85 protein-coding genes and 1 pseudogene are annotated in these 91,805 nt (G+C 71.8%); 46 read left to right on the plus strand and 40 right to left on the minus strand.

The features are described from left to right. Positions 1 to 1,955 (plus strand): anthranilate synthase family protein (locus tag Ade02nite_RS23295; RefSeq protein ID WP_203767655.1); only part of this gene is annotated, 1,955 nt, incomplete at its 5' end. Between the two features lie 244 nt (positions 1,956 to 2,199). Here Ade02nite_RS23295 and Ade02nite_RS23300 read toward each other — a convergent pair. Next, entirely contained in the window at positions 2,200 to 3,555 is a 1,356-nt protein-coding gene (locus Ade02nite_RS23300; RefSeq protein ID WP_239168987.1) for an alpha/beta fold hydrolase, read from the minus strand. Between the two features lie 200 nt (positions 3,556 to 3,755). On the opposite strand from Ade02nite_RS23300, the gene Ade02nite_RS23305 reads away from it, so the two are divergent. Both Ade02nite_RS23305 and Ade02nite_RS23310 read left to right on the plus strand, forming a co-directional pair. Next, a complete protein-coding gene (locus Ade02nite_RS23305) occupies positions 3,756 to 5,015 on the plus strand; it encodes a sensor histidine kinase (RefSeq protein ID WP_239168988.1) in 1,260 nt (419 codons plus the stop codon). Beyond that, entirely contained in the window at positions 5,003 to 5,680 is a 678-nt protein-coding gene (locus Ade02nite_RS23310; protein ID WP_203767661.1) for a response regulator transcription factor, read from the plus strand. Before Ade02nite_RS23305 ends, Ade02nite_RS23310 begins: the two co-directional genes overlap by 13 nt. 263 nt (positions 5,681 to 5,943) lie before the next feature. On the opposite strand, the gene Ade02nite_RS23315 is transcribed toward Ade02nite_RS23310, so the two are convergent. Genes Ade02nite_RS23315 through Ade02nite_RS23330 form a run of 4 tightly spaced genes read right to left on the minus strand, consistent with a single transcriptional unit; the run spans position 5,944 to position 10,241 of the window. Next, positions 5,944 to 7,149, minus strand: a complete 1,206-nt coding sequence (locus tag Ade02nite_RS23315; protein ID WP_203767664.1) for an ABC transporter ATP-binding protein — start codon at positions 7,147 to 7,149, stop codon at positions 5,944 to 5,946. A gap of 6 nt (positions 7,150 to 7,155) precedes the next feature. Then, the gene (locus tag Ade02nite_RS23320) at positions 7,156 to 7,989 is read right to left on the minus strand and encodes a carbohydrate ABC transporter permease (RefSeq protein ID WP_203767667.1); all 834 of its coding nucleotides are present in this window, start codon (positions 7,987 to 7,989) and stop codon (positions 7,156 to 7,158) included. After that, on the minus strand, positions 7,990 to 8,958 hold the full coding sequence (locus Ade02nite_RS23325; protein ID WP_275409939.1) for a carbohydrate ABC transporter permease: 969 nt from the start codon (positions 8,956 to 8,958) through the stop codon (positions 7,990 to 7,992). It abuts the gene before it with no gap. Continuing rightward, complete coding sequence (locus tag Ade02nite_RS23330) at positions 8,955 to 10,241, minus strand: ABC transporter substrate-binding protein (protein ID WP_203767670.1); 1,287 nt, start codon at positions 10,239 to 10,241, stop codon at positions 8,955 to 8,957. Before Ade02nite_RS23330 ends, Ade02nite_RS23325 begins: the two co-directional genes overlap by 4 nt. Before the next feature lie 141 nt (positions 10,242 to 10,382). Between Ade02nite_RS23330 and Ade02nite_RS23335 the strand changes: the two genes are divergently transcribed. Then, a complete protein-coding gene (locus Ade02nite_RS23335) occupies positions 10,383 to 10,961 on the plus strand; it encodes a mycothiol-dependent nitroreductase Rv2466c family protein (RefSeq protein ID WP_203767687.1) in 579 nt (192 codons plus the stop codon). A gap of 317 nt (positions 10,962 to 11,278) precedes the next feature. Continuing rightward, a complete protein-coding gene (locus Ade02nite_RS23340; RefSeq protein WP_203767690.1) occupies positions 11,279 to 11,548 on the plus strand; it encodes a hypothetical protein in 270 nt (89 codons plus the stop codon). Positions 11,549 to 11,778: 230 nt separating this feature from the next. On the opposite strand, the gene Ade02nite_RS23345 is transcribed toward Ade02nite_RS23340, so the two are convergent. The 4 genes from Ade02nite_RS23345 to Ade02nite_RS23360 form a co-directional block, all read right to left on the minus strand. Next, entirely contained in the window at positions 11,779 to 12,645 is an 867-nt protein-coding gene (locus Ade02nite_RS23345; protein ID WP_203767693.1) for an LLM class flavin-dependent oxidoreductase, read from the minus strand. 81 nt (positions 12,646 to 12,726) lie between these two features. Continuing rightward, on the minus strand, positions 12,727 to 13,968 hold the full coding sequence (locus Ade02nite_RS23350; RefSeq protein ID WP_203767696.1) for an aminotransferase class I/II-fold pyridoxal phosphate-dependent enzyme: 1,242 nt from the start codon (positions 13,966 to 13,968) through the stop codon (positions 12,727 to 12,729). Beyond that, positions 13,965 to 17,018 (minus strand): putative bifunctional diguanylate cyclase/phosphodiesterase, encoded by a 3,054-nt coding sequence (locus tag Ade02nite_RS23355; RefSeq protein ID WP_203767699.1) that lies wholly within the window; start codon positions 17,016 to 17,018, stop codon positions 13,965 to 13,967. Before Ade02nite_RS23355 ends, Ade02nite_RS23350 begins: the two co-directional genes overlap by 4 nt. 65 nt (positions 17,019 to 17,083) lie before the next feature. Beyond that, positions 17,084 to 18,778, minus strand: a complete 1,695-nt coding sequence (locus Ade02nite_RS23360) for an SCO7613 C-terminal domain-containing membrane protein (protein WP_203767702.1) — start codon at positions 18,776 to 18,778, stop codon at positions 17,084 to 17,086. 80 nt (positions 18,779 to 18,858) lie between these two features. Here Ade02nite_RS23360 and Ade02nite_RS23365 point away from each other — a divergent pair, with 80 nt between their 5' ends. Genes Ade02nite_RS23365 through Ade02nite_RS23380 form a run of 4 tightly spaced genes read left to right on the plus strand, consistent with a single transcriptional unit; the run spans position 18,859 to position 22,355 of the window. Continuing rightward, complete coding sequence (locus Ade02nite_RS23365; RefSeq protein WP_203767715.1) at positions 18,859 to 19,737, plus strand: ATP-binding cassette domain-containing protein; 879 nt, start codon at positions 18,859 to 18,861, stop codon at positions 19,735 to 19,737. Beyond that, on the plus strand, positions 19,734 to 20,336 hold the full coding sequence (locus Ade02nite_RS23370) for a hypothetical protein (RefSeq protein ID WP_203767718.1): 603 nt from the start codon (positions 19,734 to 19,736) through the stop codon (positions 20,334 to 20,336). Before Ade02nite_RS23365 ends, Ade02nite_RS23370 begins: the two co-directional genes overlap by 4 nt. A 37-nt stretch (positions 20,337 to 20,373) precedes the next feature. Then, entirely contained in the window at positions 20,374 to 21,489 is a 1,116-nt protein-coding gene (locus Ade02nite_RS23375; RefSeq protein WP_203767721.1) for an NAD(P)/FAD-dependent oxidoreductase, read from the plus strand. Next, positions 21,486 to 22,355, plus strand: coding sequence for an RNA polymerase sigma-70 factor (locus Ade02nite_RS23380; protein ID WP_203767724.1), 870 nt, complete (start codon positions 21,486 to 21,488; stop codon positions 22,353 to 22,355). Before Ade02nite_RS23375 ends, Ade02nite_RS23380 begins: the two co-directional genes overlap by 4 nt. On the opposite strand, the gene Ade02nite_RS23385 is transcribed toward Ade02nite_RS23380, so the two are convergent. After that, entirely contained in the window at positions 22,323 to 22,727 is a 405-nt protein-coding gene (locus Ade02nite_RS23385) for a TIGR03668 family PPOX class F420-dependent oxidoreductase (RefSeq protein WP_239168989.1), read from the minus strand. The genes Ade02nite_RS23380 and Ade02nite_RS23385 overlap by 33 nt on opposite strands. Then, on the minus strand, positions 22,724 to 23,554 hold the full coding sequence (locus Ade02nite_RS23390; protein WP_203767744.1) for an LLM class F420-dependent oxidoreductase: 831 nt from the start codon (positions 23,552 to 23,554) through the stop codon (positions 22,724 to 22,726). Before Ade02nite_RS23390 ends, Ade02nite_RS23385 begins: the two co-directional genes overlap by 4 nt. Positions 23,555 to 23,622: 68 nt before the next feature. On the opposite strand from Ade02nite_RS23390, the gene Ade02nite_RS23395 reads away from it, so the two are divergent. Beyond that, positions 23,623 to 23,808, plus strand: a complete 186-nt coding sequence (locus Ade02nite_RS23395; RefSeq protein WP_203767747.1) for a hypothetical protein — start codon at positions 23,623 to 23,625, stop codon at positions 23,806 to 23,808. A 96-nt stretch (positions 23,809 to 23,904) separates the two neighbouring features. Here the strand turns inward: Ade02nite_RS23395 and Ade02nite_RS23400 are convergent, their stop codons facing one another. Further along, a complete protein-coding gene (locus tag Ade02nite_RS23400) occupies positions 23,905 to 24,240 on the minus strand; it encodes a hypothetical protein (RefSeq protein ID WP_203767750.1) in 336 nt (111 codons plus the stop codon). 585 nt (positions 24,241 to 24,825) lie between these two features. On the opposite strand from Ade02nite_RS23400, the gene Ade02nite_RS23405 reads away from it, so the two are divergent. Continuing rightward, positions 24,826 to 25,164, plus strand: coding sequence for a VOC family protein (locus Ade02nite_RS23405; protein WP_203767753.1), 339 nt, complete (start codon positions 24,826 to 24,828; stop codon positions 25,162 to 25,164). On the opposite strand, the gene Ade02nite_RS23410 is transcribed toward Ade02nite_RS23405, so the two are convergent. Beyond that, on the minus strand, positions 25,161 to 27,779 hold the full coding sequence (locus Ade02nite_RS23410; RefSeq protein ID WP_203767756.1) for an MGH1-like glycoside hydrolase domain-containing protein: 2,619 nt from the start codon (positions 27,777 to 27,779) through the stop codon (positions 25,161 to 25,163). The two genes, Ade02nite_RS23405 and Ade02nite_RS23410, sit on opposite strands and share 4 nt — an antisense overlap. A 55-nt stretch (positions 27,780 to 27,834) precedes the next feature. Between Ade02nite_RS23410 and Ade02nite_RS23415 the strand changes: the two genes are divergently transcribed. From Ade02nite_RS23415 to Ade02nite_RS23430, 4 genes are all read left to right on the plus strand, one after another. After that, positions 27,835 to 29,748 carry an amylo-alpha-1,6-glucosidase gene (locus tag Ade02nite_RS23415; RefSeq protein ID WP_203767759.1) on the plus strand — a complete coding sequence of 638 codons (1,914 nt, stop codon included), beginning with the start codon at positions 27,835 to 27,837 and terminating at the stop codon, positions 29,746 to 29,748. Between the two features lie 416 nt (positions 29,749 to 30,164). Beyond that, positions 30,165 to 30,824: an XRE family transcriptional regulator gene (locus Ade02nite_RS23420; protein WP_307871228.1), complete on the plus strand. Its 660-nt coding sequence runs from the start codon at positions 30,165 to 30,167 to the stop codon at positions 30,822 to 30,824. A gap of 7 nt (positions 30,825 to 30,831) precedes the next feature. Then, positions 30,832 to 31,308: an NUDIX hydrolase gene (locus tag Ade02nite_RS23425; protein WP_203767762.1), complete on the plus strand. Its 477-nt coding sequence runs from the start codon at positions 30,832 to 30,834 to the stop codon at positions 31,306 to 31,308. 46 nt (positions 31,309 to 31,354) lie between these two features. Further along, positions 31,355 to 31,753 (plus strand): hypothetical protein, encoded by a 399-nt coding sequence (locus tag Ade02nite_RS23430; RefSeq protein WP_203767764.1) that lies wholly within the window; start codon positions 31,355 to 31,357, stop codon positions 31,751 to 31,753. 2 nt (positions 31,754 to 31,755) lie between these two features. Here Ade02nite_RS23430 and Ade02nite_RS23435 read toward each other — a convergent pair whose 3' ends face one another. Continuing rightward, positions 31,756 to 32,304: an HD domain-containing protein gene (locus tag Ade02nite_RS23435; protein ID WP_203767767.1), complete on the minus strand. Its 549-nt coding sequence runs from the start codon at positions 32,302 to 32,304 to the stop codon at positions 31,756 to 31,758. A gap of 333 nt (positions 32,305 to 32,637) precedes the next feature. On the opposite strand from Ade02nite_RS23435, the gene Ade02nite_RS23440 reads away from it, so the two are divergent. Beyond that, positions 32,638 to 33,162 (plus strand): hypothetical protein, encoded by a 525-nt coding sequence (locus Ade02nite_RS23440; RefSeq protein ID WP_203767770.1) that lies wholly within the window; start codon positions 32,638 to 32,640, stop codon positions 33,160 to 33,162. Between the two features lie 260 nt (positions 33,163 to 33,422). Further along, a complete protein-coding gene (locus Ade02nite_RS23445) occupies positions 33,423 to 33,788 on the plus strand; it encodes a nuclear transport factor 2 family protein (protein WP_203767773.1) in 366 nt (121 codons plus the stop codon). A gap of 7 nt (positions 33,789 to 33,795) precedes the next feature. Here Ade02nite_RS23445 and Ade02nite_RS23450 read toward each other — a convergent pair whose 3' ends face one another. The 5 genes from Ade02nite_RS23450 to Ade02nite_RS23470 all read right to left on the minus strand — a co-directional run bounded on the left by Ade02nite_RS23450 (position 33,796) and on the right by Ade02nite_RS23470 (position 37,787). After that, the gene (locus Ade02nite_RS23450) at positions 33,796 to 34,305 is read right to left on the minus strand and encodes a DUF1877 family protein (RefSeq protein WP_203767776.1); all 510 of its coding nucleotides are present in this window, start codon (positions 34,303 to 34,305) and stop codon (positions 33,796 to 33,798) included. 126 nt (positions 34,306 to 34,431) lie between these two features. Further along, positions 34,432 to 34,788 (minus strand): hypothetical protein, encoded by a 357-nt coding sequence (locus Ade02nite_RS23455; protein WP_203767779.1) that lies wholly within the window; start codon positions 34,786 to 34,788, stop codon positions 34,432 to 34,434. A 136-nt stretch (positions 34,789 to 34,924) separates the two neighbouring features. Then, positions 34,925 to 35,752 (minus strand): formate/nitrite transporter family protein, encoded by an 828-nt coding sequence (locus Ade02nite_RS23460; RefSeq protein WP_203767782.1) that lies wholly within the window; start codon positions 35,750 to 35,752, stop codon positions 34,925 to 34,927. 55 nt (positions 35,753 to 35,807) lie between these two features. Further along, positions 35,808 to 36,479: a response regulator gene (locus tag Ade02nite_RS23465; RefSeq protein ID WP_203767785.1), complete on the minus strand. Its 672-nt coding sequence runs from the start codon at positions 36,477 to 36,479 to the stop codon at positions 35,808 to 35,810. Further along, positions 36,480 to 37,787 carry a sensor histidine kinase gene (locus Ade02nite_RS23470; protein ID WP_239168990.1) on the minus strand — a complete coding sequence of 436 codons (1,308 nt, stop codon included), beginning with the start codon at positions 37,785 to 37,787 and terminating at the stop codon, positions 36,480 to 36,482. It lies immediately after the preceding gene. A 220-nt stretch (positions 37,788 to 38,007) separates the two neighbouring features. Here Ade02nite_RS23470 and Ade02nite_RS23475 point away from each other — a divergent pair, with 220 nt between their 5' ends. From Ade02nite_RS23475 to Ade02nite_RS49495, 4 genes are read left to right on the plus strand one after another with little or no spacing between them, the layout of a single operon-like run. Beyond that, positions 38,008 to 38,481 carry a DUF1707 SHOCT-like domain-containing protein gene (locus tag Ade02nite_RS23475; protein WP_239168991.1) on the plus strand — a complete coding sequence of 158 codons (474 nt, stop codon included), beginning with the start codon at positions 38,008 to 38,010 and terminating at the stop codon, positions 38,479 to 38,481. 56 nt (positions 38,482 to 38,537) lie between these two features. After that, entirely contained in the window at positions 38,538 to 39,368 is an 831-nt protein-coding gene (locus Ade02nite_RS23480; RefSeq protein ID WP_203767788.1) for a metal-dependent hydrolase, read from the plus strand. 19 nt (positions 39,369 to 39,387) lie between these two features. Further along, positions 39,388 to 40,380 (plus strand): HEAT repeat domain-containing protein, encoded by a 993-nt coding sequence (locus Ade02nite_RS23485; RefSeq protein WP_203767791.1) that lies wholly within the window; start codon positions 39,388 to 39,390, stop codon positions 40,378 to 40,380. Next, positions 40,316 to 40,825, plus strand: a complete 510-nt coding sequence (locus Ade02nite_RS49495; protein WP_239168992.1) for a hypothetical protein — start codon at positions 40,316 to 40,318, stop codon at positions 40,823 to 40,825. Before Ade02nite_RS23485 ends, Ade02nite_RS49495 begins: the two co-directional genes overlap by 65 nt. On the opposite strand, the gene Ade02nite_RS49500 is transcribed toward Ade02nite_RS49495, so the two are convergent. Both Ade02nite_RS49500 and Ade02nite_RS50755 read right to left on the minus strand, forming a co-directional pair. After that, positions 40,791 to 40,982: a hypothetical protein gene (locus tag Ade02nite_RS49500; protein ID WP_239168993.1), complete on the minus strand. Its 192-nt coding sequence runs from the start codon at positions 40,980 to 40,982 to the stop codon at positions 40,791 to 40,793. The genes Ade02nite_RS49495 and Ade02nite_RS49500 overlap by 35 nt on opposite strands. Positions 40,983 to 41,640: 658 nt before the next feature. Further along, positions 41,641 to 41,760, minus strand: a pseudogene (locus Ade02nite_RS50755) (glycosyltransferase); the annotation flags it as partial. A 72-nt stretch (positions 41,761 to 41,832) separates the two neighbouring features. On the opposite strand from Ade02nite_RS50755, the gene Ade02nite_RS50760 reads away from it, so the two are divergent. After that, complete coding sequence (locus Ade02nite_RS50760; RefSeq protein ID WP_369076667.1) at positions 41,833 to 42,597, plus strand: carbon-nitrogen hydrolase family protein; 765 nt, start codon at positions 41,833 to 41,835, stop codon at positions 42,595 to 42,597. Further along, positions 42,594 to 42,743, plus strand: a complete 150-nt coding sequence (locus tag Ade02nite_RS23500; protein WP_203767797.1) for a hypothetical protein — start codon at positions 42,594 to 42,596, stop codon at positions 42,741 to 42,743. Before Ade02nite_RS50760 ends, Ade02nite_RS23500 begins: the two co-directional genes overlap by 4 nt. A gap of 16 nt (positions 42,744 to 42,759) precedes the next feature. Here the strand turns inward: Ade02nite_RS23500 and Ade02nite_RS23505 are convergent, their stop codons facing one another. The 5 genes from Ade02nite_RS23505 to Ade02nite_RS23525 all read right to left on the minus strand — a co-directional run bounded on the left by Ade02nite_RS23505 (position 42,760) and on the right by Ade02nite_RS23525 (position 46,834). After that, positions 42,760 to 43,989, minus strand: a complete 1,230-nt coding sequence (locus Ade02nite_RS23505; protein ID WP_203767800.1) for a hypothetical protein — start codon at positions 43,987 to 43,989, stop codon at positions 42,760 to 42,762. Between the two features lie 17 nt (positions 43,990 to 44,006). Then, positions 44,007 to 44,516 carry a SigE family RNA polymerase sigma factor gene (locus tag Ade02nite_RS23510; RefSeq protein WP_203767803.1) on the minus strand — a complete coding sequence of 170 codons (510 nt, stop codon included), beginning with the start codon at positions 44,514 to 44,516 and terminating at the stop codon, positions 44,007 to 44,009. 75 nt (positions 44,517 to 44,591) lie between these two features. After that, positions 44,592 to 45,326 (minus strand): anti-sigma factor, encoded by a 735-nt coding sequence (locus Ade02nite_RS23515; protein WP_203767806.1) that lies wholly within the window; start codon positions 45,324 to 45,326, stop codon positions 44,592 to 44,594. After that, positions 45,323 to 45,913, minus strand: coding sequence for an ECF RNA polymerase sigma factor SigK (gene sigK / locus Ade02nite_RS23520; protein ID WP_203767809.1), 591 nt, complete (start codon positions 45,911 to 45,913; stop codon positions 45,323 to 45,325). The genes Ade02nite_RS23515 and sigK overlap by 4 nt, the downstream gene beginning before the upstream one ends. Before the next feature lie 60 nt (positions 45,914 to 45,973). Beyond that, positions 45,974 to 46,834 (minus strand): LysR family transcriptional regulator, encoded by an 861-nt coding sequence (locus Ade02nite_RS23525; RefSeq protein WP_203767812.1) that lies wholly within the window; start codon positions 46,832 to 46,834, stop codon positions 45,974 to 45,976. A 77-nt stretch (positions 46,835 to 46,911) separates the two neighbouring features. Between Ade02nite_RS23525 and mgrA the strand changes: the two genes are divergently transcribed. Further along, the gene (gene mgrA / locus Ade02nite_RS23530) at positions 46,912 to 47,943 is read left to right on the plus strand and encodes an L-glyceraldehyde 3-phosphate reductase (RefSeq protein ID WP_203767815.1); all 1,032 of its coding nucleotides are present in this window, start codon (positions 46,912 to 46,914) and stop codon (positions 47,941 to 47,943) included. Here mgrA and Ade02nite_RS23535 read toward each other — a convergent pair. Further along, positions 47,940 to 48,806: an NAD(P)-dependent oxidoreductase gene (locus Ade02nite_RS23535; protein ID WP_203767818.1), complete on the minus strand. Its 867-nt coding sequence runs from the start codon at positions 48,804 to 48,806 to the stop codon at positions 47,940 to 47,942. The genes mgrA and Ade02nite_RS23535 overlap by 4 nt on opposite strands. Positions 48,807 to 48,868: 62 nt before the next feature. Between Ade02nite_RS23535 and Ade02nite_RS23540 the strand changes: the two genes are divergently transcribed. The 3 genes from Ade02nite_RS23540 (at position 48,869) to Ade02nite_RS23550 (ending at position 54,673) form a co-directional block, all read left to right on the plus strand. Then, a complete protein-coding gene (locus Ade02nite_RS23540) occupies positions 48,869 to 50,533 on the plus strand; it encodes a bifunctional 3'-5' exonuclease/DNA polymerase (protein WP_203767831.1) in 1,665 nt (554 codons plus the stop codon). Positions 50,534 to 50,690: 157 nt separating this feature from the next. Next, positions 50,691 to 54,275, plus strand: a complete 3,585-nt coding sequence (gene metH, locus Ade02nite_RS23545) for a methionine synthase (RefSeq protein ID WP_239169000.1) — start codon at positions 50,691 to 50,693, stop codon at positions 54,273 to 54,275. After that, positions 54,236 to 54,673: a rhodanese-like domain-containing protein gene (locus Ade02nite_RS23550; RefSeq protein WP_379036542.1), complete on the plus strand. Its 438-nt coding sequence runs from the start codon at positions 54,236 to 54,238 to the stop codon at positions 54,671 to 54,673. The genes metH and Ade02nite_RS23550 overlap by 40 nt, the downstream gene beginning before the upstream one ends. Here the strand turns inward: Ade02nite_RS23550 and Ade02nite_RS23555 are convergent. Further along, entirely contained in the window at positions 54,667 to 55,680 is a 1,014-nt protein-coding gene (locus Ade02nite_RS23555; RefSeq protein WP_203767844.1) for a sialidase family protein, read from the minus strand. The two genes, Ade02nite_RS23550 and Ade02nite_RS23555, sit on opposite strands and share 7 nt — an antisense overlap. Positions 55,681 to 55,835: 155 nt before the next feature. Here Ade02nite_RS23555 and Ade02nite_RS23560 point away from each other — a divergent pair, with 155 nt between their 5' ends. The 4 genes from Ade02nite_RS23560 to Ade02nite_RS23575 all read left to right on the plus strand — a co-directional run bounded on the left by Ade02nite_RS23560 (position 55,836) and on the right by Ade02nite_RS23575 (position 58,390). Continuing rightward, positions 55,836 to 56,126 carry a PadR family transcriptional regulator gene (locus Ade02nite_RS23560; protein WP_239169001.1) on the plus strand — a complete coding sequence of 97 codons (291 nt, stop codon included), beginning with the start codon at positions 55,836 to 55,838 and terminating at the stop codon, positions 56,124 to 56,126. 5 nt (positions 56,127 to 56,131) lie between these two features. Then, entirely contained in the window at positions 56,132 to 56,893 is a 762-nt protein-coding gene (locus Ade02nite_RS23565) for a hypothetical protein (RefSeq protein ID WP_203767847.1), read from the plus strand. Positions 56,894 to 57,002: 109 nt separating this feature from the next. After that, positions 57,003 to 58,199, plus strand: a complete 1,197-nt coding sequence (locus tag Ade02nite_RS23570) for a cytochrome P450 (protein ID WP_203767849.1) — start codon at positions 57,003 to 57,005, stop codon at positions 58,197 to 58,199. Next, positions 58,196 to 58,390 (plus strand): ferredoxin, encoded by a 195-nt coding sequence (locus tag Ade02nite_RS23575; RefSeq protein ID WP_203767851.1) that lies wholly within the window; start codon positions 58,196 to 58,198, stop codon positions 58,388 to 58,390. Before Ade02nite_RS23570 ends, Ade02nite_RS23575 begins: the two co-directional genes overlap by 4 nt. Here Ade02nite_RS23575 and Ade02nite_RS23580 read toward each other — a convergent pair. Next, positions 58,387 to 58,590: a helix-turn-helix domain-containing protein gene (locus Ade02nite_RS23580; protein WP_239168995.1), complete on the minus strand. Its 204-nt coding sequence runs from the start codon at positions 58,588 to 58,590 to the stop codon at positions 58,387 to 58,389. The two genes, Ade02nite_RS23575 and Ade02nite_RS23580, sit on opposite strands and share 4 nt — an antisense overlap. A 246-nt stretch (positions 58,591 to 58,836) precedes the next feature. Between Ade02nite_RS23580 and Ade02nite_RS23585 the strand changes: the two genes are divergently transcribed. The 6 genes from Ade02nite_RS23585 to Ade02nite_RS23610 are packed head-to-tail and all read left to right on the plus strand — an operon-like array spanning position 58,837 to position 71,194. Continuing rightward, positions 58,837 to 60,573, plus strand: a complete 1,737-nt coding sequence (locus Ade02nite_RS23585) for a hypothetical protein (protein ID WP_203767855.1) — start codon at positions 58,837 to 58,839, stop codon at positions 60,571 to 60,573. Beyond that, the gene (locus Ade02nite_RS23590; RefSeq protein WP_203767857.1) at positions 60,570 to 61,814 is read left to right on the plus strand and encodes a hypothetical protein; all 1,245 of its coding nucleotides are present in this window, start codon (positions 60,570 to 60,572) and stop codon (positions 61,812 to 61,814) included. The genes Ade02nite_RS23585 and Ade02nite_RS23590 overlap by 4 nt, the downstream gene beginning before the upstream one ends. Before the next feature lie 39 nt (positions 61,815 to 61,853). After that, entirely contained in the window at positions 61,854 to 64,847 is a 2,994-nt protein-coding gene (locus Ade02nite_RS23595) for a helix-turn-helix transcriptional regulator (RefSeq protein ID WP_203767859.1), read from the plus strand. A 17-nt stretch (positions 64,848 to 64,864) separates the two neighbouring features. Beyond that, complete coding sequence (locus Ade02nite_RS23600; RefSeq protein ID WP_203767861.1) at positions 64,865 to 65,131, plus strand: hypothetical protein; 267 nt, start codon at positions 64,865 to 64,867, stop codon at positions 65,129 to 65,131. Further along, positions 65,128 to 67,629, plus strand: a complete 2,502-nt coding sequence (locus tag Ade02nite_RS23605; protein WP_203767863.1) for a caspase family protein — start codon at positions 65,128 to 65,130, stop codon at positions 67,627 to 67,629. Before Ade02nite_RS23600 ends, Ade02nite_RS23605 begins: the two co-directional genes overlap by 4 nt. 13 nt (positions 67,630 to 67,642) lie before the next feature. After that, entirely contained in the window at positions 67,643 to 71,194 is a 3,552-nt protein-coding gene (locus Ade02nite_RS23610; protein ID WP_203767865.1) for a CHAT domain-containing protein, read from the plus strand. Between the two features lie 9 nt (positions 71,195 to 71,203). On the opposite strand, the gene Ade02nite_RS23615 is transcribed toward Ade02nite_RS23610, so the two are convergent. Then, positions 71,204 to 71,422, minus strand: a complete 219-nt coding sequence (locus tag Ade02nite_RS23615; protein WP_203767867.1) for a helix-turn-helix domain-containing protein — start codon at positions 71,420 to 71,422, stop codon at positions 71,204 to 71,206. 206 nt (positions 71,423 to 71,628) lie between these two features. Between Ade02nite_RS23615 and Ade02nite_RS23620 the strand changes: the two genes are divergently transcribed. From Ade02nite_RS23620 to Ade02nite_RS23640, 5 genes are read left to right on the plus strand one after another with little or no spacing between them, the layout of a single operon-like run. After that, positions 71,629 to 72,180 (plus strand): hypothetical protein, encoded by a 552-nt coding sequence (locus Ade02nite_RS23620; protein ID WP_203767869.1) that lies wholly within the window; start codon positions 71,629 to 71,631, stop codon positions 72,178 to 72,180. Positions 72,181 to 72,187: 7 nt separating this feature from the next. Further along, the gene (locus tag Ade02nite_RS23625) at positions 72,188 to 72,667 is read left to right on the plus strand and encodes a hypothetical protein (protein ID WP_203767871.1); all 480 of its coding nucleotides are present in this window, start codon (positions 72,188 to 72,190) and stop codon (positions 72,665 to 72,667) included. Positions 72,668 to 72,684: 17 nt separating this feature from the next. After that, positions 72,685 to 73,122, plus strand: coding sequence for a hypothetical protein (locus Ade02nite_RS23630; RefSeq protein WP_203767873.1), 438 nt, complete (start codon positions 72,685 to 72,687; stop codon positions 73,120 to 73,122). After that, the gene (locus Ade02nite_RS23635) at positions 73,119 to 73,442 is read left to right on the plus strand and encodes a hypothetical protein (RefSeq protein WP_203767875.1); all 324 of its coding nucleotides are present in this window, start codon (positions 73,119 to 73,121) and stop codon (positions 73,440 to 73,442) included. Before Ade02nite_RS23630 ends, Ade02nite_RS23635 begins: the two co-directional genes overlap by 4 nt. Positions 73,443 to 73,451: 9 nt before the next feature. After that, positions 73,452 to 74,378, plus strand: a complete 927-nt coding sequence (locus tag Ade02nite_RS23640) for an ATP-binding protein (protein ID WP_203767877.1) — start codon at positions 73,452 to 73,454, stop codon at positions 74,376 to 74,378. Here the strand turns inward: Ade02nite_RS23640 and Ade02nite_RS23645 are convergent. Next, on the minus strand, positions 74,368 to 75,336 hold the full coding sequence (locus Ade02nite_RS23645) for a LysR family transcriptional regulator (protein WP_203767879.1): 969 nt from the start codon (positions 75,334 to 75,336) through the stop codon (positions 74,368 to 74,370). The two genes, Ade02nite_RS23640 and Ade02nite_RS23645, sit on opposite strands and share 11 nt — an antisense overlap. A 41-nt stretch (positions 75,337 to 75,377) precedes the next feature. Between Ade02nite_RS23645 and Ade02nite_RS23650 the strand changes: the two genes are divergently transcribed. The 3 genes from Ade02nite_RS23650 to Ade02nite_RS49510 all read left to right on the plus strand — a co-directional run bounded on the left by Ade02nite_RS23650 (position 75,378) and on the right by Ade02nite_RS49510 (position 79,844). Continuing rightward, positions 75,378 to 76,244, plus strand: coding sequence for a serine hydrolase (locus Ade02nite_RS23650; protein WP_239168996.1), 867 nt, complete (start codon positions 75,378 to 75,380; stop codon positions 76,242 to 76,244). Positions 76,245 to 76,363: 119 nt separating this feature from the next. Continuing rightward, entirely contained in the window at positions 76,364 to 77,350 is a 987-nt protein-coding gene (locus Ade02nite_RS23655; protein ID WP_203767881.1) for an MBL fold metallo-hydrolase, read from the plus strand. A 37-nt stretch (positions 77,351 to 77,387) separates the two neighbouring features. Next, complete coding sequence (locus Ade02nite_RS49510) at positions 77,388 to 79,844, plus strand: NACHT domain-containing protein (RefSeq protein WP_239168997.1); 2,457 nt, start codon at positions 77,388 to 77,390, stop codon at positions 79,842 to 79,844. A 7-nt stretch (positions 79,845 to 79,851) separates the two neighbouring features. Here Ade02nite_RS49510 and Ade02nite_RS23665 read toward each other — a convergent pair whose 3' ends face one another. Together Ade02nite_RS23665 and Ade02nite_RS23670 are read right to left on the minus strand one after the other, a co-directional pair. After that, positions 79,852 to 81,237: an FAD-binding oxidoreductase gene (locus Ade02nite_RS23665; protein ID WP_203767884.1), complete on the minus strand. Its 1,386-nt coding sequence runs from the start codon at positions 81,235 to 81,237 to the stop codon at positions 79,852 to 79,854. Then, complete coding sequence (locus Ade02nite_RS23670; protein ID WP_203767892.1) at positions 81,213 to 81,965, minus strand: SDR family oxidoreductase; 753 nt, start codon at positions 81,963 to 81,965, stop codon at positions 81,213 to 81,215. Before Ade02nite_RS23670 ends, Ade02nite_RS23665 begins: the two co-directional genes overlap by 25 nt. A gap of 38 nt (positions 81,966 to 82,003) precedes the next feature. Here Ade02nite_RS23670 and Ade02nite_RS23675 point away from each other — a divergent pair, with 38 nt between their 5' ends. Next, positions 82,004 to 82,918, plus strand: a complete 915-nt coding sequence (locus Ade02nite_RS23675) for an AraC family transcriptional regulator (protein WP_239168998.1) — start codon at positions 82,004 to 82,006, stop codon at positions 82,916 to 82,918. Here the strand turns inward: Ade02nite_RS23675 and Ade02nite_RS23680 are convergent. The 7 genes from Ade02nite_RS23680 to Ade02nite_RS23710 all read right to left on the minus strand — a co-directional run bounded on the left by Ade02nite_RS23680 (position 82,911) and on the right by Ade02nite_RS23710 (position 90,532). After that, complete coding sequence (locus tag Ade02nite_RS23680; protein ID WP_203767900.1) at positions 82,911 to 83,837, minus strand: carbohydrate ABC transporter permease; 927 nt, start codon at positions 83,835 to 83,837, stop codon at positions 82,911 to 82,913. The two genes, Ade02nite_RS23675 and Ade02nite_RS23680, sit on opposite strands and share 8 nt — an antisense overlap. 10 nt (positions 83,838 to 83,847) lie before the next feature. Continuing rightward, positions 83,848 to 84,753 (minus strand): carbohydrate ABC transporter permease, encoded by a 906-nt coding sequence (locus Ade02nite_RS23685; RefSeq protein WP_203767902.1) that lies wholly within the window; start codon positions 84,751 to 84,753, stop codon positions 83,848 to 83,850. 35 nt (positions 84,754 to 84,788) lie between these two features. Then, a complete protein-coding gene (gene ngcE / locus Ade02nite_RS23690; protein WP_203767917.1) occupies positions 84,789 to 86,228 on the minus strand; it encodes an N-acetylglucosamine/diacetylchitobiose ABC transporter substrate-binding protein in 1,440 nt (479 codons plus the stop codon). A 27-nt stretch (positions 86,229 to 86,255) separates the two neighbouring features. Then, on the minus strand, positions 86,256 to 87,149 hold the full coding sequence (locus tag Ade02nite_RS23695; RefSeq protein ID WP_203767919.1) for a carbohydrate ABC transporter permease: 894 nt from the start codon (positions 87,147 to 87,149) through the stop codon (positions 86,256 to 86,258). Continuing rightward, positions 87,149 to 88,108, minus strand: coding sequence for a carbohydrate ABC transporter permease (locus Ade02nite_RS23700; protein ID WP_203767921.1), 960 nt, complete (start codon positions 88,106 to 88,108; stop codon positions 87,149 to 87,151). Before Ade02nite_RS23700 ends, Ade02nite_RS23695 begins: the two co-directional genes overlap by 1 nt. Before the next feature lie 61 nt (positions 88,109 to 88,169). Next, a complete protein-coding gene (locus Ade02nite_RS23705; protein WP_203767923.1) occupies positions 88,170 to 89,483 on the minus strand; it encodes an extracellular solute-binding protein in 1,314 nt (437 codons plus the stop codon). Positions 89,484 to 89,554: 71 nt separating this feature from the next. Beyond that, a complete protein-coding gene (locus Ade02nite_RS23710; protein WP_203767924.1) occupies positions 89,555 to 90,532 on the minus strand; it encodes a MurR/RpiR family transcriptional regulator in 978 nt (325 codons plus the stop codon). Positions 90,533 to 91,805: the final 1,273 nt, after the last annotated feature.

Raw genomic sequence — 91,805 nt, forward strand, 5'->3', positions numbered from 1 at the left:
TGCTCCACCGGGACGGCGCCGACCACGTCGAGGTGCTGACCGGCGACCTCGTCACCGTGCCCACCCTCGACGACATCCCCCTCCACCGCGGCCGTCCCACCCTCGCCGTCATCCCCTACCGCCAGATCACCGAGCGGGGCTTCGACTGCGTCGACGACGGCGCCCCACTGGAGTGCCTGGTGGTGCGGTCGAGGCACACGGCACCGCTGAGTGCCTTCCCCGCCGCCCCGCTCACCGTGCGCGACGGCGGCTTCGACATCTCCGACGACGACTACGGCGCGATCGTCGAGGACGTCCTGCGCGACGAGATCGGCCACGGCGAGGGCGCCAACTTCGTGATCCACCGCGTCTTCCAGGCCACCGTCGACGGCGACCCGATCGCCGCCGCCCGCGCCGCCTTCGGCCGCCTCCTCGCGAACGAGCAGGGAACGTACTGGACCTTCCTGGTGCACACCGGCACCCGCACGCTGATCGGCGCCACCCCCGAACGCCACGTCAGCGTCGCCGACGGGATCACCATGATGAACCCGATCAGCGGCACCTTCCGCCACGGCTCCGGCGACCTCCTCGACTTCCTGCACGACCCGAAGGAGGTCGAGGAGCTCTACATGGTGCTCGACGAGGAGCTCAAGATGATGGCCACGGTCGCCGAGCACGGCGGCCAGGTGGCCGGCCCGTACCTGAAGCAGATGGCCCACCTCACCCACACCGAGTATCTGCTCGCCGGCCGCGGCTCCCTCGACGTGCGCGACGTGCTGCGCGAGACCATGTTCGCCCCCACGGTCACCGGCAGCCCGATCGAGAACGCCTGCCGGGTCATAGCCCGCCACGAACGCCGCGGCCGCGGCTACTACGCCGGCGTCCTGGCCCTGCTGGACCACGACGACCAGGGCCGCCAGACGCTCGACGCCCCCATCCTCATCCGCACCGCCGAGATCGCCCCCGACGGCACCTTGCGCGTGCCGGTCGGCGCCACCCTCGTCCGCCACTCGACCCCGGAAGGCGAGGTGGCCGAGACCCACACCAAGGCCGCCGGCATCCTGGCCGCGCTGGGCGCCACGTCGGCGACCACCCCCGCCGCACGCCCCGAGGCCGAGTCGCCGGAGATCCGCGCCGCCCTGGCCGCCCGCAACAACGACCTGGCCCGCTTCTGGCTCGACTCCCGCGAACCCGGCGCCCTGACCGTCCCCGCCCTGGCCGGCCGAACCGCCCTGATCGTCGACGGCGAGGACACCTTCACCGCCATGCTCGCCCACCAGCTCAAGGCCCTCGGCCTGACCGTGACCGTGACCCCGTGGACCACCTTCCAGTCACCGGCGATCGACTCCCTCCCTCGCCCACTCGCCCTCGACCCCGAGACCGCCGACCCTCGGCCCGCTGACCCTCGGCCCGCCGACCCGCTGACCGCCGATCTGCTGGCCGCCGATCTGCTGGCCGCCGATCTGCTGGCCGCCGACCCGCTGGCCGCCGACCCGCTGGCCGCCGATCTGCTCGTGGCCGGTCCCGGGCCCGGCGACCCGGGCGATCCGGACGACCCGAAGATGGCCGTGATGCGCGGCCTCATCGAAGCGCGCCTGGCGGCCGGGCGGCCCCTCTTCGCCGTCTGCCTCGGGCACGAGATCCTCGCCGTGCTGCTCGGTCTCGCCCTGCGCCGCCGTGACGCCCCCTACCAGGGACTCGCCCGCGACATCGATCTCTTCGGCGAGACGCGAAGGGTCGGCTTCTACTCGAGCTTCGCGGCCGTCTCGGACACGGACGACCTCACCACCCCACACGGCGAGGTGCAGATCTCCCGCGACCGAGCCGACGCGGCCGTCCACGCGCTGCGCGGACCACGCTTCGCCGGCGTGCAGTTCCACCCCGAGTCGGTGCTCAGCCGGGACGGCCTGACCGTGCTCGCGGAACTTCTCCCGCAACTGCTGTCTGATGTGGTTAGCCCCGCGAAGAACGGGTAGCGAACAGGGTTGCCGGTGGTTCAAGGGGATCGAGAGCCTCCGCTTGGGCCACCGGCCCGCACCATCGACCCGGCACCCGAGCAATACCCGCGCGGCCGTGTCAATCAACGCGGTGCCGCAGAGCTGTCTCCCTCCGCCGGCGGGACAGCGTCTCGGTTTGCGCAGGGCGTAGAGCCCGGCGACAAGGGGAGACCGGCGAGTACCTGCCCCGTGGGCGCTCGCCGAGCTGCGGACCGGCGGGGTGTCAGCCGGCCAGCACATCGTCCAGCACCGCCAGGAGTCGGTCCGGCCGCTCGAAGATCGCCCGGTGGCCCGCGCCGGGGATCACGACCAGTTCCTTCTTCGGTGCGCGCACCGTCGGATACCACTCGTCGAAGAGCACCTCGAGCCCGCGCATCTCGTCGGCGCCCTGCACGAACCAGACCGGCACGGGCAGGCTCGTCGCACTGCGCCGCAGGTCGATCTCCTGCATCCGCGGATAGAGCACCGACCAGGTGTCGAGGATCGCGTTGATCGTGTGCGCCTTCTGCAGCAACGTGTACTCCCGGACGCCGATCTCGAAGCCCAGTGACGGCTGCGCGTACGCCTCGTTCTCGTACAGCATGATCGGCTCGTATCCCCAGACGTCGGAGTAGGGCGGTGGCCCCTGGGCGGCGAGTTGCTTCGCCACGCCGTCCCGCCCCGTGGCCCGCGCCCAGGCCAGGATGTCGTCGTAGAAAAGCCTGTCGCTCGCCCGCAGATCGACGCCCTGGCCCGTGCCGATGTAAGCGGCGAACTTCTCCGGATGACGCTGGAGCGCCAGCACCGACAGCACGGAGCCGCCCGAGTGGCCCAGCAGGTAGATCTTGTCCTGGTGGAAACGCTCCCGCAGATGATCGGCGACGTCGGCGATGTCCTGCACCATCCGGTCGAGCGTGGCGCGCGATGTCGGATCGAGCACGCGGTACGACGCGCCGCCGCCGCGCCGATCGAGCGTCGCCATCACGAACCGCTGCTCGACGGCTTCGAGATGGCGGCGCACGGCTCCGAGCTCGGAACCGCCCGGCGCGCCGGGAACGAACAGCAGCACGGGCGCATCGGCATGTTGCCCCCGGATCATGACGTTGAGGCCGCCGACCGTGGCCAGCTCGGCGACACCGCCGGCGATGGGCGCGGTGCGTGCCGGGACCGCGATCGCAGCGGTCACCAGCAGCACGCCCGCGGCCGGCAACGCCACCAGCACCTGCCCGAGTCGCCGCGGGACTCCCCTGCCCACGAAGAGCCCCAGCACCAGCGGCAGCAGAGTGAGCAGGGCCTGCACGCCGCGTCCGGCGGCCAGCACGACGAATCCGAACGGGCCGGCGTGCGGCGGACCGGTGGACGGACCGCTGTAACGGGTGCGGACGAGCTCGATCGCCACGACGAACGCCGCCGGCACGAGCAGGAGCACAAGCCGGGAGCGGGTGAGACGCCCGGCCGCCACGCCGATCACCGCGCTGACCGCCACCGAGCAGACCGCCTCGGTGATGGTGATCGGACCGCGCGGTGTCCACAGTCCCGCGACGGCGCCCCAGAGGGCCGCGACTACTGTCCAGAGCAGGACTGGCGCTTTCCCGAGCACGGCTGGCACCTTCCCGAGCAGGACTGGTGCCTTCCGGAGCGGGACTGGTGCCTTCCGGAGCGGGTTTGGTGCCTGAGGAATCGGTTGCATGCCGCAGAGGATCGTCGAGGGAGACGGCGGAGCACACGATCCTTCGGAAGGGGTTGAGGCCATACTTTGGTAGGTCCTCAACGGACGCTCACCCTCGTAGGCTGCGGGGCATGTCGTCGTTGTCGTTCCGGTTGCTGGTGCCCGATCCGCCGGGTGACCAGCGGTCGGCCACCCGGGACCGGGTCGCCGACCTCATAGCGGTGCTGTGCGCTCTGGCTTATGGCGCCGCCATGGTGCCGCTCGGCGACGCGACCGCGCCGTCGGCACCCATCCCATGGCAGGCCGACGTGGCACTCGGTGTGCCCTGCATCCTGGCGTTGTTCTTCCGCCGGCGGTGGCCACTCGGTGTCTGCCTCGTCGTGCTTCCCCTGGGCGCCGTGTCGGTGATGGCGACCGGCGCCATCCTGATCGCGCTGTTCACCGTCGCGATCCGCTACCGGGCCGGGGTTGTCCTTCTCCTCGCCGCGGCCCACGTCAGCACCGGCGTCGTCTACTACACGCTTCAGGACCACCCGCCCTTCCCGCTCTGGATCGACGTCGTGATGCGGGCCTTCACCGGGCTCGCCGCGATCGGCTGGGGGCTCTTCCTGCGGGCGTACCGCAGGCTGACCCTGACACTGCGCCAGGAAGCGCGCCGGGCGCGTGAGGAACAGCAGCTGCGGGTCGACCAGGCACGGCTCACCGAGCGGTCCCGCATCGCCCGCGAGATGCATGACGTGCTGGCGCATCGCATGTCGATGGTCAGCCTGCACGCGGGCGCGCTCGAGGTGAGCAGTGACGCGCCGGCCGACGAGATCGCGTCGGCCGCGCGGACCATCCGGCTGAGCGCCCATGACGCGCTCGAGGAGCTGCGTGCGGCGATCGGTGTGCTCCGTCCGGGCCGCGCGCAGGCGGAACCACCGCAACCGGACCTCGACGATCTGGACGAGCTGGTGCAGGCCGCACGCACCTCCGGCATGAAGGTCGACTTCATCTGGCTACAGCCACCGGTCCGGCCTGCTCCCGTGGTCGGCCGCACGGCCTACCGGTTGATCCAGGAGGCGCTGACCAACGCTCGCAAGCATGCTCCCGGCAAGTCGGTGGACGTGCGTCTCGACGGTGCCGCGGGGCGCCACCTTCGCATTGAGGTCATCAACTACGTGTCGGACGCGCACGAGCACGAGGAGGCCCGGCGTCAGGAGGCACAGAGCTCGATCGGCGGCGCCGAGCTCTCCGATCATCACCTGGAGATCGAGGACGACGGGGTGCCGGGGTCGGGCGTGGGGCTGATCGGTGCCGGGGAGCGGGCGGAGTCGGTGGGCGGCCACGTGACGTACGGCCGGGAGGACGATCGTTTCCGCTTCGAGGCTTGGCTGCCATGGCGGGCGTGATCACCGAGAAGCGGCCGATCCGGCTGGCGATCGTCGACGATGACGCGCTGGTGCGCGGGGCTCTGCGACTGCTCTTCAGCCGGCAGCCCGACATCGAGGTCGTCGCGGAGGCGGAAAACGGGATCGAGGCGGTCGCCGTGGCCGCGGCCAACTGGCCGGACATCATGCTCATGGACATCCGGATGCCGAAGCTCGACGGCATGCTCGCCACCCAGCGCATCCGGAGCCGTCCCTCGGCGCCGCAGATCATCGTGTTGACGACCTTCAACATCGACGAGTACGTGGTGGAGTCGCTTCGGGGCGGGGCCAGCGGCTTCCTGCTGAAGGACTCGGCGCCGCAGGACATCATCACGGCGGTGCGCCGGGTGTCCGCGGGCGAGAGCATGCTGTCGCCCGCGGTGATCCGCAAGGTGGTCGACCACGTGGCCGACCCGGCGGCCGGCTCGCGCCGCTCCAAGGCCAGGGCCAAACTCAACGTGCTGACCGACCGGGAGCGCGAGGTGGCGATCTGCCTGGGCGACGGCCATTCCAACGCCCAGATCGGTGCCACGCTCCGCATGAGCCTGCCCACCGTGAAGGGCCACGTTTCGCGCGTCATGGCCAAGCTCGAGCTCAACAACCGCGTGCAGGTGGCCATCCTCGTCCACGACGCGGAGCTGCTATGAGCGGCGCATACCCGACCAGCGGGCGCCCGACGAACGCGCAGTCGACCGGCGCACACCCGAGGGACGGGCGCCCGACCAACGCGCAGTCGACCGGCGCACACCCAAGGGACGGGCGCCCGACCAACGCGCAGTCGACCGGCGCACACCCGAGGGACGGGCGCCCGAGAAGCGGGCGCCCGCCCGTCGGAGGGACAGAACGCGGGCCGGGACTCAGGCCGGGCCGTAAGCCGGGACGCGGTCCCGGACACGGGCCGGGGCGTGGGTCAGGACGCGGCCACGCCGGCCGCGCGGCCTTCGTGCAGGGTGATGTTCTTGCCGTCGCGCGGGTCGAAAAGGTGAATCTTGTCGAGGTTCAGCCAGACCCGGGCGTCGGCGCCGTCGCGCACGCGGGACTCGGCCGACAGGCGGGTCACCAGGCTGTCCTGGGGCGGCAGGTCCGCGCCGCCCGCGTCGGCGGCCAGGTCCTCCAGGTCGGCCGCGGCGGCGTGCTCGCCCTCGACGGTGAAGTAGACGTACTTGTCCGAGCCCATCGACTCGACCAGGTCGACGGGGGCGGTGAACTCGAAGCCCTTCGCCCGCTGCGCCTCGTCGATCAGCTTGGCGTCCTCGAAGTGCTCGGGCCGGATGCCGACGATCAGCTGGCGCGGGGCGTCGCCGGCGCCGAGGGTGCGCTTCATCCGGTCGCCCAGCGGCAGGTCACCGAGGGGCGTGCGCAGCATCGAGTCCTCGACGGCCGCGGGCAGGAAGTTCATCGCCGGCGAGCCGATGAAGCCCGCCACGAAGAGGTTCACCGGGTTGTCGTACAGGGTCTGCGGGTCGCCCACCTGCTGGATGTGGCCGCCGCGCATGACCACGACCCGGTCGCCCAGCGTCATGGCCTCGGTCTGGTCGTGCGTCACGTACACCGTCGTGGTGCCGAGCTGCTTCTGCAGGCGCGACACCTGGGTGCGCATCTGCACCCGCAGCTTCGCGTCGAGGTTGGACAGCGGCTCGTCCATCAGGAACGCCTTGGGACTGCGGACGATCGCCCGGCCCATCGCCACGCGCTGGCGCTGACCGCCCGACAGGTTCGCCGGCTTGCGGTCCAGGTAGTCCGTCAGCTCCAGGACGCGGGCCGCCTCCTCCACCTTCTGGTTGATCGTGGCCTTGTCGAGCTTCGCGAGCTTCAGCGGGAACGCCATGTTCTCCCGGACGGTCATGTTCGGATAGAGGGCGTACGACTGGAACACCATCGCGATGTCCCGGTCCTTCGGGGCCTTGTCGTTGACCCGCTGGCCGCCGATGCGCAGCTCGCCCGAGGTGATGTCCTCGAGGCCGGCGATCATGTTGAGGGTGGTGGACTTCCCGCAGCCCGACGGGCCGACCAGGATGATGAACTCGCCGTCGGCGATCTCCAGGTCGATGCCGTGCACGGCGACGGTGCCGTCCGGATAGCTCTTGGTGACCTTGTCAAGAACGATGTCAGCCATGGATACCTAACCCTTCACCGCGCCGGACGTCAGGCCCGCGACGATGCGCCTCTGGAAGAACAGCACGAACAGGATGATCGGGATCGTGATCACCACGGCGGCCGCGGAGATCGCGCCGGTGGGGTCCTCGAACTGCGAGGCACCGGTGAAGAACGACAGCGCCGCCGGGACCGTGCGGGAACGCTCGGTCGAGGTGAGCGAGATGGCGAACAGGAAGTCGTTCCAGCAGAAGATGAAGACCAGGATGGCCGTGGTGAAGACGCCGGGCGCCGCCAGCGGGGCGATCACCTTGCGGAACGCCTCGCCCTGCGTGGCGCCGTCCATCTTCGCCGCCTTCTCCAGGTCCCACGGGATCTGTTTGAAGAACGCCGACAGCGTGTAGATCGCCAGCGGCAGCGCGAACGTGATGTACGGCAGGATCAGCCCGAGCCACGTGTCGAACAGGCCGATGTTGCGCTCGATGTTGAACAGCGGCGTCACCAGCGACACCTGCGGGAACATCGCGATCAGCAGCGACACCCCGACGAGCAGCGACTTGCCGGGGAAGTCGAGCCGGCTGATCGCGTACGCCGCCATGGTGCCCAGGACCACCGCGATCGCGGTGGCGATCAGCGCGATGCCGATCGAGTTGATCAGGGCGCGGACGAACTGGTCGGTCTGGAAGATCAGTTTGTAGTTGTCGAGCGTCCAGTCGCGCGGGATGAAGTTGCCGTCGGTCAGCGTCGGCGTCGTCTTGAACGACAGCGACGCGATCCAGAGCACCGGGATCAGGGCGAAGACGACGACGACCGCGTCCAGGAAACCCCATTTGACCTTCGCGGAAGTGGTTGCGGTGGCCATCTAGCGTCGACCCTCCTCGCTGGCGCCGGGCGCCGCCGTGCCGAAGAGCTTCACGAAAATGAAGGCGATGATGGCCACCGTCAGGAAGATCAGCACGGACATCGTGGAGCCGATGCCCAGGTTGAGCCCCTTGATCAGGTTGTTGTAGGCGATCATCGACACCGACGACGTCTCGTTGGCGCCGTTGGTGAGCACGTAGATGTTGTCGAAGACGCGCAGCGCGTCCAGGGTGCGGAAGAGCAGCGCGACGAGGATCGCCGGCTTCATCACCGGCAGCATCACCTTGGTGAACCGCTGCCACCAGCTCGCGCCGTCCATCGACGCGGCCTTGAGCAGGTCGTCGGGCACCAGCGCGAGACCAGCCATGAGCAGCAGAGCCATGAACGGCGTCGTCTTCCAGATCTCGGCCAGGATGATGATGGCCAGTGCGCTGGCCCGTTCCGTCAGGGGCGCGCCCTCGGGGGCGAAGAGGTTCGCCAGATAGCCCGTGCCGGGCGTCCACGCGTAGCGCCAGCTGAACGCGGCGACGACCGTGACGATGCCGTACGGGATGAGGGCGGACGTGCGCACCAGGCCGCGCCCGACGAGCGTGCGGTGCATGATCAGCGCGAGGCCCATGCCGAGCACGAGCTCGACCGCCACCGAGACGACGGTGATCAGCAACGTGACGCCGAAGGCCGTCCACCAGTAGCCGTTGGTCAGCACGGTCACGTAGTTCTCGAACCAGATGAACTGCCGGTCCTGCGGAAACTTCAGGTCGTAGCGCTGAAGGGACAGCCAGAACGAGTAGAGGATCGGGTAGGCGGTGACGACGACCATCACCAGCGCGGCGGGCGCGCAGAGCAGCCAGCCGAGCTTGCGCTCCTGCTTCTTGCCCTCGCTCAGCTCGGCGCGCCGGCGCCGCTGCCGGGGAACGGCCTGCTGCTCGGCTGCCTGAGACGCGGCCGGCGTGGTGCTGGAGATGCTCACGGCAGCACTCCCTTCGACTCGAGGGCGTCCTGGATGGAGCTCTTCAGCTCGGCCCCGGTCTTGTCGGGCTCGATGCTCGCGGGCGGCGAGAGCTGCGCGGACACCACGGTGGAGAGGTTCTGGTACGCGGGCGTGCGCGGCCGCGGAGCGGCGTTCTTCAGCTCCTCGAGCAGCGTGTCCTTCATCGGATACGCCTCGGCCATCTCCGGCTCGTTGTACACGGCCTCGATGGACGGCGGCTGGCCGGCGTTGATCGCCAAGTACTTCTGGGCCTCCGGGCCTCGCAGGCACTTGGCCGCCTCGAACGACAGCTCCGGGTTCTTGCTGAACGCGCTGACCGCCACGTTCGATCCCCCGATCGTGGTGACGCTCGGGGTGTTCGGGTCGATGCCCGGATACCGCGCCCAGGTGGTGTTCTTCGCCAGGTCCGGGGCGTCGCTCTGCATGGACGGCCAGACGAAGGGCCAGTTCAGCTGGAACGCGCCGCCGCCGTTCTGGTATGCGAGCCGCACGTCGTCCTCGAGCGCGTTGGAGAACGACGGGCTGGTCACACCCGCGGTCGCGAAGGTCTTGAGGGTTCGCAGGGCGTTGATCGCGCCGGCGTCCATCACCGCGGTCTTGCCGTCCTCGCTGACCACCGTGCCGCCGGAGCTGGCGACCAGGCTGTTGTACAGGACCACGAGGCCCTCGTACTGCGCGCCCATGGTGAGCACCTGGTACGTCTTGCCCTCGGACTTGAGCTTCTGGGACATCTGGATCATCTCGTCCCAGGTCTTCGGTGGCTCCGGCACGAGGTCCTTGCGGTACCACAGCAGCTGCACGTTGGTGTTGTTCGGAGCCGCGTACAGCTTGCCCTCATACTCGGCGGAGGCGAGCGGCCCGGGCAGCGTGCCGTTCTCCACCTCGGTCTTGTCCGCGCCGGTCCACTCCTTGATCCAGTCGGCGCTCGCGAACTCCTGGGTCCACGTGACGTCCATGCCGAGGATGTCCATGCTGTCGTCCTTGGCGGCGAGCCGGCGGACCATCTGGACCCGCTGGTCGTCGGCCGCCCGCGGCAGCACCTGGTACACGATCTTGTACCGGCCCGCCGCCTGTTGGTTGCACATGTCGATGACCGACTGCATGTTCTCGACGGGGAACTGGTACAGGTTGAGGACGGGCACGCCGCCGTTGTCGTCGGATCCGCAGGCCGCCAGCGGTGCCGCCAGGGCGATCGCGGCCCCCGCCGCGAGAGCCCGGGCACGCAGGGTGCGCCTTTGCGGATGTCGGTCGATAGTCGCCATTGACCCTCCATCCGGCCGTACGTCCGCCGCAGTGATCTCTATCACTTCGACGGCCAGTGATCCTCCTGCCCCACAGCGCGACGAAACAAACCCGCGGCGGTTCCGCGAAATGCAGGCTCAACGGCTCCTAGGCTGTGATCCATGGAGGCCACTTACTACTTCGATCCCGCGTGCCCGTTCACCTGGCGCACCTCGCGCTGGCTGGTCGCGGTCGCCCCCGAGCGCGACGTGACCGTCAGCTGGCGCGCGTTCAGCCTGAAGATCCTCAACGGCGACAACACCCCGGAGCAGTACAGGGCGGCGACCGACGCGTCCTTCCGGGCGCTGCGCCTGGTCGAGGCGCTGCGGGCCGATCGACGGCAGGACACGGTCGCGGCGTTCTACACCGGGATCGGCACCCGGGTGCACGCCGGCGGGGCGGCGCTGACTGACGATCTCGTGTTGGCGGCGGCCGAGGCCGCGGGAGTCGAGGACGCCAAAACGGTGCTCGACGACGCCAGCTGGGACGAATCGGTCCGCGAGTCGCACGAGGCCGCCCTCGCGCTGGCCGGCCCGGGCATCGGGTCGCCGGTGCTGCACGTGGACGGCGCCGAACGCGGCCTGCACGGCCCGATCATCGGCGCGGTCCCGGAGCGCGACGAGGCCCTGGCGATCTGGGACGCGTTCGTCCCGCTGAGCCGCATCGGCACCTTCTTCGAGCTGAAGCGCGGCCGCGGCTGACGGCACGCACCGCCGCAAGACCGCCCAGCCGACGCGGCAGCGCACGGCAGCGGGACCGCGGCGGCGTGACGCGGCGGCAGGGCGGCGGACCGGGCGCGGCGGCGAGGCGGCGGGCCAGGCGCGGGGGCGAGGCGGCGGGCCAGGCGCGGCGGCGAGGCGGCGGGCCAGGCGCGGCGTCGGGCCGGGCGCGGCGGGGCGGCAAGCCGCGCGCGGCGGCTGAGAGTTCGCTGAGGACACAACGTGGACGGGGGCGTGAGCGTTTAACGGCGTGATGCGGATGGGTATCCGCGTCGCGCCGGAGAACACGGGAGGGCTACATGGCCGAGCCGCAGGTCACATTGGATCCGCACAGCCTCAACCCCGTCGAGGAGAAGCTGCGCGGACCGCTTGAGGAGCAGCTCTCCTCGGCCCTGCAGGCAGCAACGGACAGGATCAGGCACGGGTATGCCGGGCAGAGCGTCGACGAGGTCACGCAGATGCTGCTCGAAGGCACCAAGGCGGGTCTGCACCCGGACATCGCCGAAGGCTTCCACCCGGACCACTACCAGCTCCGCCAGGTGGCCGAGGCCATCGTCGCACGCCGCTGATCGACAGGGGCGGCCGCGCCAAAACGCGGCCGCTCCCGCCACGGGCAACCGCCACCCAGAAGCGCGGCCGCCCCACCATGGGCAGCCGCCGCTCGGAAACGCCGGCCGCCCCACCATGGGCAGCCGCCGCCCGGAAACGCCAGCCGCCCCACCACAGGCAGCCCGCCCGGAAGGACGGCTGGTCGCGACGTGGGCCGGCCGGACATGGAATGGCGGCAGGCCTGTGCCGGTCAGGGTCGGACTAGAGTCCGCAGGACGTCCATCGCCTTCAAACGGTCGGGGCCGGTGCCCAGCAAGCCGTCGGGGATGATGAGCTCGTCCAGCCCCAGGGCCTCGTATTCGGCGATCGCGTCCTTCAGGGCGGGGATCGGGCCGCCGATCACGGGCATGGTGATGCCGTCGGGGATCTCGCCGTCGACCACCGTCAGGGCCTGGGCGGTGCGGGCGATCGTGCGCGGGTCGCGGCCGATCGCCTCGCAGTGGGTGTCCAGGACGGCGGACTTCTGGGCTATGTGGGACGGGACGCCCCAGGTGTTCCAGGCGTCCGCGTGCTCGGCGACGATGCGCAGCATGCGCTTCTCGCCCTTCGCGCCGATCAGCACGGGCAGGGGGTTCTGGATCGGCTTCGGGTCGCACTCCGCGTCGGTGAGCTGGTAGTACGTGCCGTGCAGTGTCGTGCGGTGGTCGCGCAGCAGGCCCCGGAGCGCCTGCACACCCTCGACGAAGCGGTCGATGCGCTGCTTCACGGGCGGGAGCTCGATGCCGTACTGCTCGTGCTCGTTGATCTGCCAGCCCGCGCCCACGCCCAGGGTGAAACGGCCGCCGCTGATGTGGTCCACGGTCGCGGCCATGTTCGCGAGGACGGCGGGGTGGCGGTACGTCATGCCGTACACCAGGGTGGTGATCCTGATCCTGGGCACCGCCGCGGCCAGCGCCGCCACGACGGAGCCGCACTCGAGGACCGGCCCGGAAGCGCCGTTGGGCATGAAGTGGTCGGCGAAGTGCACACCGTCCCACCCGGTCTCCGACGCGTGCCGGGCCGCCTCGAGCACGCCCGCAAAGCTCTGCCCCGCCGAGGGCCAGATCGAAAGTCGCATCCCCCGATCATCACAGAGGGGAAGGAGGGGTGCCGTGGAGGCGCGGCCCTCAAACAGCGCGGCCCTCAAACAGCGCGGCCCTCAAACGGCGCGGCGCAGCTTGCCCGCCGCGTTCAGCTCGGTGATGACCGCGTTCAGCTCGTCGAGCTCGTCGTCGCCGTTGGCCGCCGTCACCTGGGCCCGGAAGCCCACCTGGTCGCGCGGCACCAGCGGGTACGCGGCCAGCGTCACGTAGATGCCGCGGTCCCACAGCAGCTTGCCCACCTCGTCGATGTCCTCGCCCTCAGCCAGCGGCAGCTCGATCACCGGCGTGTTGCCCGTGTTCGGCGTGTGGACGCCCAGCGCCCGCACGTGGTCCAGGACCTTCATCGTCTTGCGGTAGAGCGTCGCGCGGATGTCGTCGCCCCGCTTCTCGTTCACCGACAGGCCGGCCAGCACCGTCGCCAGCGAGGCCGTCGGCGCCGGGCCCGAGTAGAGGTACGGCGGCGCCGACACCTTCAGGTGGTTCTTCAGCCACGTCGGCAGGGCCAGGAAGGCCAGCAGCGACGAATAGCTCTTCGAGAAGCCGCCGACCAGCACGATGTTGTCGTACGTCTCGCCGCTGTACTTGACGATCGCGTTGCCGCGCAGGCCGTACGGGGACTTCTCGTTCGCCCCGCGCTCGCCGATCACGCCGAAGCCGTGCGCGTCGTCGACGTACAGCAGCGCGCCGTACTCCCGGCAGACCGCCGCGAACGCCGCCAGGTCGGGCGCGTTGCCCGTCATGCTGTTCACGCCGTCCATCGCCACGATCTTCGAGACGCCGGTGGGCGCCGCGCGCAGCAAGTCGCGCAGCTGAGACACGTCCAGCGACGAGAACCGGGTCACCGTCGCGCCGAGACCGCGGGCGTACATCGAACCGTCGTAGATGGTCTTGTGGGCCTGGGAGTCGAGGAAGATGTGCCCCTGACCGGCCAGGATCGGCAGCACCGACATGTGGATGTGGGTGATCGTCGGCAGCACCAGCGTGTCCGGCGCGTCGAGCAGGGCCGTCAGCTTCTCCTCGATCTGCGGGTAGAGCGCCGGGTTGCCCAGCAGCCGCGACCAGCTCGGGTGGGTGCCCCAGCGGCGCACCTCGGGCTCGATCGCCTCCATGATCTCCGGCTCCAGGTCGAAGCCCAGGTAGTTGCAGGACGCGAAGTCGGCGAGCCAGTGGTCGCCCACCCGGATCCGGCGGCCGTTGATCTCCTCGATCGTGGCGTCGTACATGGGGTTGCCGGCGCGCAGCCGCTCCAGGTCGGCCCACCGGCCGTCGCGCTTGACGAACTCGAGACCGTCGCTCATGAGAGACCCTTCGTGAGAATCGAGGACTGGAACTCCTCGGACGTGACCGGCTTGGAGAACAGGTAGCCCTGGCCGTAGGGACAGCCCATCGCCACCAGCGCGGCGCGGTGCTCCTCCAGCTCGATGCCCTCGGCCACGACCGCGAGGTCGAGCGTGCGGGCCAGGTTGACGATCGTCTCGACCAGCGCCATCTGCTGGCGGCTGTGCAGGATGTCGTCGATGAACGACTTGTCGATCTTCAGGACGTCGACGGGCATCTGGCTCAGGTAGCTCAGCGACGAGTAGCCCGTGCCGAAGTCGTCGATCGCGATCCGGACGCCCATGGCGCGCAGCTCGCCGAGGTCACGCCACACCTGGTCGGCGTCGTGCAGCACCAGGCTCTCGGTGATCTCCAGCAGCAGCCAGCGGGGGTCGGCGCCCGTCTCGCGCAGGACCTCGCGGACCTGGTCGACGAAGCCCGGCGTGCGGAACTGGCGCGCCGACACGTTCACGCTGACGTAGCGCATGAGCCCGCCGGCGTCCGCGCGCCGCCACTCCGCGAAGGTGCGCAGCGCCTCGCGCAGCACCCAGCCGCCGATCGCCACCACCGAGCCGTTCTCCTCGGAGAGCTCGATGAACTCGTTCGGGCCGAGCAGGCCGCGTGCCGGGTGCTGCCAGCGCACCAGCGCCTCGAGCCCGATCACCTCGCCGGTGGGCAGGTCGACGATGGGCTGGAAGCGCAGCCGCATCTGGTCGCCGGGCACCGCCTCGTTGAGGGCGGTGCGCATCTCGAGGCGGCGCAGCATCGCCTCGTGCATCTCGTCCTCGTAGCGCTGCCAGGTGTTCTTGCCCTCGGTCTTCGCGCCGTACATCGCCACGTCGGCGCGGCGCAGCAGCTCGGTGATCCCGGCCGTCTCCGCGCTCGTGGCGACGCCGACGCTGGCCGCGCCGCGCACCAGGTGGGTGGCGCCCGTCGCGTCGGTGACCTCGATCGGCTCGCCCAGCGCGGCCACGATGCGGCCCGCGATCTGCTCGGCGTCGGCCTCGGCGTCGACCTGCTCCAGCAGGACGGCGAACTCGTCGCCGCCGGTGCGGGCCACCGTGCTCAGCGGGCCGACGACCGCGGCGATCCGCTCGCCGACCGTGGTCAGCAGCTGGTCGCCGGCGGCGTGCCCGAGCGTGTCGTTGACCTCCTTGAAGTCGTCGAGGTCGATGAAGAGGACGGCCACCTCGTGCCGCCGGTCGGAGGCGTAGCGCGCCGCGTGCTCCAGGCGGTTCTGGAACAGCGCGCGGTTGGCCAGGCCGGTCAGCGCGTCGTGGAACGCCTGGTGTGCCAGGTCGTTCTCGAGCCGGCGCCGCTCGGTGACGTCCCTTATCGTCACCACGAGCCCGGACACGGCGGGGTCGTCGCGCAGGTCGCGGCAGGTGCACTCGACCTGGAGCAGCAGGTCGTCGCCGCTGATCGCGGTGAGGTCGATGCCGTCACGCGGGCCCTTGCCGGAGCGCACCTGGCCGAGCAGGTGGTCGAGCTCGGCGTGGTCGGTGGCGGCGATCAGCCGGCGCAGCGGCATGCCGACCAGGTCGGTGTGGCCGAAGACGGGCAGCGCCGACGGGCTGGCGTAGCGGATCACCTCGTCGTCGCCGACGATCATGATGACGTCGGAGGCGCTCTGGATCAGCGCGCGGAAGTAGTCCTCGCTGCTGCGCCGGTTGACCTCGGCGGTCAGGTTGATCCGCTCGACGGCCATGGTGCCCTGGGTCATCAGGGCCACGAAGGCGGGCTCGAGCGAGCTGAGCACCTCGTCGTCCGCGGCCAGGTAGAGCCGCCGGTGCCGGCGCGGCTCGCCGGGCTTGCGGGGCGACGCGATGGCCTCGGCGCACAGCGCCCAGGTGAAGCCGGCGAACGCCGCCGAGACCTCGGCGGGCTCGTCGGCGACCAGCACGCGCCGGGTGCCGACCAGGCCCGTGGTGGTGCCCGGCTTGGCGTCGACGACGAGCAGGTGGTGCGACCACGGCTGCCCGGCGGGCACGATGGCGGCGAGGGCCTTCTTCAGGGCCTCGTACGCGTCGGCCTCGCTGCTCGCCGCGACCAGGTCGGCGCCGGTGATGCGCAGCGTGCGCTCGCGGGCGGCGGTGATCCGCTGGGACTGCATGAGCCCCGCGACGCGCAGCATCACCGCGAGGAACATCAGGGCGCACGCGGTGGCGATCATCGGGGCGTCGGTGACCTCGCCGCGCAGGTCCTCGACCAGCAGGATGGCCGGCGCGATGAGGGCCGCGGCGACCATGAGGGCGATCCGGCGGCCGCCGGCGATCGCCTGGTCGGTCCGCTCGCCGCCGGCGGTGAGGTCGCGCATCGACGGGTGCAGCGCGGAGAGCGCGATCGCCGTGTAGAACAGGATCCAGCCGGAGTCGACGGGGCCGCCGACCGCCCAGCTGCCGGCGAGCTGGCGCAGGCCGTAGAGGACGTCGGTGACCAGCAGGCTGGAGACGCCGACGACGAGGATGGTGAGCGCGGCGGGCTTGCGGCCGCCGGCGGTGAGCAGCCGGGCGAACATGGCCAGCGCCAGCACGTCACCGAGCGGGTAGGCGATCGAGACGAGCTTGTCGGCCAGGTTGAGGTCGGCGTCGTGCACGTAGGGCGCGATCAGGAAGACCCAGGAGAGCAGCCCCAGCCCGGCCGTCGGCACCAGCGCGTCGAGCAGCGCGGCGCGGTTGTCCGTACCCGATCGGACCCTGATGAAGACCAGCAGGGCGACCGCGAGCATCGGGTAGACGATCAGGTAGAAGACGTCCGCGAGCGACGGGAACGGGTTGTCGTACCCGAGGTAGTCGGTGAGGACGTTGTACGTCGTGTCGCCCAGGGTGAAGCTGGCGACCACGGCCGAGAGCAGGTACCAGGGCAGCTTGCGTGACGGCTGATGGAGCCGGATGCCGACGAGCACGGCCGCCGCCCCGGACAGGCCGATCACTGCCCACGAGTACATGCTGAACTGCGGCAGCGCGTAGAACACCACCGTGAGGGCGGCGATCCACGCGCCGAAGCACGTCTGCATGCGCGCGGCGGACATTCCGGCCTCCGATCTCGGGGTATGACAGGCCCCACGATCGGCAGGCGGCGGCGCCGCATGAGGGATCAGCTCATGCGATGCAGCACAGCCCGGAACCGGTCGAGCTCGCGGCGCCGCCGCTCCAGCGTCATCGCGAGCGCCACCAGCACCAGCCCGGCCGCCGCCAGCGGGATCCAGCGCGGCAGCAGGTCCCACACCGGCGCCAGCTCGTGCAGCGCGACCAGCGCGACCGCCCCGCCACCGAGCAGCACCGGCGCGCGCATCCCGGCACGGACCCCGGCCAGCACGATCACCAGCGCGCCGGCGCCGAGCAGGAGGCGGCGCAGGTGCTGCCCGTCGCCCGCGAAGATCGAGATCAGGCTCGGCGCGAGCGCCACCACCAGGACCGGGCCGTAGGCGGTCCAGCTTCCCGCCGCCGGGCGAGCCCGCCGGACGAGGATTCCCGCGGTGAGGGCGACGCTCGCGGCCGTCAGGGTGTACGCCTCCAGCACCGTCACCCGCTCCCGCGCGACCAGCAGCACCACCGCGTCGGCCAGCACCGCGTGCGCCCCGAGCAGCGCCACCGGCCGGCGCCACTCGACCGGCACCAGCGCGACGGCCGCCGCGACCAGCAGCGCGAGCGCCACCGGAGGCGACCAGCCGACCCGGGCGGTGACCACCTCGTCCACGGTCGCCACGACCACCACCACGGCGAGCACCACCCCGGCGGCCAGTCCCCCGGCGCGCGCACCCCGCGCCACGACCAGCGGCAGCCGCGCGGCGACGGCGCCGACCAGCACGGCGGCGGCCAGCGTCACCGCGGCCGCGTCGGCCGGCCCGGGCAACGGGCTCGCCAGCACGGCGACCCGGCCGGCCGCGACCACGAACGCCGCCACCAGCAGCGCCGCCGCGACCGCCCGCGCGATCCGCTGCCGGGCCACCACCGAGCCCGCGACCACGACGAGCGCCGCGCCGAGCAGACCGGCCGCCGGACCGGCCGCGCCGAGGACCTCGTCCGCCACGGCCAGCCCGATCAGGGCACACGAGGCGGCGATCAGCACAGCCACCCCACCGGTGACGCAGGCGGCCACGCGCAGCCGTCCCGCGGCCAGCACGCCCACGTCGAGCGCCGCCACGCCCACGAAGGCGAACGCCCACCCGGCGAGGCCCGGCTCGGCGATCGCGGCGAGCAGCGGGAGCACCGGCTGCCCCGCGAGCAGGGCGGCATACCGCGGTGCGACGAGCCCCGTCGAGCGCCCGTAGACCACGGCGACCGTGGCGGCGACGGCGCAGACGGCTGCCGCGTACGCCCGAACGGATCCGAACGCGTACACGTGCCAGACGGCGTACCCGTCAAGAAGCGTGAGCAGAACGCCCACCGCGGCGAACGTCTCGGCGGTGGCCGTCAGGCCGCGCCGCAGCACCAGCGGCGGCACCGCGAGCATCACCGCCGTGAACCCGGCCAGCACCACGGCCCGGCCCGCATCGCCGAACTGCGCCCACGCGACCGCCGTGAACACGACGGCGGCCACCGCCAGCAGCAGGCCGCCCAGCAGGAACAGGACGGTCTGGACGCCCCGGCCGGCCGGCTGCGGCGCCGCCATCCGCGCGCGCATCCGGGCGTCGGCCGCGTGGCGCCGCCGCCACGCCTGCTCGATCGCCGCCTCGATCCCCGTCACCGTGTGCCGGGCCGCCGCCAGCCGGCGGATCAGCTCGCTGATCTCGGCGTCCGCCCGGGCCACCTCGATCGCGTCGGGGTCCGGGCCATGGTTGTCGGTCACGCCGTCGATCCTCGTCGCGGCGGTGACACAGCGGATGAGCACGCGTACTCACTTGACGCGGAACGGAATAATGCCCGTCGATGATCGAGATTCGCGAGCTGACGAAGACGTACGGCGGCATCGACGCCGTCAAGGACGTCACGTTCACCGCCTCGCCGGGCCGCGTGACCGGGTTCCTCGGGATGAACGGGTCCGGCAAGACCACGACCCTGCGCGTGCTGCTCGGCCTGAGCCGCGCCACCTCCGGCGCGGCGCTGATCAACGGCCGCCGCTACCGCGACCTCGACAAGCCGCTCACCCAGGTGGGTGCCGTCCTCGAACAGGGCATCAGCCATCCGGGCCAGACCGGCCGCAGCCACCTGCGCACCCAGGCTTTGCTGTGCGGCGCCGGCCGCGACCGGGTCGAGGAGCTTCTGGAGTACGTCGGGCTGGCCGACGCGGGCGGCAAGCGCACCGGCGACTACTCGCTCGGCATGCGGCAGCGGCTCGCCGTGGCGACCGCGATGCTCGGCGGCCCTCAGGTGCTGGTGCTCGACGAGCCGGCGAACGGCCTCGACCCGTCCGGCATGGCCTGGCTGCGCGGCCTGCTCCGCGACCACGCCGCGGCGGGTGGCACCGTGCTGATCTCCAGCCACCTGCTCGGCGAGCTCGAACAGCTGGTCGACGACGTGGTGATCATCGCGGGCGGCCGGGTACGCCTGACCGAGCCCCTCGAGGCCCTGACCGGCCGGCAGACGATGCGACTGCGGGTGCGCGGCCGGGATCCGCGCGTCCTGTGGGCCGCCTTCGAACGCGCGGGCGCCGAGGTGACCACGGACGGGCAGGTGCTGCACGTGACCGGCCTGACCCCGGAGGACGCCGGCGAGATCGCGTACGCCGTCCAGCAGCCCGTCTACGAACTGGCCCTGGACGTCCCGACGCTGGAACAGATCTTCTTCGAGCTGGCGGGCGCCGCATGATCGCCGTGGTGCGCAGCGAGCTCTACCGGACCCTCTCGATCCGCTCCAGCTGGGTGTCGATCGCCGGCACGATCACGCTCGGCGTGCTGTTCAGCTTCCTCAGCGCCGACTTCTGGTCGCTCTTCGCCGGGCTGGGCGCCTTCGGCATCGCGGTGGTGACCACCTCGGCGCACTACCAGCACCGCACGGCCATGCTGCTCTTCCTCGGCCGCCCGCGGCGCCTGCAGGTGCTGGCGGCCCAATGCGTGGCGGCGGTGCTGGTGGCCCTGGCGCTCGCCCTGATCAGCGGCCTCACCCTGATCAATCCCCAGGACATCCGCCAGTTCACCGGCACCATCGTCGCGGTGCCCCTGATCGCCCTGTACGGGGTGGCGAACGCGACGGTGGTGCGCAAGCCGCTGTGGCTCTTCGTCGGCTACATCTCGTGGATCACGTTCGTCGAGGGGCTGCTCGGCAAGCTGAAGGACCCGTGGCCGTTCACGTCGTTCCTCGACGCGGCCAGCGGCAAGCCGGACGGCCTGCTCCACTTCACCCTGTGGACCCTGCTGGCCATGGCCGGAGCCGTCTGGAGCATCCGGCGAGATCTTTCCGGCGATTAGATGTCACAACCGCGGGGGCTGCTCACGTCTCGCGGGCATGAACATTCTCATTCTGGGTGCCGGATACGCCGGACTGGCCGCTACCACCAACCTGGCGGGCCGTCTGCGCCGCCGCGACGACGTACGGATCACGCTGGTGAACGCCGAGGAGCGGTTCACCGAACGCCTTCGCCTGCACATGACCGCCGCCGGCCGGGCGACCGCGGAGCTCAGCATCCCCGAGCTGCTCAAGGACAGCCGGGTCCGCTTCGTCCGGGGCCGGGTGACCGGCCTGGCCGACGGCGTCGCCTCCGTCGACGGTGAGCCGCTCCCCTACGACAAGCTCGTCTTCGCGCTCGGCTCCGCGGTCGAGGCGCCCGACCACACGTACACGCTCAACAGCTGGACCGAGGCGCGGGCGCTGCCGCAACGCCTGACCGGGCCCGTGGTGGTCTGCGGCAGCGGCCTGACCGGCGTCGAGGCGGCCGCCGAGATCGCCGAGGCGCACCCCGGCGTCCCGGTCACGCTGATCGGCCGCGAGGCCCCGGGGGCCTCGATGTCGGTCAAGGCCCGTGCGCACCTCACGGCCGCGTTGACCCGATTGGGGGTGCGGGTGCTGAGCGGCGTCACGGTCGACAAGGTCCTGCCGGACAGCGTGGTGCTGGACGACGGGACGCCGGTGCCCTCGGACTACACGCTCTGGACCGCGGGCGTGCAGGCCTCGCCCCTCGCCGCGCGGGCCGGCTTCACGGTCGACGACCACGGGCGCATCGTCACCGACGAGAGCCTGCGCTCGGTGTCGCACCCCGACGTCTACGCCGTCGGCGACGCCGCCCACATCCGGCAGCGCTACGGCGTCATGCACGGCACCTGCCAGGGCGGCATGCCGACCGGCGTGCACGCGGCCATGTCGATCGCCCGCGAGCTCGACGGCAAGCGGCCCAAGCGGTTCCGGTTCGGCTACTTCCACATGCCGGTGAGCCTCGGCCGCGGCGACGCGGTGGTGCAGTTCACCCGTCCCGACGACAGCCCGCGCCGCGCCTACCTGTCCGGCCGAGCGGCCGTACGGTACAAGGAGACGGTGACCGCGAGCCCCTGGCCGACCTTCCGCCGCATGCTGCGCATGCCCCGATCCGCCTCGTTCTGGACCCACGGCGGGCGGTACACCCGGTGACCTCCGCCTTCGACGACTACCGCAACCTGCTGTTCGCGGTCGCCTACCGCATCCTCGGCTCGGCCTCCGACGCCGAGGACGCGGTGCAGGACGCCTGGCTGAAGTGGTCGGCCGCGGACCGCTCGGGCGTCAGCGACCCCAAGGCCTACCTGACCCGCATCGTCACCAACGTCGCGATGGACCAGCTGCGCTCGACCCGGCGGCAGCGCGAGACGTACGTGGGGCCGTGGCTGCCCGAGCCGATCCTGACCACCGCGGAGACGGCCGACGCCGACTCGGTGTCGATGGCGATGCTGGTCGTGCTCGAGTCGCTGAGCCCGCTCGAGAGGGCGGTCTTCGTGCTGCGCGAGGTCTTCGACTTCGGCTACGCCGAGATCGCGGCGGCGGTGGAACGCTCCGAGGCCGCGGTGCGCCAGGCCGCGCACCGGGCCCGGGAGCACGTGCAGGCGCGGCGGCCCCGGTTCGCGGCCGATCGGGGGCGGCAGCGCGAGGTCACCGACCGGTTCCTGGCCGCGGCCTCCGGCGGCGACATCAACACCCTGATGGAGCTGCTGGCGCCGGACGTCACGCTCTGGACCGACGGCGGTGGCAAGGTGCGCCAGGCGCTGCGGCCGGTGCTCGGCGCCGAGAAGGTGGCCACCTGGCTCGCGGCGGTCTCCCGGACCTCGTACGAGGGAGTCACCCCGGCCGAGATGACGGTGACCGTCACCGAGGTCAACGGCGGGTACGGCCTGGTCTTCACCGGCGCCGGCCGGGTCATCTCGACGCTCACCTTCTCGTACGACGCGGCCGGCCGGATCGCCGAGATCCACAACGTGGCCAATCCGGACAAGCTACGCGCCGTGGCCAGCGGCGTCCCACATTGACCACTTCTCCACGGTTATCTCGATGTAGGGGCCCGCGGGCGCGGCCGCCCGGTACTGCTCGTACTTGGCGATCAACTCGGGCAGGCCGGCGGGCTCGTCCTCGCGGACCCGGGCCACGCCGTCCGCCCGCACCCACCAGAGGTGGCGCCAATCGCTGTCGTAGTGGTCCACCAGGACGCTGACCCGCGGCTCGGCGGCGATGTTGGCCAGCCGCTTGAGCGCCCGGCTGCGCTTCGGCTTGCCGTCCACCGCCGAGATGATCACGTCGCCGGCCAGGGCGAAAACGATCGGCACGAGATGCGGCGCCCCGTCCGCCGCCACCGTGGCCAGGCGGGCCACCGGCCGCCCGGCGAAACGCTCCGCCGGCGTCACCGGCCGACCAGCTCCCCGATCGCCTTCTCCCACTTCTCCAGCGCCGGCTCCACCACACTCCACGGGCCGGACGGCAGCCACACCGACGCCCGCTCGATGCCCGCCTCGGCGCACTGCTCGAGCGCCTTCGGGTCGGCGGGCACGCTCAGCATCTGGATCTGGATGTACCGGTCCGCCTTCGCCCGCAACTCCGCGACCCGGGCGGCGATGTTGTCGTCACGCCACTGCGGGAACCAGCCGTCGCCGTACTCCAGCACCCGATCGACGACGCTCGCGCCGCCCCCGCCGATCAGCACCGGCGGATGCGGCTTCTGCGCGGGCTTCGGCCACGACCAGATCCGGTCGAAGTTCACGAACTCGCCGTGGAAAGTGGCCTCCTCCCGCGTCCAGATCTCCTTCATGGCCTTGATCCGCTCGCCGAAGAGCCGCACCCGCGTCCGCGGATCGGTGCCGTGGTTGCGCATCTCCTCCCGGTTCCAGCCGATGCCCACGCCGAAGTCCAGCCGCCCGCCACTGAGGTGATCCACGCTGGCCACCTCCTTCGCCGTGGTGATCGGGTCACGCTCGATCACCAGGCACACACCGGCCCCGATGCGCAGCCGGCTGGTCGCCTCGGCCGCGGCGGTCAAAGCCACAAACAGGTCGTACGTGTGTGAGTACTTCTGCGGAAGCACGGCACCTCCCGGCCACGCCGTCTCGCGGCTCGCCGGAATGTGCGTGTGCTCGGCGAAGTAGAGGGCCGCGTGCCCCCGCTCCTCGACCCGCCGAGCGATCTCGCCGGGCCGAACGCCGTCATGGGTGGGAAAGTAGCCGACGCCGAAGTCCATGGAGATGATCCTATGAACCGCCCGGCACCGCCGCGACGTGTGAGAGGAAAGCCCGGGAGGAGAGTCCCATGATCCTCGCCATCGTCGCCGCCGCCTTGCTGACCGGTTTCCTGGCCGGCCTGATGTCCTTCAAGAAGACGAACGAGTACTGCGACCGCCACGGCGTGACCCGCATCTGCCCCATCTGCGCGGCGGAAGGAGCCCACTCCCACCCAGCGCCGCACCCTCGGCACGAGGTCGCTACCAGCCACTGAGCCGGCGAACGGCTCAGTACAGCAGGTAGGAACTCGGATCGATCCTGGCCAAGCGCCTCTTCGCCGCCTTGAGTTGCTCTTCCGCGATGCGACGGGTCATGGGGCTGCCGACCAGCGAGAATTTGGCCTCCTGGACGTGGCCTCCATTCTCCTGACGTCGTCTTCCGCCTTGCGGATCGCCCTTTCTCGCACGTCGTGGACGATCTCTTCACCGTCGCCGGCTCCGTGTTCCTGCTCGACGAGGTTCGATACGACACGGGGAGGCATCGCCGAGGCTCGCCTCAGACCTCGTTCCTCCTGCTTGACGCGGACCCAAGCCTCCCGCCATGGCACGACGTCGGCGTTGCCCACCATGGCAACGAGCGCCGCCACCACCTTCATGTAGTTGTCGAGCTTGGGCAGGCCACGCTTTCCACTGAGTACGTCGTTCACCGTCGAAGGTGGGACACGTCCCAGCCCGTCTCCGGTACGGCGCGATACCTCACGGACCGACGGGTAGCCGGCGACGGTTCGGAGAAGCTGAAGCTGACGAGCCAACTCCCCGGGGTCGGCCGCAGCTCGTGGATCCGGAGTTTCCGTATCTCCTCGATCAGCCACGGATGCCGTCCTCCCGTTCATGACACGACGACGCCCTGTCCGACGGCGTCCGACGATGTCCGACAGCTTACGTTCATCGCCTGGTATTTCCGAGATCGTCCGCGCCGCTTGGGTGCGGGACGTCGGACGGCTTCTCTGTGAGCAGGCCCCGACCACGGGCCGTTCGAAAGCTGCCGTCAATCGGAGATGACCACCATGAAGTGGCTTGACACAGACCAGATCCTCGCCGACGTCATGCATGGAGTTGTCCGTGCTTTGGTGGCCGCCACGCTGGCGCCCTTGATACGCGTGGCCGTCCGACGGGCACGCGCCGAGCGGAGCTGCGACGGTGAGAACGGCGACCGATGCTCGGGCGAGGGGTGCCCCAGGCATCGGGGCGGCCGATAGGAGAGTGTGGATCTCTCACGGAGGTGCCTGGCGATGCTGCGCAAAATCGACTGCGTGATGGTGACCGTGCCCGACCTGGAGGCGGGTGCGGCCTTCTACACCGAGACCTTCGGCCTGCGGCGGCTCTGGCAGGACGAGAAGTCGATCGGCCTGGGGATGGCCGAGACCGATGCCGAGATCGTGCTGCATACCGCGCTGCTTGACGTGAGCGTGCACTACCTGGTCGATGACGTCGATGCCGCGGTTCGGGGCTATCCGGGGCGGGTGCGGACCGCGCCGTTCGACATCGCCGTCGGGCGGTGTGCTGTGGTCGAGGATCCGTTCGGCAATGCCGTCGGGATCCTCGACCTGCGCAAGGGGCTCCGGAGTTAGCGGCGCAGCGTCAGGATCAGGTCGACGACCAGGGCGGTCCAGCCCGTCTGGTGCCAGGCGCCCAGGCCGGCGCCGTTGTCGCCGTGGAAGTACTCGGGGAAGACGACCAGGTCCTTCCAGTCGGGGTGGGTCTGCAGCAGTTTCGAGGCGCCGTAGATGGGGCGGTGGCCGTTCTCGTCCGGCAGGAACAGGGCGATGAGCCGGCGGGAGATGTCGTCGGCGATGTCGGCCAGGGGGATCTTCTGCTGGGAGCCGGTCGGGTACTCGGCCTTCATGTCGGCGCCGAAGAAGCCCGCGTACTCGCGGACGGCCTCGATGAGCAGGTAGTTGACGGGCATCCAGATGGGGCCGCGCCAGTTGCTGTTGCCGCCGAACAGGCCGCTGGTGCTCTCCGCCGGCTCGTAGCCGACCGTGAAGTCCGAGCCGCCCAGCGACACTGTGAACGGCTTCTCCAGGTGGGAGCGGGAGAGCGTCCTGATCCCGTACGAGGAAAGGAACTCCTCGGGGTCGAGCATGCGCGCGAGGACGCGCAGCAGCTGGTCCTGGCCGACCATGGCGAGCAGGCGCTGCTGGCGGCCGTCCGCGGAGAGGCGCCGGGCGCTGATCACGTCGGCCATCTCACCCTGTGCCGCGCTCAGCCAGCGGATGCGGGCGCTCAGCTCGGGCAGCCGGTCGAGGGTGGCCTTGCTGAGCCGGGTGGTCGCCGCCAGCGGGAGCAGGCCGACGATCGAGCGGACCTTCAGCGGCAGCTTGTGGCCGTCGGGCAGGCGCAGCTGGTCGTAGAAGAAGCAGTCCTCCTCGTCCCACAGGCCCTGCCGGTACGCGGCCTCGGCGATGTAGGCGAAGTGCTCGAAGAACTTCGTCGCCATGTCCTCGTACGTGCGGTCGTGCAGCGCCAGCCGGATCGCCATGTCGAGCAGGTTGAGCGCGTACATGGCCATCCAGCCCGTGCCGTCGGACTGCTCGAGCACGCCGGCCACCGGCAGGGCGGCCGAGCGGTCGAACGGGCCGACGTTGTCCAGGCCGAGGAAGCCACCCTCGAAGACGTTGTTGCCGCCGACGTCCTTGCGGTTGACCCACCAGGTGAAGTTCATCAGCAGCTTGTGCATGACGCGGGCGAGGAAGTCGAAGTCGCGCCCGCCGTCGATCTCGAAGACGCGCAGCGCGGCCCAGGCGTGCACGGGCGGGTTCACGTCGCCGAACGCCCACTCGTACGCGGGGATCTGGCCGTTGGGGTGCATGTACCACTCGCGCAGCAGGAGCACGAGCTGCGCCTTGGCGAAGCCGGGGTCGACGCGCGCGATGGAGACGCAGTGGAACGCCAGGTCCCAGGCCGCGTACCAGGGGTACTCCCACGGGTCGGGCATGGAGATGACGTCGAAGCTGTTCATGTGCCACCAGGCGTTGTTGCGCCCGTAGCGCCGGCCCGGCGGTGGCGGCGCGGAGCCGGGGTCGCCGGTGAGCCACTGCTTGACGTCGAAGTGGTAGAACTGCTTGCCCCACATCAGGCCGGCGATGCCCTGCCGCGCCACGGATCTCTCCTCGGCGGACGCGGCGGACGGGATCACGTCGTCGAAGAACTCGTCGGCCTCCGCGAGCCGCGCCCGCATGACCTCGTTCCAGTCGTCGGCCAGGTCCAGCGCGCCCACCTGGTCGTCGTCGGCCGCCAGCCGCAGGCGAATGGTCCGGCTCTCGCCCGGCCCCAGCGTCAGCTTGTAGTGCAGCGCCCCCTTGGTCCCGGTCAGGGCGGGGTTCACGGTCGGCGCGCCGGAGACCACGAAGTCGTTGATGCCGTCCTTGGGGAACATGGTCGTCCCCGGCTGGCCCCACAGGCGCTGCGCGTTGGTCTCGTTGTCGCAGAGCAGGGGCTCACCGCGGTCGTCGCCCTGCAGGACGATGCTGCCGAGCGTGCGGTGCCGCCCCGCGAGCCGCCCCGGGCGCCCCACGATCGACGGCACGGCACGGTTCGGCAGACCCCACGACCACGTGTTGCGGAACCACAGCGTCGGCAGCACGTGCAGCGTGGCCGGCTCGGGTCCCCGGTTGGCCACGTGGATCGCGATGCACATGTCCTTCGGCGAGGCCTTCGCGTAGTCGACCGTCACCGCCCAATAGCGGTCCTCGTCGAAGATGCCGGTGTCCGCGAGCTCGTACTCGCTCTCCTCCCGCGAGCGCTGCCCGTTGACGCGCACCAGCTGGTCGTACGGGAAAGCCTCCTGCGGATAGTGGTAGCGCCAGCGCATCCACGAGTGCGTGGGCGTCGAGTCCTGGTACCACCAGTACTCCTTGGCGTCCTCGCCGTGGTTGCCGCCGTCGCCGCCGAGGCCGAACATCCGCTCCTTGAGGATCGGGTCCTTGCCGTTCCAGAGGGCCAGCGCGAAGCAGAACGTCTGCCGGTCGTCGCAGATACCGGCCATGCCGTCGTCGTTCCAGCGGTAGGCTCGCGACCGCGCATGGTCATGGGGAAAGTAGTCCCACGCCGTCCCGTGCTCGCTGTAGTCCTCCCGGACCGTGCCCCACGCGCGCTCCGCCAGATAGGGGCCCCACGCCCGCCACGGCTGCTCGCCGGAGTCCGCCTGCGCCAGGCGTAAGCGCTCCGCCACGCCGTGTCTCACCCCCACAATCCGATGCCATCTAGATTGATTGTGCCCGAGAACTGGAGGTCATCTGATGGCTACGCTGCGCAGGACGGCGTTCGGCCCCCAGGTGTGCGGGCACCTCGGCGAGTCCGCCACTCGTGAGTGGCTGATACCCGACGGCCGCGGCGGCTATGCCATGGGCACGGTGGGCGGCCTGCGCACCCGCCGCTACCACGGTCTCCTCGTCGTCGCCGGCGAGACGCCGGCCTCCCGGCACCTGGCGGTGGCCTCTCTCGACGCCGTTCTCACGCTTCCCTCCGGCACGTCGGTGCGCCTCGCGACCCACGAGTGGGCCGACGGCACGATCGCGCCGCGGGGCCATGAGCTGCTCGCCGCCTTCGAACTGGTCGACGGCCTGCCCCGCTGGCGGTGGCGGGCCGGCGACGTGGTGCTCGAACGCGAGCTGGCGATGGTGCACGGCCGTCCCGCGGTCGCGGTGGTGCACCGGCTGCTCACCGGCGGCCCGGTCAGCCTGCGGCTGGAGGCGCTCTGCACCTGGCGTGACGTGCACGGCGAGCGCACGGCCTCCGGTCCGCCGCCGGCCGTCGAGGCGGCGGAGGGCGGCTGCGTGGTCGAGGGCGCGTACCGCTTGCGCGGCCCGGAGTTCCGCCAGGCGGGTGCGTGGTGGCGCGGCGTGCGGCACCGCGAGGAGGCGGCGCGCGGCCTCACCCCCACCGAGGATCTCTGGTACGCGGGAAGCTTCCACGCCGAGTTGCGGCAACCCGGTGCCACGGCTCTGGTCACCGCCTGGGCCGGAGACCTGGCCGACCCGCCCCCACCGGCCGACGAGGTGGTGCGCGCGGCCCGCGAACGCCACCGCGCCGTCGTGGCCGCGGCCGCCCCCGCCGACGACGAGCAGGCGACGCTCGCGCTTGCGGCTGATGCCTTCGTCGTCCGTACCGGCCAAGGGGTTGACGTTGTCGCCGGCTATCCGTGGTTCGGGGCGTGGTCACGCGACACGATGATCGGTTACGAGGGCCTGTTCCTGTCGACCGGCCGCGTCGACGAGGGCCGGGCGCTGCTGACGGCGTACGCGTCGACCCTGTCCGAAGGCATGCTGGCCAACACGGCCGACACCGGCAGCGTCGAATACAACACCGCCGACGGCACCCTGTGGTTCCTGCACGCGGTGGGCCGCCACGTGGCGGTCACCGGCGACGTCGACCTGGCCGCCACCCTGCTGCCGGCCCTGCGCGGCGTCATCGACCACCACCTGAAGGGCACCCGCTACGGCATCGGCGCCGACCCCACCGACGGCCTGCTCCGCCAGGGCGCCCCCGGCGAGGCCCTGACCTGGATGGACGCCCGCGTCGACGGCGTGCCCGTCACCCCGCGCACCGGCAAGCCCGTCGAGATCAACGCCCTCTGGATCAACGCCCTGGCCATGCTGATCAAGCTCGCCCACCAGTCCCGCACCGGCGCCGGCCCCGCCGTGAAGGCCCACCCCGAGGCCCTGACCAGCTTCGCCCGCCGCTTCCCGGCCCCCACCGGCTGGCTGCACGACGTCGTCGACGGCCCCACGGGAGACGACCCCACGATGCGCCCCAACCAGCTGCTGGCATGGTCGCTGCCGTACGCGCCGCTGCGCCCCACCCCGGCAACCCTGCAAACCATCGGCGCGTCCCTGATGACCCCGCTGGGCCTGCGAAGCCAGGCGCCCGGCACCCCCGGCTACCGCGGCACCCACAGGGGAACCCCGGCGGAACGCGACTCGGCCTACCACACGGGAACGGTCTGGCCCTGGCTGATCGGCCCCTTCGTCACGGCCTGGCACCGCATAGGCGTCCCCGCCTCCCAGATCATCTCGGACGCCGACGACCACCTGGGCGAGTACGGCCTGGGCTCGATCTCGGAGACCGCGGACGGCAACGCGCCGCACGGGGCAACGGGGTGCCCGTTCCAGGCATGGTCGGTGGCGGAGGCGCTGCGGGTGCGGCGCCTCTGAGCGGCGTGGCTCCTCGTCGCCCGCTCAGTCGACGGGCGGGTGCAGCACTTCCTCGAGCAGGGCGGCCGCGATGCCGGGGGCGGGTCTCGGCCATCCCCAGGCCGATCGACGTCTCGTCCTGCCAGAGCCGCCGCAGGCCGAAGTTCTCGGTGTAGAAGGCCGCACCCGCCTCCAGATCGGGCAGGTCACCATCACACAGTCGATTTTGCGCAGCATCGACACCTCCTCCAGCCGAGGCCCGAACTCGATCCGGACTCTAGGCGCCTTCGAGCGACAGATGCCTCACTTGCGCGACCGGCATATGGTGGGCTGGCCGCACGGGACGTCCTGACGGGATGACGATGCCGAACGAGCGACTCCGCACCGCGATGCTGGAGCGTGGTGTCTCTCCGTCGGATCTGGCGGAGGCACTCCGGGTGGACCCGAAAAGCGTCGAGAGGTGGGTCAGCGGGCGCACGCCGTACCGGCGCCACCGCTACGCGGTCGCGGCTCATCTCGGCGTCGACGAGGTCTATTTGTGGCCCGACGCGTTGAGCGCCGACCAGGTCGCCGACGCCAGCGAAAGCGAGATCGTCAACATCTACCCGCACCGCTGGACGGTTCCCTCCGATCTGTGGCGCCACGTCTTCGAGACGGCGGCAAGCGAGATCGGTGTTCTCGTCTACAGCGGTCTGTTCGTTTCCGAGGACGCCGGCATCCAGCGCATCTTCCGGCGAAAGGCGGAGGCAGGAGTGCGCGTCCGGATCCTGCTCGGCGATCCTGACAGCGAGATGGTCGCCCAGCGGGGCGTCGACGAGGGCGTTTACGACGTCCAGGCGGCGAAGATCAGGAACGCCCTCATCCTGTACCGGCCGTTGCGGGACGTCGACGGCGTCGAGTTTCGGCTCCACCGCACGGTGCTCTACAACTCGATCTACCGGGCCGATGATCAGCTCCTGGTCAACACCCACATCTACAGCTTCACCGCGGCGCAGGCGCCGGTGCTGCACCTGCGGCGGGTCGCCGGAGGCAGCATGGTGTCGACATACCTGGACAGCTTCGAGCGTGTGTGGGACGACGCCACACCGTTGCAGTGAGGCCGGCGTGGGACGGCGGATCGACTTCTACGACGATCCCGCGGCGCCCCGCCCGAGGGCGATCGTGCCGTCGGCCAACGTCGTGGTGGTCGGCACTCATGGCGAGGTTCTGCTGATTCGCCGCTCGGACAACGGCAACTGGGCGCTTCCCGGCGGAGCCATGGATCTCGGCGAGTCCCTGCCCGAGGCGGCGGTGCGCGAGACGGCCGAGGAGACGGGCGTCGAGGTCGAGATAACCGGCCTGGTCGGCATCTTCACCGACCCGCGCCACGTCATGCTCTACACCAGCGACGGCGAGGTGCGGCAGGAGTTCTCCGTCGTCTTCGTGGCACGGCCGGTCGGTGGCGCGTTGACCGCCGGCGACGAGACCACGGACGCCCGCTGGGTTACGGCGGAAGAGATCGGCACGCTGCCGATGGACCGTTCGATGAGGCTTCGCCTCGACCACTTCCTGACCAAGCCACGGGAGGTGCACCTTGGATAGCGACTGGCTCGGCGCTCTCGCGGACTCCTTCGCCGCCGTCGGCACGGTGGGCGCGTTCATCGTCGGCTTCTCCCTCCTGCGGCGCGAGCACCGCAGGGAGGCCGATCGGGGCGAGGAAGAGCGACGTGCCCAGGCCGAACGGATCAGTGCGTGGGTCGAGATCGTCCGGACGCCCGAAGGTGGGCGCGAGGTCTCGTTCCACGTTCACAACGCGAGCCCCATGCCGATCTACGAGGTCGAGCTGCCGCTACCGGCTCACGAGGATGAGGAACCGGCTTCGGAGTTCGTCGGGCTTGTGCCTCCCGGCCGGACGGTTCAGCGCCCCGCGCCCGCTGAGTGGCTCCGCTCCTACATCGAGCCGGAGCCGGTGCAGATCGAGTTCCTCGACAGCGCGGGGCGCCGGTGGAGCCGCGACGAGCAGGGAGCGTTGTCGCGCTCGGATTGACGTCAGCCGGCGGTCAGCGCCGCGGTGAGGGAACGGACAGACCCGATGATGAACGGGCTCGCCTCGCGGATCGACTCCGCAACCAGGTGGCCGTCGCCGTAGCGGGCGAGAATCTCCGCCAAGCGCTGCTCGACCTCGACCGGCTCACCGTCCGGATCGGTCGTCATGTCGGCGTAGGTGATCGCGTCGGCGAGTAGTCCTCCGACGGGTGGGAACTCGCGCGCGAGCTGCTCCGCCAGGCCGCGGTTGCGAGCCTCGACGAAAGCGCACGAATGGTGGGCGACCAGGCGGCAGACCAACTGGTCCGCGCCGGCCACGTCTCGGAGATAGCGGGCACCGTCGAGCTGGTGCATCCCGGTCACGACGAGCCCTGGGGCGTAGCCGATGTCATGCAGCCAGGCGGCGGACACCAGCGCCGCCGCGTCGTGGCCGACCACGTGGGCGACCGATTCCGCCTTGCGGCCGACACCTTGGCTGTGGACCCATCGGCGCGGGATCGCCCCGGCCAGCAACTCCCGTGCCAGGTCGCGGGCGGCCTCGATCTGGTCCACAGGGGCAGACTAACCTCCCAGCGCCTCGGCAAGCCGCTCCGCGACCTCGATTCGCACGTCACCGACGTGCACCACGGCCACCCCTCGGCGATCGTGGGCGTCCCGGAGGTGCGGGAAGTCCCGCCCGACGTCGAAGCCGGCCTCTTCCAGCGCGAGCGCCAGCCGGTCCGCCGCCGATCGAGCCCTCTGGTCGTCTGTCGTAATCCCCGCCACCCCGGTCGCCGCGACGCGCCCAGCCTGTCCGGGCGGCGATGGATCGGGTACCACGGCCGAGGGACGTCTTGGGACTTCTTGGCTAGGATGACGGCCACCGCCGACGAGGGGAGTCGTAGCGTGGATGCCCCTCTCGCTCGCGCCCTGCGCGGTGCCGGGCTCGACCCGGCCGATGTCGACCTCTGGTGCAGGTTGTTCTTCGGAGCGGAGAGGCAGATCGACGTCCTGGCCTACAGCGCGCTGTTCCTGGCCGAGGACATCGCAGTCTCGGCCGTGTTGTGTGACAAAGCCAGAGCCGGCGTACGGCTCCGCATCGCGCTCGGCGAGCCGGCCGGAACACACGTCGCCGTCCGAGGCGGGGAGGAACGTGTGGGCGACGGCATGGCCGCACGCATCCGCACCGCGCTGATCGCCTTCGGCGCGGTCGTCGACGCCGGCGCCGAGCTGCGACTTCACGACACGGTGCTCTACAACTCGATCTACCGGTCCGACGACGAACTTCTGATCAACACCCACGTCTACGGCCATCCCGGAGCGCACGCCCCGCTCTTGCACCTGATGTGGCAGGGCGACGAGGGGCTGGCCCGCACCTACGCCGACTCCTTCGAACGCGTCTGGTCGGCGAGCCGCCCCATCGTCACCTGACCGCCGGTATCCCCATGCCCACGCGATCTGGACACCGGCTACCTTCACCCTGCCCACGGAATCTCGTCATCGGGACCGCGTCTGCCGAGACGTCTCGGGCCGTCTCGTCGTCCTGGCCTGCACTTCCGCTGGCGACCACGATCCGGCTGCCGGCGCTTTCATGACGGGCGACGTTAAGATCCGGCAGCCGCCTCCGACACCATGGCATAGGGCACGGGCCTCGCGGACCCGGCGCGGCCGAACACACGAAGGAGGACGGGTTGTCACGCAACACGGAGACGGTGGAGCGGTACCTCGACGGGTTCCGCAAGGGGGATCACGAGCAGATCCTGTCGTGCCTCACCGACGACATCGAGTGGACGGTGTTCGGGGCGTTCCACCTGGCGGGCAAGGCCGCCTACGACGCGGCGATCGAGGGGCCCGGGTTCGCCGGGCCGCCGCGGCTCGAGGTGGTCCGGATGGTGGAGCAGGACGACACGGTGATGGCGGAGCTGACCGGGTCGGCGACGCGGGACACCGGTGAGGTCATGCGGATGTCGATGGCCGAGGTGTTCCGGATGCGGGACGGGAAGATCTGCGAGCGGCGGGCCTGGGTGATCGAGCTGAAGGAGAACGACCACCGCTGAGGGCGGCTCACGCGGCCCAGAAGACCGTGCACTGTCCGTCGCGGGCCGCGGCGGTGAAGAACTGCGCCAGCTCGGCGTAGGCCTCGGCGAGAGTGTCGCGGATGGCTCGCGCGGTCTCGTCGTCCACCGGATGGAAGTCGGCCTCGGTGGGGACGAACGGCTCGAGCAGCGGCTGCTCCGGCAGCTGGAACCAGCCCTCCCCGTCGAGCAGGGGCCGCAGGTGAGGTTCCAGCTCGCCGAACGGTGTCCGCGCCAGGTGGGTGGCGGCCGTCGCGACCTGGGCGGGAGTGAGGGAACGGCCGAAGGCGTGCCGCTCGTCCGGGAAGGGCTCGCCGCCGCTGATCGGGTTCACGGGGAAGCCGGCCCTGTCCATCAGCGCCGCGAGCCGCTCCCAGGCCCGGTCGAGGTCGAGCCACGCGGGGAGGCGATCGGCCCGGTCCCGGGCCAGCTCCGGGACGGCCCGGATCCGCTCCAGCTCCTCCGGGGCGACACGCCGGAACTCTCCCAGAACGCTCATGGCAAAAGCTTAAACGATCATCGGACGGAATGGACCGAAAGGATGAGCCGAATAGCATTACCGGAAAGAAAGAGAAAACGAGGGCCGCACCCGTCGCCAGGGTGCGGCCCTCGTTCAGTCATGCCATTAGCGGTGGCCGTGCGGGCGGTTCGGGCCGTGCCCGTGGGTGTGGCCGTGGCCGCGGAAGTCGTTGCTCACCTTGAGCGCGACCCAGCCGCGCTTGAAGCCGCGGTACACCCGGTCGCAGTCGAACCGGTCCCACCGGTCGTGGAACTGGCCGATGCGGCCGACCTTCCAGCACTGGCTCTGCGTGCGGTAGAAGCCGACAAGGCGGTCGCCGCGGGGGCCCTTGTGGTCGCCGGCCTGGGTGGCGGAGCCGCCCTGAGCCGGGGCCGCGAGGGCGGCGGCGGGGGCGGCGGCCATGGTGAGGCCGGCGGCCAGGGCCACACCGGTCATCGTGATCTTGCGCATGACCTTATTCATGACAATCGCCTTTCTCTCTCATCAAGTCGGTGCTTGATGGGGAGAATGTTAGGAGCGGCGATGCATTTTCGGCGCCGAGAAACGCAACCACGAAAGAGTGAATGATTTCCGTGGTGCAAATGATAAATATTGAGCGCTATTTCGAATCGGGCCGGGCGTCGTCACGCAGGTAGAGATACCAATACGAGGTGGCGACGAAGACGACGGCGCCGACCAGGTTGCCGAGACCGGCGAGCAGCCAGTTGCGCAGCGTGTCGTCCCAGCCCACGTCCGGCACGCCGGCGAAGATCGCGGCAGGCAGGAAGAACATGTTGGCCACGACGTGGTCGAAGCCCATCGCCACGAAGGCCATGATCGGGAAGAAGATCACGAGGACCTTGCCGGAGAGGGTGTCCGCGGCGAGCGCCATCCACACGGCGAGGCACACCAGCCAGTTGCAGCCGACGGCGCGCAGGAAGATCTGCCAGTTGCTCTCGTGCAGGGCCTTGCCGTCGGCGATCGAGGCGAGCCGCTCGTAGGCCATGCCGCCCGAGGTGCCCGCGTCGGTGCCGACGTCGCCGATCACGCCGCTCTGCACGGCGAGGAAGTACGCGACGAACAGCGCGCCGGCGAGGTTGCCGACCAGCACGATGGTGAGGTTGCGGGCGATGTCCCCACCGGACAGCCGCCCCTGCATGGCGCCGATCGGCACCAGCATCATGTTGCCGGTCAGCAGGTGCGAGCCGGCCACCAGGACGAGGACCAGGCCGAGGGTGAACGCCGCGCCGGTGAACAGCGTCGGCAGGCTCCCCCACGTGCGCGGGTCCAGGCCGGACGACACCGCGATCGCCACCAGCCCGCCGAACGCGATGTACGCGCCGGCCAGGAAGGAGCCCACCAGGACCTTGTCCCACCGGAGCTCGGCCTTCTTCACGCCCGTCGCCACCGCGGCCTGGGCGATCTCCGACGGTTCCTTCGCCGCCATGGTCCCCTCCCCCTGCCGTACGAAGGAGGTGGATACCCGCCGATGCGACGTCTACTCAGGCCATCCACCCGGGGCGGATCAGACCGGCCTCGTACGCGTAGACGACCAGCTGGGCGCGGTCCCGGGCACCCAGTTTGATCATCGTGCGGCTGACGTGGGTCTTCGCGGTCGCCGGACTGATCACCAGGCGGGCGGCGATCTCGTCGTTCGACAGGCCCTCGGCCACCAGCACGAGGACCTCGCGCTCACGGTCGGTCAACTGGTCGAGCTGCGCCGGCGGGGTGGCCTGGCGCCCGCGGCCACTACCGGCGAACTCCCCGATGACCCGGCGGGTCACGCTCGGCGACAGCAGCGCGTCACCGGCCGCGACGGCCCGCACGGCCCGGATCAGCTCGACCGGCTCGGTGTCCTTGACCAGGAACCCGGAGGCGCCGGAGCGCAGCGCCTCGAAGACGTACTCGTCCAGCTCGAAGGTGGTCAGGATGACCACCCGCACCCCGGCGAGATCCGGCTCGGCGGCGATGCGGCGGGTCGCCTCGATGCCGTCGACGCCGGGCATCCGGATGTCCATCAGCACCACGTCGGGACGGGCCTGCTGGGCGAGCTTCACCGCCTCGAGGCCGTCGGCCGCCTCCCCCACGATCCGGATGTCCGGCTCGGCGTTGAGCAGCGCCCGGAAGCCGGCCCGCACCAGGACCTGGTCGTCCGCCAGCAGCACCGAGATCATTCAGCACTCCCTTCCCTCGTTGCGTCCGGAGAAGTCGTCGCGTCCGGAGGAGTCGTCGCCGGACGGCGCCGGCAGCAGCACCGACACGAGGAAGCCGCCGTCGACCGGCCCGGCCTCCAGCTTGCCGCCCAGGCTCTGGGCGCGTGCGCGCATGCCCGCGATGCCCGTGCCTCCCGCGGCCGCCGGGCCGTCGGGCTCGCCCTCGGCACGGCCGTCGTTGCGGATGCCCAGATGCAGCGCGGTCGGCAGGTAGTCGACACTCACCCGCGCCGCCGCGTCCGGCCCGGCGTGCTTGCGCACGTTCGTCAGGGCCTCCTGCACGATCCGGTACGCGGCCCGGTCCACCTCGGGCGGCAGGTCACGCGGTTCGCCGGTCACCTTGGTCTCGACGGGCAGCCCCGCGTCGGCGGTCAGATCGCCGAGGCGGCTCAGGCCGAGCGCGGGCTGGCGGGGCGCGGCCTCGTCCTCGGTGCGCAGCACGCCGAGCACCGAGCGGACCTCGCGCAGCGCCTCCGCGCTCGCCGTCTTGATCGCGGTGAGCGCCTCCCGTGCCTGCTCGGGCTGCCGTTCCATGAGGTGCAGGCCGACACCGGCCTGCACGTTGATCAGCGACAGGTGGTGGCCGAGCACGTCGTGCAGCTCGCGGGCGATGCGCAGCCGCTCCTCGGACGCCTGGCGCCGCTCCTGCTCCTCACGGGCGCGGGCGCGCTCGGCGCGGACCTTCATCACCTCGGCCATGTGCTCGGCGCGCGCCTTCGACGCCGTACCCAAGAAGATCATCAACGCCATGCCGACGGGCAGCAGCAGCGCCTCGCGCAGGCCGGGCTGGACGCCGTCGTGCAGGCCGAGCCGGTCGGCGCCGAGACCACAGATCAGCAGGTACGCGGCATAGGCGGCGCCGGCGGACAGCGCGGCCGCGGTCGGGCGCCCGCGCCGCGCGATCTGGAAGAGCGCCAGCGCGGGGGCGACCGCGTAGACCCAGCTCGGCTCGGCGACGGTGGCGAAGGCGATCGAGGCGGCCGCGGCGATCGCGAAGACCGTCACCGGATAGGCGCGGCGCCAGGCCAGCGCGACCGGCCCGACGACCAGCAGGATCCAGGCCCACGGGGTGATCGGGACGAAGACCTTGCCCTCGTCGGCGAGGCCGTTCGCGCCGAGCACGTGGAAGAGCACGCCGGCGATGACCGCGCCGATGCCGGGGTGCACGCGGTCGGGGTTGAACCGGCCGGTGCGGTTCTCCAGGCGCCACGGCGGGCCGGCGTTGGCGCCGGTCATCCAGGGCGGCTCGCGCCTTCTGCTCTGCCTCACACCGCGAACCTACGACAACGGCGGGCCCCGGGGCATCGGCGCGCGGACGGTGCGGGCCCTGCTCCGCCGGGAGTAGCGGGTGCGGTCGCCGTACTCCGCACGGCGTACGACCGAGGTGCGGAAGTAGGCCGCACGCCGCAACCAAGATGCTCCGACGGGGCGACGCCCCCGGCGGCGGAAAAGCCGACTCTGGTGACACGACGCCCACCGAGGAGGAACGGTGCAACCCAACGACACCAAACGGATGCGGACCTCCGACAAGGAACGCGAGCAGGTCGCCGAGATCGTGCGGGCCGCGATGGCCGAAGGGCGGCTGGACCTCACCGAGGGTGAGGAGCGGCTCGCCGCCGCCTACGCTGCGAAGTTCCGCGACGAGCTCGCCCCGCTGACGGCCGATCTGCCCGGCAACGGGATGTGGGCGCTCGCCGAGACGCCCGCGGTGAAGGAGGCGACACGCCGGGGGCTCCGGCGGCACTTCACCATCGTCGCGTCGGTCGCGATGATCCTCACGGGACTGTGGATCCTGTCCGGCGCGCACTTCTTCTGGCCGGCGATCCCGCTCGCCTTCCTGGTCATGGGGCTCATCCGGCACGCGCGATGGGGCCGCTACGGGTACGCCCAGCGGGTCGCGCCGTGGAACGCGCCCGGCTACGGGAGCCACCCCCGATTCCACAGTGGACATCGGGGTTGTTGATCATCCCTCCCCGCTCTGCCAGAGTGATCCGGCTCTGTGGGGAGGGACAACACACCATGATGGGTCCGTCGCACGCCCTGTCGGGCGCGGCCGCCTGGCTCGCCGGCAGCTGGGCGCTCGACCAGTTCGCCGGGTACGAGCAGTCACCGCTGGCGGTGACCGTCGGCACGCTCGTCTGCGCGGGCGGCGCCCTGCTGCCCGACCTCGACCTGTCCGGCAAGGTCACCCGCAACCAGGGCGGCGCGACCGTCGCCCGCACGTTCGGCGTCTTCTCGCTGTTCGCGGCCGAGGTCATCGAGAAGGTGTCGCTCGGCATCTACACGGCGACCCGGCTCAGCAAGGACCCGCGCCGCAACAACGGGCACCGCACCTTCACGCACACGCTGCCGTTCGCGGCGCTGGTCGGCTGGGGCACCACGGCGCTCTGCGCCCACTACGGCAAATGGGCCGTGGTGGGCATCGTGTTCTTCATGGCCGGCCTGGCGCTGCGCGGCCTGTTCGACGAGTGGGCCGAGCGCGCCGGCTGGGTCATCGTGACGCTCTGCTCCGCGGCGATCGCCTGGTTCACCGCGGCGAACCTGCCCGGCGACCGCGGCTACCCGATGCTCGGCTTCGCCGTCGGGGTGGGCTGCGTCGTCCACTTACTGGGCGACATCATCACCTCGGCCGGCGTGCCGATCCTGTGGCCGATCCCGACCGGGCGCCGGCTCTGGCGGATGGTCGGCGTGCCGAACGGCATAGCCGTCAAGGTGGGCGGCAAGGTCGAGACGGTCGTGCTGCGCACGGCCTTCGTGGTGATCTCGCTGCTCGCGATCGCGGGCATCTTCGCCCCGACGCTGCTGCACCAGCTCGAGTTGGACGCCTGGGCGGACCGCGCGAGCCGCTAGGGACCATGAGGGTCGGCGGATGCTCGACGGTCTCGACGCCGTCGCCTGGGGCGAGCTGTCCCACGCGTACGGCACAGCGCTGGACACGCCCGGCCTGCTGCGCCGGGCGATCCATGACCAGGAGGCGATCTCCGAGCTGCACGGCAGCGTCTTCCACCAGGGAAGCGTCTATTCGGCGACGGTCGCGGCGGTGCCGTTCCTCGCCGAGCTCGCCGCCGGGGAGTCGAGCGACCGGCCGGGGCTGCTGTGGCGCCGGTGGGCGGTCGAGGAGGAACCCGCCGTGCGGGCGGCGCTGGCGCTCGCGCTGGGCGAGACCGATCCGGCCGGTGCTCGCGCCGTGCTGGCGGGGGCCGCGGTCGACGGCGAGCCGAACGTCCGGGCGGCCGCCGCGGTGGCCCTGCTGCGCGCGGGTCTCGCCTGGCCGGACGGCACCGTCCCCGCCCTGGTGTCGGCGATCGACGAGGACGCCGAGATCACCTGGGCCTGGTCGCGCGGGGCGGAGTGGTACGAGGAAATCGTGGTCGCCCCGCCCGCCCCGGTGGCGGTCGCGGTCGCCGAACGAATGCTGCGCTCCGATCAGCCGGAGACCCGCAAGGCCGGGCTCTGGGCCGCCGGGGCGCGCTGCACCGCCCTGCGCTCGGCGCCGCCGGTGTTCGTGCCGCTGGTGGCGCCGGCGCTCGACGATCCGGACCCGGAGGTGCGAGACGACGCGCTGGACCTGCTGCGCCGGAGCGGCGCGGCGGTGCGGCAGTTCGCCGGCGTGTTGGCGCAGGTCGCGACCCGGTTCCCGGAGACGGCCGGAGAAGTCGCTTTCACGGCCGAACACCGCACGGTCGAGACGCTGATGCGGCTCGGTGACCCGCGCTGGGTCGCGCCGTTGCGCTCCGCGTGGGAACGGGGCCACCGCTCCCGGCTCATGGGCGGTGCGGCCTCGCTTCACGCCGGAGGTGCGCGACGCCGTACGAGTCGAGCTGCGCGCCGATCCGGCAACCGCCGAGGTGCTCGCGAGTGACGACGAGGTGGTGCTGGACGCCCTGCGCACCCTCCTGGCGGCGAAGTGGGTGCCGGAGCCGGCCGACCAGGTCATCGCCGGGCTCGGCGACGCGCTGTCCCCGCTGCTGCCCGCCGCGGCCCCGTTCCTGACCGGCAGCGCGGCCGAGACCTATCCGCAGCGCGACAAGCAGATCCTGGCCGCCCGGATCACCGCGGCCGTCCAAGGCCCGGAAAGGGTGCTGCCGACCGTCCAAGCCATCCTCGCCGGTGGTCACACACCGGCTCGCCACGCCGCCGCCCTCATCGCCTCGCTGGGCGCGATCGAGACGATCCCCGCACTCGAAGCCCTGCTCGCCCAGGACGACCGCTTCCCCATCGCCGGCGGCGTCGACGACGTCGTGTGGGCCGACGAGCTGTTCCAGGAGCACATCAGGGACGCCCTGCGCCACCTGCGAGCCGGGTGACGAGGGAAAGCACAGCGCCGGGACCGTCCTCGGCGCGCAGCCGGTGGGCGAGGACGGCGGCGCGCTCCCGACAGGCGGGCTCGTCGAGGCAGGCGCGCAGGGCCGCGGCCAGCGCCCCGGCGGTCAGCTCGGCCATCGGCAGCGGGCGCGGCGCCACGCACCCCGGCGAGCTTGACGGCGGCCGCGACGACCTCCGGGAGCCGCTCCCTGTGCGCGGTCATGCTGCCGAACCCGACGAACACCGGCGGTGGCCCGGACCGCAGAAAATCGGCCAGACGATCCGGCGGCCGCCACTCCGGCGGCCGGGCCGGCCACCAGTAGCCGGTCACGTGCGTGCTCGCGGGCCAGTCGGCGGGCCGCGGGACGACCGCCGAGCTGAAGCCGTGACAGACCGGCCAGTCGCCGTCCGGATCGGGAACGGGCAGGCCGAGCCGCCGCAGCACGCCGCCGTAGAGCGACCCCGCACGCGCAAGCATCTGCCGGGCTGCGGCCAGGTTCTCGTCGGGCGCTCCGGCGGGCAGGCCGGGCAGCGGAAACTCACGGGTGGGCACCCCCGGCGCCAGGTACACGCCCATGCTCGGCACGCCGAAGCTGTCGGCGACGGCCCGGCTCAGCGGCGCCGGCCCGAAAGCGGTGAGCACGAGATCCGCACCGGCGCCCACGGCAGCCGCCACCCCGTCGCCCAGCTGATCGAGGAAGTCGCCGAAGACGGCCCGCGCCGCCTCGGGGGACGGCGCGGCGGTCCGCGCACGGGTGAGCTCGACCGGGTCTCCGGGAAGCACCCGGTGCTCCAGGCCGCTGTCCCGTACGAGATCGGCGAACCGCTCGTGCGCCGCCAGCGCCACCTGATGTCCCGCCTCCCGGAGCCGCTGCCCGAGCCCCGTGAACGGCGCGACATCCCCACGCGAGCCCGCCGTCACGACCAGGATTCGCACGCCGCTCCCCCGATCACGCTTGCGCCCGTCCTCCAGGATCGCACCGTGCGGATGTCTGTGGTGATCGCTCAAATGCCCGTCGTGTGGGACGTGGAGGCCAATCTCGGCACGGTCCGGAACGTGGTCGGCGAGGCTCGTCCCGGCGACGTGGTGGTCCTGCCGGAGGGGATGCTGTCCGGCTACGGCGAGGACCTCACGCCCCTGGACGATCTGGATCCGGCCCTGCTCGGCCGAGCCGTGGAGCGGGTCGCGGAGCTGGCCGTTCAGCGGCGGGTGCACATCTTCGCCGGGTCGCTGCTGCCCTGCGGCGACGGGTGGTGCAACGCGGGTCTGTTCTTCTCCGCCGAGGGCGGCCACGCCGTCTACCGCAAAATCAATCTCGCGATGAACGAGCGTGGCCGGCTCCGGGCCGGCGACGGCCTGCCCACGTTCTCCGTGCCGCTTCCCGAGGGCCACGTCACCGTGGGTGTGCAGTTGTGCCGCGAGATCCGCTTCCCGGAGCAGTGGCAGCACCTGGCCTCGGCGGACGCTCGCCTGTTCGTCTATCTCACCAACGCCGCGAACGTCCGGGAGCCCGGCGGCGTGTGGCGCAGTCACCTGATCAGCCGGGCGGCGGAGAACCAGCGCTTCCTGGTCTCCGCCAATCTCGCGCACCCGGACCAGCACTGCCCGAGCATGGTGGTGTCGCCGCGCGGGGAGGTGCTCGGTGAGCTGCCGATGGGGCCGGCCGGGGTCCTGCGGCGCGACGTCGACCTGGCCGAGGCCGGTGACTGGTATCTCGGGCAGCGCCGCCAGGATGTTGTCTCCCTGACATACCGGGGTAATCCCGGATCATGACGACTCAGCCGCAGGACCCAGACGTGCCGGACGACGAGCGGGCCGACGAGCAGGACGCGCCGGTGATCCCGGGCGGGGAGGACGTGCGGGTCGGGCCGGAGCAGTCCGACGAGCCGCAGGCCGGGGCCGCGGAGCCGACGGACTGACCGGCCCGGCCGTACCTCAGCGGCAGGTCCAGCGGAGGGGACGGTTCGCGACGCCCTCGGTGTCGTCGGTGTCGGTGGTGTAGCCGGCAGCCGTCTTGCCGTCGGCGCTCAGGGCCGTCACCTGGTACTCCTTCATGGTCGCGTAGCGGGGAAGCTGGACGACCTTCTTCCCGGCCAGGAGGACGGGCTCGTAGCGGCCGGTCGTGCCGAGGATCCATCCGTTCTCGGCGCCGATGGCGGGCGGGCCGAGAGGGGTGGCCAGCTTCTCGTACTTGTTGGTGGCGATGTTGTAGCGGTACGAGGTGAACCGGCGGGAGCCGTCCTCCTGCAGGTCGAGGACCGCGCGGCCGTAGACCCAGCCGTTGCTGAGCGAGTCGGGCCAGAACAGGGTGGCCCTCTTGCCCTCGACCGTGGGCATCGGCATGAGCCGGGTGGCACCCCCGGGCAGCCAGAGGTATCCGGTGCCCTCGGTCGCCTTCTTCTCGACGGTGCCGACGATGGTGCCGTCCTCGCCGATCGCCTCGGCGGCCCCGGCGGTGTAGCCGGCGGGCAGCGGCAGCTCGACCGGGGCCGCCGAGGCCGACGGCCACATGGCCGGAACTCCCTCGTACGGCTTGCCGAGCGCGCCGGCGATGACGCCCGCGTCGTTGATGGCGGCGGCCGAAGCCTCGCCACCGTGGAGGCGGGTCACCGACTTGCCCGGTGAGACGTACGCGTACTGCACCTCGCCGCTGTAGCTGCTGCCGACGGCGACACCGGAGGAGTTGATGTCCTCCCACGAGGCGTCGGCTCCGGGCATCGGCGGCCGGGGCTGCAGGACGCCGTCCTTCCAGAGGACCGTGTGCACCCCCGACGGCGGGTAGACGCGCCCGGCCAGATAACGGCCGCTCGGGTCGCCCGAGGTGACCAGCGCCTTCCTGATGTCGCCGGACGGCAGCAGCGTCACCGTGCAGTCCTTGGGCACGGGCACGGCGGCTGCCGGTGCGGGGGCCGCGGCGACGGTGGAGGCGGTGGGCGACGGCGCCGGTGTGGGCGGCGCGGGCTCGCGGAGGGCGGCCACGGCGACCGTTCCGCCGCCGGCCGCGACCGCGGTCACCGCGGCCAGGGCGACGCCGCCCGACCAGCGGCGCGCGCGGCGGCGGCGACGGCCCTCGGCCATGGTGCGCGGGATGTCGATCGTCGACGGGGACGGCGGCTCGTCCGGCATGGTGCGCAGGAGCTGGACCGCGCGGTCTTCCTCGCTCATGTCTCTCTCTTCGTATGTCATAGCCGGTCCTGAGTAAGAGGAAAGGTGGTGTCGAAGACAGCGCGGAGCTTGTCCAGCGCGTTCGCGCACTGGCTCTTGACGGTCCCCTCGGAGCAGCCGAGCCGCTGGGCCACCTCCTTGACCGGCAGGTCGCACAGGTAGCGCAGCACCACCACGGCCCGCTGGCGCGGGGGCAGCCCCATCAGCGCCGACCGGACCATCGAGCGGTCGTCCGGTGAGGGCGGCGGCGGGGCGGAGCGTTCCGGCAGCCAGTCGAGCAGTGCGACCTTCCACCAGCCGCGCCGCCGCTCGTCGAGGAAGACCCGCACGAGCATGGTGTTCACGTACGCGTCGATGTTCTCCACGTGGCTGATGCCGGGCCACCGGGTGTAGAGCTTGGTGAGCGTCTCCTGCACGATGTCGTCCGCCTGGTGCGCGTCCCCGCAGAGCAGGTAGGCCGTGCGCCGCAGCGCTCGCACCTGACCGTGCACGAAGGCCAGGTATTCGCTGTCCGTTCTCTTCGGCATCCCCGCTCCCTGTCGCTGTCCTGCGTACTCGACGGCGGATCGACGCCGATCGGTTGGGCCGGGAGGGAAGAATTTCTAGAGCGAAACCAGCGCGTCGAGCGGCTGCGTGGGTTTCGCGGAGCCGGGCACGGGCTCGATCGTGACGCCCACGCCGGACGACGCGGGCAGGCCCGGCACGATCCGCACGGTGGCCGCCTGGCCCTCGGCGAGCGCACCGGCCGAGGTGGGGCTGTCGCCGCGCAGGGTCCAGAGCTGATAGACCCGGCCGTCGGCGGGGGCGCTGTCGGCGGCGAGCATGATGACCCCGGCGTCGGTGAGCCGGGACGACGCCACGGTCACCCGGCCGCCGCTGGTCAGGGGTTGCTCGCGCACCTCCAGGTCGGGTGCGGACAGGACGGCCCGGATGCGCTCCTCGGCGGCGCGGGCGGCCTCGGCGACGGCGCGCTCGTCCCGTACCCGCTGGTCCTGAACGGCGTAGACGGCCGCACCGGCGCCCACCGCCGCGACCACGACGGCGGCCGCCGCCACCAGGCGAAGCCGGCGCGGGGAACGAGCCGGGGCGGGCGACGGGGCGGGCGAGGGCGTGAGCTGACGGGTGTTCGTGATCTCGGTCAGCACCGTGTCGCGCAGGGCGGGCGGCGGCACCGACCACAGGTCGTCGGCCAGGCGTACGGCGGCCTCCCGCAGCTCGGCGACCTCGGCGCGGCAGTCGTCGCAGGAGCGCAGGTGCCGCTCGAAGGCGGCCCGTTCCAGGTCGTCGACCGCGTCCAGGACGTACGGCCCGACCAGCGAGTGCACGTTGTCGGTCATGCCGTCACCCCCGCCGACAGGCAGTCCCGCAGCCGGGCCAGCCCGTCGCGCATCCGCGACTTGATCGTCGGCAGCGGCGTGCCCAGGATCTCGGCCACCTGGGGATAGGTGTTGCCCTGGAAGTAGGCGAGCGTGACCGCCTGGCGCTGGAGGTCGGTGAGCTGGTGCAGGCAGTGCCGCACCTGCTTGCGTTCGAGGCGCACGGCCACCTCGTCGGCGACCGAGTCGTACGGGGTGTCGACCGCCGCGATGCCGATCCGCACCGTCCGGTCGGCCGCCGCCTGCTCGGAGCGGGCCCGGTCGACGGCGCGCCGGTGGGCGATCGTGAACATCCAGGCGGTCGGCGAGCCGCGGCCCGGATCGTACTGCGGCGCCCGCCGCCAGATCTCGACCAGCACCTCCTGGGTGACCTCCTCGGCCTGCGACGAGTCGCGCAGCACCCGCCGCACGAGCCCGTGGATGCGGGGCGCCACCAGGTCGTAGAGCCGCGCGAACGCCTTCTCGTCGCCTCGTGCCACCTGCCCCAGCAGGGCGCCGGCGTCCGGCGCCGGGCTCGGCACCGGCGTCAGCGGCGCGCGCTCGTCCATGCTCCCGTCCCCCTTCACGGGGATGATTCGTCGGCGGCGCCACCCGCGGATGGGTCGAAGTCAAAGAATCATGCGCAACAGCTCCGCGGCGGCCGGCCCGGGCGGCGCCGAGGCGGGCAGGGCCACCGAGACCTGCCATGTCGCACCGGAGGGAAGCCGGGCCACGTGCAGACCCGACGCATGCGGCTTACGGGTCACCGGCGCCGGCACGACGGCGATCCCCAGTCCTTGGCGGACGAAGTCTAGCAACGTATGGACGTCGTTCACTTCGACAGAGACGCGCCGCTCGGCGCCGTGTCGCGCGAAGAGCTGGTCGTTGACCTTGCGGGCGCCCCAGTCGGTGCTGAAGTCGACGAAGTCCTCCCGGGCCAGCGCGACGGGGTCGAGCCCGGCGGGGAGGTGGTCCGGGTGGCAGAGCAGCATCATCTCCTCGGTGGCCAGCGCCTCCAGCCGTACGCCGTCGGGCGCGGGACCGGGCAGCGCGACGAAGCCGACCGTGAGCCGCCCCGAGCGGATCTGCTCGATGATGTGGCCCGACCCCGCGTACCGCAGGCTGATCTCGACGCCCGGATGGGCGCGGCGGAAGGACGCCAGCAGCGGCGGCAGGTCGATCACGCCGAGGCACTGCTCGGTGCCGACCGAGAGGCTGCCGCGCACCAGGCCGCGCACGGCGGCGACCGCTTCCCGGGCCGCGGCGGCGCTGGCCAGCGTACGATTCGCCTCGGTGAGCAGAGCACGGCCGGCGTCGGTCAGCTCGACCCGCCGGGTGTGCCGCACGAAGAGCTCGGCGTCGAGCTCGCGCTCCAGCGAGCGGATCGAGGCCGACAGCCCCGACTGCGCCACCCGCATGCGCTCGGCGGCGCGGGTGAAGTGGCGCTCCTCGGCGACCGCGACGAAGTACTCCAGGTGCCGCAACTCCATGATTCAGCAGTCTAGGTGCTGAATCCGAGCGCTTTCTTCTGTTGGACCTCGGGCCGGAGAAGCAAGAAGGTAGGGACATGCCAACCAGCTACACCGCCGAAGCCAGCCGCTACGACACCATGGAGTACCGCCGGACCGGGCGTTCCGGGCTCAAGCTGCCCGCCGTCTCGCTCGGGCTGTGGCACAACTTCGGCGACGACAAGCCGCTCGAGACCCAGCGGGCCATCCTGCGCCGGGCGTTCGACCTGGGCATCACCCACTTCGACCTGGCGAACAACTACGGGCCGCCGTACGGCTCCGCCGAGATCAACTTTGGCCGGCTGTTGGCGGAGGACTTCCGGCCGTACCGCGACGAGCTGGTCATCTCGACCAAGGCGGGCTACGACATGTGGCCCGGGCCGTACGGGGAGTGGGGCTCGCGCAAGTACGTGACCGCGTCGCTCGACCAGTCGCTCAAGCGGATGGGCCTGGAGTACGTCGACATCTTCTACTCGCACCGCTTCGACCCGGAGACGCCGCTCGAGGAGACGATGGGCGCGCTCGACGCCGCGGTCCGCGCGGGCAAGGCGCAGTACGTCGGCATCTCGTCCTACTCGCCGGAGAAGACCGCCGAGGCGGCCGCCATCCTGCGTGACCTGGGCACGCCGCTGCTGATCCACCAGCCGTCGTACTCGATGCTGAACCGCTGGATCGAGGGCGGCCTGCTCGACACGTTGCAGGAGGCCGGCGCCGGCTGCATCGCCTTCTCGCCGCTGGCGCAGGGCATGCTCACCGACCGCTACCTGAACGGGGTCCCCGAGGGCTCGCGGGCCACCGAGCACAAGTCGCTCTCGACCGACCTGCTCTCCGACGAGAACCTCGGCAAGATCCGCGCGCTGAACGAGATCGCCCGGCGCCGCGGGCAGAGCCTCGCCCAGATGGCGATCGCCTGGTCGCTGCGGGACCCGCGGATGACCTCGGTGGTGCTCGGCGCGAGCAGCGTGGCCCAGCTCGAGGCGAACGTCGCGGCGCTCGGCACCACGACGTTCACCCCGGACGAGCTGGCCGAGATCGACAAGTACGCCACCGAGTCGGGCATCAACCTCTGGGCCCGCAGCAGCGAGGTCTAGGAGAAGGACGCGTGGTAGGACGCGGCCATGTCCGCGTCCCCATGTCCCTGCTCCTCGGCACGGCGGAAGCGCTCCGCGCCGGCCTCGGCGAGATCGAGCCGCACGCCGTGCCGGCGGCCCGCCTCGACGATGAGCCGGGCGTCCTTGCCGGCCGTGCTCACCGCGAAGCTGGCCGGGCTCAGCTTGCCGTCGCGGACCAGGCCGGTCTTGGCGCGCAGGTAGCCGTTGTCGAGCGGGCCGCCCTGGATCAGCTCGAGGAACTTGGCGAAGTCGACGTGCAGCGCCTCGGACAGGGCCAGCACCTCGCCGCCGGCGTGGGTGAGCGCGAGCACCCAGCTGTTGGCGACCAGCTTGAGCCGGGTGGCCTCGCCGGGGTGGTCGAGCCAGACGGTCTTGGCACCGACCGCGTCGAAGATCGGCGCGACCTCGTCCCGCTCGCCGGCGGGGCCGGCGGCCAGCACGGTCAGCTGTCCCGCCTCGGCCGGCTGCCGGGTGCCGAGCACGGGCGCGTCGTAGTAGACCAGGCCGTGCTGCTGGGCGAAGCCGCCGAACTCGTCGACGTCGTCGAGGCTCACCGTGGTCGACTGCACCCAGATCTGGCCCTCGCTGAGCGCCGGTCGGGCCTCGCGCATCACCTCGCGCACGGCCGCGCCGTCGAAGAGCATGGTCAGCACCACGTCGGCGCCGCGCACCGCCTCGTCGACCGTGGGCACGACCCGGGCGCCGTCGGCGGCGAGCGGCCGCGCCCTCTCGGGGGTGCGGTTCCAGACTCGGACGGTGTGGCCGGCCTTGACCAGATTGCGGGCCATGGCGGCGCCCATGATGCCGGTGCCGAGGACGCTGACGGTGCGGGTCTGTGTCATGCGCATCATCTTGCCGCGCACCACCGGCAGAAAGTGTCGTACCCCTTCGCGAGAATGACGTCGTGCTGGTGGCCGTGGACCCGTCGGGGGTTCTCCAGGAGCTGCGGGCCGACGGCACGCCCGTCGGCCCGGCCCGGCATGTCGCCGATCTCGCGGCCGCGATCGCCGCGCGCGAGGCCGCCGACGCGCCGCGCTGGGTCTGGCCGGCCACCTCCGACATCTATCCGGGCCTGCTGCGCGCCGGGGTCCGGGTCGCCCGCTGCCACGACCTCGAGCTGACCGAGGCGCTGCTGCTCGGCCACGCCGGCCAGTGGGGCGCGCCGCGCTCGCTCGCCGCGGTCCGGGCCCGGCTCCACGGCCTGCCCGTGCCGCCCGACCCGCCGCCGCACCTGCCCGATCCGCCTGGCCTCGCCCAGGGCGCCCTCTTCGACACCCTCGCGACCTCCCCGCCCGCCGCCGGCTTCGACGTGATCGGGGCCGTCGCCGAGGCCTACGCCGACCAGCTGCGGCGCATCGCCGAGGCGACCGAGCATCCGGGCCGGTTCCGGCTGCTCGTGGCCGCCGAGTCGGCCGGATCGCTGGTCGGCGCCGAGATGGGGCACGTGGGGCTGCCGTGGCGCGCCGATCTGCACGACGAGCTGCTGCGCGACCTGCTCGGGCCGCCACAGGCTGTGGGACCGCCGCGCCGCCTGGCCGAGCTGACCGCCGAGATCAACGCGGCCTTCGGGGTGCATGGGCTCCATCCCGACTCCCCCGCCGAGGTGGTCAAGGCGTTCGCCCGGGCCGGCATCGACATCCCCAACACGCGGGCCTGGGTGGTGCGCCGCGTCGACCATCCCGCCGTCGAGCCCCTGCTCGCCTACAAGGAGCTCTACCGCATCTGGACCGCGCACGGCTGGTCGTGGCTCGACTCCTGGGTCACCGAGGGCCGCTTCCGGCCCGAATACGTGCCGGGCGGCGTCGTCTCCGGCCGCTGGGCCGCGCGCGGCGGCGGGGCGCTCCAGGTGCCCAAGGTGGTGCGCCGGGCCGTGGTCGCCGATCCGGGCTGGCGTTTCGTCGTGGCCGACGCCGGGCAGCTCGAGCCGCGGGTGCTCGCCGCGATGTCCGGCGACCGGCGGCTCGCCGAGGCCGGCGCGGCCGGCGACCTCTACGCGGCGCTGGCCGCCGACTCGTTCGACGGCGACCGCGCCAAGGCCAAGGTCGCCCTGATCGGGGCCATGTACGGTCAGACCGGCGGCGACGCCATCCCGGCGCTGGCCGTGCTGCGCCGGCGCTACCCGATCGCCTTCGACTACGTCGAGGCCGCCGCGCGCACGGGCGAGACGGGCGGCCTGGTCCGCTCCTGGCTGGGGCGCACGTGCCCGCCCTCGTCCGCCTCGTGGGCCGACGCGGGGCTCGACCCGCCCGAGGCCGAGCAGGCCCTGAGCGGCGCGTCCGGGCGCGCCCGCGGCCGTTTCACCCGCAACTTCGTCGTGCAGGCCACCGCCGCCGAGTGGGCGCTGGTGTTGCTCGCCACACTGCGTACCGCGTTGGAGGGAACCAAGGCCGAGCTGGTGCTGTTCGTGCACGACGAGGTGGTCGTCCACTGCCCCGCCGACGAGGCGGAACAGGTGGTCACGGCCGTGCACGAAAGCGCCGTCAAGGCAGGCCGCATGCTTTTCGGGGACACGCCGGTGCGGTTCCCCCTCGATGTCTCAACAGTTGGTGCGTACGCCGACGCGAAGTGATATTGCGGTAACTTGGATGGTCCGTAGCGAGAGGCGCTGCAACGGGGTGACTCCCGCCACGCTCGCTCGGTAGACACCGACCAAGGGCGCCTCCGTTGTCACCACGGAGGTGGTCGGTATGCAGAGAAGCGAACGCGTCGCTGAGCTCAAGCGCCTGCTGGGCGAGCGGATCCTGGTGCTCGACGGCGCCTGGGGCACCATGCTGCAAGGGGCCGACCTGAAGCCCGAGGACTATCGCGGGCCCATGATCCCCGCCGATCATCCGCAGGACGTGACCGGCGACCCCGATCTGCTGATCCTCACCCGGCCCGACGTGATCCTCGACGTCCACCGGCAATACCTCGCGGCCGGCGCCGACATCACCACCACCAACACCTTCACCGCGACGAGCATCGCCCAGGCCGACTACGGCCTCGAGCACCTCGTCCGCGAGATGAACCTCCAGGGTGCCCGGCTGGCCCGCCAGGCGGCCGACGAGGCCGGGGGCACGCGGTTCGTGGCCGGCTCGGTCGGCCCGCTCAACGTCACGCTGTCGCTCTCCCCCAAGGTCGACGACCCGTCGTACCGGGCGGTCACGTTCGACCAGGTCAAGGCGGCGTACGCGGAGCAGATCGCGGCGCTCGCCGAGGGCGGGGTCGACCTGCTGCTGATCGAGACGATCTTCGACACGCTGAACGCGAAGGCCGCCATCGCCGCGGCCCGGGAGGTGGCGCCCGAGCTGCCGCTCTGGATCTCGGTGACGATCGTCGACCTGTCCGGCCGCACGCTCAGCGGCCAGACCGTCGAGGCGTTCTGGCGCTCCATCGAGCGGGCCGAGCCGCTGGTCGTCGGCGTCAACTGCTCGCTGGGCGCCACCGAGATGCGCCCGCACGTGACCGACCTGGCCCGGCTCTCCAACGTCTACGTCGCCTCCCACCCCAACGCGGGCCTGCCCAACGCGTTCGGCGGCTACGACGAGCGGCCGGAGCAGACGGCGGCCCTGGTGAAGGGCTTCATCGACGACGGCCTCGTCAACATCGTCGGCGGCTGTTGCGGCACGACTCCCGCACATATCGGGCAGATCGCCAAGGCCGCGCGGGGCGCCGCGCCCCGCGTGATCGACCCGCCCGCCGAGACCACCCGGTTCAGCGGCCTGGAGCCGTTCGCCATCGGCCCCGACACCGGCTTTGTCATGATCGGCGAGCGGACCAACGTCACCGGCTCGGCCAAGTTCCGCCGCCTCATCGAGGCCGACGACTACCAGGGCGCCGTCGACGTGGCCCTCGACCAGGTGCGCGGCGGCGCCAACCTGCTCGACGTCAACATGGACGCCGACCTGCTCGACAGCGAGCAGGCGATGACCACCTTCCTCAACCTGATCGCCACCGAGCCCGAGGTGGCCCGCATCCCGGTGATGATCGACAGCTCGAAGTGGAGCGTGCTCGAGGCCGGCCTCAAGTGCGTGCAGGGCAAGGGCGTGGTCAACTCGATCAGCCTCAAGGAGGGCGAGGAGGTCTTCCTGGAGCACGCCCGCCGCATCCGCGACTTCGGCGCCGGCGTGGTCGTCATGGCCTTCGACGAGCAGGGCCAGGCCGACACCCGCGACCGCAAGGTCGAGATCTGCGGCCGGGCGTACGACCTGCTGGTCAACCAGGCGGGCTTCGCCCCCGACGACATCATCTTCGACCCGAACGTGCTGGCCGTCGCCACCGGCATCGCCGAGCACAACGGCTACGCCAAGGCGTTCATCGAGGCGCTGCCGCTGATCAAACAGCGCTGCCCGGGCGCGCGCACCAGCGGCGGCATCTCCAACCTGTCGTTCTCGTTCCGCGGCAACGACGTGGTCCGCGAGGCGATGCACTCGGCGTTCCTGTTCCACGCGGTCAAGGCCGGCCTCGACATGGGCATCGTGAACGCCGGCCAGCTCGCCGTCTACCAGGACATCCCGGCCGACCTGCTGGAGCTCGTCGAGGACGTGCTCTTCGACCGGCGCCCCGACGCCACCGACCGGCTCGTCACGTTCGCGTCCACGGTCACCGGCAAGGGCAAGCAGCGCGAGGTCGACCTGTCGTGGCGCGAGGCGCCGGTCGCCGAGCGCCTGTCGTACGCGCTGGTCCACGGCATCGTCGACTTCATCGAGGACGACACCGAGGAGGCCCGGCAGCAGTACGCGAGGCCGCTCGAGGTGATCGAGGGCCCGCTGATGGACGGCATGAAGGTCGTCGGCGACCTCTTCGGCTCCGGCAAGATGTTCCTGCCCCAGGTGGTCAAGAGCGCCCGCGTGATGAAGCGCTCGGTGGCCTACCTCGAGCCGTACATGGAGGCCGAGAAGGAGCAGGCGCGCCTGGAGGGCCGCATCGAGACCGGCCGCGGCCAGGGCAAGGTCGTGCTCGCCACGGTCAAGGGCGACGTGCACGACATCGGCAAGAACATCGTCGGCGTCGTGCTGGGCTGCAACAACTACGAGGTGATCGACCTCGGCGTGATGGTGCCGGCCGCCAAGATCCTCGACACGGCCGTGGCCGAGGGCGCCGACGTCATCGGGCTCTCCGGCCTGATCACGCCGTCCCTCGACGAGATGGTCGCGGTCGGCGCCGAGATGCAGCGCCGGGGCCTCAAGCTGCCGCTGCTCATCGGCGGGGCGACCACGTCCAAGCAGCACACGGCCGTGCGCATCGCGCCCGCGTACGACGGGCCCACCGTGCACGTGCTCGACGCGTCCCGGGTCGTCGGCGTGGTGTCCGACCTGCTCGACGCCGACCGCGCCGAGAAGCTGGACGTCGCCAACCGGGCCGACCAGGAGCGGCTGCGCGAGCAGCACGCCAACCGGCACGCCCAGCCGCTGCTCACCGTCGAGCAGGCCCGCGCCAACCGCGAGGTGGTCGACTTCGCCGACCTGCCCACGCCCTCCTTCACCGGCGTGCGCGATGTGCAGCCCACCATCGCCCAGCTGCGCGAGATGATCGACTGGCAGTTCCTCTTCCTCGCCTGGGAGCTCAAGGGCAAGTACCCGGCGATCCTGGAGCAGCCGGTCGCGCGCGAGCTCTACGACGACGCCAACACGCTGCTCGACAAGATCATCGCCGACGGGTCGTTCCAGGCCCGCGGCCGGTACGCGTTCTGGCCCGCGCACAGCGAGGGCGACGACATCGTGCTGGACAACGGGGTGACGTTCCCGATGCTGCGCCAGCAGACCCAGAAGCCGGACGGCCGCGCCAACCGCTCGCTCGCCGACTACATCGCCCCCGCGGGCGACCACCTGGGCGGCTTCGCGGTGGCGATCCACGGCGCCGAGGAGCTGGCCGCGAAGTACGAGGCCGAGAACGACGACTACCGGGCCATCATGGTCAAGGCGCTGGCCGACCGCCTGGCCGAGGCGTTCGCCGAGTTCCTGCATCTGCAGGCCCGCCGCGAGTGGTTCGAGCCGGACGCCCGGCCGAAGCTCGAGGACCTGCACGCCGAGCGCTTCCGCGGCATCCGGCCCGCCCTCGGCTACCCGGCGAGCCCCGACCACAGCGAGAAGAAGGACCTCTTCGATCTGCTCGGCACCAGGGAGATCGGGGTGGGGCTGACGGAGTCGTACGCGATGACGCCCGCCGCCGCGGTAAGCGGCCTGATCTTCGCGCACCCCGCCTCGCGGTACTTCACCGTGGGCCGGCTCGGCAAGGACCAGATCACCGACTACGCGGCCCGGCGCGGCATGACGGTCGAGGAGGTCGAGCGCTGGCTGCGCCCCAACCTGGCGTACGAGATCGACGCGTGACCACCGGCATCGACGTCCTGCTGGAGAAGGCTCGCGAGGGCCTCCTCCGCCTGGACCCGCACGAGACCCGCGCGGCGGTCGCCGCCGGCGCGCTGCTGATCGACACCCGCACCGACCGGCAGCGCGCCGAGCAGGGCGACCTGCCCGGCGCGATCGTCATCGACCGCACGGTGATGGAGTGGCGGCTCGACCCGATGTCGCCCGACCGCATCCCCGAGGCGACCGACTACGACGTGCACATCGTCGTGGTGTGCCGTCAGGGCTACAGCTCCAGCCTGGCCGCGGCGAGCCTGCGCGCCCTGGGCCTGTGGCGCGCCACCGACATGACCGGCGGCTTCGAGGCGTGGCGGGCCGCGGGCCTGCCGCTGTCGGGCAAGCCCGCCGACGTACGCTACTGAGGGTAGTCGCTCGCCTCGGTGAAGATGCCGACCACGGTCGCCGCCCGCACGTCGAAGCCGAGCGTCAGGAACTTGCCCGGCTCGAGCTCCACGCTGGACGGGTTCGCCTGGTCGGAGTGGCCGGAGTCGTAGAGCTGCACGTCGCCGTACCCGTCCCAGCCCTTCTCGGGCTCGCGCACCAAGCGGCCCACGGTGTCGCGGTGCTCCGAGAACCGGGGCTTGAGATCGCCGTACGTCACCAGCACCTCGCCGGTGCTCAGCCGCAGCGCGTGATGTGACGACGCGGGCATGTCGGTCGGCCGGGCGATGCTCCAGGTGTGCCCGTCGTCAGTGGACTCGGCGATGTACGCGTGCCCCACCGTCGTCCGGATCAGCACGACGACCCGGTCGTCGAGCACGGTCAGCGTCGGCTCCTGGAAGTGCACGCCCTCGGCCGCCGCGAGCAGCACCTCGGTCTCCGCCGGCCACGTGCGCCCGCCGTCGGTGCTGCGCACCACCGTCGCGCGCATCCACGCCTCGCCGGGCAGCCGCCCGTACAGCGGGAAGAGAAGATCGCCGCTGGGCAGCTCGGCCGCCGCGCCGTGCGACGCCGAGAACGTCTTGGAGGCCCGCCGCTCCTGATCCGGCAGCGCCATGGCCGTGCCGACCAGGATCGGCTCGCCCCAGGTCTCGCCGTTGTCGGTGCTGCGGTGCACCCAGGTGCCGTGCGTGGTGTGCCACGGCTCGGTCCACTCGATCACGAAGTAGCTGAGCAGCACGGTCCCGTCGCGCAGCACGACGAGCTTCGGGTCCCGGTCGTCGAACGGCCCGTCCACCGCCGTGCGCGGCTCGCTCCAGGTCCGGCCGTTGTCGGCGCTCTCCGCCACCCGGATACGCCCGTCGGCCTTCACGTGGCCCGTGCTCTCCCGCCAGGCCGCGAGCAGCCGCCCGTCGGCCAGCCGGACAACATCGGGAAAGTGCGGCAGCAGCCCCGGCTCGGCCCGGGCCACGGTGATCTGTGCAGGCAACGCTTAACCCCTCACCCCACGGTCGTTCCTCACTCCCGACCCTACCGGGCGGGCCGGAGCGTGGCTGGAACCCTCCACGGCTTGACCGACCTAGGTAAGATAAGCGCATGGGCGAGCCGATACGTGTTACCCAGCCCCTCCTCCAGGTCCTTGACATGCTCCTCGATGCCGCGTCCCGCGGAGACGACGTGCACGGTTGGGCACTGGCAAAGGCAACGCAGAGATCGGGTCCGACGATCTACGGCGTCCTCGATCGGCTGGAGGACGCCGGCTGGGTGGCCAGCCGCTGGGAGGACCAATCGGAGGATTCGAACCGCCCACGCCGCCGGCTCTATCGGTTGACCCCCACCGGAGCGGCTGAGGCCAGAACCTTGGTGACCCAACGGCGACCAGCCGGATTCTCCCCGCTCGCCTGGACAGACCTGCCGGCCGGCGGCCCAGCATGAAAGAGGTGATCATCGCCGTTCTGCTCGGCTTGCTGGTCAACGAGGGCTGCGAGCTCTCCCCTTGGCTGGCCCTCAGATTGGTGCGGCTGTCGGCAAGGCTTCGATACGGCAAGACCAGCCGCGCCGAGGTTCGAGCGGAAGAGTGGAGCGCTTACGTCAATGACCGGCCGGGCAAGCTGTTCAAGCTTTTCACCGCTGTGGGCTTCTTCGCGGGGGCGGTCCGGACAGCCGCCAAGCGCAAGGCCGTCACCGCAGCTTCCGCAATCCGTGCGACCGGAGCCGACCGCTACCGCCGATTGACCTCGGCAAGCCTCGTAGCGCTGCGGCCTCTGCTCAACAAGTACTACGCCAGGGCGGCCGTCACCTTGGCCGCCGATGCCATGGCGCAGGGAAGATCACGTCTGTTCTTCACCTTCGAGAAAAGCGGCGCGGACGAATATCTGCTCAAGATGACCGTCAGGCAGCCCGGATCGATCGAGAAATCCGTGACAGTGAGACAACGCGGAAGCATCCCGCACCTCGACCTGACCCGTTTCCATCTGCCCGGCGTCGTCGCGGGCGAGCGGTCCACAGTGTCCGTCAGGGTCGACGAGCCCGAGAGGATCTCGCGATCCGCGAGATTGAGGCGATCTTTGCGGCGAAGGAGGCCCCGGTGTTACCTGCGGGGTGCGGAACTTGTCATCCGCAACCATGACTTCGTTCAGCTCGGAGATGACAGTCACCTCCGCATCCGCATCAACCGAAGCGGGAGCCCCGCGACGAAGTGACGCCCTCGGCCGGTTCGGCTCCTGCCGTACGGGACCGGCCGGAACCGCCGCCGAACTCGGCACGCCGCCGTTGTATTGACGGATGTAAATGTGGCGTAGCGTCACGGGAATGACACTGCCTGCGCTGCCGATGCCGAGAGAAGATGAACGTCCCTTCGACCCGCCGCCCGAGTACGCCGAGCTGAGGGCCTCCGGCAAGGTGATCCGGGTGGCCTGCCCGACCGGGCTGGACGCCTGGCTGGTCGCCGACTACGCCGGGGTGCGCGAGGTGCTCGGCGACGGCCGCCGGTTCTCGACGCGGCCCGGGCTGGCCGCGCACGTGCTCGCCTCGTACGAGGACGACGGGCCGATCGACAACTTCACCCGGATGGACGGGCCCGAGCACGTGCGGATCCGGCGCAACTTCGCGCCGCAGGTGACCCACGCGCGCCGGCTCGCCGAGCTGCGGCCGATGGTCGAGCGGATCACCGACGAGGCGATCACCCGGATGCTCGCGTCGCCCCAGCCCTATCCGCTGCACAGCCAGTTCTCCACCGCCATCACCACCTCGGTGATCGCCGAGCTGATCGGGGTGCCGCCGGAGGACCGCCACCTGCTGCACGACGCCGCCGTGAAGCTCTTCGACCCGTCGACCAAGGCCGACGAGCTGCGCGAGGCGCTGACGCCGCTCTACACGTACCTCTATCAGGCCGTCGCCACCCGCCGCGCCAAGCCGGGCGACGACGTGCTCAGCCGGATGATCGAGCACAGCGCCGGCAGCGACCGTCCGCTCACCGACACCGAGCTGACCGAGATGAACGCGGCCCTGCTGATCGCCGGTTTCGACACGACCGCGTCGATGATCACGTACGGCCTGGTCACGCTCCTGAACAAGCCCGGCGAGTGGGACAAGCTGGTCGCCGACCCGGACACCGCCGTCCCGGCCACCGAGGAGCTGGTGCGCTACCTCGCCGTCGGCATCGGCCTGCTGCGCCAGGCGACCGAGGACACCGTCGTGAACGGGCAGCCGATCAAGGCCGGCGACTACGTGGTGGTCGCGGTGCAGTCCGGCAACCGGGACACCGCCCTGCACCCGGACGCCGACGAGCTCGACGTGACCCGCAAGCCCGGCGCCCACCTCGGCTTCGGGCACGGCGCCCACGCCTGCGTCGGCCAGCAGATCGCCCGCATGGAGCTGACCACGGTGCTGCGGGCCCTCGCCACCCGGGTGCCGGCGTTGCGCATCGCGGTGCCCCTGGAGGAGATCGTCTGGAAGAAGGACTCCGTGGTCCGCGGCCCGGCCGAGCTGCCGGTGGCCTGGTCATGAGGGTCAGCGTCGACCGGGACCTGTGCATCGGCGCGGGCAACTGCGCGCTCACCGCGCCCGCCGTCTTCGACCAGGACGCCGAGGAGGCCGTCGTGGTGCTGTTGACCGACTCCCCGCCGGAGTCCGAGGGCCCCGCCGTGCGGCAGGCCGTGGAGCGCTGCCCGGCCGCGGTGATCCGGGTGCTCCCCTAGAGCGACGGCCGTGTCAGAACGTGGTGGACGAGCTCGGCCCGGTTACGCACGCCCAGCTTGCGATAGATGTTGCCGAGGTGGAACTCGACCGTCTTGACGCTGAGGAACAGCGCGGACGCCACCTCGCGGTTGGTCAGCCCGGTCGCCGTCGCCCGGCACACCCTGCGCTCCTGGGGGGTCAGTTCGTCGTGGACGTGCATGCCGGCCTCCGCGATGGACTGCGATGCCCGGGCGGGCGATCCGCCGCAAGCCGCCCGGGCAAGGACTGCACCGAGCCTCGCGCGCGCCGGCCGCGAGCGCATGGGGCGAGTGCCTTAGACGCGCCGTGCGGCATTCCTTAGACGCGTTTCCCAGGGTTTCTCCCGGCGCGCCGGAGCGGCGGCGTGGGCGAACGTGGACGTCGGCCGGTCCGGGAAGCGCCCGGACCCGCCGATCCGGAGGAAACGATGTCCGAGGAGATCTTCGTCGACGCGTCCGCGCCGTTCGTCTGGTCCGAGAAGCACCCCCTGGCCTTCTTCAAGTCCAACCTGGACAACACGTTCCTGTACGCCAACCGCGCCGGGCGCATCGCCATGGACGGCGACCGGTACCGGTTCGCGCTCATCCGCAACCGCAAGAAGGAGTCCACCGCCGGCGGCGGCACCCAGGTGGTGACCAAGGGCGGCCTGCTCACCACGCAGATCGACGTCTCGGCGGTCGTCGGCACGCCCGAGGACGAGGCGGCGTGGACCGAGGCGATCAAGCGGGACAGCCCGTTCGTGCCGCCGAACATCGAGCGGCTCAAGCTGCGCCCGCTCGGCCTGCGGGGCGGTGTCATGACCATCTCCGGTCTGGAGGGGCTGGTCGAGCACCCGGAGCAGTACCGCGGGATCGAGGTCGGCATGCAGTCGACGGTGCCGATCACCCTGCCCCTGACCGGCGACGGCGCGGACACCCTGTGGCGGGTGCTCGGCACGCCGGTCGGCATGCCGATCACCGTACGGTTCGACTACAAGTACGACGCCTGCCGCCCGGGCGCGCACTACCGCATCACGGCGGACACCCGGAAGGTGTACGAGTACTTCGGGCTCAACACCGTCGTGGCGGCCAGCTGGTTCGGGTTCGTCACCGGCCGGGTGGACATCTCGGTGGTGTGCGAGGAGCTGACCGGCAGCGGCGCGCTGACCATCGAGTGGATCGCCAAGCCCGAGGGCTTCGACGAGAGCCGGATCAAGGTGATGGAGGAGAGCATCGTCGCCGCCTTCGCCAAGCAGGCGCTCGACCTGATGGTCGAGGACGTGGTCGCCGATCCGCAGGCGCCCGACCCGGACGGCTACTTCGGCGGCGTCTCCGTCAAGCTCAAGAGCTTCGACAAGGTGCAGTCCCTCAGCCTGTCGGGCGAGTACAAAGAGAACACCATCAGTACCGAGACGTACAGCTACGCCTTCACGCTGGGCCAGCTCCGCAACCTCGACCCCCGGGTGTACGGCGTGGACGTCGCCGGCGAGAACGAGGTGCCGATCTCGGTCAACCTGGGCCGCGACGAGCGGCACGTGCGGGGCTACAGCTGCCAGTACGGCTACCGCCGGCCGGACGGCATCGTGGTCAGCGCCCACGCCGACGCCCTCGGCTCCGACGGGCTGATGCTCAACGGGGTCATCCAGTGGGACCCGCGCGATCCGCGCCCGGAGCACGCCGAGATCCAGTTCGCCGCCGACTGGAACCTGCTGGCCTGGGAGGACTACGCGAACAAGCTCCAGCCGAGGGTCGGCGACTCGGGGGTGCTGTTCACCTACACCCCGGGCTCGTACGTGCGGACCGTCGGCGTGCTGTGCGACTTCGCGAAGGCCGCGCCGGGGACGACGGCGTTCGTCGAATGGCGCACCGTCCTGCCGCCGAACCCCGACGGCAGCCGGCCGAAGAACTACGACGGCAGCTTCATGTACGTGGGCGCCGGCCCGGCAGCCGAGATCGACAAGCACATCATCGAGTTCCCGTACCGCCCGGAGACCGTCGCGGACGCGCGCTTCGAGTGGGAGGCCACCCTCGTCACGCCGGACGGCAAGGTGTGGAGCCGCTCGGGCAGCGAGCCGGTCGAGCGGGCCTCCGCCGTGCTCGCCGTGCGGGCGCTGCTCAAGCCCGTGCCCGACAACGCCGGCGGTGCGCCCGCGCGAGCCGCGCGCGTGCTCGCCGGACGACGATGAGCGACGCGGCCTTCGTGGACGGCGCCGCCGAGCCGATCCGGACCGCCGACGGCCGCACCTGGCTGTTCCCGGCCGTGACCGCCGGTGTCTGGTTCTTCGCGCGGCGCCTGTCCGTCTCGGGCGGGCCGGACGGTCCGCCCGTGCTCGCTCTGCTCCGCAAGCGGCGGCACCCGGCCTGCGGCCCGGCGGTCACCGACGGCGGCGCCTTCTCGGTGCAGGCCGGCCTGGTCGCGTCCGCACCGGACGCGGCCGAGGAGCGGGCTTGGACCGAGGCGGTGGGCGCCGGGCCCGGCGAGCGGCCGGTCTTCGCGCCACTGGCGCTGCGAGCGGGGCGGATGACGGTCGAGGTGGCCGGCCGGGGGCCGGCGGGCGAGCCGGACCCGCTCGGCGGGGCGGTGACGGCCGTGGCCGACCTGACGCTGGACGCGGCGGAGGCCGACGCCTTCGCCGCGGCCCTCGGCTCGGGCAGCGGACCGCCGGTGACGCTGTGCTTCGAGCACCGCTACGACGTGGCGGTGCGGGCCGGGGACGACCTGACGGTCGGCGTCGCCGAGCTGCGCCGCTCGATCGACCTGGCCGAGATGCGCGGGCTCGACCCGGCGGCGCACGTGGCCGACGTGACCGGTGACGAGACGGTCCCGCTGACGATCACGTGCCCGCCCGACCCGCGGGTGCACCGCTACGCCGTCCAGTACGGCTACGTGCGCCCGGACGGCACCACCGGCGGCGGGTCGGCGCACGGCGACGGCGCGGACGGCCTGCGGCTGCGCCATCTCATGCGCTGGGATCCCGGCGGCGGCCCGCCGTCCACCGTGGAGGTCAGGCATGTCGTGGAGTGGGCCGAGCCCGACTGGCCCGCGTCGACCGGTACGACGGTGCTGGCCACCGGACCACCCTGCCTGAGCTGGCGGAGCAGGCCGTCGTCGATCGCCGAGGTGGCGTTGCGCACCGACCTCGGCCGGGAGGGGCCCGGCTCGTTCGCGACGATCTCCTGGCGGGCCGGACCGGTGCGGCCGGACCGGCCCCAGCTCTCCGGCACCCTGCTGATCGAGGGCACGGACGGGCTCCTCCGCGAGGTGATCGCGTTCCCGGCGGCCCCGCTGGCGATCTTCACGTGGACCGCCGAGCTGGTGCACCCGGACGGCACGACGGCCGCGGGCCAGGGCGGATTCGTGGTGCGCGAGCGCAACGAGGCCGACGTGCTGCGGGCGAGCCTGAAGCCCGGACCGGCCCTGGGATGAGCCGAAACCCGACTGACTTCGTCGCTGGGGAGCGGGAGCATGAGCATCGTGGGTGTCGCCACCCCGTTCGTGGGGAGGGGTCCGGAGCTCGCCTGCCTGGCGGAGATGCTGGCGCGGGCAGCCGAGCGATCACCCAAGGCGGTTGTCCTGGTCGGCGACGCGGGCGTGGGCAAGACGCGGCTGCTGCGCGAGTTCGCGGCGGCGGCCCGCACGTCGGGCGCCCGCGTGATCAGCGGCTCCTGCGTGGCGCTCGGGTCGGGCGAGCTGCCGTACGCCCCGCTCATCGACGCGCTGCGCCGGCTGGCCCGCGACGTGGGTGACGACACGCTGCGCGAGCTGGCCGGCCCGGCGTACGCGGACCTCGCCGGCCTGATCGCCGACTTCCACGACTCCGGCCGCCCCGCCGACCCACGGCCCGCCTCGCAGCTGGTCGTCTTCGGGGCCGTGCTGCGGCTGCTCGACCGGTTGAGCACGGACGAGCCGGTCGTGCTGGTCTTCGAGGACCTGCACTGGGCCGACCAGTCCACCCTGGACCTGCTCGCCTATCTGACCCGCGGCCTCACCGACGAACGGGTCCTGCTGGTGGGCAGCTACCGCGCCAGCGACCTGCCGGACCGCCACGCGCTGCGCGCGGTGATCGCCGAGCTCGACTTCGCCCGCCGGCTGGTGCACCTCGAGCTGACCGGCTTCGCCCCGGACGAGCTGCGCCGGTTCCTCGGCCACCTGACCGGCACCCGCACCGACGACGAGCTGTTCGCCCGCGCCTTCGAGCTCTCCGAGGGCAACGCCTTCTTCGCCGAGGAGCTCGTCGTGGCGGGCGTGCTGCTCTCCCCCGCGCCGGGTGCGACCGTGCGGCTGCCGCGCACGCTGCGCGACCTGATCCTGGCCCGCTTCGAACGGCTCGGCGACGCGAGCCGCGAGGTCATGCGGGTCGCCGCCACGGCCGGCCGGCGGGTGAGCCACCGGCTGCTGGCCACCGTGTGCGGCCTGCCCACCACGGCGCTGCACGCGGCGCTGCGCGAGTGCGTCTCGCAGCACATGCTCGTCACCGACCCGGAGGACGACACGTACGTCTTCCGGCACGCGCTGCTGCGCGAGGCCGTGCACCAGGACCTGCTGCCGGGCGAGCGGATCGGGCTGCATGCGGCGATCGCGGCGGCCATCATCGCCGACGAGCAACTCGGCCTGCCCGAGGACGTCACGCTCGCCGCCGAGCTGTCCTACCACTGGTACGAGGCCCGCGAGTACGGCCACGCGCTGGCGGCGGCGATCCGCGCCGGCGACACTGCGGTGCGAGTGCGCGCCTTCCGCGAGGCCGAACTGCAATACCTGCGCGCGCTCGAGCTCTGGCCGCGCGTGGCCGAGCCGGCCAAGGTGGCGGGGGTGCCGCGCGACCGGGTGCTCGGCGCCGCGGCGGAGGCCGCCCGCTGGGCCGGGCACGTCGACCGGGCCGTCGAGCTGGCCCGCGAGGCGCTCGACGACCTCGACGCGACGACCTCACCCGCCCGCGCCGGCGAGCTGCTGGAGCGGCTGGGCCGCTATCTGTGGGAGTCCGCCGACACCGTCGGCTCGCGCGAGGCGTACGTCTCGGCGGGCGGGCTGCTGGCCGGCCAGGAACCCTCCGCCCTGGCCGCCCGGGTGATCGCCGGGCAGGCGCTCGCCGAGGTGCAGGCGGGCCGCTACACGGCGGGGTTGCGGGCCGGGCGCGAGGCGGTCGCGATGGCGCGCACCGTGCAGGCCCGGGAGGAGGAGGGCCGGGCGCTGAACACCGTCGGGGTGGCCCTCACCATGCTCGGCCGCGTCGACGAGGGGGTCGGCGCGCTGCGGGTGGCGCTCACCATCGCCGAGGACACCGACAACCTCGAGGACCTGTTCCGGGCGTACGGAAACCTGATGGTCTCGCTGGAGAACTCGGGCCGGCTGGAGGAGTCGGTGCGGGTGGCACTCGACGGCGTGGACCGGGCCCGGCGCTCGGGCCTGGAGCACACGCGGCCCGGCGGCGTGCTGGCGAACAACGCGAGTGCCGTGCTCACCCAGCTGGGCCGCTGGGACGAGGCCATCGCCCTGATCGCCGACCTGGTGGCGGACCGGCCCGTGCGGCAGAGCCTCTATCCCCGGCTCACCCTGGCCGAGATCGACGTCGCGCGGGGACGGTTCGACCAGGCGCGCGAGAGGCTCACGGCGATCCGCGAGGCCGCCGCCAACCTGCGCGACCCGCAGTTCCTCGGCGCGCTGGTGGCCTGCGAGTCGGAGCTGGCGATCTGGTCGGGCGAGCCGGACGAGGCCCGCAAGATCCTGGCGGCCGGCCTGGACGCGATCGGCGACACCGAGCACGTCGTCGTGCGGCTGCGCCTGTACGCCCTCGCCCTGCGCGTCGAGGCGGACGAGTGGCTGCGCCTAGCGCTGCGGCACGGTCACGACCCGGAGGACGTCCGCGTCGAGGAGCTGCACGCGGCGGCGGCCCGCTCGGCGCCGGCGGAGGCCCACGACCCCAAACCCGAGGAGCGGGCGCTGCGGCTGCTGTGCCGGGCCGAACGGGAGCGGGCCAGCCGGGCCGATCCGGCGCTCTGGGCCGAGACGGCGGACGCCTGGCTGGCCTTCGGCCGGGTGCCGCCGGCCGCGTACGCCCGATGGCGTGAGGCCGAGGCGGCGGTCGAGGGCCGCGACCGGCAGCGTGCCACCCGGGCCGCCCGTGAGGCCCACCGCGCGGCGAGCCGGCTGGGCGCGGAGCCGTTGCTGCGGGAGGTGTCGGGCCTGGCCCGGCGGGCGCGGCTCGACCTGCGCGAGGACGAGGCCGCCCGGGAGCCGGGGCCGGGCCGCGCCGACCGCCCGTTCGGGCTGACGCCGCGCGAGCGCGAGGTGCTGCGGCGGCTCGGCGACGGGCAGACGAACCGGCAGATCGCGCGCGCGCTGTTCATCACCGAGAAGACGGCGAGCGTGCACGTTTCCAACATTCTGATGAAGCTCGGCGTCGGGAACCGGGGCGAGGCGGCGGCCGCCGCGCACCGCCTGGGCCTGTTCGACGACCGATGACCGCGAGGGGATGAGAGATGGCGAAGAAGCTTCTGCACGTCGGGCACTTCACCTACACGATCGTCGAGACCGAGGACACCGATGCGCAGGCCGTGGCGGAGTCCGTCCAGGCGGCGATGGACGAGGGGGACGTCTGCGAGATCGCGGTGCTCGACGAGAACGACCGCCAGCTGACGCTGTATCTGAACGGCCGCACCGTCGACGTGGTCGTCTTCGACCACGGCCTCGGGCCGCGGCCCACCGAGATCTCCCGCCCGCAGGAGCCACCGCGGGACAATCCATGACCCGCCGTGCTCTGCTGCTGGGCGCGCAGTACGGCGAGCTCACCGGGGTCGGCAACGACCTGGACACCATGACCGCGCTGCTCGAGCCGCGCGGCTTCGAGGTGCGGCGTTGCGACGGCGCGGCCGCGACCCGGGCCGGCATCCTCGCCGCGTACGCGACGCTGATCGCGGACACCTCACCCGGCGACGCGGCCTTCGTCTACTACTCGGGGCACGGCGGCCGCGCCCGGGCCGAGCGCGACGACCTGCCCGACCTCCAGTTCGTCGTGCCGGCCGACTTCGCGGTCTCGAACCCCGGCGACTTCCGCGGCATCCTCGCCGCGGAGCTGTCGGTCCTGCTCGCCCGGCTGCTGTCCAGGTCGGACAACGCCGTCGTGATGCTGGACTGCTGTCACGCCGCGCACATGTCCCGCGATCCGGAGCTGCGCCCGCGAGCCCTGTCCCGGATCAGCTACCTCGACGTCGTGCGGCACCGGGAGAAGCAGCTCGCCGAGGGGCTCGAGGTCGACCTGCTGCACCCGCTGGGCAACCGGTCGGCCGTCCGGCTGGTGGCCTGCGCGCCGGACGAGTCGGCGTACGAATATCCGAACCGCGCCGGGATCACCACGGGCATCTTCACGGAGTCGTTCGCGATCGCCTTGGCCGAGGCGGGCGGCCTGCCGGTGACGTGGACGACCGTGCTGCGCCGGGTCCGCGAGCGGGTGCAGACGATCACGCCGGTGCAGCGTCCCGAGGTCGAGGGCGCGGTCTCGTCCCGGCTGCTGTTCGAGACCGAGCAGGCCGGCCCGGTGAACGCCGTGCCGCTCACCGCGCTGCCCGGCGGGCGGGCCGCGATCCCGGGCGGCCGGCTGCTGGGCATCACCGTGGGCGACCGGTACGCGGTCATGCCGCCCGGGGCCGCGGCGATGGACGACGCGCTGACGGTGGCGGACGCGACGGTCGACCGGGTCGCGGTCACGGCCGCGCAGGCGGCCCTGGAGTTCCGCGCCGGGCACGACCGCCTCCCGCTGGGCGCGCTCGGCTTCCCCACCCGCGTCGCGGCGGCGCAGCGAGCCGTGGCCCTCCGAGGCGACGCGGCGGCGACGGCGCAGGTGCGCGACGCGATGAAGGACGCCTCCCTGGTGCGCCCGGCCGGTGACGACGAGGACACCCTGCTCGCCACGGTCGAGGCCACGGCGGGCGGCCTGGTCATCCGGGACGCCGCGGGCCCCCTCACCGGGGCGGTGCCGGTGGCCGAGATCGCGCAGGGCCTGCAGAAGCTGGCGCGCGCCGAGAACCTGCGCACGCTCGCGTCGGTGCCCGCGGCGGAGCTCGACGATCCGTTCACCGTGGAGTGGGGACGGGCGGTGGGCGGCGCGGCCGTGCCGATGCGGCCGACCGGCGAGGTGGTGCACGCCGGCGAGTCGATCTACATACGGCTGCGCAACGACAGCGACCGCCGCCTGTACTTCAACGTCTTCGACGTGGCCATCTCCGCCCGGGTCCAGCTGGTGAACGACAGCGACCGCAGCGGGCTGCGGCTGGCGCCGGGCGAGGAGCACGTGTTCGGCCGGTCCGAGTTCGGCGGTCTGGAGGGCATTCCCCTCGCGTGGCCCGACGGCGTGCCCGACGAGGAGGTGCGGCCGGAGAGCATCGTCGTCGTGGTCACCACCGCCCGGCAGGACCTGACGGTGCTGGAGCAGCAGGCCATCGGCGACCAGGCCCGCGACCTGCTCGACGAGATCGACCGGTCCGGCACCCCGTTGCAGAAGCTGCTGGCGCAGACCGTGCTGGGCGGCACCCGCGACCTGGTGCTCAAGGCCGGCGCCACCGTGGTCGAGTACGCCGTGCGGCACCTCGAGCTCCAGGCCAGCGCGCTGCCCGCGCCGGTTCGCGAGGTGCCGGCCTTCGAGGTGGACGAGCGGCCGAGCGAGTCCGTGCGCCTCCTGGGCGGCCGCGGCCAGGGCGTGGACAGCACGCCGGCGACCGTCGCGATCCACCTCGGCGATCTGATCGTGCGCGACCGGGCTCTGCTCGGCGCCGACGTGCGGGTGGACACCCTGGTCCTCACCGGGGGCGGCGGCGATCGCCCCGTCTACCGGGCCGAGACCGCGCGGTTCCACGACGCCGGCGGCCAGTGGCTGCCGCTCGACGACCTGCCGATCCATGCGGGACAGGTGGCCGGCCACGTCGACCTGGCCTGCTGGGTGTCGCGCGACCACGCCGGCAGCCCGAGCCTGAGCGACATGCTGCGGCAGCGGCTGACGGATCAGGACTTCCCGGCCGGGCCGCCGGCCGCGGCGTCACCGGCCACGGCGGCGGTGGCGGCGGTCAGCGCGGTGGCGACCGTCGTGAACACCGCGCACGCGCTGCTCGCCAAGGCCGTCGGCGACAGCATCGCCCTCTACCGCGGCTCCTTCCTGGCCGGCGAGGACTACGGGATCGGCCGCCATCCCGGCGGCGGGCAGTTGGCGGCCGACGACTTCTCGTTCCACTACCGCATCGAGCGAGTGCCCTGACAGGAGGGACGTCATGCCCGGAACCGCCGTTGAGCTCGTGCCGGGCGGCCTGCTCGACCGGCTGGCCGCCACCGCCGAGGCCGATGCCCTGTCGGCGGTGCGAGCCGCGGCGGCGGCCGGCGCTCCCGCCCGTGCGCTGGCCGCGACCGGCGGCGTGACCGGCGCCGACCCGGTCACCCTGGCGGCCTGGCGGCACTTCGCCTGGCATGCGTACTGGCTCGCCTTGCCCGACGGCGGCGGGGCCCCGCAGACCGAGGCCCTGCTCGGCCGGATGCTGCGGGAGGCACCGCGCCCGAGGCCGGAGGTCATCGCGCGGCCCGAGGACTGGATCGTCGGGCGGCTGCTCACCGAGGTGCGCGAGTGGCGGGCGATCGCCACGCAGGCGGTGCTGCTGGACGACAGCGACGCGGTGCGCGGGCTGGGCATCGCCGACATCGACGAGGCGCGGGCCCGGCTCGGCACGCGGCAGGACCTTCAGGGGCATCTCGACCTGCTGGCCGCCGACCTGTCGGCCCGGACCGGCGACCTGGCCGCGGCCGACGGCTACCTGCGGTCGGCCCGGCAGCGTCTGGACGCCGCCGGCGACGCCCGCGGCCTCGCGGCGGCCTCCCTGGTCACCGGCGACCTGCTGGCGGCGCCGCTCTCCTCGCCGCTGGCGTGGAACTGCCTGCTGGTGAGCATGCGCAGCACGCCGGGCGCCGAGCTCGACGACAAGGTGGAGCTCAGGGAGTTCACCGGCTCGCCGGGCGCCGCCGACGCGGCCCGGGCGGCCTACGACGACTCCGAGGCCCGCTATGCCGCGGCCGGCGACGCTGCGGGCCTGGCCGCCGCCGGGCTGCGCCGCGCGTACCTGGAGGTGGCGGCGGGCCGGCCGGCCGAGGCCGTCGCGCTGGCCACCCGGGCCCGGCAGTCCTTCGCCGAGGCGGGACGGCCCCTGGACGAGGCGACCGCCGCCGTGCACGCCGCCCTGGCGGCCGTCGCCGACGACGTGCTGCCCGCCGACGCGGGCGCCGCGGCCCTGGTGATCGCGGCGGGCGCGGCGACCATCGGGCACGGGCCCGCGCTGGGGCTCGGGCTGCTGTGCTGCCGCATGGGCCGGCATTGGAGCGCGCTGGGTGACCGGCCGGAACGAGGCGTGGCCGCGCTCGGCCTGGCGCGCCAGGTGCTGGCGGCGACCGGCGATCCGGTCCTGCGCAGCCAGGCGGCCGCCGCCGCCGGCGAGGCCGCCGCGGCGGTCAACGACGTGACGGCGGTGCGTCTGGCCATCCGCGACGCCCTGGCCGCCGACGACGAGCCGCTGGCCGAGCCGGCCGACCCGCTCGACCATCGCCGCCAGCGGCGTGCCCTGCTGGCCGTCAAGTCGTACATCCTCGGCGCGCGCATCCGCGACGTGGACGGCATGGAACGCGCCGCCCGCGCGCTCGAGGACGTGCTCGAACCGCTGCGCCGCGGGCTCGACGGCTACACCGGGACGGCCCAGCAGGTGGCCGCGCAGCTGCTCACCCTCACCGACCTCCCCGGCAACGCGGTGACCGGCCTGGTCTATCGAGCACGGGCCGCGCGGGACGCGGGCGACGACGAGCTGGAGGAGGAGCTGCTGACCGAGGCGCTGGAGGCGCTCGACGCGGCGCCGGGACCGGAGCGCGACTTCGGCGAGGCCGTCGTCACGGCGTACACCGGCGACCTCGCGGCCGCGTCCGCGGCGTTCGAGCGCTACGCGGAGGGCGAGCTGGCCGGCACGGCCGAGGGCAGCCCGGCGTGGCGCATGATCCACGTCGAGGGGCTCGCGTTCCAGCTCAACGTCGAGCGGGCCGGTCCGGCACGGGCACACCACGACGCGCTGAGCCGGAGCCGCCCGGACTGGTGGCGTGGCCTCGGCGAGAAGTGGGAGCACCGCACGCTCGTGGCGCGGCTGCTCGAACAGGAGGGTGACCTGCCCGGGGCACTGGCCGTGTTCGACGAGGCGCTCGGCGACATCGAGCGCACCCGCGGCGGGCTGCGCCGCGACGAGCTGAAGACGTCGTTCTTCGCCGGCTCCGGCGTGCGCAACGCCTATCTCGACGCCACGCGTGTCGCCCTGCGGCTGGCCGAGGCCGCGCCGGCCGAGTCGGCCGGCTGGCACGCCAAGGCGTTCGGCTACGCCGAGCGCGCCCGGTCGCGGGCGCTGCGCGACCTGCTGGCCGCCAACCTGAGCGCCGAGGGCGCCGGGCTGTCGTCCGCGCTGGTCGATCGGTGGCGGGCGGCCGGCGCCCAGGTCACGCTCGCCCAGGACCGGCTCGCCGCGGCGGCCGAGCCGTCCGACGAGCTGCGCGCCGCGCTGGCCGCGGCCCTGTCCACGCTGGACGCCGTCGAGCTCGAGCTCCGCGACGCCGACCCGCGCTTCTGGACGGCGGTCAACCCGCAGGCCGTTCCCGCCGGCCTCGGCACGGTCGCCGCCGGCCTGCCGGAGGGCGTCGCGATCATCCAGTACGTCGCCGGTGCCGGCGATCTCCTGGCCTGGGCGGTGACCCGGCACGGGCTGACGGCGCCGCACCGGCGGCGTGACCGCGAGGTCGTGCGGCTCACCGGCCTGGTGTCCACGATGGTCGACGCCTGCGCGACCGGGCGCCGTTACACCACGGCCGCCGCCGGCCTGGCCGACCTGCTGCTCGAACCGCTGCGCCCGGTCATCGAGCGGAGCAGCGCCCTGCTGCTGATCCCGTCCGGGCCGCTCGCCCGCCTGCCGTTCGGCGCGCTCCCCTGGGACGGCGCCCCGCTCTGGTCGGCGCGGCCGCTCACCGTGCTGCCCAGCGCCGGGCTGCCCGAGGCCCGTCCGCCGGGCGCGGCCGGCGGGCCCTCGCTCGTGGTCGGCGATCCGAGCGACATGGCCTACCAGTTTCCGGGCTCGCCGAGGCCGGCGCCGCAACCCGCCCTGCCGGGCGCCGCCGTGGAGGCCTGGCACGTCTCCCGGACGCTCGCCGGCGCGACCCTGCTGCTCGGCCCGCAGGCGACCGAGGCCGCCGTCCGGGCCGGGCTGAGCGGCGCGCCGGTGATCCATCTCGCCACCCACGGGGTGCTCGATCCCGAGGCACCTCTCGGCACCGCGGTCCTGCTCGCGTCCGGCGAGTCGTTGACCGCGGCGGAGCTCTTCGGCGTGCGGCTCGACGCCGGCCTCGTCGTCATGAGCGCCTGCCGCACCGGGGCCGGCACCGTGGTGGGCGGTGACGAGCTGCTCGGCCTCGGCCGGGCGCTGGTGGCGGCCGGGGCCCGGGCGGTCCTGGTGAGCCGCTGGGCGATCGACGACACGTCGACGGCCCTGCTGATGGCCGAGTTCCACCGCCGCCGCGCCGCGGGCAGCAGCGACGCCGTCGCGCTCCAGGAGGCCGTCGCCCACATCCGCTCGCTCGACCGCAAGCGGGCCCGCGCGCTGTTCGACCGGATGACGGCGGAGGCGGCGGCCGCGGGTCAGCAGGCCGTGGCGGCCCTGACCGAACAGGCGGTCCGCGACCTGGACCTGGGCCCCGACGCGCCGTACGAGCACCCGTACCACTGGGCCGCCTTCGACCTGATCTCGGCGGGCGGCTGAGCGGGCGCCTCATCGCGGCGCCCGCGTCTCGAGCAGTCCCAGGTGCTGCGCCCGCAGCACGGCCACCAACCGGTCGGAGGCGCGCAGCTTGCGGTAGAGGTTGCCCTGGTGCCGGTGCACGGTGCGCACCGAGATGCCGAGCCGGCGGCCGATCGCGGCGGCGGTGAGCCCGTCGGCCAGCAGGTCGAGCACGCCGGCCTCGCGGTTCGTCAGGCGCGGAATCGTCATCGCTGAGCCTTTCGTGACGTGCCGTTGGTTTGTTGCGAAGTCTCGCCTCCGCCTCGCCGCGCCGGCATGGGAGAAGTCCTTAGCCGGGCCCGCGCATTACCTCAGAAACGCGTGTGGGTAGTTCTCCGCACTGTCGCCGCCGCCCGCCGCCCCGCACTCTCGGACAGGTACCAGCCGGGCCACAGCCGAGAAGGAGGCGCGCGGCGATGAGCGGAGCGAGAGAAGAACCCGCCCTGCGAGACCTGAGAGACCAACTGGAGCAGGCCGTGCGGAGCCTCGGCGACCGCACCGTGGCGGACACCGTCACCCGCATGGCCCTGGAGGCGGCGCTGTGTGCCCTGGTGCACGGCTCCCAGGCGCTGGCCGACCCCGAGGCGATCCATCGCGCGGCGGTCTACGGGCTGGCCACCGAGCAGCTGGCACCCGCCGTACGGGCACCCGAGGCCGCCGTGTTCCGGGCGCTCCTGGAGCTGTGCGGGGAACCACCGGACGGTGTCCTGACGGCCGCCGCGCCCGCCGCCGACCCCGCCGTCGTGACGGCGCTGCGCCGCACCCTGGTGCTGCTCACCGTCGCCTACGACGTCGGGGAGAACCGCTCGGTCACCCGCCGGATGGAGATCTGGTCCGGAGCCGCACCCACCGGCGTCAACCGCAAGCGGATCCGCCAGGAGATCTCCTGGGACGAGACCCCCGCCGGCGTGCGCGCCCACCGGCTGCGCGAGGGCGCCGCCACCCAGTCCTTCCAGCTCTACCCGTGAGGTAACGATGGATCCCTTCACTCTCGTCCTGCTGGGCACGCTGCTGGTCAGCGCCGCCACCGCCGCCCTGATGTGGCCCAAGATCCTCGCCTGGGCCGAGAACAGCCTGTTCCCCTGGGTGGCGCGGAACCTGCCCGAGCTGGAGCCCGTGGTCCGCGCCGCCTTCTCGGTGCTCGACAAGGGCGTCGTGGCACTGCGCAACGCCGCGCGACAGGCGTGGCACGAGCTGCGCCGCACCCTGCTCAAGCAGGTCGCGGAGTTCGTGCGCCAGTTCGACGGCCGCTGGGTCGTCGAGGTGACCAGCTGGATCGCGAACCGGCCGGACAGGCAGCGGTCGCGGGTGACGAAGGTCGTCACCCAGCAGGAGGTGTCCTTCGAGGAGCTTCCGCCCGCCGTGCGCCAGGAGTACCTGCGAAACAACCAGAAGAACCATGCCATCGACGTGACCGATCTGCGCGACAAGGAGTTCGCGCTCGTCGAGGCCTGACCGAGAGGTGACAACCCATGAAGATCTGGCTCGTTCCGGGCGCCGGCGTCGTGCTGCTGGCCCTCGTCTGGGTGGGCGTGCGCGCGCTGCGCCGCCGGCCCGCCGCCGCCACCCGGCGGCTCGCTCAGATCGTCTGCGACGTGTTCGGCGACGACTGGGCGCGGCGGCTCGGGCTGCCGCCCGAGCAGCTGCGGGCGGCCCTGGTGCGCGGCGCCGGCCCGGCCGTCGCCCACGACCTCGGCGACCTGGTCGAAGGGGTCGAGCTCCGCTTCGACCGGTGCGGGCCCCGTGAGCCCGTCGAGACCAGCGTGACCTGCCGATACCGGGCCGATCAAGGGTCTGCCCGCGCGCAGCTGCGGATGGGGTGGGATCACCTGCCGCCCGACGTCCGGGCCCAGTTCCTGCGCGAGGGCGCGACCACGGCCGTGCGCCGGTGGGAGGTCCCGGTCCCGTGATCGAGTGGCTGGTCATCGCCGGGGTCGCCCTGCTCGCCGGCGCGGCCGTCTCGCTGACCCAGGACGTGCAGAAGTCCGTGGCGGCGTGGCTGCGGTCGCACGGCCTGGCGAGGTCGGCGCTCATGGACGCGTGGGTGGTGCTCGCCAACACCGCGAGCGGCATCCGGGGCCGGCTGCGGCTGACCACCCGGCAGTACGGGACCCAGGTCGTCGTGCTGGAACGCACGTACCGCCTCGATCAGATCGACGACCCGCAGGTGCGGGCCCTGCTGCGCGCGGGCTCGCACGCGGAGATGAACGTCCTCGACCAGAGCATCTAAGGAGAGACCATGACCGGGCCCTGGAAGCGGATCACCCCGGCCACCGCAGACGCGGTGCCGCCCCCGGCGCCGGAGGAACTCGCCCAGTTCGAGGCGCGCAAGCCGATGCGCTCGCTCGACGAGCTGATCGTGGCGGAGCCGGTACGCCACCGCCTCGACCTCGCCCTGCGGCTGATCCAGAACCACGAGACGCTCTACCACCACTGGAACCTCAAGGCGATCGACCCGTACCGGCGCGGCACGGCCGTCAACCTCTACGGCCCGCCGGGCACCGGCAAGTCGCTGGCGGCCGAGTGCCTGGCGAGCCACCTCGGCCGCCGCTTCATCGACGTCGACTACGCCGAGATCGAGTCGCGGTACGTCGGCGACACCCCGAAGAACATCGTGCGCTGCTTCGCCGCCGCCGAGCGCGACGACGCCGTCCTCATCTTCAACGAGGCCGACTCGATCCTCGGCAGCCGGCTCAGCAACGTCACCCAGAGCGGCGACCACAGCGTCAACGTCTCGCGGGCGGTGATGTTGTCGCAGCTCGACCGCTTCGCCGGCCTGGTGGTGTTCACCAGCAACTTCCCGAAGAACTACGACGTCGCCTTCGTCCGGCGCATCATCGCCCACGTGCGCATCCCGCTGCCCGACGAGCCGACCCGGGCCCGGCTCTGGGACACGCTGCTGCCGGCCGCCCTCCCGCTGGCCCCCGACGTGGACCGCGCCGCGCTGGCCGCGCACTCCGAGGGCTTCTCCGGCGGCGAGCTGGTCAACGTCGTGCTCGGCGCCGCCGGGGCGGCCGTGTCCCGGGCCGGCGACGAGCGCCGCCTCACCCAGCGGGACCTCCTCGACGAGCTGGAGAACATCCGTCGCGCCAAGAGCGAGGTGGGCAAGGACCACGAGCCCCCGGTGCTCGTCTCCTGGGAGTCCGCCGGCGACGTCAGCCGATGACCGGCTGACGGGCGAAGACGACGCTCCACGGGCGCTCCGCGTCGAGTGCGGGCACCTCCATCGGGTCGCGCGACGGCTCGCCGAGCGTCTCCGCGGCGATCCGCGCGAAGTGCTCGGCGGCTGGGTGCGGAGCCTGGGCGGACCATGCCGCGGAGACGACCCGGTGCAGTGGATGATCGACGATCGGTCGCCACGTCACGCGCGGCTCGCGGCGCACCGCGTGCTGCGCCTCGACCGTGACGCCCCGGCCGGCCAGCACGAGCCCCAGCACGAACTCCGGATCGCGCGCGTGCCGCACCCGCCCCGGCGTGAAGCCGTGCCGGCGGCAGACGTCGAGGACGTGGTCGTACCAGCCCGGCGCGGTGGCGCGCGGCGCCAGGATCAGGTCGTGGCCGGCGAGGTCGGCCAGGGTGAGGCGGTCCGCCGTGGCGAGCGGCGAGGCGCGGGGCAGCACCACGCCGAGCCGCACCCGCGCGGGCGGGCCGAACAGCAGGTCGGCGTCGTCGACCGGGTGGTGGACGAGGCCGACGTCGAGGCGGGCCTCGGCGAGCATGCGTACCTGCTCGCCGGTGGTCAGCTCGTGCAGGTCGACGTCCACGGCGGGCAGCCGGTCGGCGAGGCGCCGGAGCAGGGCCTGCAGGACCGTCGCCGGCGTGTCCGGCGGCACCCCGGCCCGCAGCGTGCCGAGCCGGCCGTCGCGCACCATCCGCATCAGGCCGCGGGCGCGTTCCTCCGCCGCCAGCAGGGCGCGCGCCTCGCCGAGCAGCAGCCGCCCCGCGGTTGTGAGGGCGATCTGGCGACGGGAACGGTCGAAGAGCTCGACGCCGAGCTCGCGCTCGAGCCGCTGGATCGCCTGGCTCAGCGGGGGCTGGGCGATGCCGAGCGCCTCGGCGGCCCGGCCGAAGTGCAGCTCCTCGGCCACCACCACGAACTGGCGAAGGCCCCGGAGAAGATCCACACCGCGACGGTACGCGAGCCGCGCACCACTACCGTGTCGGCGTGCTGACGGAGATGTTCGACCGGGTGGGCGTGGACGCGTGCCTGCACGCCGTGGATGTCGAGACCGGCCGGGACGTGGGAACGCGCCCGGACGAGCAGGTCGTGATCGCCTCGGTGTTCAAGATCCTGGTGGTGCTGGAGTTCGCCCGGCAGGCCGCGGCGGGCCAGCTCGACCCGGCCGAGCGCGTGACGGTGCGCGCCGCCGACCGGCTGGGCGGCTGGGGAACCGCCGGGTGCGCGGACGACGTGGAGCTGTCCCTGCGGGACCTCGCGTACTTCGCGATGTCGGTCAGCGACAACACCGCCGCCGATCTGCTGCTGCGCCGCGTCGGCCACGACGTGGTGCCGCTGCTCGCGGCGGAGCTGGGTCTCACCCGCACCCGGGTGGCCGGCGGCCCCCGGCAGATGCTGGAGTCGATGTTCGACGACGTGGGCGCCCGCGACGGTGCCGGCTTCGCGCGCCTGTTCGCCGCCCTGCCCGAGGAGCGGGTCCGGGAGCTGCGCGTCTTCGACCCCGAACGGACCACCTCCAGCACGCCGCGCGACATCACCCGCCTGCTGGCGCTGATCTGGCGGGACGAGGCGGGACCGCCGGCCGCCTGCGCGATGGTGCGCGACCTGATGGCACGGCAGATGTTCTGGACGCGGCTGCCGTCCGGTTTCCCGCCCGAGGTCCGGGTCGCCGGCAAGACGGGGACGCTGCCGGGCCTGCACATCGAGGCCGGGGTGGCGGAATACCCCGACGGCGGCCGGTACGCGATCGCGGTCTTCGCCCGCACCCGGCAGCTCACCGCCCGCCGCATCGACGTCGACCTGGCGATGGGCGAGGCGGCCCGGGCGGCCGTCGAACGGCTGCGGCAGATGTGATCCACACCTCTGCCCGCGCCGGTCGCGCGGGGTCTGTCCTCGATCGATATCCGCGCCGATATCGCGGCCGGGGCGGATGGTCTTGGACCGGGCGTCCCGTCCGATGGTTGCCTGCCGGCATGACACAGTCACGACTCGGCCGGCGCCGCCTGCTCGGCACCGCCGGCGCCGCCCTGGCCGCCGCGGCCACGGTTCCCTCGATCCCGTCCAGCGCCTCGGCCATCCCGTCCAGCGCCTCGGCCACGGGCCGGCGGGCCGGTGCCGTGCCGGCCACGTACCGGTGGCTGGGCACCTCGGGCTGGCGCTTCGACATCGGCGGCGAGACCGTCCTGCTCGACCCGTACCTGAGCCGCTTCGACACCGGCCTGTTCCGGGGTGCCTTCGACGCGGCCACCCCGCTCCGGGTCGACGCCGCGACGGTCGACCGGCACGTGGGCAGCCCGCGGACGATCCTGGTCACCCACACCCACTGGGACCACTTCGCCGACGTGCCGCACATCGCCCGGCGGTCGGGCGCGCGCGTGTTCGGCACCCTCACCGCGTACCACCTGGGATTGTCGCTCGGGTTGCCGGCCGCCCAGCTCAGCCCGGTCAAGGGCGGCGAGGTGCTGGACTTCGGCGGCTACACCGTCGAGGTGGTCGCGTCCCTGCACAGCCGCAACGGCTCGTACTCGATGGCGTTCCCGGGGGTGCGGGTGACGGTGCCGAGCCCGCCCGCGACCATCGCCGACCTGCCGGAGGGCGACACGCTCGCCTACCAGATCACCGTCAAGGGCGGCCCGTCGGTGTTCCTGATGGGCGCCAGCGACTTCGCCGAGCGCGAGCTCGCCGGCCTGCACCCGGACGTCGCGATGATCGCCGTGCCGTCGACGGACGTCACCCACGCCTACGTGCCCCGTCTGCTGGACGCGCTGGGCCGGCCGGCCACGGTGGTCCCGGTGCACTGGGACAACTTCGAGACGCCGTTGGCCAACCCGCCGTCGGTCACCCCGGACGACCGGGAACGGCTGGACGCCTTCCGCGCCGCCGTGCGCCGGGCGTCGCCCCGCAGCCGCGTCCTGCTGCCGGAGTATCTGACTCCGTACCAGCTGGGGCTGCCTGCCTGACGCACGGCCGCAGACCGGCTCAGCGATAATCGGGCTCATGCCGAGCCGCGGCGCGAGCCGACTGGCGCTGCTGGCGGTCGGCGTCGTCCTCGGAGGACTGGCGTTCGCCGCCGGCATCGCGCTGCTCTCCGACAAGCTCCTGGCGAACGCCGACCAGATGGCGAGCGTGGTAGGGCTGCCGGTCGCGGTCATGGGCTTGCTGCTCACCGTACGGTCGATCACCGTGGCGCGACGCGGCGCATCGGGCGACGAGACCATGGCGGTGTCCCTCACCAGGCAATTGCGCAAGGACTGGGGCAGTGAGCTGTACGCCCGCCACTTGGTCGACAGCGACCTCATCGCGACCAGGTACGAGCCGGCGGACGGAGACATCGGCGCGTCTGTCAAGGATGTGGAGACCGACCCCGCCACGAACTCCCGCACCAAGGTCACGCTGTCGGGCACCCTGACCGACCTCGGCGATCGCTTCCGCGAGCTGCCACGCGGACGCCTGGTCATCCTCGGGGAGGCCGGCACCGGCAAGAGCGTGCTGGCGATGGCGCTGACCGTCCAGTTGCTCGACCGCCGCAAGGCCGGCCAACCGGTGCCGATTCTGCTCAGCATGACCGGTTGGCCGCCGTCGCTGGACCTGCGCGGTTGGTTGACCGGGCAACTCGCCGAGAACAACCTCGGCGGCTACGCCGGCCTGCTCGACAGCGGCCTGCTCCTGCCGGTCCTCGACGGTCTCGACGAGCTGGGCCACGACGAACAGGACGCCGCGTACGAGGCGCTGTGCGAGGCCGCGGCGCAGGGCGAGAAGTTCGCCATGACGTGCCGCACTGCCGCTTACGCCGACGTGGTCCACCGCAGCGGACGGAGGATGCCCGGGGCGGCCGTGATCGGCGTCCGCCCGCTGACGGCCGACCTGGTGTCCAGCTATCTCGACGGGGACGCGTGGCGACCGGTGCGCATGGCCATCACGGCCGACCCGCCGACGCATCCGGCGGTGGCCGAGGTGCTGCGGACGCCCCTGATGGCTCATCTCGCTCGCACCGCGTACGGCGTGCCGGGCGCGGACCCCGCCGACTTGCTGGACCTCCACGAAGTCGAGGAGCTTCGCGGTTGTCTGCTCGCGGCCTACCTTCCCGCGCTTTACCACGGCTCGGGTGCCCCGCCGTCAGACCGCCTGCGCTTTCTGGCTCGCAAGGCGGGCGAGACGTTCTCCTGGTGGACCCTGCATCGCACCGTGCGGCGATGGCCCGACCGCGTCGCCGCGCTGACGTGTGGGGTGTTGACAGCAGCCTCCATTCTGCTGAGCTTCCCTTCCTTCGCCTTCGAGCCCATGGCCGTCACCGCGCCGACGGCGCTGTTCCTGGGCTTCCTTGGTCCAGCGGGAGACTCTCCTCGGCCGTTGGCCGGCTCGCTCCTTCGCATAGGGCTGGTGGTGGCGGTTCCCGTTGTGCTGATCCTCGGGACGGCAGAAGCCATCGACGGGGGATGGTCGACGGGGTTCGTAGTCTTCGTCCTGCTCAGCAGTCTTCTCGTTGCGGTCAGCTACCACCTGGGTCGAGTGCTCGCGGCGCTCGCGGCCGCCCCCTGGCCGATCGATGCGGCTCTGTGCCGCCGGACGCTGCTCGGCGTGGTCCTGTTCGGGCTCGCCTATCTGCCGATGCCGCTCTCCGGTGCCGAGATCGCCGCGTTGGTGGGGATGGCGCTGGCGGGCGCTGCGGCGGCTGCCTTCGTGCGTGTGGACGAGAGGCCCGTTCCACCGGACAGCCTGATGACTTACCTCCGCGCTCTCGTTCGATTGGGCGCTCCCGTCGCGGTCGCGGCTGCGACCGCCACCGCCATGTCCGCCATTCCGACGCGCGGGCTCGACCTGTATTTCCCCCTGTACCTCACCATGGTGGCTGTGCCGGCCGCCCTGGCCACCGGAACCCTGGCCGTTGTCGGCGCGCGGGGAGCGGCACCGCCCACCACCGTGTTGAAACCCGCATGGCGTGCGGGCATCGCCGCCGCGCTGGTGTTCGCCGTGCTGTTCCTGATCTTCACGGTCGCGGGCGTGGTCGATGGATCACCGCCCGGCGACTACATTCCGTTCGCCCTCGTCTTCTCGGCGGTGGTCGGCGGGATGGTTTTCGCCCTCGTCCTGATCGCCCGCTACGTCACGCCATCGCAGCGCGACCTCGATCGCTCCAGGCCCACGACGACACTTCGGCGGGACCGCCGCGCGGTTTTGATCATCGCGGGGACGAGCATGCCCGCACTTGTCTTTTCGCGCGGCGACGTGTTCGGCGTCGGCTGCCTGATCCTCGTCATGGTGCTGATCTCCGGTGGCACCCGCTGGCCGGCGTTCGCCGCCGCCCGGCTCCTCTTGGCCGGCGCGGATCGGAAGCTGCCCTGGCGCATCATGGCCTTCCTCGCCGACGCCCATGACCGAGGGGTCCTGCGCCGGGTCGGGGCCGCCTATCAGTTCCGGCACGAACACATCCGCCGGTACCTGCGGGACCACTGAACGAGCCTCAGCCGACGACCTTGCCCGGGTTGAAGAGGTTGAGCGGGTCGAGGGTCTGCTTCACCGCCACCTGCATGGCGAGCACCTCCGGCGCCAGCTCCTGCTGCATGCCGCCGCGCTTGAGGAGGCCCACGCCGTGCTCGCCGGTGACGGTGCCGCCCATGCCGATGGCGGCGGTGAGCATGTCCTCGAAGGCGGCCTGGGCGGCCTGGCGGGCGGCGTCGTCGCCGGCCGGGGCGAGGATCAGCGGGTGCAGGTTGCCGTCGCCGGCGTGGGCGATGGTGGCGATGGTGGCGCCGTGGCGGGCGGCGATCCGCTCGATGGCGGCCAGCATGTCGGGGACGCGGGAGCGCGGGACGCAGACGTCCTCGGTCAGCACCGGGCTCAGGCGCTCCAGGGCGGGATAGGCGAGGCGGCGGGCCGCGAACAGGGCCTCGGCCTCGATCTCGTCGGTGGACTGCTCGGCCCACATCGCGCCGGCGTCGCGGAAGACGGCGGCCACCGCGGCGGCTTCCTCGTCGCCGGCCAGGCCGGGGCTGTCGAGCTGGGCGAGCAGCAGCGCCGCGGCGTCCGCCGAGAGGCCCAGGTGCTTCCACTCCTCGACCGCGCGCAGGCAGGTGCGATCGAGCAGCTCCAGGGCGGCGGGCAGCAGCCCGGCCCGGGTCAGGGCGGCCACCGCGGCGCCGGCGGCGACCACGCTGTCGAAGGCGCCGACCACCGTGCGCGGGGCCTCGCGGCGGGCGGGGCGCAGCCGCAGGGTGATCTCGGTGATCACGCCGAAGGTGCCCTCGGAGCCGGTGAACAGGCCGGCCAGGTCGTAGCCGCTGACCCCCTTGGTGGTACGCCGGCCGAGCCGCACCACGGTGCCGTAGGCGCCCGCCGGTCCGCCCACCACGGCTTCGAGGCCGAGCACGTAGTCGCGGGTCACGCCGTACTTGAGGCAGCACAGGCCGCCGGCGTTCGTGGCGACGTTGCCGCCGATCGTGGACCACGGCGCGCTGGCCGGGTCGGGCGGGTACCAGAGGCCGTGCGCGGCGACGGCCTTCTTCAGATCGTCGTTGACCACGCCGGGCTGGACGGTGGCGGTCATGTTCTCGGTGTCGATCTCGACGATCCGGTTCATCTTCGCCAGGTCGATGATCATGGCGCCGTCGACCGCGTTGGCGCCGCCGCTCAGGCCGGTGCCGGCGCCGCGGGGCACGATCGGGATGCCTCGCTCCGCGCAGGCCGCCACGACCCGCCGTACGTCATCGGTGGTCCTCGGGCGCACCGCGGCGACCGGCTTGCCGTAGGGCGCCCACTCGGCGTCGTCGTGGGCGAGGCTCGCCAGCACATCGGGGTCGTCGACCAGGTCGAGGCCGTCGAGCGTCAGCAACTCCGTGGTCGTCGGCATGCCAGCGACCTTACGCTCGCCTCCCACAACTCGCCCCGCCTGCCGTCGCGCACCCGCGCCGGCACCTCGATCGGCGCCCCCGACGGCCCGTAGAACCCCGAGTCCGGCCGAGGACCGATCGCCAGGTGTACGGGGACCCGCGCGGCCGTCGCGGGCGGCGCGCCCACCCGTTGCTGGAGGGCGTGCAGCGCGCGCCGGAGCACCGGCGGCACCCCGGGCGCGTCGCGGAAAACCCGGGTCGCCACCAGGCCCGGATCGACGCAGGCGACCGCCAGCTCGGGATGGCGCGCGGCGAGCTCCACCGCGAACAGGTCGTTGGCGAACTGCGTACGCCCGGCGATGCGCAGGCCCCGGCGGCGGTTCCCCAGGGCGAGCGTGTCGCGGTAGCGGCCCGCGTTCGCCACCAGCACCACGCGGCCGCCCTCGGGCAGCAGCGGCAGGAGCCGGTCGACCAGCAGGAACCGGGACAGATAGTTCAGCACGAAGGCCCGTTCGAGCCCCTCCGCGGTCTCCTCGGCGCGCAGCGTGAAGACTCCGGCGCAGCAGACGATCGCGTCGAGCCGGTCGTGCGCGGCGGCCACCTCGCCGGCCGCCCGCTCGGTCTCCTCGAGCAGCGACAGGTCGGCCCGGATCCGCCCGTGCCGCCCGATCGTCACCGCGCGCTCCCCCAGCTGCGCGGCCACCGCGCCGCCGATTCCCGTCGAACCCGTCACCAGTACTTTTGTCATGCCTCGACGCTAGGAACGGCGGGGGCGACAATCCATGTGTGCCCGTCCCGGAGACCACATCGGACGTCCTGGCCGCGGTCCTGAGCGAGGTCCGCTTCACCAGCGCGGCCTACCGCTGGATCGAGATGCGCGGCCCGTTCCGGCTGGTCTTCGACCGGCCGGGCCTGCGCGGCGTCCACCTGATCAGCGCGGGCGGCTGCGATCTGCTGCTGGACGGCGAGGTGACCCCGCTCGCGGCCGGCGACACGGTGATCCTGCCGAGGGGCGATTTCCACGAGCTGCGGTACGGGCACGCGGGCGCGACGTCGGGTTTCGAGCTCGCGGCGCGCAGCGAGGGTGCCGGGCTGCGCGGCGGCGACTCCGGCCACCAGGTGACGGCCACGATCGTGTGCGGGGCGTTCGTCGCCGGCGACCCGGAGCATCCGGCGCTGCGCGGGCTCCCCCGGCTGCTGCTGATCCCCGCCGCGCAGAGCAGATGGCTGGAGCCGTACGTCGAGGCGCTGCGCCAGGAGGCGTTCGACCCGGGCCCGGGCAGCAACGTGGTGATGGCGCGGCTCTCCGACGCGCTGATCGCGCGGGCGCTGCGCCGGCACGGCGAGGTGACCGGCCAACCGGGGTGGCTGGCGGGGCTGCGCGACCCGCACCTGGCGGCGGTGCTCGGCGCGCTGCACGGCGACGTGGCCCGGCCGTGGACGGTGGCGTCGCTGGCGGCGACGGCCGGGTTGTCGCGGACGGCGTTCGCCGCCCGCTTCCCGGCCGTCGTGGGTGAGCCGCCCATGCGCTATCTCCAGGCGCTGCGCCTGCACCGGGCGCGGCTCCTGCTGCGCGACGAGCGGCTCACCGTCGCGGCGGCGGCGAGGCGCGTCGGCTACACCTCGGAGTTCGCGTTCGCGGCCGCGTTCCGGCGCGCGTACGGCGTACCCCCTGGGACGTGGCGGCGCGCCGCTACTTGACGGCGCCGGCCGTGAGGCCGGCCTGGATCTGCCGCTGGAAGATCGCGTAGACGACGATCATCGGCAGGATGGAGAGGGTCAGCGCGGCGAAGAGCGTCGACCACTCGGCGTGGTAGCCGGCGGACGTGCTGATGTTGGCGATGCCCTGGGTGAGCAGGTATTTCGACTCGGCGCCGGGGCCGGTCATGATGACCACCGGCAACAGGTACTGGTTCCACTGGCCGACGATGTTGAAGATCGTGATGCTGACCAGGCCGGACTTCGCCATCGGCATCATGATCTGGAAGAACTTGCGGGTGTGCGAGGCGCCGTCGACCGTGGCCGCCTCCTCGATCTCGTACGGCAGGGTCTTGAAGAACGCCGCGAGGAAGAAGACGGTGAACGGCAGCGAGTAGGCGATGTAGACCAGGACCAGGCCGGTGTACGTGCCGAGCAGGCCCATGTTCTTGAGGATGTAGAACAGCGGCGCCAGCGCCATGAAGGTCGGGAACGCGAGGCCCGAGACGAACAGGTAGTAGATGAACCTGTTGCCGAAGAACTTGTAGCGGGCCAGCACGTAGGCGGCCATCGAGCCGAACAGCATCGTGCCGGCCGTGCTGATCAGCACCACGATGACGCTGTTGAGGAAGTAGCGCCCGATGTGCGCCTCGCCCCACGCGTCGAAGTAGGTGTCCAGCGAGAAGTGCTCCGGCAGCGCGAACGGCTTGCCGAGGAAGATCTCGGTGTTGCTCTTGAACGAGGCGAGCAGCACCCAGATCAGCGGGCCGGCGGTGACCAGCGCCCACGCGAACAGGGCGATGTGCGCCAGCCCGGTGAACGCCTTGACCTCGCGCTTCGCTTCGGGTTTGCGGCCCGCGCTCTTCGTCTCCTTGACGACGGGCAGGGCTTCGGTGCCGGGAGAACTCGTCAGATTCGTCATCTCGTCCGCCTCAGGCTTCGACGGAGTCGCGGCGGGTGACCCTCAGGGTCAGCGCGGCGAAGGTCAGGGTCAGGAAGAAGAGGACCACGCCCAGCGCGGAGGCGTAGCCGGCCTGCGAGAACTCGAAGGCGTTCCGGTAGATCATCAGGCTCAGCACCGAGGACGCGCCGTTCGGGCCGCCGCGGTCCACGGTCATGATGTTGACCAGGGCGAAGGCGTCGAACGCGGCGATGCCCAGGTAGACCCAGGCGACCTGCACGGTGTTCCACAGCAGCGGGATCGTGATCCGGAAGAACAGGGTGATGCGGGTGGCGCCGTCGAGCGCCGCGGCCTCGTAGATCTCGGCGGGGATGGAGCCCATGCCGGCCGAGAAGAGCACGACGTAGAAGCCGACCGCCTGCCAGATCAGCACGATCAGGATGCAGAGCATCGCGTAGCGCTCGTCGGCCAGGAACAGCCAGGGTTTCCAGGACTCGGGGAACAGGCCGTTGAGCATGCCGCTCTTGTCCGGGCCGAAGACCCGGCCGAAGATCACCGCGACGATGGCCAGGGCCAGCAGCTGCGGGAAGAAGAAGATGACCCGGTAGACCTTGGAGCCCCACACGCCGCGGGTGGTGCCGCCCCGGTGCCCGCCGCCGACGTTCAGCAGGAAAGCGAAGACCATCGCCAGGATGATCGTGACGATCGGCAGCAGGACGAGCAGGAAGATGTTGTGCCGGATCGACTTCCAGAACAGCTCGTCGTGCCACAGCTTCGTGAAGTTGTCGAAGCCGACGTACTCGATCGGGCCGAGTCCCGACCAGCTGCTCAGCGACAGCTGGAAGGTCTGGAGGTACGCCGCCACCACAAAGGTGCAGTAGAGCGCCACCGGCACGATAAGGAAGCCGATGATGAAGGGATACTTACCGCGTCGCATGGCGCTCTACCGTCCTACTTGGTGCCGTACAAAGATCAGCTGCGGGTGAACTTGGTGATGGAGGAGTCGGCGGCAACCGCCTGGGACGCCTTCTCCATCCGGTCGCAGAACTTCTGCGCGTCTCCGCCCTTGAACATCAGGTCGTTGACGGCGCCGCGCGACTCGTCGTCGAGCTTCTTGTACCAGGTGTCGAACAGGTAGCCCATGAAGATGTCCTTGCCGGCCTTGGTGACCGCCTCGTTGGCGCTGGTCAGGCCGGGCGAGATGGTGACACCGTCGGAGGCGCCCGCCACCACCGTAAGCGACTTGGTGAGCTTGGTGAAGCCCAGCGCCGCCTCCTTGGAGAGCATGGTGCGCAGGTACTCCTTGCCGCCCTGCGGGTTCTTGCCCTTGGCCGCCGCGAAGTAGATCTCGCCGGCCGCGGCGTTGATCGCGGTCGCCGGGAGCTTGTCCGAGGCGGTCACGCTCGGGTACGCGGCGATCGCGTACTCGAAGCCGGGCGGGGTGTCCTTGGCCTGCTCGTTCTCGAGCCAGGAGCCGCAGGGGTAGAACGCGACCTTGTCCTGGTTCTGCTGGAGCTGGACCTCGGTGTGCTTGAGGCCGAGGAAGGTCTTGTTGATGTACTTGTTGCCGATCTCGCCCCAGGCCTGCGCGGCCTGCTTGATCGCGTCGGCCTGCCAGGCGCCCGGCTTGAGGTTGTCGATGTCCTTGAGGACCTGCTCGGTGCCGATCTTGCCGGCGCTGGTGAGCAGGGCGCGGACCATGTAGTACGAGGCGTTGGCGCCCGCGTAGCCGAACGGCGTGATGCCGGCGGCCTTGATCTTGTCGCAGAGCGCGGTGAAGTCGGCCCAGGTGGTCGGGATCGTCCAGTTGTTCTTGGCGAACAGGGCCTTGTTGTACCAGAGGCCGAAGACCGTGTACGAGTAGTTCACCGCGTACGGCTTGCCGTTGTAGGTGCCCTGCTCGATCGCGCCGGGCACCAGCGTCTCGGCCACCGTCTTGCCGGCGATGTCGAGCGACGGCGCGGCGAACAGGTCGGTGAGCTCGGCGGCCTGGCCGGCCTTCACGATCGCGCCGAAGTCCATCAGGTTCGAGCCCGAGTTGTTGATCATGTCCGGCGGGTTGCCGGCGTTGATCCGGGGCTGGATGACCGTCGAGATCTGCTCGGTCGCCGAGTACGTGATCTTGGCGTCCGGCCACTTCTTGTTGAACAGCGGCGTGTCCACGTCGGTGGCGTACGCCGTACCGAGACCGCCGTTGAAGATCACGATCTCCACGCCGGCCTTGGGGTCGATGCCCAGCGGGTTGTCCGCCGACTTGGTGCCGGTGGCCTGCTCCTGGTCGCTGTCGTCGGAGCCGCTGCCGACGCAGGCGCTCAGCATGCCGACCGCGGGGGTGGCGAGCAGGCCGACCGCGGCGGCACGACGCAGAAGCGTACGGCGGTCCACCGCGGGCTGGGTGAATATCTCGGTCACAACATCTCCTCAGGTTGTGTTAGTGCTTCAGCCCTTGACCGCGCCGGCCGTGAGACCGGTGGCGATATTGCGCTGGATGATCAGGAAGAAGATCACCACCGGGATCGAGGTGATGATCGCACCGGCCATGAGGGGGCCCCAGGCGGTACCGCGGGTCGTCTGGTTCTGCAGCAGCCAGGCCATCAGGTTCTGCTTGTCCGGGCTGTTCAGCGTGTTGATGATGATGAATTCGTTCCAGGCCTGGATGAACCCGTAGACGCTGGTGGCCACCAGGCCGGGGCCGGTCAGCGGGAGGATGATGCGCCAGAAGACCTGGGCACGGCTGCAGCCGTCGATGAGGGCGGCCTCGTCGAGCTCTCGCGGGATGCCCGAGATGAAGCCGCGAAGTGTCCACACGGTGTACGGCAAAATCAGCACAAGGTAGGTGATGCTCACACCGATCAGGCTGTTGGTCAACTTGGCCTGCTGGAGCATCAGGAAGAGCGGGATCAGCAGCGAGATGAACGGGATCAGCTGCACGACGAGAACGACCAGGATGATCGCCTTGCGGCCGTAGAACTTGAACCGCGCGATCGACAGCGCCGCCAGGAAGCCCACCACCAGCGCGCCGGCCACCGCGAGCAGCGTGACGATCACGCCGTTGAGCATGTTCTCGAGGAACAGCGGCGCCCTGAACGCCGACACGAAGTTGTCGAAGGTGGGGTCCTTCGGCAGCAGCGTCGGCGTCAGCGACAGCACCTCGTTGGCCGGCTTGAACGCGGTGTTGAGCACCCAGTACACCGGGAACAGCATGAAGACCGAGAAGAGGATGCCGGCGGTGTTGGCGGCGATCGTCCCGGCGCGGCTCCGGCCTACGGTCAGTACGCCGTCGTCCGTGCTTTTCGCCCTTTTTCTCCGCACTGCAGGCGCGACGGCAACCATCACTCCACCTCGCCGATCTTGAACATCTGCCGGATATAGAAGACCATCACGCCGAGCATGAGGATCACGGTGATCACCGCGATCGCCGAGCCCAGGCTGTAGCGCGACTGCCCGAACGCCTGCGTGTACGAGTAGGTCGTCAACGTCTGGAAGGACGGCTCGGGGTGACCGTCGCGCAGCACCCACGCCTGCGTGAAGAGCCCGAAGTTCCAGATCACCGAGAGCGTGGTGACGATAGTGACGAGCGGTTTCAAGATCGGGAGAATGATGTTGCGCAGCGATTGCCAGGGCGTCGCGCCGTCCATGGTCGCCGCCTCGAGCAGCTCCTTGGGCACCTGCGTCAGGCCCGCGTTCAGCGTGATCGCCAGGAACGGGATGCCGGCCCAGACCACCAGCGTGGTGATCACCGCCCAGCCCTGCCAGGGGTTCACGAACCAGCTGTGGTTCGCGTAGTCCACGCCGGGGATCTTGTCGAGCAGGTAGTTGACGACGCCGAAGTCGGAGTCGGTCATCCACCGGAAGATCTGCGCCGCGACCAGCTGCGGCAACGCCCAGACGAACATCATCGCGACGACCATGAAGAGCCGTACGCCGCGCGTGACCCGGCGCATCAGGAGCGCGATGGCCAGGCCGAGCAGGACCGAGATCAGCACCGAGACGATCGTGAAGGCGACGGTCCGGCCGGTGACGGCCCAGAACACGCCGTCGGAGAGCACCCGGGTGTAGTTGTCGAAGCCCACCCAGGGAGGCGTACGCCCGGAGAAGAGCTCGCGCAGCCGCATGTTCTGGAAGGAGAGGATCACCATCCGGATCAGCGGGTAGCCCAGCAGGCCGGCGAGCAGCACCAGGGCGGGGATCGCGAGCAGCCACGGGGTCTTGTCGCTCTTGCGCTTCTTCGCCGTGGGCCGCGCGGGCGGCGGTGCGGCGTGACGAGTCGCCGGCCGTTCGACGACGGACATCAGCTGTTCCCTTTCACTCCGGGCCGCGCCGCCCCCTCCCGGGAGCGGCGCGGCGGGAACGTCAGCTCTCGTTGAGCGTCGCGTTGATCTGGTCGTCGGCCCACTTGGCGCCGTCGGCCACCGACTTCTTGCCGGTCAGGATGTCGGTGAGCATGGTCTGCAGCACCGCGCCCTTCTCGACGTCGGCCCACTTCTCGGCGTTCGGGGTGAACCAGCTGCTCTTCGCGGCGAGCGCGGAGGGCGCGATGGTCGGGTTCTCGGTCGCGGCCTTGTCCAGCAGCGCGGTGGAGTTCGGCAGCGCGTTCGCCTTGATCAGGCCGGCCATCGACTGGCTGTCGGTGAAGGCCTTGACCCACTGGGCCGCCAGCTCCTTGTTCTGGCTCTTCTCGGTCACGCCGAGGTTGGAGCCACCCAGGAACGACGGGACGTCGGGCATCGGCGCGGCGGCCAGCTTGCCCTTGACCTTGGTCGGGACCATGGTCGAGTTCGGGTCGTTCGGGTCCTTCTTGACCTCCTCGGCCGAACCCTGCTCCCACGCGTTGCCGTAGAACATGCCGGCCGTGCCCTGCGCGAAGATGCCGGCCTGCTCGTTCTCGTTCTTGGTCGGGTCGGCCTTCGAGTACTTCTTGACCATGTCGACCCAGCGCTGCAGGCCCTCGATCGACTGCGGCTGCGAGAGCTGGCCGACCCACTTGTCGCCGTCCTGCTTGGCGATGTCGCCGCCGGTCGACTTCACCCAGCTCATCGCCGCGTACCAGTACTGGCCGGGCATGTAGACGGCGCCGAACTTCGGGTCCGACTTCTTCAGCGTCTGCAGCTTGTCGGCGTCGGCAAGGAACTCGTCGTACGTCTTGGGAGCCGCCGCGATGCCGGCCTCCTTGAACAGGTCGGTGCGGTAGATCAGCACCCGGGCGCCGGCGTAGTAGGGCACGCAGTACGTCTGGCCCTCGAAGTCGCAGGCACCCTTGAGGCCCGCCAGCCACGAGCCTGAGTTCTCGTAGTCGGCCGGGTTGATCGCCGCGAAGGCGCCGCTGAAGACGTACTTCGGGAACTCGGTGTTGCCGAGCTCGACCACGTCCGGCACGTCGGCGCCGGCCAGGGTGGCGTCCAGCTTGGTGAGGTGGTTCGCCCACTGCTGGTACTCGACGGTGACCTGGGCGCCGGTCGCCTCGGTGAAGCGCTTGCTCGCGTCGTCGACGACGTTCTTCCACGCCGTCTGCGCGTCGACCATCAGCCAGACCTTGAGGGTCTTACCGGTGCCGTCGACCTTGCCGGATGCGGAGGTAGTGGGGGCATCTTCGTCGTTGGAGCCGCAGGCAGCGGCACCGAGCAGCGTCGCAGCGATTGCCGCGGCGGCCGCGATCTTGCGCTTCACGCTTCCTCCAGTGGGGAGTGTTTTATTTGTCAGGGTCTGTTCGCTGGTGCACCGCCGGTGACCGGCGGAGATCATGTAGGGCTGCCGTCCTTGGCCGCCTTGTGGCCGTGCACGGCCTGGGCGGTGCGCTGAAAGGCGGCGTGCGAGCGCTCGTGGGTGCGCTGCGCGACGGCGACGTAGAGCAGATCGAGAACGACGAGTTGCGGGTGCCGGGCGCTGAGCGCGTCCGGCCGGAAGGTGGTCGCCTGGGTGGCGGTGAGCAGCACGATGTCGGCCAGCTCGGCCAGCGGCGAGCGCGGGAAGCTGGTGAGGGCGATGGTGGTGGCCCCCCGGCTGCTCGCCTCGGCGAGCAGCTCGATCGTCTCGCCGGTCTCGCCGCTGTGCGAGATGCCGAGCGCGACGTCGCCGGGCCGGGAGAGGGCGGCGCTGGCCAGTCCGTTGTGGACGTCGGTCCAGGCCCACGCGGCCACCCCGATGCGGTGCAGGCTGAACTGCATCTCCTCGCCGACCAGCGCGCTGCCGCTGGCGCCGAAGATGTTGACCCGCGGAGCCGCGGCGATCGCGACGGCGGCCCGCTCGACCTCGGCCAGATCGAGCAGCGCGGCGGTGTCGTGCATGGCCTGGGTGTCGGCGGCCATGATCTGGCCGAGCACGCGCTCGAGCGGGTCGCTGGGCTGGATCTCGCGCCCGATGTCGACGGTCCAGCCGGCGGAGCGGGCCCGCCCGGTCTCGGCGGCGATCCCCAGCCTCAGGTCGGCGTAGCCGTCGAAGCCGAGCGCGCGGCAGAACCGCGTGACGGTCGCGGGTGACGTGCCGCTGCGCTCGGCAAGCTCGACGATCGTGGCGCGCGAGGCCGCCGCCGGGTCGGTGAGCACCTGCTCGGCCACGCGCCGCAGAGCCCCCGTGAACTCCGGGAGCAACGACCGCACGCGCACCAGCACCGACACCTGGTTGGTGACGCTTTCGACCGCGGGGACGGCCGGCTCGCCACGAACCAGGGAGTCGACGACCGCGGTCGACGCGGTGCCGTCCATCTCCGGCTCGCCCATTGGCCATCCCTTCAGGAAGGACTGTTTACTGTCGCGGTAAAAGTTCTTACTGAAGGCCCCTCCATGTCAAGGCCGTGGGTGAAGTTTTCAAACCGTTACCTGACCTGCGCCGATGAACGCGTGTTACGGCCACACCACTTGACAGCCATCAATCCGGAAATGTTCTTTACGGCGTGACCGCCATCACGTGTCCGGATTTGCAGGGTTTTGTCGTGGCCCTCTTGGCCTTCGGAGGCTGCCCGATCGGGCCAGGGGTGGTGGCCCGTTCGTGCTAGATCTTGGTGGCTCCGAAACGAGGTTTTTACCGCCGTAACAAGATCAAAAGAATTATCACGTGCTGTTACGGCACCCTCGCGGCCGTCGCGGCGCCTGCACCATGCCGGTTTGCGGTGGCCGTGCCCCGCTCATGGCCGCTGGCATCCGCCGCCATCGGGGCCCTCGCTATCCACCGGTCGTCCCGCCGCCTCTACCGAGGCGGCCTCCCCCCGCCGCGCCGCCACCGCCCTCCCGCCACGCCCCGCCCCGGGTCGCGCAAGCCGCCCTCGCCACCGCCTCGGATCCCCCTGCCAGGATGGGCGGCCCACCGCGACGGCGTTCAAGCTGGTCGTCGACCACTGTCACCGCAGCGGATCGGTGCGGGGCCTCCCGGCCGACACCGGCGCCCTCCATCACCACCACGGCCCGCCCGTTTAGTGCGGCCCACCCCTTTCGCCACCTTTCCCCATTCGCGACCACTTCTTGCGAACCGGCCGAAGCCGGCCTCCGCCGCAATGCCCGAGACGCGCAAGATCGCCACCGCGGCGATCCCATCGAGAATGGCATGATCTAAAACTGACATCCGCCACCCGGGTTACGGGACAATTGCTTATGCGACAGTTACAGCTCTTCACACGAGCAGAATTGGCCACGATGAGGGACCGCACCAGGTCCCCCAGATATTCGGCCGAGCGTGAAGAATTCCGTCGCGACCACGAACGCCGCCGTTATTGGGGCCTGAAGAGCCGCCACGCCGAAAAGATGCGCCGCGAACACGGCTCCGTGGCTGCCGCCAAGGCTTACTGCCGCACACGCTGCGAGGAACTCCGAGCAACGCGCTCGACCGCATCTCCCGAGGCGGCTCCGGCCACAATTCCCACTCGAGACGCGACGTCGGCACGAGGCACGACGTCGGCACGAGGCATTGCTTCGGCTCCGGCTCCGGCTCCGGCTCCGGCTCCGGCTCCGGCTCCGGCTCCGGCTCCGGCTCCGGCTCCGGCTCCGGCTCCGGCTCCGG

The organism is Paractinoplanes deccanensis (assembly GCF_016862115.1).
Taxonomy (GTDB): Bacteria; Actinomycetota; Actinomycetes; order Mycobacteriales; family Micromonosporaceae; genus Actinoplanes; species Actinoplanes deccanensis.

Bases quoted from the DNA above. Each gene is read 5' to 3' on its own strand.
- Ade02nite_RS23305 (WP_239168988.1), top strand. From the start codon at position 3,756: ATGTCGTCGTTGTCGTTCCGGTTGCTGGTGCCCGATCCGCCGGGTGAC.
- Ade02nite_RS23310 (WP_203767661.1), top strand. From the start codon at position 5,003: ATGGCGGGCGTGATCACCGAGAAGCGGCCGATCCGGCTGGCGATCGTC.
- Ade02nite_RS23315 (WP_203767664.1), bottom strand. From the start codon at position 7,149: ATGGCTGACATCGTTCTTGACAAGGTCACCAAGAGCTATCCGGACGGC.
- Ade02nite_RS23320 (WP_203767667.1), bottom strand. From the start codon at position 7,989: ATGGCCACCGCAACCACTTCCGCGAAGGTCAAATGGGGTTTCCTGGAC.
- Ade02nite_RS23330 (WP_203767670.1), bottom strand. From the start codon at position 10,241: ATGGCGACTATCGACCGACATCCGCAAAGGCGCACCCTGCGTGCCCGG.
- Ade02nite_RS23335 (WP_203767687.1), top strand. From the start codon at position 10,383: ATGGAGGCCACTTACTACTTCGATCCCGCGTGCCCGTTCACCTGGCGC.
- Ade02nite_RS23340 (WP_203767690.1), top strand. From the start codon at position 11,279: ATGGCCGAGCCGCAGGTCACATTGGATCCGCACAGCCTCAACCCCGTC.
- Ade02nite_RS23345 (WP_203767693.1), bottom strand. From the start codon at position 12,645: ATGCGACTTTCGATCTGGCCCTCGGCGGGGCAGAGCTTTGCGGGCGTG.
- Ade02nite_RS23350 (WP_203767696.1), bottom strand. From the start codon at position 13,968: ATGAGCGACGGTCTCGAGTTCGTCAAGCGCGACGGCCGGTGGGCCGAC.
- Ade02nite_RS23355 (WP_203767699.1), bottom strand. From the start codon at position 17,018: ATGTCCGCCGCGCGCATGCAGACGTGCTTCGGCGCGTGGATCGCCGCC.
- Ade02nite_RS23365 (WP_203767715.1), top strand. From the start codon at position 18,859: ATGATCGAGATTCGCGAGCTGACGAAGACGTACGGCGGCATCGACGCC.
- Ade02nite_RS23370 (WP_203767718.1), top strand. From the start codon at position 19,734: ATGATCGCCGTGGTGCGCAGCGAGCTCTACCGGACCCTCTCGATCCGC.
- Ade02nite_RS23375 (WP_203767721.1), top strand. From the start codon at position 20,374: ATGAACATTCTCATTCTGGGTGCCGGATACGCCGGACTGGCCGCTACC.
- Ade02nite_RS23390 (WP_203767744.1), bottom strand. From the start codon at position 23,554: ATGGACTTCGGCGTCGGCTACTTTCCCACCCATGACGGCGTTCGGCCC.
- Ade02nite_RS23395 (WP_203767747.1), top strand. From the start codon at position 23,623: ATGATCCTCGCCATCGTCGCCGCCGCCTTGCTGACCGGTTTCCTGGCC.
- Ade02nite_RS23405 (WP_203767753.1), top strand. From the start codon at position 24,826: ATGCTGCGCAAAATCGACTGCGTGATGGTGACCGTGCCCGACCTGGAG.
- Ade02nite_RS23415 (WP_203767759.1), top strand. From the start codon at position 27,835: ATGGCTACGCTGCGCAGGACGGCGTTCGGCCCCCAGGTGTGCGGGCAC.
- Ade02nite_RS23450 (WP_203767776.1), bottom strand. From the start codon at position 34,305: ATGAGCGTTCTGGGAGAGTTCCGGCGTGTCGCCCCGGAGGAGCTGGAG.
- Ade02nite_RS23455 (WP_203767779.1), bottom strand. From the start codon at position 34,788: ATGAATAAGGTCATGCGCAAGATCACGATGACCGGTGTGGCCCTGGCC.
- Ade02nite_RS23460 (WP_203767782.1), bottom strand. From the start codon at position 35,752: ATGGCGGCGAAGGAACCGTCGGAGATCGCCCAGGCCGCGGTGGCGACG.
- Ade02nite_RS23465 (WP_203767785.1), bottom strand. From the start codon at position 36,479: ATGATCTCGGTGCTGCTGGCGGACGACCAGGTCCTGGTGCGGGCCGGC.
- Ade02nite_RS23480 (WP_203767788.1), top strand. From the start codon at position 38,538: ATGATGGGTCCGTCGCACGCCCTGTCGGGCGCGGCCGCCTGGCTCGCC.
- Ade02nite_RS23485 (WP_203767791.1), top strand. From the start codon at position 39,388: ATGCTCGACGGTCTCGACGCCGTCGCCTGGGGCGAGCTGTCCCACGCG.
- Ade02nite_RS50760 (WP_369076667.1), top strand. From the start codon at position 41,833: ATGCCCGTCGTGTGGGACGTGGAGGCCAATCTCGGCACGGTCCGGAAC.
- Ade02nite_RS23500 (WP_203767797.1), top strand. From the start codon at position 42,594: ATGACGACTCAGCCGCAGGACCCAGACGTGCCGGACGACGAGCGGGCC.
- Ade02nite_RS23505 (WP_203767800.1), bottom strand. From the start codon at position 43,989: ATGAGCGAGGAAGACCGCGCGGTCCAGCTCCTGCGCACCATGCCGGAC.
- Ade02nite_RS23510 (WP_203767803.1), bottom strand. From the start codon at position 44,516: ATGCCGAAGAGAACGGACAGCGAATACCTGGCCTTCGTGCACGGTCAG.
- Ade02nite_RS23515 (WP_203767806.1), bottom strand. From the start codon at position 45,326: ATGACCGACAACGTGCACTCGCTGGTCGGGCCGTACGTCCTGGACGCG.
- sigK (WP_203767809.1), bottom strand. From the start codon at position 45,913: ATGGACGAGCGCGCGCCGCTGACGCCGGTGCCGAGCCCGGCGCCGGAC.
- Ade02nite_RS23525 (WP_203767812.1), bottom strand. From the start codon at position 46,834: ATGGAGTTGCGGCACCTGGAGTACTTCGTCGCGGTCGCCGAGGAGCGC.
- mgrA (WP_203767815.1), top strand. From the start codon at position 46,912: ATGCCAACCAGCTACACCGCCGAAGCCAGCCGCTACGACACCATGGAG.
- Ade02nite_RS23535 (WP_203767818.1), bottom strand. From the start codon at position 48,806: ATGACACAGACCCGCACCGTCAGCGTCCTCGGCACCGGCATCATGGGC.
- Ade02nite_RS23560 (WP_239169001.1), top strand. From the start codon at position 55,836: ATGCTCCTCGATGCCGCGTCCCGCGGAGACGACGTGCACGGTTGGGCA.
- Ade02nite_RS23570 (WP_203767849.1), top strand. From the start codon at position 57,003: ATGACACTGCCTGCGCTGCCGATGCCGAGAGAAGATGAACGTCCCTTC.
- Ade02nite_RS23575 (WP_203767851.1), top strand. From the start codon at position 58,196: ATGAGGGTCAGCGTCGACCGGGACCTGTGCATCGGCGCGGGCAACTGC.
- Ade02nite_RS23580 (WP_239168995.1), bottom strand. From the start codon at position 58,590: ATGCACGTCCACGACGAACTGACCCCCCAGGAGCGCAGGGTGTGCCGG.
- Ade02nite_RS23585 (WP_203767855.1), top strand. From the start codon at position 58,837: ATGTCCGAGGAGATCTTCGTCGACGCGTCCGCGCCGTTCGTCTGGTCC.
- Ade02nite_RS23590 (WP_203767857.1), top strand. From the start codon at position 60,570: ATGAGCGACGCGGCCTTCGTGGACGGCGCCGCCGAGCCGATCCGGACC.
- Ade02nite_RS23595 (WP_203767859.1), top strand. From the start codon at position 61,854: ATGAGCATCGTGGGTGTCGCCACCCCGTTCGTGGGGAGGGGTCCGGAG.
- Ade02nite_RS23600 (WP_203767861.1), top strand. From the start codon at position 64,865: ATGGCGAAGAAGCTTCTGCACGTCGGGCACTTCACCTACACGATCGTC.
- Ade02nite_RS23605 (WP_203767863.1), top strand. From the start codon at position 65,128: ATGACCCGCCGTGCTCTGCTGCTGGGCGCGCAGTACGGCGAGCTCACC.
- Ade02nite_RS23610 (WP_203767865.1), top strand. From the start codon at position 67,643: ATGCCCGGAACCGCCGTTGAGCTCGTGCCGGGCGGCCTGCTCGACCGG.
- Ade02nite_RS23615 (WP_203767867.1), bottom strand. From the start codon at position 71,422: ATGACGATTCCGCGCCTGACGAACCGCGAGGCCGGCGTGCTCGACCTG.
- Ade02nite_RS23620 (WP_203767869.1), top strand. From the start codon at position 71,629: ATGAGCGGAGCGAGAGAAGAACCCGCCCTGCGAGACCTGAGAGACCAA.
- Ade02nite_RS23625 (WP_203767871.1), top strand. From the start codon at position 72,188: ATGGATCCCTTCACTCTCGTCCTGCTGGGCACGCTGCTGGTCAGCGCC.
- Ade02nite_RS23630 (WP_203767873.1), top strand. From the start codon at position 72,685: ATGAAGATCTGGCTCGTTCCGGGCGCCGGCGTCGTGCTGCTGGCCCTC.
- Ade02nite_RS23640 (WP_203767877.1), top strand. From the start codon at position 73,452: ATGACCGGGCCCTGGAAGCGGATCACCCCGGCCACCGCAGACGCGGTG.
- Ade02nite_RS23655 (WP_203767881.1), top strand. From the start codon at position 76,364: ATGACACAGTCACGACTCGGCCGGCGCCGCCTGCTCGGCACCGCCGGC.
- Ade02nite_RS49510 (WP_239168997.1), top strand. From the start codon at position 77,388: ATGCCGAGCCGCGGCGCGAGCCGACTGGCGCTGCTGGCGGTCGGCGTC.
- Ade02nite_RS23665 (WP_203767884.1), bottom strand. From the start codon at position 81,237: ATGCCGACGACCACGGAGTTGCTGACGCTCGACGGCCTCGACCTGGTC.
- Ade02nite_RS23670 (WP_203767892.1), bottom strand. From the start codon at position 81,965: ATGACAAAAGTACTGGTGACGGGTTCGACGGGAATCGGCGGCGCGGTG.
- Ade02nite_RS23680 (WP_203767900.1), bottom strand. From the start codon at position 83,837: ATGACGAATCTGACGAGTTCTCCCGGCACCGAAGCCCTGCCCGTCGTC.
- Ade02nite_RS23685 (WP_203767902.1), bottom strand. From the start codon at position 84,753: ATGCGACGCGGTAAGTATCCCTTCATCATCGGCTTCCTTATCGTGCCG.
- Ade02nite_RS23695 (WP_203767919.1), bottom strand. From the start codon at position 87,149: ATGGTTGCCGTCGCGCCTGCAGTGCGGAGAAAAAGGGCGAAAAGCACG.
- Ade02nite_RS23700 (WP_203767921.1), bottom strand. From the start codon at position 88,108: ATGTCCGTCGTCGAACGGCCGGCGACTCGTCACGCCGCACCGCCGCCC.
- Ade02nite_RS23710 (WP_203767924.1), bottom strand. From the start codon at position 90,532: ATGGGCGAGCCGGAGATGGACGGCACCGCGTCGACCGCGGTCGTCGAC.